The sequence below is a fragment of the Aeromonas sp. s4 genome, assembly GCF_040907855.1.
Taxonomy (GTDB): domain Bacteria; phylum Pseudomonadota; class Gammaproteobacteria; order Enterobacterales; family Aeromonadaceae; genus Aeromonas; species Aeromonas caviae.
Genome location: NZ_JBFOCP010000047.1, coordinates 56,439 through 168,425, shown reverse-complemented (window position 1 = coordinate 168,425; position 111,987 = coordinate 56,439). Strand labels below are relative to the sequence as shown.

The window sequence follows — 111,987 nt, the reverse complement described above, 5'->3', positions numbered from 1 at the left end:
ACGCCTTCAAAGGATTCTTCTTTGGCCAGGGCCTTGGTGGTCAGGGCATCCTTGGCACGCTTGCGCAGCTCTTCGACCATGTCTTCATCCAGACCGTCGATGGCCAGCAGCTCGTTGACCGGGACGAAGGCGATCTCTTCCAGGGTGGAGAAGCCCTCTTCCATCAGCAGGCCGGCGAAATCGTCGTCGATGTCGAGGGTGCTGGTGAACAGCGTCAGGATGCGGTCGTTCTCGGCCTGGTGCTTGGCACGCATGTCCTCGACGGTCATCACGTTCAGTTCCCAACCGGTCAGCTGGGAGGCCAGACGCACGTTCTGACCGTTGCGGCCGATGGCCTGGGCCAGGTTGGCGGCTTCCACGGCGATGTCCATGGTGTGGTTGTCTTCATCGACGATGATGGAGGCCACATCGGCTGGCGCCATGGCGTTGATCACGTATTGGGCCGGGTTGTCATCGTACAGCACGATGTCGGCACGCTCACCGCTCAGCTCGGCGGAGACGGCCTGAACGCGGGCACCACGCATGCCGATACAGGCACCGATCGGGTCGATACGACGATCGTTGGTCTTCACCGCGATCTTGGCGCGGGAACCCGGATCACGGGCGGCGCCCATGATTTCGATCATCTCTTCGCCGATTTCCGGCACTTCGATGCGGAACAGCTCTTTCAGAAAGTCCGGGCTGGAGCGGCTGACGAACAGCTGGGAACCACGGGCTTCCGGACGCACGGCGTAGAGCAGGCCACGGATACGGTCGCCGGGACGGAAGGTCTCACGGGGCAGCATGTCGTCACGGAAGATCACGGCTTCGGCATTGCTGCCCAGATCCAGGATCACGTTGTCGCGGTTGCTCTTCTTGACCACGCCGCTGATGATGGTGCCTTCCTTGTCCTTGAACTGGTCAACGACTTGGGAACGCTCGGCCTCGCGCACTTTCTGCACGATGACCTGTTTGGCGGTCTGGGTGGTGATACGGTCGAAGGTCACAGAGTCAATCTGGTCTTCAACATAGTCGCCGATCTGGATATCCGGCTGCTCGATCTGAGCGGCTTCGAGAGTGATTTCCCCGTACGGGTTCTCCATGGAAGCCTGATCGGCCACCACGACCCAACGGCGATAGGTGTCATAGTCACCGGTCTTGCGATCGATCTCGACACGCACTTCAATCTCGCCTTCGTATTTTTTCTTGGTCGCAGTCGCCAGCGCAGTCTCCAGAGCCTGGAAAATCTTCTCGCGGGGGACAGCCTTCTCGTTGGACACAGCGTCAACGACCAGCAAAATCTCTTTATTCATATCCGATAGCCTCGTTAACCAAAGTTCGGCACTATGTTCGCTTTTTGGATATTGGTGAAAGCCAACACCTCGTCCTTACCATCTACCGTCAGAGTGATCATGTCCCCCTGCACGGCTTTGATTACGCCTTTGAACTTGCGGCGGTTGTTTGTTGCCATCCGAAGCGTTACCGCCGCCTCCTGGCCAACGTATTTTTCGAACTGGGCGACCTTGAACAGTGGACGATCCAGACCCGGGGAAGACACCTCAAGGTAGTACTCCTCGGTGATGGGATCTTCGACATCCATGATGGCGCCGACCTGGCGGCTCACCTCGGCACAGTCTTCCACCGTCACGCCTTGCTCCGAGTCGATGAAAACGCGCAAGGTCGAGTGCTTACCCGCACGGATAAACTCGATACCCCACAGTTCAAAACCCAAGGCAACGACCGGAGCCTCGAGCAGATCGGTCAAACGTTGTTCCAACGTAGCCAAAGTCACCCTCCGAAAAACGAAAAAAGGGCATATAGCCCAGATAGAAATAGATTCAGAGTAAATTGCACATAACAAAAAGCCCCGATGTCAAATCGGGGCTTGGCGCTTTACCCTGATTGTCGCCTCGCAGCGACCGCCTTCCTGAGCGTAGGAAATGCGTGAAATTTGGTTGCGGGGGCCGGATTTGAACCGACGACCTTCGGGTTATGAGCCCGACGAGCTACCATGCTGCTCCACCCCGCGTCCGAAATCGTGCGAGATTATAGCCACTTCACTCTCGTGAGACAAGACTCTGCGGCTATAACATCCCGGTTACCCGGGTTCACTGCTTAATTGGTGCCGTGGGCGGGACTCGAACCCGCACACCCTAGAGCACTACCCCCTCAAGATAGCGTGTCTACCAATTCCACCACCACGGCAAAACTCTTATTCGGGAACGTCAGTATCTTTCTTCACTGGCGCTTTGCTCTGCTCAACTTGTTGAGTCTGTTGCAGATTTTCCCATTCACTACCCTGCTTGACCTTGTTGCTGGACATGGAACCCAGAACCAGACTAATCAAGAAAAACAAAGTAGCCAAAATCGCTGTTGTGCGGGTCAGGAAGCTGCCTGAACCACCGGAGCCGAACACTGTATTCGATGCCCCTGCGCCGAAGGAGGCGCCCATATCAGCCCCTTTACCTTGCTGAATCATCACCAGACCAATCAGAGCCAGCGATACCAGCAGATAAACGACCAAAAGAATCTCGTACATTTAACTTGCACCCTTTGCCGCTTCAACTATTCCTAAAAACGCCTCGCCATCAAGACTTGCCCTGCCTATCAGACCGCCATCAATATCGGGCTGCGCAAACAAATCTTGTGCATTGGCCGGTGTCACGCTCCCACCATAGATGATTCTGACTTTCTCACCTATTACCGGAGTATCCTCCGCCAAGCGACTGCGAATAAAGGAATGAACCTCTTGTGCCTGCTCGGGTGTGGCGCATTTACCTGTACCTACAGCCCAGATTGGCTCGTAGGCGATGATAGCATTATCGAAAGCCATCGCGCCATTTTTCTCTATGACGATGTCCAGTTCCTCGGCAATCACCTCAAAGGTTCTTCTTGCCTGCCTCGCCGCGCCTGACTCACCCAGACAAAGTATGGGTATCAGACCTGCTGCTCGGACTGCCGCAAACTTCTCTGCGACGATAAAACTGGTCTCACCAAAGAGACGCCTGCGCTCGGAGTGGCCAACAAGTACATATCGGCAACCTGCCTCGACCAGCATCTCACACGAGATTTCACCCGTATAAGCGCCCTGTCTGTGCTGGCTCACGTTCTGAGCCCCCAGCTTCACTCTTCCCTGCTCACCGAGCAGTTCGGCCGTGAAACCGAGATGCACATGGGATGGACACAAGACCACATCTACGTCTTCATCAATGCGCTCTGTGCACTGACTCGTAAACTGCTCTAACTGCGACCTACTACCGTGTAACTTCCAGTTGGCTGCTACAAACGGCTTGCGATGTCCCATCGGCAACTCCCTTGCGAAAGCGGGGCTGATAATATCCAGAGGATGCTCAGCTGACAAGTGCTATTTTCAAATTTTCGAATCGTTTGAACAAGATACAACCAAGGCGACTAAAAAGCCGCCTTGGTTGTTCATTAAAACGCCGACTCGACCTGTTTGGCGATGCGCTCTGCCATATCGCGCACCTGCTGTTCGTGTTCACCTTCGACCATGACCCGGATCAGGGGCTCGGTGCCAGATTTGCGCAGCAGCACCCGGCCACGGCCGGCCAGTTCCTGCTCCACTGCCGCCACTTCCTGCTGAACGACACTTGAGGTCAGCGGATCCTTGCCTTCGGCGAAGCGCACATTGACCAGCACTTGCGGGAACTTGCTCATGCCCGAACGCAATTTGGCCAGCGGCATCTCGGCACTGCGCATGGCCGTCAGCACCTGCAGGGCGGCGACGATACCATCCCCCGTGGTGGTCTGATCCAGGCAGATGATATGACCGGAGTTTTCGCCCCCGATGCGCCAGCCCTTCTCGTTCATCATCTCAAGCACGTAGCGGTCACCCACCTTGGCACGGGCAAAGGGGATGCCCAGGGTCTGAAGCGCCAGCTCCAGTCCCATGTTGGCCATCAGGGTGCCCACAACACCGCCCTTGAGGCGGCCATGGCGCAGGGCATCCCGGGCGATGATGTAGAGGATCTCATCCCCGTCGATGATGTAACCAGTGCTGTCCACCATCACCAGACGGTCGCCATCACCGTCGAAGGCGACGCCGAGATCTGCCTTGCATTCCTGGACCTTGGCGGCCAGCGCCTCCGGTGCGGTGGAACCGACACCGTCATTGATGTTGAGCCCATCCGGGCTGCAGCCGATGGCGATGACTTCGGCACCCAGCTCGCGGAAGACGGAAGGGGCGATGTGGTAGGTGGCACCATGACCGCAATCCACCACCATTTTCAGCCCTTCCAGGCTCAGATTGGAGGGGAAGGTGCTCTTGCAGAATTCGATGTAGCGACCAGCCGCATCATCGATGCGCTGCGCCTTGCCAAGCTCCGCGGACTCCACGCATTTGAGTTCGTTGTCGAGCTCGGCTTCGATGGCCAGCTCGACATCATCGGGCAGCTTGGTGCCGTCGGCGGAGAAGAACTTGATGCCGTTGTCGTAATAGGGGTTGTGGGATGCACTGATGACGATGCCGGCTTCGGCACGGAAGGTGCGAGTCAGGTAGGCAACCGCCGGGGTGGGCATGGGTCCCATCAGTATGGCTTTGAGACCGGCGGCGGAGAGCCCCGCCTCCAGTGCCGACTCCAGCATATAACCGGAGATACGGGTATCCTTGCCGATCAGCACCTTCTTGGTCCCTTTCTTGGAGAGCACCTTGCCGGCGGCCCAGCCCAGTTTCATGACGAAATCCGGGGTGATCGGGTATTCACCCACCTTGCCGCGCACGCCGTCGGTGCCGAAGTACTTTCTGGTCATTGTCTGTTTCTCGTTTTTCTATTTGGATATGAAATCTTGTCCCGTCATGGTCATCCAGCCTGTACGCAAGACATCCATGGTGGCCCGCACGTCGTGCACCCGGATGATCCTGGCGCCATGTTGCAACCCGATCAGGGCACAGGCCAGACTACCAGCCAACCGCTCGGCTACCGGGCGGTCAAGCAGGTTGCCTATCATAGACTTTCGTGACATGCCCACCAAGAGCGGAAGTTGGTAATCGAGCAGTGACGCCTGCTGTGCCAGCAGCTGATAGTTGTGCGCCAGCGTCTTGCCAAAGCCATAGCCTGGATCCAGTACCAGATGCTCACGCGGGATACCGGCCCCCAGACAAGCGGCAATCCGCTCGTCAAAGAAGGCTCTCACCTCCCCCAGCAAATCGTCATAGTGCGGCTCCACCTGCATGGTACGGGGCTGCCCCTGCATGTGCATGAGGCATACCGGTACGCCAGCCTCGGCCGCCGCGCCCAGCGCTCCCGGCTCTTGCAGGGCGCGGACATCATTGATGAGGTGACCACCTGCAGCACAACCCTCCCGCATGACAATCGCCTTGGAGGTATCGAGGGAGATCATCACATCCAGCTCGGCGACCATGCGCTCCACCACGGGGATGACCCTGTCCAGCTCCTCCTGCTCGCTCACGTCGGGGGCGCCCGGGCGGGTCGACTCGCCACCTATATCGATAAGGGTGGCCCCATCGGCCACCATGTCGCGGGCATGACCCAACGCCAGATCGATCTGCTTGAAGCGGCCACCATCTGAAAAGGAGTCCGGCGTCACATTGAGAATGCCCATGACATGGGGACGGTCGAGAGAAAGGGGACGTCCCTTGCTGATTAACTGCATTGCTTCAACTACCTCCAACAAGAGCTGCAAACTCTTCGTGCAAAGAAAAACCCCGGGCAAGCCCGGGGTTTGTATCATGGCAACTTATTTGGCCGGGACATCGTTCGCCTTGTCGATGTCACTCAGAGGTGCACTGCCCTCTTCAGCCGGCGCCGTGGCCTCCGGCCCGTTGTTCACGCTGGCACCACCTTGCGGGGTGTCACCGTGCTCATCATGCCAGTTGCTGGGAGCACGGACCTCGCGACGCGCCATCAGATCATCGATCTGCTTGGCATCGATGGTCTCGTACTTCATCAATGCATCTTTCATGGTGTGCAGCACATCCATGTTGTCCAGCAGGATCTGCTTGGCACGATCATAGTTGCGATCGATGACCTGCTTGACCTCTGCATCGATAATGCGGGCGGTATCGTCAGACATGTGCTTGGCCTTGGCCATGCTGCGGCCGAGGAAGACTTCACCATCCTCTTCTGCGTAGAGCATGGGGCCGAGACGCTCGGACATGCCCCACTGGGTGACCATCTTGCGGGCGATGTCGGTCGCACGTTCGATGTCGTTGGATGCACCGGTCGATACCTTCTCGGCACCGTAGATCAACTCTTCCGCCAGACGACCGCCATACAGGCTGGAGATCATGGACTCAAGATGCTGCTTGGAGTGGCTCCAGCGGTCCTGCTCCGGCAGGTACATGGTAACACCCAGCGCACGGCCGCGCGGAATGATGGAGACCTTGTAGACAGGGTCATGATCCGGCACCACGCGACCAATGATGGCGTGACCCGCTTCGTGATAGGCCGTCATCTCCTTCTCGGACTCTTTCATCACCATGGAGCGACGTTCCGCCCCCATCATGATCTTGTCCTTCGCCTTTTCGAACTCCAGCATGGAGACCACTCGGCGGCTCTCGCGAGCAGAGAAGAGGGCAGCCTCGTTCACCAGGTTGGCCAGATCAGCACCGGAGAAACCAGGGGTACCACGGGCAATCAGCGCCGGATTGACGTCATCCGCCAACGGTACCTTGCGCATATGCACTTTCAGGATCTGCTCACGACCGCGAACATCCGGCAAGCCGACCACGACCTGGCGGTCGAAACGACCCGGACGCAGCAGCGCAGGATCCAGTACGTCGGGACGGTTGGTGGCGGCGATGACGATGATGCCCTCATTGCCTTCAAAACCATCCATTTCAACCAGCATCTGGTTCAGGGTCTGCTCACGTTCATCGTGACCACCTCCCAGACCGGCGCCACGCTGGCGACCGACCGCATCGATCTCATCAATGAAGATGATGCAGGGGGAGGATTTCTTGGCCTGTTCGAACATGTCACGCACCCGGGAGGCACCGACACCCACGAACATTTCCACGAAGTCCGAACCTGAAATGGTGAAGAACGGCACCTTGGCCTCGCCTGCAATGGCTTTGGCCAGCAGGGTCTTACCAGTACCGGGAGGACCTACCAACAGGACGCCGGTCGGGATCTTGCCACCCAGCTTCTGGAATTTGGTCGGGTCACGCAGATAGTCGACCAGCTCCTTGACCTCTTCCTTTGCCTCGTCACAACCGGCTACGTCGGCGAAGGTAGTCTTGATCTGATCTTCGCTCATCAGGCGAGCCTTGCTCTTGCCGAACGACATGGCACCCTTGCCGCCGCCGCCCTGCATCTGACGCATGAAGAAGACCCAGACACCGATCAGCAACAGCATCGGGAACCAGGAGATGAAGATGGACGTGATCAGAGATGGTTCTTCCGGCTTCTCACCCATCACTTTGACGTTATGGTTGAGCATGTCGTTGAGCAGTTGGGGATCCGGCGCAGGAATGATGGTGGTGAAACGTTCACCGGTGCGCTTGACGCCATTGATGACCTTGCCATCCATCCGCACTTCACGGATCTGCTCCTGGGTCACTTCTTTCACGAAGCTGGAATAGTCCAGCTGGCGACTGGTGGTATCGCTGGGGCTGAAGCTATTGAACACCGACATCAGCACGACGGCGATGACCAGCCACAGGATTAGGTTTTTCGCCATGTCACTCAAATCAATGACCTCGCAGACTGACAGTTAACGATGAGGGTTAGGGTACTACAGTTTAAAACCGGTAGCCACAATGTAGACTTCTCGTGAACGGGCACGGGACGAGTCTGGTTTTCGAATCTTGACGACAGAGAAAAGTCTACGTATTTCATTGAGATAGGCATCAAACCCCTCCCCCTGGAACACCTTGACTACAAAACTGCCATTACTGCTCAGGACCTGATTGCACATGTCCAGCGCCAGTTCCACCAGGTACATGGCACGGGCTTGATCCACCTGCTGGGTACCGCTCATGTTGGGCGCCATGTCGGACATGACGACATCCACCTTGTCGGGGCCGACTCGCTCCAGCAAGGCGCCGAGTACAGTTTCCTCCCGAAAGTCCCCTTGCAGGAAATCGACACCGGCAATGGAATCCATCGGCAAAATATCACACGCAATGACGCGCCCCTTGTCACCGACCTGGTCGATGGCAAATTGGGACCAGCCACCGGGAGCAGCCCCCAGGTCCACTACCGTCATCCCCGGCTTGAGCAGCCGGTCTTTGCCCTGGATCTCGTCGATCTTGAAAACGGCGCGAGAGCGCAGTCCCAACTTCTGGGCTTTCTTGACGTATTGGTCGTCGAAATGTTCTTTTAACCAGCGGGTTGAACTGGGGGAACGTTTTTTCTGGGTCATGATTGTCGACTTTAAAAAACCACAAGGGTTATTAGTATTAAGGGCTAAGTGGGGGTAGAATACGCCCCTTTCAACCCTGACTTATGAAGAAATTGCCATGATTCTCAACAATAAACAGAAACAGTACCTCAAGGGCCTGGCCCACAGTCTGAAGCCGGTCGTCCTGCTGGGACAACACGGTCTGACCGAAGGGGTGCTGGCCGAGATCGATCTGGCCCTGAACCACCACGAGCTGATCAAGGTTAAGGTTGCGTCTGAAGATCGTGAGATGAAACAGCTGGTGATGGATGCCATCGTTCGCGAGACCGGCGCCATCAAGGTACAGAGCATGGGCCATGTACTGACCATCTACCGTCAGGCCAAAGAGCCCAAGATCCAGTTGCCGCGCAAGTAACAGGAAAGAGCATTCGCTCTTTCCTTCATTTCCCTTCTTCCCAAGTCGCTTGCCAAAATAGTTGCCAGGCCCTTAACCTGCGATGAATAGCCGTGGACACCCACTATGGACAAGCATCAGCTCCTCACCGATGAAGAACTGGCCATGCTGCGGGACCTGGGAAACGATGAAGACATTGCCACCAGCCAATACCTGCGCGGCACCCTGCCCCTTCCTCTCCAAAGCCTGTTGCAGCGAGCCAAGCCTCTGACACTCGAAGCCCGCATCGCCGGCTACCAATTGCGTTTCCCGCTCCACTGCACCCAGGTAGAGGAGGGCCACGCCGAGCTGCGCATCGCCGCGCCGACCATTACCGAGCTGGGTTCGCCCCATCTGCGCGCCTGGCGACTCGACGAAAAGGCCGTGCTTTGCACCGAAGACGCGGAGTACGAGGTATACAGCCTCTCCCTTGGCGGTCTCATCGTGGCCGGCTTGCCGGACGCCTTTGCCAAGGGAGATCCACTTGGCGGATACCTTCGCATCGAGGATCTCCCTCCCCTGGCCATGACAGGTACCCTCGTCAGGCATGTGGATGCCAATCAACATCACCATGACTGGGCCGTCCAGTTCCGACTGGGCAAGGAGGATCAGGAACAATTGCGGGACTGGCTCTTCCAGCGCCACCAGGACGCCTTCGTCCAGGCCTATCAGGGTGACTAAAGACCAGGGTGACTAAAGACAACAGGGGAGCCCGGCTCCCCTGTCTCTTTCCCCGACGTTCAATCAGAGATAGGCAACTTCCAGGATCTCGTACTCCACATCGCCACCCGGCGTCTTGACGATGGCAACGTCATCCACTTCCTTGCCGATCAGGGCGCGGGCAATGGGGGAGTTCACGGAGATCATGTTCTGCTTGATGTCCGCCTCGTCGTCTCCCACGATGCGGTAGACCACTTCCTCTTCCGTTTCACTTTTGAGCAGGGTCACGGTTGCGCCGAAGATGACGCGGCCATTGTTGGCAATCTTGGTGACATCGATAATCTGGGCATTGGAGAGCTTGCCTTCGATTTCCTGAATGCGGCCTTCACAGAAACCCTGCTGCTCGCGGGCGGCATGGTATTCGGCATTTTCTTTCAGATCGCCATGTTCACGGGCATCAGCAATCGCTTCGATAATCTGGGGACGCAGCTCGGTCTTGAGATAATCGAGCTCTTGACGCAGCTTTTCAGCGCCGCGAACAGTCATCGGAGTATGATTCATAGTCGAAACCTGGGTTGCTTTATAAAGAGAAGCTGCGGCAATCAAAAGAGAGCCGCAGCTGTCGGTTCGGATGGGGCATCTTAATATGAAGCCGCCACAAAATCCATGTCAGCCCCTGCGAGCGGGATCCCGCTTTGGGCCAGCGTTACTTGGATTCCGAGACGCCAAGCGGAGCCGACACCGTCGGTTTGCCCTGCATGATGGCGATCTCGACACGTCGGTTCATGCGCCGATTCTCCGGGCTATTGTTGGGCACCAGCGGCTGGGAATCCGCCATCCCTTGCACCACCAGACGATTGCCGTCAAAACCGGGCACCTTGATCATCTGGTGGGCAACCGCCACCGCCCGCTGGGATGAAAGCTCCCAGTTGGACTGGAACAACTCGTCCTCGGTGGCCACATTGTCGGTGTGGCCGGAGACGGTGATCTCCCCCGGCACATCCTTGAGCAGCGCAGCCACCTTGCGGATCACCGGCCAGAACTGGGGTTGCAGGAAGGCGGATCCCGCCGGGAACGCCGCTTTCTCACGAATGCGAATGATGATCTGCTGACCCAGCGCCTCTATCTCGATGGCCCCATCCTGGATCTGGGCCTGCATCTGCTCCGCCAGTGCCTTGGCCAGGGTGTTGGACTGTTCCTGCGCCTTCTGGGCCTCCTGGGCGGTATCGCCACCACTCTGCTGGCCTTCGGTCTTGTCATGTCCACCCGCCTTGTCCGCATCCCCAGGCTGGAAATCCAGCTCGGTCTGGGTCATGTCGATGGTCTGCTGCATGATGGTGTCAATAGGCGTCGGCTCGGGGCGACCAGGACGAAACTCCTGGGCGATGACGGAGGTTCCCTTGGGGATATCCTTGACCTCCAGGATGTTCTGCACCCCGAACGCCTTCTCCATGGAACCGGCGATCTGCTTGAACTTCTGCACATCCATCTCGGCAAAGGAGAGCAAGAGCACGAAGAAGCACATCAGCAGAGACATGAGATCCGCGAAGGTTCCCATGTAACCGGGCAATCCGGGAGGCGGGCACTTGCACTTTGCCATCTGTGCGCTCCTATTCGGTCCCGTTGTTGCGTTTGGACTGATTCAGGTAGTTCTGCAACATGGCCTGGATCACCCTCGGGTTCTGTCCATCCTGGATCCCCATGATGGCGTCGAGGATCAGGGTGCGGCTCAACTGTTCCTCGCCGCTGCGCAGTTCCAGCTTGTCAGCGATGGGGATGGCAATCATGTTGGCCTCGATGGCGCCATACAAGGTCGTCAGCAAGGCCACCGCCATGGCCGGACCGATGGATTTGGGGTCGCTCATGTTGGCCAGCATGGCCACCAACCCCACCAGGGTACCGATCATGCCCATGGCCGGACCGAGATCCCCCAGGGAGCGGAACACCTTGATGGCCGTGGCGTGACGCTCGGACGTCAGTTCGATGTCCTTCTCCATCACCGCACGCACCACGTCGGCATCATGACCGTCCACCAGCATGTCGATGCCCTTCTTCATGAAGGTATTGGGGATCTCCGCCGCCTCCAGGGCCAGAAAGCCCCCCTTGCGGGCCGCATCCGCCAGTTCCACCGCCTTGGTGATGAGATCGTCGAGCTTGTCCCCCTTGTACATGAAGGCCTTGCCCGCGACCTTGAAGGCCATCAGAAACTGGCCGAGGTTGAATTTCATCATGCAGATGAACACGGACCCCAGTATGGTGATGTAGACCGATGGCATGTCCACATACATGCTCATGGGGCCGCCCAGCAACATGCCGTACACCACGACCCCGAACCCCAGCACTAAGCCTATCAGACTCCCTAAATCCACATCCCTACTCCTGTCGCCGAACGTGCCGTCTCATTATATTGCGTTGAATTTTCTGCTATTGCGTCCCCGGCAGCAAGCCCGGTACACAGCAATCGCCGATCGGCAATGCGTGGTTGCATGCCCGTTCTTATCGGCCATGGTCAGGATAGTTTGAGGACGCCGCGTTTTTCTGCCTCCCCCCTGTGGCCGGTCGATGTTAAGATGAGCCGTTTTTTTTCAATCCCCGAGGATGGACATGGCCAGTAAAAAAATCGACCGTCTGAGTTTTGATGCCACCCTGGAAGAGCTGGAAACCATAGTGCATCAACTCGAACAGGGCTCGCTCCCCCTCGAGGAGGCACTCAAACAATTCGAACAGGGCATCCATCTGGTGCGCGCCGGCCAGCAGAAGCTGGAACAGGCCGAGCAGAAGATCCAGATCCTCCTGACCCAGGCCGATGGCAGCGAGCAAGCGGTCCCCTTTCGAGCAGAACAAGGAGAGGAGTGAGTGACCCTGGACGATTTCTCCCGCCTGCATCGGCGCCGCATCGACGACTGCCTCTCGGCACAGCTTGACGCCCTGCCCGCCATGGCGCCACGTCTGCGGGATGCGATGAAATACGGCCTGCTGCTCGGTGGGAAACGGGTGCGCCCCTTCCTGGTCTATGCCGTCGGCGAGATGCTGGGCGTCAAGAGCGAACTGCTGGATGGCCCCGCCGCCGCCGTGGAGTGCATTCACGCATACTCCCTCCTGCACGACGACCTGCCCGCCATGGATGACGACGACCTGCGTCGTGGTCAGCCCACCGTACACAAGGCCTTCGATGAAGGCACAGCCATCCTGGCGGGCGATGCCCTGCAGACCTTGGCGTTTTCCATTCTGGCCGACCACCCCATGCCCGATACATTGATGGCCAACCGGGTGCAGATGCTGAGTTCCCTGGCCCGCGCGTCCGGCTATCTCGGTATGTGCGGCGGTCAGGCACTGGATCTGGACGCCGAAGGGCGCCGGATCAGCCTCGCCGAGCTGGAGCAGGTGCACCGCCACAAGACCGGGGCCCTCATCGAGTGCGCCGTGACCCTCGGCGCCCTGTGCAAGGCTGACGTGGAACCCGCCACCCTCACTGCCCTGCAAACCTATGCCGCCGCCATCGGACTCGCCTTCCAGGTGCAGGACGACATCCTCGACATCACGGGCGATACCGCCACCCTAGGCAAGCCGCAAGGCTCGGATCTGGCGCTGGAAAAGAGTACCTATCCGGCCCTGCTCGGACTCGACAATGCCCGTGAGCTGGCTCGCGAACTGCATGACAAGGCCTTAACAGCCCTGCAATCCTTGCCCTACAATACCGACATTCTGGAAGCGTTTGCCGATTACATCATCGAGCGAACCCACTAAACGCTGGATAAAAGTAACAATATGAGCGTTGATATTAGCGATTTCCCCAACCTGGCCCTCGCGGACACGCCGGTCGATTTGCGATCCCTCCCCTTCGAGCGGCTGCCCGTGGTGTGCAACGAGCTGCGCGAGTATCTGCTGCGCTCGGTGAGCCGCTCCAGCGGCCACTTCGCCTCCGGCCTTGGCACCGTCGAGCTGACGGTCGCCCTGCACTATGTCTACAACACCCCCTTCGATCGGCTGGTGTGGGACGTGGGCCACCAGGCCTATCCCCACAAGATCCTGACCGGAAGACGGGAGCGCATTCACACCATTCGCCAGAAAGATGGCCTGCACCCCTTCCCCTGGCGGGAAGAGAGCGAGTACGACGTGCTCAGCGTGGGCCACTCCAGCACCTCCATCGGGGCGGCGCTCGGCATGGCGGTGGCGGCCGAGAGCGAAGGGCTTGGCCGCAAGGTGGTCGCGGTCATCGGTGATGGCGCCATCACCGCCGGCATGGCCTTCGAGGCCCTCAATCACGCCGGCGACGTCCACAAGGACATGCTGGTGGTGCTCAACGACAACGAGATGTCCATCTCCGAGAATGTGGGAGCCCTGAACAATCACCTCGCCAGGCTGATGTCCGGCAAGCTCTACACCACCATTCGCGAGGGGGGCAAGAAGGTGCTGGCGGGGCTGCCGCCGGTCAAGGAGCTCGCCAAGCGGGCCGAGGAGCACCTCAAGGGCATGGTGGTACCGGGTACCTTGTTCGAGGAGTTCGGCTTCAACTACATCGGCCCCATCGACGGTCACGACATCCATGCCCTGGTCGAAACCCTGCGCAACATGCGCAATCTCAAGGGTCCCCAGCTGCTGCACGTCAAAACCAAGAAGGGCAAGGGCTACGAGCCGGCGGAAAAAGATCCCATTGGCTATCACGCCGTCCCCAAATTCAACCCGGATGACTGTGCCCTGCCCAAGAGCGCCGGTGGCAAACCCACCTTCTCAGCCATCTTCGGTCAGTGGCTGTGCGATATCGCCGCCAAGGACGAGCGCGTGGTCGGCATCACCCCCGCCATGCGCGAAGGCTCCGGTCTGGTGAAATTCAGCCAGCAATATCCGGATCGCTACTTCGATGTGGCCATCGCCGAGCAACATGCGGTCACCTTCGCCGCCGGTCTCGCCATCGCCGAGCAGAAACCCGTGGTCGCCATCTATTCGAGCTTCCTGCAACGGGCCTATGACCAGCTGATCCACGATGTGGCGCTGCAGAACCTGCCGGTGCTGTTCGCCATCGACCGGGCCGGTCTGGTGGGGGCCGACGGCCCGACCCATCAGGGTGCGTTCGACATCAGCTTCCTGCGCACCGTGCCCAACATGGTGGTGATGACCCCGTCCGACGAGAACGAGTGCCGCCAGATGCTCTACACCGGCTATCTGTGCAACGGTCCAGCGGCGGTGCGCTACCCCCGTGGCAGCGGCACCGGTATCCAGGCCGAGAGCGAGATGCAGGCCCTGCCCCTCGGCAAGGGACGTGTGGTTCGCGAGGGCAAGGGGACCGCCATCCTGGCGTTCGGCACCCTGCTGCAACAGGCCAGAGCAGCCGCCGAGGCGCTGGATGCCACCCTGGTGGACATGCGCTTCGTCAAACCCATGGACGAGGCGCTGGTGCTCTCTCTGGCCGCCTCCCACGATCAGTTCGTCACCCTCGAGGACAACGCCATCATGGGCGGTGCAGGCTCTGCGGTGAACGAGCTGCTGATGGGCTGCAAGCAGTGCAAACCGGTGCTCAACCTCGGCCTGCCGGACCGCTTCATCGAGCAGGGCACCCAGGATGAGATCTACGCCCTGCTGGGGCTGGACAGCGTGGGCATTCAGACCCGCATCGAGAGCTGGCTGCAGGCCTGACAAGGGTTATTGCAAGCAATAAAAAGGGCGCCTGATGGCGCCCTTTTTTTGTTATTCACTGTGCCAAACCAAACCTGCTCACACACTGTCGCGAGAAGGCCGTCAACAAGGTTACAAGCCGCTCAAGAACCGAGACATACATGAGCACTCCTGATTCCACATAAGTGAGCAGCACATGAACCTTGATCACGGCCTCGCAGCCAGTTCGTGGATAGGTTTATCAGCCCTTGTAGATCTTCGGGTTGAACACATCCCGCAGCCAGTCACCCAGCAGGTTGATCACCAGCACCAGCACCACCAGGCAGAGGCCCGGGAAGGCGGTGATCCACCAGGAGCCGGAGAAGATGTAGTTGAAGCCCACGCTGATGAGCGACCCCAGGGACGGTTGATCAACCGGCATCCCCAGACCCAGGAAGGAGAGGGCCGCCTCGCTCATGATGGCGTTCGCCACCTGCACGGTGGAGATGACCAAGATGGGTGACAGGCAGTTCGGCAGAATGTGGCGGAACATGATGCGCGGGGCGCGGAACCCCATCACCTGAGCTGCTTCCACATACTCCTTCTTCTTCTCCGCCAGCACGGAGGCGCGTACCGTCCGGGCATACTGGGGCCACTCGGCGATACCGATGATCACCACCAGCATCAGGATGGCGAACTTCGAGTAGAACTCGGAGCCAAAGGTCGCCTGGAAGATGGCGGAGATGATGATCGCCACCATCATGGTGGAGAACGACAGCTGCACATCGGCAAAGCGCATCAGCAGGTTGTCGATGCGACCACCAAAGTAACCGGCCATCAGACCGATGACGATACCGAGCACCAGCTGCAGCCCCACCGCGAACAGACCAATGGTCAGCGAGATGCGGGCGCCATAGAGGATGGTGCTCCAGATGTCGCGTCCCTGGTTGTCGGTCCCGAGCCAGAAGCGGGCCTCGCCCCCTTCCAGCCAGGAGGGGGGCAGCTCCGCATCCATCAGATCGAAGCTGGTCTGGTCATAGACGTTGTGCGGTGCGATCCAGGGTGCCAGCAGGGCCGCCAGCACGAAGACCACAAACACCGCGAAGCTGAACATGGCTACCTTGTCCCGCAGGAAGTAGTAGACGATGTCGGAATTTTTGAAGCGTGCCCAACGGCTTGGGCTTGCAGTTACAGCATTAGTCATCTGTTACCCCTTGGCGGTCAGGTTGACGGTCGGGTTGATCAGCCCGTAGAGCAGGTCGACCAGGGTATTGGTCACCACGAAGATCAGGCCCACGAAGATGACGTAGGCGGTGATCAGCGGCGTATCGACCCGGTGGATCGCCTCAAGGAAGAGGAAGCCGGTCCCCGGCCACTGGAACACGCTCTCGGTCAAGATGGTGTAGGCCACCATGGTCCCGATCTGCACACCGCCCACCGTGATGACCGGCAGCATGGTGTTCTTCAGGGCGTGCTGGTAGTAGACCTTGTTGTTGTCCAGCCCCTTGGCACGGGCAAACTTGACGTACTCGGAGGAGAGCTGCTCCAGCATCTCCGAGCGCACCAGCCGGATGAACAGCGGCAGCATGATGGAGGAGAGGGAGACCGCAGGCAGCACCAGGTGCAGGATACCGTCCCAGGTAAAGAATCCCGACTCCCAGCCCAGCAGGTTGTAAGTCTCGCCACGGCCATAGGCCGGCAGCCAGCCCAGCTGGATGGAGAAGAGGTACATCAACATGATGGCGGTCAGGAAGACCGGGATCGAGATGCCGATGCTGCTCACCGCCATGATGAGCTTGGTCAGGAAACTGCGCGGTCTTATCGCCGAATAAACCCCCAGCGGAATGGAGACCACGACGATGATGAGCGCGGCGGCAAACACCAGCTCAAGGGTAGCCACCAGCTTGTCGAGGATAACCTCGAGGGCTGGTCGCTTGAAGAAATAGGAAGTGCCCAGATCCCCGTGTACCGCGTTCTTCAAGAAGCGGCTGTATTTCACGAGGAAGGGATCATTGAGTCCCATTTTGTCGCGCAGCTCCTGGCGCACGGACTCGGAGACGGATTGTCCCACCAGCTCGCGCAGCGGATCCCCCAGGTTGTCCTGGATGGAGAAGGCGACCAGGCTGATGACGAACATCACTATCACGGCCTGATAGAACCGTTTCAGCAGGAATGTAAACATGCTTGTCCTTCTACGTGGCCTGTGTCTTGGCACAGGCTTCTGTTAATGGCGGGGCAACCATGGGTGCCCCGCCGGGTCCTTCCTTAAACGCTTCGCTTACTTGTTGACCACCAGGTCACCCAGATAAGGGAAGTTCATCACGTTGACCACCGGCTTGATGTCGACGTTCTTCTTGGCACCGTAGGCCAGGTCTTCCCAGTGCAGCGGCACATAGGCAGCGTCGTCGATCAGCATGGCTTCCACCTTCTGCAGGATGGCGGCACGCTTGGCAGGATCGGTCTCGGTGTTGGCTTCCATCACCATCTTGTCAGCTTCCGCGTTGGCATAACCGCCGCAGTTGTACTGACCCATGCCGGTCTTGGCATCCTTGGTGAAGGTCAGGAACTCGAAGAAGTTCGCACTGTCTTCGGTGTCGGAGTGCCAGCCGATCAGCTGCATGTCAGCGGCGCACTTGTCAAACTCCGGCCAGTACTGGGCCACCGGCATGGTCTTCAGATCCACCTTGATGTTGATCTTGGACAGCATGGCGGAGACGGCCTGGGCAATCTTGACGTCGTTGACGTAGCGGGCAGCCGGGGAGATGAAGCTCATCTTGAAGCCCTTCTCGTAACCGGCTTCCTTCATCAGCTCCTTGGCCTTGGCCAGATCATACTGGGGCTTGAGCGCCTCGTTGTAGCCTGCGTAGCCTTTCGGGCTCAGCTGGCCGGCCGGGGTACCGAAGCCCTTGTTGATCTTGTCGACGATGCCCACCTGGTTGATGGCGTAGTTGATCGCCTGACGCACGCGCTTGTCTTTCAGCGCCGGGTTGGTGTTCTGGTTCAGCTCGATGATGATGGCACGGGTACCGGACAGGGTGACCAGCTGGGAATCCTTGCCGTTCTTCACGCGCTCCAGATCGTTCGGGGCAACCGGGTAGATCATGTCCACGTCGCCGCCCAGCAGGGCTGCAACACGGGTGGCGTCTTCCTTGATCGGTACCACGGTCAGGTTTTCGACGTTGCCCTTGGAGGCCTTGTCCCAGTAGTTGGCGTTGCGCACGTATTCCAGCTTCACGCCCTGCTCGCGGAACTTGACGCTGAACGGACCGGTACCGGAGACATTGGTGGAGGCGAAGGAGTCACCGTTCTTCACGATCTCAGCCTTGTCCTTGCCCGCCTCGGTCTTGCCGCTATAGAACTTGGAGTCCATCGGGAAGATGTAGGTGACGGTCTGCAGCACCAGCGGGAACGGCTTGGCGGTGACGAGATCCACGGTGAAATCATCCACCTTCTTGGCTTCGGCGATGGGGTCGAAGATCGCCTTGAAGTCCGGGGAGGCCTTCAGACGGTTGACGGTCCATACCACGTCATCGGCGGTGAAGTCGTTGCCGGAGTGGAACTTCACACCCTTGCGCAGGTGGAAACGGACGGTCTTGTCGTCGATGCGCTCATACTTCTCGGCCAGACGCGGCTCGAACTGCAGATCCTGGGTGTAACGCATCAGGGGGTCGAACACCAGGTGAGACATCTCCAGGGTCTGACCGGAGAGCTGCTCCTGCGGGTCCAGCGAGGTGGCGTCGGACGCGACGGCGACCTTGATGTCGGCAGCAGAAACGTTGAACGCGAGACCAGCGGCGAACAGCGCCATGGCGATCTTGGATAATCCTTTCTTCATGTCTTTCTCCATGCTTTTGGCTTTTTATTGACAGACAAACCGGCGAACCGGTGCTTTCCTAGCTTGCGATTTCCAGCCCCTCGCGGGACATTCCCTTGAATTCCGGCATGAGGGAGATCAGCTTGCGGCTGTACTCATGCTCGGCATTGGTGAACAGTTTCTCGGTCTCGGCCACTTCCACCAGATGACCGTGCTGCATCACACCGATGCGGTCGCACATCTGGCGGATGACCGGCAGATCGTGACTGATGAACAGCATGGTGAGCCCAAGCTCCTGTTGCAAGTCTTTGAGCAGGTTGAGGATCTGGGCCTGCACCGAGACATCCAGCGCCGAGGTGGGCTCGTCGCAGATGAGGAAGCGCGGGCGAGTCGCCAGGGCGCGGGCAATGGAGATGCGCTGGCGCTGACCACCGGAGAATTCGTGGGGATACTTGACCCCGGCGCCGCGGCCCAGGCCCACGTGATCCAGCAGGTCCCCGACGATCTGCTCTATCTGCCGCTCACTCTCGGCGAGGCGGTGGAAGCGGATCGGCTCGGCGATGATGTCACGCACCTTCATGCGCGGGTTCATCGAAGAGTAGGGATTCTGGAACACCATCTGCATCTGGCGGCGCAGGGGGCGACGCTCGTGCTCCCCTTTCAGGGCGGTGAGATCGATCCCCTCGAAGACAATCTTGCCGGTGTCGGGCGGATAGAGCCCGGTGATGGCACGGGCGATGGTGGACTTGCCGGAGCCCGACTCCCCCACCAGACCGAAAGTCTCACCCTCGAAGATCTCGAAGCTGATGTTGTTGCAGGCGCGCACGTACTGGCGGCGGCTCGGGAAGATGGAATCCTTGGTGACGAACTTCAGATCCACGTTCTCCACCCGCAACAGCGCGCCTTCATAGGTGCGCTCGTCCTGACTCTGGCCGAGCCAGTGGGTTTTGAGATCGATGCTGGTATCCGCCGCACCGGCATCCTCGATATAGGAGACCAGGGGGAAGCGCACCAGCTTCACATCCGAGCGGGGCACCGCCGAGATGAGGCTGCGGGTATAGGGGTGATTGGGGCGGCCCAGCACCTGTTCCGTGGTGCCGAACTCCACCAGATCGCCGCGGTACATCACCGCCACCTTGTCGGTGACGTTGGAGACCACCCCCATGTCATGGGTCACCAGCATGCAGCCTACCTGGCGCTCTTTGCACAGGTTGCGGATGAGCTGGAGGATCTGATCCTGGATGGAGACGTCCAGCGCCGTGGTCGGCTCATCGGCGATGATGAGCTCGGGATCCCCGGAGAGGGCGATGGCGATCACCACCCGCTGGCGCATGCCACCGGAGAACTGGTGAGGATACTGCTTGATGCGCACGTCCGGGTTCGGGATCCCCACCGCCCCCATCAGCTCGAGGGCCTTGGCAAAGGCCGCCTCGCGGGACAGGTCGGTGTTGGCGAGGATGGTCTCCACCAGCTGCTGCTCCACGGTGAACAGCGGATTGAGGGAGGTCATGGGATCCTGGAAGATGAAACCGATGCGCGAGCCGCGAATGGCCCGCATCTCGTTCTGGCTCTTGCCGGAGATGAGCTCGCCGTTCAGGTAGATATCGCCACGGGCGATGCGACCGGGCGGGCTCAACAGATCGATGACGGCGTTGCCGATGGTGGATTTGCCAGCGCCGGACTCACCGACGACGCCGACGATCTCGCCCTTTTCAACAGAAAAAGAGAGATCCTTGACCGCGGCAAGCACCCCGTAGCGGGAGGGGTACTCGATCCGCAAGTTTTTGACTTCAAGCAAGGACATGGTTACCTCTGCGGGGGACATCCGTCCCAAATAATTCGTCCGTAAATCAGCCGCAGATGCTGGTTGTGCCTTGGTACTGCTCGAGAGCCGTTGTTGTGTAATTAACGCTCAATCCATGAGGCAGCCAAACCAGCGATCCGGGCGGGTTTTTTGCATTTTTTTGGAATAACCCGCGAGTAAGTTAGTCGGTTTGCCCGCGGGTGTAAATGATCCAGTTATACAATTTCGCAATACTTTGCCCAGAGAATGCCGACACCCTGGGGTTAAAATGTCGATAAAAGTCACATTACCAGAGATTACGCTGGCAATGCGAGACCATCAACCAATTATGTTTCAACAAAATAGCAACAAACCATCTTATTCACTATCAGCATTATGCTGACCAGCCTCGAATGAGTAGTGAATATTTATGTGAAATGATTTTTTGACGGCAGCATATCTGGAGTAAGGAAAAATAGGCAGAGCTAAATAGGGACAATGCAGAAGGATCAACCTGGGCCACAGGCCCGCCGGCACGGCAAGCCGGGAGGGATTGCATACAAAAAAACGCAGGCCCCTCAGGGCCTGCGTGTGCGGTATATCCGACCTCTTTGCAAGAGGAGAGGAGTGAAAAAACAACGAGACGGGCGTTCGGGAGCCGCCTCCCCTCACCAGTGGGCAAGCAGTTGCATGCAGGCCAGGGCGAACAGGCCGGCAATGAGATCGTCCAGCATGATGCCAAGCCCGCCGTGAATGCGGCGATCGAACCAGGAGATGGGCCAGGGCTTGAGCACGTCGAACAGGCGAAACAGCACGAAACCCGCCAGCACCCACTCCCAGCCGGCCGGGGCCGCAATCATGGTGACCCCGAATCCGATGACCTCGTCCCAGACGATAGCCCCGTGATCCGGCATCCCGATGGCGTCGGTGGCGCTCTGGCAGATGCGGATGCCCGCCACGAAACCCACCACCAGCAGGGCGATGAACCAGGAGGTCGGCAGCCCGCTCACCAAGAGATAGAGCGGGATGGCTGCCAGGGTCCCCATGGTGCCCGGCGCCTTGGGGGAAAGGCCGGAGCCAAACCCAACCGCCAGGAAGTGGAGCGGGTTTTTAAGGCTCAGCCGCGTCAGTTCGGGCTTTATCTTGAAAGACATCATGCGAAGTGATCCCAGCCCTTGAGGTGCAGTTCGACGGGTTGTTCGTCCTGCAGGTAGTCGATACCAGGCTCCCCGGCCAGGATGCGACCGATGCGGGTGAACTTCACGCCACAATTGGCCAGCGCCGTGTCCAGGGCGCCGTGATGCTCCTGGGGCACGGTGAAGCAGAGCTCGTAGTCGTCGCCCCCGGCCAGGGCCAGCTGCCAGGCATCCATGGCCGGCACTGCATCCTGCAACACGGGGGAGAGGGGCAGCAGGTTGAGATCGATCTGGGCCCGCACGCCGGACGCCTTGAGGATATGGCCGAGATCAGACGCCAGGCCGTCGGAGAGATCCAGGGCGCTGCTGGCCAGCCCGCGCAGGGCCTGACCGGCCAGGATGCGGGGATGGGGATGGTCGAGGCGCGGCAGCACGGCCGCCAGCTGGTTCTCGTTGAGGGTGCGCTTGCCCAGCAGGTGGGAGAGCGCCAGGGCGGCATCTCCCAGGGTACCGGTCACGTAGACCCCGTCACCGGCCTTGGCGCCGCTGCGCAGCAGGGCGCGACCTGCCGGGACCGATCCTTTCACCGAGACGGTGATGGAGAGGGGCCCGCGGGTCATGTCCCCCCCCACCAGCGCCACGTTGTAGTACTCGGCGAGCTCGAGGAACCCTTCGGCGAAACCGGCGACCCAGCGCTCGTTGATGGCGGGCAGGGTCAGGGCCAGGGAGACCCAGCGCGGCTCGGCACCCATGGCGGCCAGATCGGAGAGATTGACCGCCAACGCCTTGTAGCCGAGATCCACCGGATCCATGTCGGGGAAGAAGTGCACGCCGCTCACCAGGGTGTCCGTGCTCACCGCCAACTGGGCGTCGGGGGGCAGGGTCAGCAGGGCACAGTCATCTCCAGGGCCCATCACCACGTCCTTGCGGGCGTGGGGGACCTTGAAGTACTTCTCAATCAGCTCAAATTCACCCATACAGTAAAAAGCCAGCAATAAGCTGGCTCCTCTCTTAATTGCTGACGGACAGCAGGATCAGCGCTTGGGCAGCGTCTTGATCACCTTGTCCAGGACGCCGTTGACAAACTTGTGGCTGTCATCGGCGGCGAAGGCTTTGGCCAGCTCGATCGCTTCGTTGATCACCACGCGCGGCGGCACATCTTCACGACGGGTCAGCTCGTAGGTCGCCAGACGCAGGATCGCCTTGTCCACCATGTCCACTTCTTCCAGCGGACGGGAGAGGAAAGGCGCGAACACCTTGTCCAGCTCGTTGCAGTGGACCGCTACCCCGAACAGCAGATCGCGGAAATAGTTCAGGTCCACACCCTTGGTGTCCTGATCGATCTTGAACTGCTCTTCGATGTCGCCCACGTTGGCCTGGGTCATCTGCCACTGGTAGATGGCCTGGGTGGCGCAATGGCGGGCCTTACGGCGCTCGGACGGTTTCAATGCATTTCTCCTCGTTACACGTCCAGTTGTTTCAGGACGTTGATCATTTCGAGCGCGCTCAGTGCAGCCTCTGCACCTTTGTTACCCGCCTTGGTACCGGCGCGTTCGATGGCTTGTTCAATGTTTTCGGTGGTCAGCACGCCGAAGGCAACGGGAATGTCGTATTCCATCATTACCTGGGCCAGACCCTTGCCGTTCTCGCTCGCTACCAGTTCAAAGTGGTAGGTACCGCCGCGGATGACGGTGCCGAGTGCGACGATGGCGTCGTATTGACCGCTCTTGGCCAGCTTCTTGGCCGCCAGGGGAATTTCGACGGCCCCCGGTACACGCACCAGGGTCAGATTGCTCTCCTGGACCTGACCTTGACGCTTCAGCACGTCCAGCGCGCCGTTCACCAGGCTGTCATTGATGAAGCTGTTGAAACGGGCAACGACAATAGCAACACGCGCCTCGGGAGCGGCGATATTTCCTTCGATAATCTTCATTGGAAATCCTGTCTCTGTGCAATCAATTAGGGGCCGGGCTCAAAAGTGCACGCATTCTAGCACAACAGAGCCGCGACAAAAAACCATGGCCGCAACGGGCGGCCATGGTGATGAATTCAACCGTACGCAGCGCTTACTCGCCGACGTACTCCACCACTTCCAGACCAAAGCCACCGAGGGCATGGTACTTCTTGGGAGAGCTCAACAGGCGCATCTTGCCGACCCCCAGCGCCTTGAGGATCTGGGAACCGACGCCGACCCGGCGCGAGGTGCCCTGCCACTTGGCCCCTTCCGGTGCCAGCCCCTTGTCGGCGGCTTCAAAACCCTTGACCCGGGCCAGCAGCTCGGCGCCATGGGCTTCCGCCCCCAGGATCACCAGCACCCCGCCCTCGTCGGCGATGCGGGCCATGGATTTGGGCAGCGGCCAGCTGCGGGCGCTGTGGCGGTCGGTGAGCAGCAGATCGCTCAGCACGTCGTGCAGGTGCACCCGTACCAGGGTCGGCTGGTCGGCCTTCACGTCCCCTTTCTTCAGGGCGAAGTGGACCTGGTTGTCGATGGTGTCGCGGAAGGTGACGAGGTCGAACTCGCCGTATTCGGTGGGCAACTTGCACTCGGCCACTTTCTCTACCGTGGTCTCGTGCTGGTTGCGGTATTCGATAAGGTCGGCAATGGTGCCGAGCTTGATGCCGTGCTGCTCGGCGAAGATCTCGAGATCCGGGCGCCGGGCCATGGTGCCGTCTTCGTTGAGGATCTCGACGATGACGGAGGCAGGCTCGAAGCCGGCCAGCCGGGCAAGATCGCAGCCCGCTTCGGTGTGGCCGGCGCGGGTCAGCACGCCGCCATCCTGCGCCATCAGCGGGAAGATGTGGCCGGGCTGCACCAGATCGGCGGCCTTGGCATGGGGCGCCACCGCAGCCTGCACGGTGACGGCGCGGTCGGCGGCGGAGATGCCGGTGGTCACCCCTTCCGCCGCCTCGATGGAGACGGTGAAGGCGGTGGAGAACTGGGCATTGTTGCGATCGACCATCAGCGGCAGCGCCAGCTGCTTGCAGCGATCCCGGGTCAGGGTCAGGCAGATGAGGCCACGACCGTAGCGCGCCATGAAGTTGATGTCTTCCGGGCGGACACAGGAGGCGGCCATGATCAGGTCCCCTTCGTTCTCCCTGTCTTCGTCATCCATCAGGATCACCATCTTGCCAGCCTTGATATCGGCAATGATTTCCTGGGTCGTGCTCAGCGCCATGGGCTACTCCATCAACATGCTTGGGGATTGAGCCAGTCGGCTCGACTTGATACTGCGTATTGTGCTCTAGATGGGGGCACGCGGCCCCGTTTCAATCCGCGCGGGATCACAGAACCGCGTTTTCCCGTCAAAACGGCTCACAAGAATCCGGACTGGGCCAGCTTCTCCAGGGTCAGGGTAGAGGCACTGCTCTCCTCGCGCTTGCCCGTCATCAGCCGCTCCAGATAGCGGGCTATCTGGTCCACCTCGAGGTTAACCCGGTAGCCGGGTTTCCAGCGGGCGATGGTTGTCTCCTGGGCGGTGTGGGGCACGATGGTCAGCCGGAACAGATCCCCCTGAACCGCATTGACGGTGAGGCTGATGCCATCCACCGCAATCGACCCCTTCTCGGCGATGTAGCGGGAGAGCTCCCCCGGCGCCTTGATCCAGTATTCGATGGCGCGGCCGCTGGACGATTTGCTCTTCACCTCGCCGATGCCGTCCACGTGGCCGGAGACCAGGTGGCCGCCGAGGCGGGAGGTGGGCATCAGCGCCTTCTCGAGGTTGACCGGATCCCCTACCTTGGCGGCAGAAAAACCGGTGCGGGAGAGGGTCTCCAGGGAGACGTCGGCGGTATAGCTGTGATCCCCGAGCGCCACCACGGTGAGGCAGACGCCGTTGGTGGCGATGGAGTCGCCCAGCTTGACGTCACTGAAGTCCAGGGTAGGCGCGTGCACGGTGAGGGCCATGTCCTCCCCCTGGCGACGCAGCTCGGCCAGGGTTCCCACCGCTTCGATAATTCCGGTAAACATGCAGATCACCTTGCTGATGACGGGGGCGATGGATGCCCCCGTGAACATTGAAAAATCAGGCTATTTTCGCAGTGATGCGAATATCCTGGCCAAGCATGCGCACATCCTTGAGGTTGAGTTTGGGGGCCTGGAACAGCCGGGTCAGCCCCGGCAGATGGAACAGGCCGCGCCCCTCATCCCCCATCAGTTTGGGCGCCTGATAGAGCACCAGCTCGTCCACCAGCCCCTTCTCCAGCAGGGCGCCGCACAGCCGCGGCCCCACCTCCACCAGTACCGAGTTGACGTTCTGTTTGGCCAGCAGCATGAAGAGGCTGACCAGATCCAGCTTGCCATCCAGCAGCGGCACCTCCAGCTGCTGCACCCAGGCGGGCCACTCACCGGATGCCTTGTGGCGGGCCAGCAGTACCGGGCTCTCGCTCTGGAACAGGGGCAGATCCGGGGTGAGCCGGTTTTGCGAATCCACGATGACCCGCAGTGGCTGGCGCAGGGTCTCTTTGGGATAGACCGCCTTGACCGAGGGGGGCAGCTCGTCCCAGCGCACGGTGAGGGAGGCGCCATCTGCCAGCACGGTCTCGGCGCTGGAGAGGACCGCATCGTGACGGGCCCGCAGCCGCTGCACGTCCCGGCGCGCCTCCGCAGAGGTGATCCACTGGCTCTCGCCACTCGCCATGGCGGTGCGACCATCCAGGCTCGCCCCCAGCTTGACCGTCACCAGCGGAAACGCGGTGCGCATCCGCTTGAAGAAACCGGGATTGAGGGCCTCGGCTTCCGCGGCCAGCAGGCCGAAATCGGTCTTGATCCCCGCCTCGGAGAGCATCCGCAGGCCGCGCCCGCCCACCTGGGGATTGGGATCCACCATGGCAGCCACCACCCGGGTCACCCCGGCCTTGATAAGCGCCTCGGCGCAGGGGGGTGTGCGACCGTGATGGGAGCAGGGCTCCAGGGTCACATAGGCGGTGGCACCGCGGGCCTCTTCCCCTGCCGCGTGCAGGGCATAGACCTCGGCATGGGGCTCACCGGCCCGCTTGTGCCAGCCCTCCCCCACCACCACGCCGGCCTTCACCAGCACGGCGCCGACGCAGGGGTTGGGGGCCGTGGTGTAACGGCCGCGCCGGGCCAGTTCGAGGGCCCGGCTCATCCATTGGTAATCGTCTTGACTAAACATCCGGGCTCCTGTGTCCAGCAACCTGTCCCCCGTGGCACGGCCATCCGATGGGACAAGAAAATAGGGTGTACGCGCTTGCCGCACGCCTTCTCGGGCAGATCGGCCATGGCACCTGACGCCATGGCGACGGGCACACACATCGCAGGATGCGGCCGCACGCCCTCATACTTTTTCACCAGTGCAACGATGCGCTATCTAGATGTCTCACTGGTGTGACAACTGGCGCTGCCGCAACGGCAGCCCCTCTCTTATTCACATAGGGAGCGACAGGCCGACGTTACTTCTCCAGCTTGGCGATCTCTTCTCCGAATTCGCGAATGTCTTCAAAGCTGCGGTAGACGGAGGCAAAGCGGATGTAGGCCACCTTGTCCAGGCTCTTGAGCTCATCCATCACCAGATTGCCCACCAGCTGGGAGGCCACCTCGCGCTCACCGGTGGCCCGCAGGCGGGACTTGATGTGGTTGACCGCCTTCTCGATGGCCTCCATGCTCACCGGCCGCTTCTCCAGCGCCCGCAGAATGCCGGCACGCAGCTTGTCTTCGTTGAAGGGCTCGCGGGAGCCGTTGGACTTGATGACGCGGGGCATGACCAGTTCGGCCATTTCGAAGGTGGTAAAACGCTCGTGACAGAGCAGGCATTCGCGACGGCGGCGCACCTGATGGCCCTCGGCCACCAGACGGGAATCGATCACCTTGGTATCAACGGCACTACAGAAAGGGCAATGCATCTGACCTCCGGTGTGGATGAAAATGGGCGCGGGCCCCGGGGGCTGGCGCTAGGCCGGCCAGTGTAACACGGCCATCCAGAGCCGGTAAAAGCCCATGAAAACAAGGGACAACCAGCCAGACCTTCGGGCAGGACTCAGTCGTCATAGGGCAACGCCTCGGGGTCGCAATCCTGGTAATCGGGGGCAGGATCCGCCGCGAACCGGCGAGCAGCCACATGGCTGTGGCCCAGCATCAGCGCCTTGCCCACCCGGTGCATGCCATCCATCACCCGACCGGCGCTGTCCAGCAGGATGGGATAGGCGAGATCCGCCGCCATCATGAGCTGGCAATGCGCCACCACGCTGCGCACCGTGGGCGTGGCGTCGCCATGGCCGTACCAGTGGTCGCGGTCAAGCTCGGCAATCTCGCCGAGTGCCACCGCCTGCACCGGCAGGTTGCGGCTCAGCCGGATCAAGCGGCGCACATCCCAGGCCAGCAGCCCCTGTTCGCTGGCGCGAAAGTGGTACTGGGTTCGAACCGTCTGCCGCAGTGACGCCTCCAGCACGTCCTCTTCCATGTCATCGCACATGATCACCTCTGTCTCATCTTGCCAGACGCTGCAAAAAACAATGCCACCCGAGGGTGGCATTGGTCTTCAACCTGAAGGTCAGGCTGATTATGCGTAGACCGGGAAGCGGCGGCAGATGTCCAGCACCTTCTCGCGCACGGTCGCCAGCACTTCTTCGTTGTCGTGGCTGTCCAGCACGTCGCAGATCCAGTTGGCCAACTGGATGGACTCGGCTTCCTTGAAGCCGCGGCGGGTGATGGCCGGGGTGCCGATACGCACGCCGGAGGTCACGAACGGGGAACGCGGGTCGTTCGGTACGGAGTTCTTGTTGACGGTGATGTTGGCCTTGCCGAGGGCTGCGTCGGCATCTTTGCCGGTCAGCTCGCGACCGATCAGGTCAACCAGCATCAGATGGTTGTCGGTACCGCCGGAGACGATCTTGTAGCCGCGCTCGATAAAGGTCGCCGCCATGGCCTTGGCGTTCTTCACGACCTGGGCCTGGTAGGTCTTGAACTCGGGCTCCAGCGCTTCCTTGAAGGCTACAGCCTTGCCGGCGATGACGTGCATCAGCGGGCCGCCCTGACCACCCGGGAAGACGGCGGAGTTCAGCTTCTTGTACAGATCTTCGTCGTCGGCGGCGGAGAGGATCAGACCACCGCGCGGACCGGCCAGGGTCTTGTGGGTGGTGGAGGTGACCACGTGAGCGTGGGGCACCGGGTTCGGGTAGACGCCAGCGGCAATCAGACCGGCTACGTGGGCCATGTCCACGAACAGGTAGGCACCGATCTTGTCGGCGATTTCGCGCATGCGGGCCCAGTCGACGATGCCGGAGTAGGCGGAGAAGCCACCGATCATCATCTTCGGCTTGTGCTCAACGGCCAGGCGCTCCATCTCGTCGTAGTCGATCTTGCCGGACTCGTCGATGCCGTAGGGGATGATGTTGTACAGCTTGCCGGAGAAGTTGACGGGGGAGCCGTGGGTCAGGTGACCGCCGTGGGCCAGGTTCATGCCGAGGACGGTGTCGCCCGGTTGCAGCAGGGCCATGTAGACGGCGCTGTTAGCCTGGGAGCCGGAGTGCGGCTGCACGTTGGCGTAGGTGGCACCGAACAGCTCTTTGGCGCGCTCGATGGCCAGGGTTTCAACCACATCCACATACTCGCAACCGCCGTAGTAACGCTTGGCCGGGTAGCCTTCGGCGTACTTGTTGGTCAACTGGGAGCCCTGGGCTTCCATGACGCGGGGGCTGGTGTAGTTCTCGGACGCAATCAGCTCGATGTGCTCTTCCTGACGACGGGTCTCGTCTGTGATGGCCTGCCACAGCTCTGGATCATAGCCGGCGATGGTCATGTCACGTTTCAACATCCGTTTATCTCCTGAAAATCGTTTGCGCGATAGGTGAAGTGGGCCCGCGCATTGTAACGTGAGCTGGATCAAAGAGACAGTCCAACCACCCAAAAAATTGTTTATAAAATGTAAAATACGTCGCAAATTTCGAATCCCGCCCCCTGGCTTCGCTCATCCCCCCGGCCTCCCCACACCCGCAATCCGGCTCCAGCCATCGCCCCCGCTTCCCGGGCAAAGCGATGAAAACCAGAGCCAGATCATGGATATAGCATTTACTAACAGATAACATCTTTAGGCCATGGGACATCTGCACGAGCGGGTGTCGCTCCCTGCGATCCCGGAACACAAGGGGAAACGCCATGATGGATCATCTGATGCTGTTCGTGATTGTCGCGGTCTTCGCTCTCTTCTACTGGGTCTACTACACCGGCAGCCGCAAGGGTGCCTGCACCGCCAACTGGGAGACACTTCCCACCCGGGAGCAATACCTGGCGGCCCACCCCGGCGCCGCCGACGGGGATCTCATTTTCTGCATCCATTGCGGTCATCATCAGCAGCGGGAAGTCGGCCTGGTGCACCAGATGGATTACCGCCGCCAGCACATCTGCCCCCGTTGCAAGCAGGTGCTCTATCGCGTCGAGGAGTAAGTCGGCCTCCTCGTCGCCCACGGCGATCCCGCGATAGCGCCCCCCTCTCCTGGCGCTATCCGGCCAAAAGGCCCCATGAGTTTCCTTTATTTTTAAAGTCGTTAGAATCGGGGGCCATCAAGGCTCCCGATTGTCATCCACGGAGGAAAAATGCAGGAATTCATGGCGACCAGCGAACGCCGGGCCGAGCTTTACTGGTGGTTTTCCACCCTGTTTGCTGCCGAACTCAGTGATGCACAGATCGCTGAATACGACACCTATGACGTGCGCAGCTTCTTGAAGAGCCTCTCCACCCTCGATCCCATGCGCGAAGCCGTGGCCGAGCTCAACGACGCCATCGCCCGCCTGCTGGTGCGCCCCGAGCGCCAGACGGCCCTGGCCGCCGACTTTGCAGGCCTGTTCCTGAGCGCTCCCGGGCAGGGTGCCCTGCCCTACGAATCCCTCTACCGGGGCGAAGGCCAGCAGCTGATGCAGGCCCCCATGACCGAGATGCAGGCACGCCTCGATCGCCTCGGCATCAACGTCAGCGACAAATACAATGAGCCTGCCGATCATCTGGCCATCGAGCTGGATCTGATGGGCAGCCTCATCATCCGCGCCGCCGAGTCGACCACCGCCGACCAGCGCGAGGCGTGGCTTGGCGAGCAGGAGTCCCTGCTGCACGGCCACCTGCTGGGCTGGTTCGAGCGCTTCGAGCAGGCCTGCCGGGCCGCCGACACGTTTGGCTTCTACGGTGCCAGTGCCCGCCTGCTGGGGGTGTTCCTCAAGATGGACGCCAACTACCTCTCCCTGGTCAAACCGGCACCGTCCGCCGACTGAGCCCGGCATGAAGACAGCCCTGCTTCTTATCGCATGCTGGCTGCTGGCCCTGATCCCGCTGGATCAGGGTCTCACTCCCCTCGTGACGCTGCTGTTCAACCCGGACCGCGCGCTCTACGGCACCGCCCAGCTCACCGGCTTTGCCGGCATCCTGCTGACCCTCTACCTCGCCAATCTCGGGGTGGAAGTGGTGCTGCGTCGCCGTTTCCAGATAGCGGGCATGTTGGCCCTGCTCGCCGCCTGGACAGATTTCATCAACAGCAGCGGCACCGAGAGCCACTGGCTGGTGCTCTACGCCATGGCGTTGCCGTTTCATCTGGTGGGCTGGCTGGTATTGGTTCGCGGGATCCAGGCGTTTGGCCGCCAGAAAGGCTGACATCTTGTTGATTTCACACCCTTCTCACACTTTCTTTCTCTCCTGACACTTCCTGCCATACTGACACAGTCGTCCAAATGACAAAGCAATCAATTCAGGAGCCTCCATGGAAAAAGTGCTGCCCGAATCGGTTCCGACACGGCATTTGTCAGGCCCGCTCTCTCCCCACGAGTTGCAACAGCTGTTCGCCCAGGCGCCCGTCGGGATTGGGGTCTTCGATCACGAATTCAGGTGTCGCGACGTCAACGGACGCTTTGCCGAACTGACCGGCCTCGCGCGGGCAGAGCACCCGGGCAAGACGCTGTTCGACATTGTCCCTGCCCAGACTCCCCAGCTGCTCCCGCTGTTTCAGCAACTGCGACGAGGGGCCCCCCGATGCGCATTTGAGGTGGAGACGGTCGGTCTCTCCCGCGCGGCCTCCCCCGCACGCTGGCAAGTGAGCGTCAGCTCCGTGCTGGATGAGGAGGGCACCTTCAATGGCATCGTCCTCGTGATGAGGGAGTCCGCACAGACAGGCCCCCACCTCGACGCACCCGCGTCACCCGACCTGCAGGAGATGACCCACCGCCATGCACTGCGTCTCTATCAGGCCGAAGCCCGCTTGCAGCACCTCTCCTATTACGATCCCCTCACCGATCTCGGCAATCGCCATCTGCTGCAAGAGCGCCTCACCCTGGAGATAGAGACGGCCAGGGTGAACCACCACGTCCTGGCGCTGCTGTTCATCGATCTCGACGGCTTCAAGCTCATCAACGACAACCTGGGGCACAGTGCCGGCGATCTGCTGCTCAAGCTGTCGGCAGACCGCATTCGCCACTGCCTGCGCCCCGGAGACATCGCCATCCGGCTGGGGGCAGACGAATTTCTGGTGTTGCTGCCCGCCATCAGAGAGACCCAGGATCTGCTGGGTATCATCAAGGGGTTACAACGCAGGCTGCACGATCCCGCCGACATCGGCCAGGAGCGGGTGAGGCTCTCCGCCAGCATCGGCATCTCCCTCTATCCGGAGCATGGCCAGACCCCGGACAGCCTCATCAGCGCGGCGGACAACGCCATGCATGAAGCCAAGCGCCGTGGCCGCAACGGCTATCTGTTCCACTCTCCCGACATGACGGCACAGACCAGGGAGCGGATGCTGCTGGAGCAGGGACTGCTCAAGGCCATTGAGCAGCAAGAGTTTCGCCTGCTCTACCAACCCATGACGGATCTGGCGGATGGTCATCTCAGCGGCCTGGAGGCCCTGATCCGCTGGCAGCATCCCAGCCTTGGCATGATATCCCCGGACCGTTTCATTCCGGTGGCAGAGGAGTGCGGTCTCATCGAACCACTGGGCGAATGGGTGATGCGCACCGCCTGCCAGCAAGGTCAGCAGTGGCTGGCAGAAGGGCGCGCCGTGCCCCGGCTCTCGGTCAATGTGTCGGTCAGGGAGATGCGCTCCCACGACTACGTGGAGCGGGTGACAGCCATTCTGGCCGAGACCGGTTTTCCTGCCGAGCGGCTGGAGATCGAGGTGACCGAGAGCATCATCCAGAGCGTGGATCACAGTCTGCGGCTCTTCACCCGTCTCAAGGCGCTGGGGGTGCAGATCGCCATCGACGACTTCGGCACCGGTTTCTCCTCCCTGAGCCTGCTCAGGAGCCTGCCCATCGATCGCATCAAGATAGACAGGGCCTTCGTCCAGGCGTTGCCCGACGACAAGCACAGCCGCGAGCTGTGCCGTACCATAGTCCAGCTGGCCAGCTCCCTCGGCATGGCCGTCACGGCGGAAGGCATAGAAACCCAGCCCCAGCGCCAGTTCCTGCAATCCCTGCGTTGCGAAGAGGGACAAGGCTACCTGTTCAGCCATCCCCTGCCAGAACCCAGCCTGCCTCCCCTGCTCCCCTTCCGCCATTGAGCCTTGGCCGCGCCACCACGCAAGCAAAGAAGGGAGCCCATGGCTCCCTTCTGCTTCATCATCATGGCTTCCCGCCCGCTATCTTCGTCGCTATCCAAAAGTCTAATTGCCCTCGGGAACCAAAGGTATAAGTTGTTACTCAATCATTAAGAAAATGTATTCACAGGAGTGAGAGATGAGCGAGAGCAAGGTCTACCCGGTCAAGGCCCACATCGGCAACGGCGCCCTGCTGGACAAGGAAGGTTATGAAGCCATGTATCAGGCATCGGTGCAGGATCCGGACGCCTTCTGGGGGGAGCAGGGCAAGATCCTCGACTGGATGACCCCCTACACCCGCGTCAAGAACACCTCCTACGATCCGGGCCACGTCTCCATCAAGTGGTATGAGGATGGCCTGCTCAACGTCTCGGTCAACTGCCTGGATCGCCATCTGAGCGAGCGCGGCGACAAGGTCGCCATCATCTGGGAAGGGGACAACCCGGCCGAAGATCGCAAGATCACCTATCGCGAACTGCACGCCGAAGTATGCAAGTTTGCCAACGTGCTCAAAGCCCAGGGGGTCAAGCGTGGCCACATGGTCTGCCTTTATATGCCCATGGTGCCGGAGGCGGCCATCGCCATGCTGGCCTGTACCCGCATCGGGGCCGTGCACAGCATCGTCTTCGGCGGCTTCTCGCCGGAGGCGCTCTCGGGCCGCATCATCGACTCCGGCGCCTCCGTCGTCATCACCGCCGATGAGGGGTTGCGAGGCGGTCGCCCCATCCCCCTCAAGAAGAACGTGGATGAGGCCCTTACCCACCCGGATACCAAGGTCAGCAAGGTGATCGTCCTCAAGCGCACCGGTGGCAACGTGGCCTGGCACGAGCACAGAGACATCTGGTGGCATGATGCGGTCAACGCCGCCAGCCCGGATTGTCCGCCCGAAGCCATGGGCTCCGAAGATCCCCTGTTCGTGCTCTACACCTCCGGCTCCACCGGCAAACCCAAGGGTGTGCTGCACACCACGGGCGGCTATCTGGTCTATGCCGCCCTCACCTTCAAATACGTGTTCGACTACCACGAAGAGGACATCTACTGGTGTACCGCCGACGTGGGTTGGGTCACCGGTCACTCCTATCTGGTCTACGGGCCGCTGGCCAACGGCGCCACCACCGTCATGTTCGAAGGGGTGCCCAACTACCCGGCTACCAACCGCATGAGCCAGGTGGTGGACAAGCATCAGGTCACTATCCTCTATACCGCCCCCACCGCCATTCGTGCACTGATGGCCAAGGGCAAGGAGGCTGTCGAAGGCACTTCCCGCACCAGCCTGCGCATCATGGGGTCGGTGGGTGAACCCATCAACCCGGAAGCCTGGGAGTGGTACTACCGCACCATCGGCGACGAGCGCTGCCCCATCGTCGACACCTGGTGGCAGACCGAAACCGGCGGCATCCTCATCACTCCGCTGCCCGGCGTCACCGCGCTCAAGCCCGGCTCGGCCACCCGTCCCTTCTTCGGAGTACAGCCTGCTCTGGTGGACAACCTGGGTGAGCCGCTGGAGGGCGCCACCGAGGGCAACCTGGTGATCACCGACTCCTGGCCCGGCCAGATGCGTACCGTGTTCGGCGATCACGAGCGCTTCGAGCAGACCTACTTCTCCACCTTCCCGGGTCGCTACTTCACCGGCGACGGTGCCCGTCGCGACGAGGACGGCTACTACTGGATCACCGGCCGGGTGGATGATGTACTCAACGTCTCCGGCCACCGCATGGGCACCGCCGAAATCGAGTCCGCTCTGGTGGCCCATCCGAAGATCGCCGAAGCGGCGGTGGTGGGTGTTCCCCACGAGATCAAGGGACAGGGCATCTACGCCTATGTCACCCTGATCGCCGGGGAAGAGCCGAGCCGCGAGCTGCACAAGGAAGTGAAGGAGTGGGTGCGCAAGGAGATTGGCGCCATCGCGACCCCGGACGTGATCCACTGGGCCGAAGGGCTGCCCAAGACCCGATCCGGCAAGATCATGCGGCGTATCTTGCGCAAGATCGCCACCGGCGAAACCGACAGCCTGGGGGATATCTCCACCCTGGCGGATCCGGGGGTCGTGGACAAGCTGATCCGCGAGAAGTCGGAAGCGGCGTGAGTCTCTTCCCCACGTCAACAGAGCCGGCCACGTGCCGGCTTTGTTGTCTTCGGGATCCGGACAGGGCAGAGTTCGGTGGCAGGCAGGGCTTGCGGGCAAACCAGGCCGATAAATAGCCAGATGTAGAGATTAGACCAGTAAAATGCTGCTAATTTTCACGAAATCAATATAATTGCGAAATCTGTGTGTCAGGGCACACCGATTTGTGCAAAAATTGGCTAGATTTTTGGTAGTCCAAAGATAGCTGATAGATAGCAGCATAATCATCGAGGATGTACTCAATATGTCGCAACATCACCGAATCCTCCTGCTCAACGGCCCCAATCTGAATCTGCTGGGCAAGCGGGAACCGGGAATCTACGGCAGCAAGACGCTCGATGAGATCGTCGCCGATCTGACGCGCAGCGCCAGCGAACTCGGTGTCACCCTGGAACATCTGCAATCCAATGCCGAGCACGAGCTGATCGGCCGCATCCATCAGGCCATGGGCCAGGTGGATTTCATCATCATCAATCCCGCCGCCTTCACCCATACCAGCGTTGCCCTGCGCGATGCCCTGCTGGGTGTGGCCATCCCCTTTATCGAGGTTCACCTGTCAAACGTTCATGCCAGGGAGCCCTTCCGTCATCACTCCTATCTGTCTGATGTCGCCAAGGGGGTGATCTGCGGGTTGGGTGCCGATGGTTACCAATTCGCTTTAACCGCGGCCGTGCATCAGTTGCGCGCGGCTTGATAATCACTGATCAGATAAAGAAGAAAGAGAATGCTAATGGATATCCGCAAAATCAAGAAGCTGATTGAACTGGTTGAAGAGTCCGGCATCGCCGAGCTGGAAATCTCCGAAGGGGAAGAGTCCGTTCGCATCAGCCGTAATTTCTCCGGCCAGGTTAGCGTTGCCCCGCAGATGATCATGCCCCAGGCCGCAGCTCAGGTTGCCGCACCGGTTGCCGCTGCTCCGGCCGCAGCCGCTGCACCTGCTGCCGATGCCGCCCCGAGCGGTCATCTGATGCGCTCCCCCATGGTGGGCTCCTTCTACCGCTCCTCCAGCCCGGAAGCCAAGCCGTTCGTGGAAGTCGGTCAGCACGTCAATGTCGGCGACACCCTGTGCATCGTCGAAGCCATGAAAATGATGAACCAAATCGAGTCTGACAAGGCCGGCGTGATCAAAGCGATCCTGGTTGAAAATGGTCAGGCCGTCGAGTTTGACGAGCCGCTGTTCATCATCGAATAAGGGAAAATGCCACCCATGTTGGACAAAGTAGTCATCGCCAACCGCGGTGAAATTGCCCTGCGGATCCTGCGCGCCTGCAAAGAGCTCGGGATCAAGACAGTGGCCGTTCACTCCACTGCCGATCGGGAGCTCAAGCATGTGCTCCTGGCGGACGAAACCATCTGCATCGGCAAGCCTGCCAGCGGTGAGTCCTACCTCAATGTGCCGGCCATCATCGCCGCCGCCGAGGTGACCGGTGCCGTCGCCATCCACCCGGGCTACGGCTTCCTCTCCGAGAATGCCGACTTCGCCGAAGTGGTCGAGAAATCCGGCTTCATCTTCATCGGCCCGCGCGCCGAGACCATTCGCCTGATGGGTGACAAGGTCTCCGCCATCGAGGCGATGAAGAAGGCGGGCGTGCCCTGCGTACCCGGCTCCGACGGCCCGGTGGACAACGATGCCAAGCGCAACGCCGCCATCGCCAAGCGGATCGGGTATCCGGTGATCATCAAGGCCGCCGGTGGCGGTGGTGGTCGCGGCATGCGCGTGGTGCGCAACGAGGCCGAACTGGCCTCCGCCATCGCGCTGACCAAATCCGAAGCGGGCCAGTTCTTCAAGAACGACATGGTCTACATGGAGAAGTACCTGGAGAACCCGCGCCACATCGAGATCCAGGTGCTGGCTGACGGTCAGGGTACCGCCCTCTATCTGGGTGAGCGGGACTGCTCCATGCAGCGCCGTCACCAGAAGGTCGTGGAAGAGGCTCCGGCCCCCGGCATCACCGACGAGATGCGCAAGTTCATCGGTGAGCGCTGTGTGCGCGCCTGTCTCGAGATCGGCTACCGCGGTGCGGGTACCTTCGAGTTCCTGTACGAGAACGGCGAGTTCTATTTCATCGAGATGAACACCCGTATCCAGGTGGAGCATCCGGTCACCGAGATGGTCACCGGCGTCGACCTCATCAAGGAGCAGCTGCGCATTGCCGCCGGTCAGCCCCTGTCGATCACCCAGCAGGACATCCGCATCCGTGGCCACGCCATCGAGTGCCGGATCAATGCCGAAGATCCGGCCACCTTCCTGCCCTCTCCCGGTCTCATCCAGCGCTTCCACGCGCCGGGCGGCCTGGGCGTGCGCTGGGAATCCCACATCTATGCGGGTTACAAGGTCCCCCCCTACTACGACTCCATGATCGGCAAGCTGATCTGCTACGGGGAGAACCGCGACGTGGCCATCGCCCGCATGCGTCACTCCCTCGACGAGCTGGTGGTGGAAGGGATCAAGACCAACATCGCCCTGCAAAAAGAGATCATGAAGGACGAAAACTTCCAGCACGGTGGCACCAACATCCACTACCTGCACAAGAAGTTGGGTCTGTAATGGCTTGAGGCCCGACCCATTGAGCACGGTGGCAGCACAGAACAGCCACCACCTGCACAAGAAGTCGGGTCTGCAAAGACCCCTTTCATCGGGATATTGCGCGATCCACCCGGATCGCCAACGTAAAAAAGGGCCATGGCGACATGGCCCTTTTTTGTTATTCTTGCGCCCCGCTCACTCGTCGGAGGCCACAGTGAACCGTTTCGCACTCGCCCGTCGGGAAGCAGCCTTCTGCCTGCTGCTGACCCTGCTCTACTTTGTCGCCTGGTATGGCTCGGCTTATTTCATCCCCGAGGATCTCGAGCTGTGGGACCTGCCCCTCTGGTTCCTGCTCAGTTGCATCCTGATGCCCCTGCTGTTCATCGGCCTCTGCGCCCTCATGGTGGATCGCCTGTTCGTCGATATTCCCCTGGATAGCGAGGTACCACCCCATGAATCTTGAGCTGATGCTGCCGCTCTGCATCTACCTGGTGCTGGTACTGGGGGTCGGTTTCTGGGCCAGTCGCCACCGGACCGGCGGCAACTTCATGCAGGAGTACTTCATCGGCAACCGCAGCATGGGGGGGCTGGTGCTCGCCATGACCCTGGTGGCCACTTATACCTCTGCATCGTCCTTCATCGGCGGGCCGGGTGCCGCCTACAAGGTCGGCCTCGGCTGGGTATTGCTGGCGATGATCCAGCTGCCCACCGTCTGGCTCACTCTGGGGGTGCTTGGCAAGAAGTTCGCCATCATCGCCCGCCGGGTCAACGCGGTGACCATCAACGACATGCTGTGGGCCCGCTACCAGAGCAGGGCGGTGGTCGTGCTGGGCTCGGTCACCATCATCCTCGCCTTCATCGCCACCATGGTGGTGCAGTTCATCGGCGGCGCCCGTCTGCTGGAAACGGCGACCGGCCTCAGCTATCAGCAGGGGCTCTTCCTGTTTGCCAGTTGCGTGCTGCTCTACACGGTGATCGGCGGCTTTCGCGCCGTGGTGATGACGGATGCCCTGCAGGGCATCGTCATGCTCATCGGCACTGGCGCCCTGCTGGCGGGCATCCTCATCGCCGGTGACGGGTTGCCGAATCTTGTCCACCAGCTCAAGGAGATAGATCCCAAGCTGGTGAGCCCCCAGGGGGCTGGCGACATGCTGACCCAGCCCTTCATGCTGAGCTTCTGGGTGCTGGTCTGCATCGGGGTGGTGGGCTTGCCCCACTCGGCGCTGCGCTGCTTTGGCTACCGGGACAGCAAGGCGCTGCACCGGGGCATCCTCATCGGCACCATCGTCTGCGCCCTGCTAATGTTCGGCATGCACCTGGCCGGGGCGCTGGGCCGCGCCATCCTGCCCGGCATGGACAGCCCGGACAAGATCATGCCCTCCCTGATGATGGAGGTGCTCCCCCCCTGGCTGGCCGGGGTCTTCCTGGCCGCCCCCATGGCGGCCATCATGTCCACCATCGACTCCCAGCTGATCCAGGCCTCCGCCACCCTGGTGAAAGATCTCTACCTCAATTACCTCAACCCCAGGCAGGAAAAGCTGGAGGTCCGGGTGCCGCGCCTCTCCCTGCTCTGCACCCTGATCCTGGGTACCCTGGTACTGCTGGCGGCGCTCCAGCCCCCCGAGATGATCATCTGGCTCAACCTGCTCGCCTTCGGCGGCCTGCAGGCGGTCTTCCTCTGGCCCCTGGTGCTCGGCCTCTACTGGTCCAGGGCCAACGGCCCGGGAGCCCTGGCCAGCATGGTCTGCGGCATCCTCTGTTACGGCACCTTGAGCCAGTGGGGGATCAAGCTGGCCGGTCTGCACGCCATCGTCCCGAGCCTGGCCCTTGGCCTGGCGGCCTTTGTCCTGGTCAGCCTGCTCACTCCTGCCCCGGATCAGCGTGTCCGTCGATTGTTTGATCAAAATTAAGAAAAGGATTAATAAAGGAAGGCTCGCCTATTCCCAAATGGGGGCTCACGGGTAAAATGTGCGCCACGTCACAAATACCGTGCCCCCATGCCAGTCCAGAACGCCAGAAAGATCCTGACCCAGTCCCTGCAGCGCCTCGGCTATGCCCTGTTGCTGCCCGTCTCCATCCTGCCCCTGGCCGCCCTGCTCCACCGGCTCGGCCAACCGGACGTGCTGGATCTCGCCGTGCTCTCCCTCGCCGGTCGCGCCCTCTTCAGCCAGATGCCGCTCATCTATGCGGTGGCCATTGCCTTCGGGTTGAGTCGCCAGGGGCAAGGAGCCCAGGCGCTCGCCGGAGCGGTCAACTTTCTGCTGCTGAGCTCGGCGCTGGGCACCCTGGTGCCCGGGCTGCATGCGGACATGATCTGCGGCCTGCTGGCCGGGCTCGTCACCGCCATCGTCTGCTCCCGGGCCCGCGCTCTGCGGCTGCCGGGCTGGTTGCGCCCGCTGCAGGAAGATCTGCCGGGCATGTTGCTCTCGGCGCTGGCCTGCCTGCTGCTGGTGCTTCCCCTCTCCATCCTCTGGCCGCTGCTGGAACAGGGGCTCACCCTGCTCGCCTCCGATCTGCTCACCACGCCATTTGGCGCCTTCTGCTACGGCGTGCTGAACCGGCTGCTGATCCCCCTCGGCCTGCACCAGGTGCTGGGCAGCCTCATCGGGCTGGGGGAGAGCAACCTGCAAGCCCTCTCGACCGCCCAGCCGCTGCATGAAGGCTATGTGGCCGGGCTCTATCCGGTCATCATGTTCGGCCTGCCCGGTGCCTGTTTTGCCATCTGGATCCATCGCCAGCGGATGCAGCAACTGCCCCAGGGAGGGCTGCTGCTCACCCTGGCGCTCACCTCGGCACTGGTGGGCATCACGGAGCCCATCGAGTTCCTGTTTGCCTTCACCGCTCCCTGGCTGTTTCTGGCCCATGCCCTGCTGACCGGGCTGTCGCTGGCCATCTGCAGCGGGCTCGACATCCAGGTGGGCAGCTACTTTTCTGCCGGATTGCTGGATCTGGTGCTGAGCTACCACGCCGGTCTGCACAGCTTCTGGCTCATCCCCCTGGGCATCCTCTTCTTCGTCGTCTATGCCCTGCTCTTCTCCCGGCTGCTGGAACACGCCCCCCTCAGTCTGCCGGGCAAACCCATCGCCGAGGATCTCTCCCGGCTCGCGACCGTGGCCCCCACCGATCCCCAGATGCTGGCTATCCAGTACCTCAAGATGCTGGGGGGCATGGACAACCTGCAAGCCATGAGCGTCTGCCTGACCCGCCTCAGCCTGCGGGTTCGCGACATGGCGCTGGTGGATCAATCCTGCCTGGCCAGACTGGGTTGCCTCTCCTGGATCGTGCTCAACGAACATCAGCTGGTGCTGGTGCTCGGCCCCCATGCAGGCCTCATCGAAGGGCAGATCCGCATGCTGGCAGAACGCCAGTCGGTCCCGCTCGGTCTCGAACCGGCTCAGGCTCCCCTTGGCCAGCACCAGTGATCAGGCGAAGGGAAGACGTTCGGCCACGAAGTCCATCAGGCTGCGAAGGGCGGGGGCCAGGTGTTCCCGGCTCGGGTAGATGAGATAGAAGGGGTTCACCGGAACCAGGAGATCCGGCAGCACCTTGAGCAGTCGCCCCGCCGCCAGATCGTCGCCGCAGACATGGGCCGGCAGCAGGGCAATCCCCCCGTCATGGAGTGCCAGCTCCCGCAGCGCCAGCAGGCTGTTGCTCTGGCAGGCCCCGCGAGGGCGCCAGCCCCCTTCCTGCAATGGCCACACCGGCAAGGAGCCATGTACCAAGCAGGCGTGTCCGGCCAGTTCCGAGAGCTGGAGCGGCGTCCCGTTGGCCGCCAGGTAACCGGGAGATGCCACCAGATGGCGCGCCACCTGGCCGATGCGCCGGCAGATGAGGCTGGAATCTTTCAGCGGCGCTGCCCGCAGCGCCAGATCGTAACCTTCCCCCACCAGATCCAGCTGTTCATCGCAAAGGGTCAGCTCCAGCACCACCTCGGGGTAGAGGGCGCGAAATTCGGCCAGTATCCGGCCAAGCAGCAAGGTTCCCGTGGCTTCGGGAGCAGTGATCCGCACCCGCCCTCCAGGAGCCGCGCGCAACCGCGCCATCGCCAGATTGGCGCTGCGCGCCAGTGCCAGCAGCTCCTGGCAATGGGCCACATAGACCTCCCCCTGGGGCGTCAGGCTGAGCCTGCGGGTGGTGCGTTGCAGCAACCTCACCCCGAGCCGGGATTCGAGGCGCGAGATCTTCTGGCTCACCGAGGACTTGGGCATGCCGAGCACCTCGGCCGCCCCGGTGAAGCTCCCCTGCTCCACCACGGTGGCGAACAACCCCATCAACTCCAGTTCGACATTGTTCATATATTCAAACAGTCTTTACCAATTACCCATCTTAATCTTGATAATCATCCAGACTAGAGTGAGTGGCAATCCCGAACACTGCTATTTGAAAGGAAAAGCCATGAAAGCCATCGCCCTGACTCACTATCTGCCAAGCAACCACCCCCACTGCTTCATCGAGAGCGATCTGCCCGATCCGACACCAGGCCCGCGGGATCTGCTGGTACGGGTCAACGCCACCTCCATCAATCCGGTCGACACCAAGGTACGCGCCCCCAAGGACAAGGTCGAAAGCAGCCCCCGCGTGCTGGGCTGGGACGCCGTGGGCGAGGTGATCGCCGTCGGTAGCGACGTCACCCTGTTCAAGGCCGGTGACAGGGTCTGGTATGCCGGCGACATCAGCCGCCCGGGCAGCAACAGCGCCCTGCAACTGGTGGACGAGCGCATTGCCGCCATCGCCCCAGTCACCCTGACCGATCTGGAAGCCGCCGCCCTGCCGCTCACCGCCATCACCGCCTGGGAAACCCTGTTCGAGCGCATGAGCCTCACCCGCGAAAGCACCGGGCGACTGCTGATCATCGGGGGCGCCGGCGGGGTCGGTTCCATCGCCATCCAGCTCGCCCGCCAGCTCACCGGCATGGAGGTGATCGCCACCGCATCGCGCCCCGAAACCCGGGAGTGGTGCCTGGACATGGGGGCCCACCAGGTGGTGAGCCATCACCATCTGCAGGCGGAGCTCAAGGCTCTCGGCATCAGCGAGGTGGATGCCATCTTCTGCACCAACGCCACCGAGCAGCACTGGAACACCATGGCCAGCCTCATCCGTCCGTTTGGTCATATCTGCACCATCGCCGAGTCCAGTGACCCCTGGGATCTGGGTCTGCTCAAACCCAAGAGCGTCACCTTCAGCCAGGAGTTCATGTTTACCCGCTCCCTGTTCCAGACCCCGGACATGATCGAGCAGCACAACCTGCTCGGCCGGGTCGCGGCCCTGATCGATGAAAGGGTGCTCAAGACCACCCTCAGCAAGGTGGTGCCCGAACTGACGCCCCTCACCCTGGCCCGGGCTCATGCCGAGCTGGAAGCGGGTCGCATGGTGGGCAAGCTGGTGATCGACATGAGCGGTTTCCATCGCTGAGGCGCAGCCCAAGCGGGCCTTACCGTCCAACCTATTCCCTTGTAGGTAAATAAATGCACCATCATGGGGTGAAATCACCAGTGACAAGCCCCAAGAGTGCACAGCCCCGCAGGTAACCTTTGTCCCTGACGGGGCATCTCCCCCGAAAAAACCATAAAAAAGAGGCCATCCCGTCGGGATGGCCCTAAAAACCTGAACGTTGGGGTAACAATCACACACATATCCTTATGCAGGACATCTGTAACTTTGCAGATAGCGTGCCAATCTCTGCTTTTCCCTCCCAATTAACCGCTTTTCAGCGCACCGGCATAAAAAAAGCCACCCGAAGGTGGCTGAAAAAAGATGACGGAACTTCATAGAGCAAAGCATTCAGCGGGAACAAGTTGCTTCCCGTCACCCATGAACGAATACATTAACCGTGCCAACTTGGCAGAGTTACCTCCCTTCCCCATGAGGCCATGGTCAAACCACGACAGCACGGGCCCATGATGATAGAATCCCGCGGTTTCACATTTATGAAGAGCCGACGCCATGCCCTGGATACAAATTCGAATCAACGCCACTGCCAAGACCGCAGACAAGGTGAGCAACATGCTGCTGGGGCGTGGGGCCCAGGCGGTGACCTTTATGGATGCCAAGGATGTGCCCGTCTATGAGCCCATGCCTGGTGAAACCCCGCTCTGGGGCGAGACCGAAGTAATGGGACTGTTCGATGCCGAAACCGATCCGGCTCCCACCATCACCTTCTTCCAGCAGATCTTCGGTGAAGACGTGGGCTACAAGGTCGAACAGCTGGAAGACAAGGACTGGGTGCGCGAGTGGATGGATCACTTCCACCCCATGCAGTTCGGCGAGCGGCTCTGGATCTGTCCGAGCTGGCGCGACGTGCCGAACCCCGATGCGGTCAACGTCATGCTGGACCCGGGCCTGGCCTTCGGTACCGGTACCCACCCCACCACGGCGCTCTGCCTGCAGTGGCTGGACGGACTGGATCTGGCCGGCAAAACCGTAGTCGACTTTGGTTGCGGCTCCGGCATCCTCGGCATCGCCGCCCTGAAACTGGGGGCCGCCCGTGTCATCGGTATCGACATCGATCCTCAGGCCATCCAGGCCAGCCGTGACAACGCCGAGCGAAATGGCGTAGCCGACCAGATCGAACTCTACCTGCCGGCGGATCAACCGCAAGACGTCGAAGCGGACGTGGTGGTCGCCAACATCCTGGCCGGCCCGCTGCGGGAGCTGGCGCCGCTTATCGCCGGCCACGGCAAGGCGGGCAGCCTGATGGCCCTCTCCGGCGTGCTGGAAAGCCAGGCGCCGGAGCTGGAGACCATCTACGGCCAGTGGTTCGAGATGGACCCGACTGCGGTGAAGGAAGAGTGGTGCCGCCTCTCCGGCCGCAAACTCGGCTGATAAGCAACAAGCTACTGTGGCAACCAACCCATCGGCCGCAAAACAAGCCACGGCAGTTGCCAACCCATCGGCCGCACACTCGGCTGACAAGCAACAGGCCACAGCGGCAACACTTAGGTCGCTGAACGACAAGGGCACCCCAGCAGGGTGCCCTTGTCGTTTCCGGACGCCGTTCTCCTTCTGCCCACTCTGGGGAGAGCCTCACGCTTCTCTGCCTCCCGATGGCTTATCCTCTCTTCCTCCACCCCATCGAGGCCCAGTCATGACCGAATACGAGAAGATGATCGCCAGCCAGCCTTACAACTGCATGGCGCCAGAGCTGGATCTGTTGCGCCGGGAGACGGCCCGCCTGTACCGCCGCTTCAATCGCAGCGACGAGGAGGATGAACAGCTGGCACTGCTGCTGCAGATCGTCGGCGAGCTGGCACAGGGTGCCTTCATCTGCCCGCCCTTCTACTGCACCTATGGCCGCCACATCCACCTTGGCAAGGGCAGCTACATCAACATGGGGGCCACCCTGCTGGACAATGCCTCCATTCGCATCGGCGCCGAGGTAATGATTGGGCCGAACGTGCAGATCTACACCGCCGCCCATGCGCTGGACGCCGATGAGCGTATTCAGGGGGTTGAGACGGCGCTGCCGGTCACCATCGAAGACAGGGTCTGGATTGGCGGCGGCGCCATCCTGCTGCCCGGCGTCACCATAGGGCGGGAAGCCGTCGTGGGTGCGGGCTCGGTCGTGACCAGAGATGTACCGGCCGGTGCCAGGGTGGCAGGCAACCCGGCACGGCTGCTACCAGTCAAAGGTTGAGCGGAAGGCCCGAGGCTCGCTCAGGCGCTTTCCAGCAAGCGGTCGATGCAGTGCACCACCTGCATGCTGGCGTTTTCCATGGTCTTGAGCTGCTCGACCATGCTTTTGATATCCCCCTGCTCGCGCGCGTGCAGGGCGGCCTTGCCGCTCTCGTGGACCCGCTTGTGGGGCCCATCCAGTTCACGAAAGCCCGGCTTGTGGGCGAAGAGCTCGGCACCCTGCCCCTCGAAATACCATTTGCCCAGCCTGCACTGAGCGTGGTCGCTCACCGGCTCGTGAAAATGCTGCTGATCGATGAGCCGATAGATGGTGTTCTTCCAGACGGCGTGATCCAGCTTGGTGGTATTGAGGAAGGAGGTGGAGGCCGCACTGTGGATCACCTGCTGCATCCGGCCTGATTGTGCCAGCACCTGGGTCACCACCACATCGATCTGGGAGGAGGAGGTCGCCACCTCGGCGGCACTGGCCTGGTTGTCATCGATGATGGACTTGATCTCCTGCGCCTGTGCCACTATCTGTCTGACCAGCACCTCGATCTGGCTGCTGGCTTCATGAGCCTTGCTCGCCAGCTGACGCACCTCATCGGCGACCACCGCGAATCCTCGGCCAGCTTCACCGGCCCTGGCCGCCTCGATGGCCGCATTGAGTGCCAGCAGGTTGGTCTGATCCGAGATGCCCTGGATGGCGGTCACGAACTGGTTGATGGCGGATGTACTGGCATCGAGCTGATGGACGGCTGCGAGGCTGCGAGCCGCCTCATCCGTGATGGCATGGGCGCGATCGGAGAGACGGGTGATGGCGCCCCGGGTCTGGGCAAAGAGCTGATCCAGCTCGCAGAGCGCTCCCTTTTCCGCCATCAGGTGCTCGGCACTGCCAGCCAGCGCTTCCCGCACGCTCTGCAGCATCTCACCTCCCTGGTTCTGGCAGGAGATCACCTGATTGAAGAGATCGCCACGTTCCCGGCTAGTGCGCTGCATGTGCTCGTATTCACCGATGGTGGCACGCAATTCGGCCAGCTCGCTCTGGTGCTGCTGCTCTTTGAGAAGCATCGCCTCCCTGAGCTGTTGATTCTCTTTTTCAAGCTTGCGGTTGAACCACATATGGCCTCCGGATGGCAAAGGTGCGGACAGTCGATGTCAAAGGGAAGCCTCTGACTCTCTTGTCTCTGCCGATGCTGGCGGATCCCGGGCCGGATTTCACCTACAAATGCAGGATATTTGACCCTGATCCTGATTCCAATCGAGGCCACATCAATGGCTGTGCAAAAGATCGCCGGAAAGAGGCCGGGTGAGGTAGAGAAGAGGCAGAGGAGAAAGAACGCTGACGTGCCAGCCCTACAAAAAATGAAGCCCAATGTCATCAAGACGTTGGGCTCTAAAAAGGTGCTACGGAATTGCGACTCTCATCGCAGAAAATTAGAAGGGGTCACCTTCTAAACTGGCAGTGGGATAATAACGTGGCGCAAACGTTTTACATAGCGTAATAAACCAGGAGTGAGAAGAATCTCTCACAATTCAAAAAATGTCCGGTCAACCCCCTTCTACCCTCTTGGCAAGTGCGCATTTATCAGTACAGCCTGACGGCTTTGTCAGAAAACAAAAAAGCCCTGAATAATCAGGGCTTTTGGCGTTATGCGCTTCAGAAGCTGCGCACGAAGTCCTGGATGGGCAGCTCGCGCAGCTTGCGGGCCTCCAGCATGGGGGTGCCAAGGTAGAGGAAGCCCACCAGTTGATCCTCCGGTGCCAGCCCCAGTGCACCATGGATCTGCTCGTCGAAGATGAACCAGCCGGAGCGCCAGATGCCGTTGAAGCCCTGGGCCTGGGCCGCCATCTGCATCGCCATCAGGGCGCAACCGGCAGAGAGCTCCTGCTCCAGTTTCGGTACCTTGGGGTGCGCCTGATAACGGGTCGCCACCGCGATCACCAGGGGAGCACGCAGTGGCGCGGCGCGGCACTTCTCGACACTGTCCGCATCCTCGCCACGGGCATGGGCGGCATCGGCCAGCAATGTCCCCAGACGCTCACGCCCCTCCCCTTCAAACAGGATGAACTGCCAGGGGGTCAGAGTGCCGTGATCCGGCGCCCGCAGCCCGGCCTTGAGGATATTGTCGAGCACTTCGCCACTCGGGGCAGGCTCGGCCAGACGACCACAGGAGTGGCGATTGAGTAACAGATGGAGGGCATCCATGGGGCAGTTCCTTGTCAAAGGCGATGATGGCGCTACCTTAGCACAGCACTGGATGAAGAAAACCCCTGGGGTTCAGGGGTTTGTCAGGATACGAAAGGGTCGGGAGGCTAGATGACGGCAGCCAGCTCCGCCCCTTGCCGGATGGCGCGTTTGGCATCCAGCTCGGCGGCCACGTCGGCACCGCCGATGATGTGCACCGGCTTGCCAGCAGCCTGCAGACCAGCCTGCAACTCCTTGAGGGGTTCCTGTCCGGCACAGATGATCACCTGATCCACCGGCAGGCACTGCTGTTGGTCGCCCACCTGGATGTGAAGCCCGGCATCGTCGATACGCAGGTACTGGACGCCGGAGAGCATCTGCACCTTGCGATTCTTGAGCACGGTGCGATGGATCCAGCCGGTGGTCTTGCCAAGGCCGTCGCCCACCTTGCTCTCCTTGCGCTGGAGCAACCAGATCTGGCGCTCGGGGGCATCGATTTCGGGGGTAGTCAGGCCGCCGCGCTCACCCAGTTGCTTGTCGATACCCCACTCCTTGAGCCAGTGATCGCGATGGCTTTCAGCATCCGGCGATCCTCTCTTCTCCACCAGGTATTCGGCCACGTCAAAGCCGATACCACCGGCGCCGATCACCGCCACCTTCTCGCCCACCGGCTTGTGATCACGCAAGACATCGAGGTAGCTCAACACCTTGGGGTGCTCGATACCCGGAATGTTGGGAGTGCGCGGGCGGATGCCGGTGGCGAGGATAACCTCGTCAAAACCGCCGCCCAGCAGGCTCTCGGCACTCTGGCGCTGGCCCAGATAGAGCTCGACGCCGCACTTCTCAAGCCGTTTGGCGAAGTAGCGCAGGGTTTCGTGAAACTCCTCCTTGCCCGGGATCTGCTTGGCAAAGTTGAACTGGCCGCCGATTTCGCTCGCCTGATCGAACAGGCTTACCTGATGGCCCCGCTCGGCGGCGTAGCAGGCAAACGCCAGCCCCGCAGGACCCGCCCCCACCACCGCCAGCTTCTTGGGCTGGGGCACCCGGCCAAACGTCAACTCGGTCTCGAAACAGGCGCGGGGGTTGACCAGGCAGGAGGCACGCTTTTGCTTGAACACGTGGTCGAGGCAGGCCTGGTTGCAGGCGATGCAGGTGTTGATCTCGTCCGCCCTGTCTTCAGCCGCCTTGATGACGAATTCGGGGTCCGCCAGGAAGGGGCGCGCCATGGAGACCATGTCCGCCTCGCCGCCTGCCAGGATGCGCTCCGCCACCTCGGGGGTGTTGATGCGGTTGGTGGTGATGAGGGGCACCTTGAGGTGCTTTTTCAGCTCGGCGGTCACCCAGCTGAAGGCACCGCGCGGCACGCTGGTGGCGATGGTGGGAATGCGCGCCTCGTGCCAGCCGATACCGGTGTTGATGAGGGTGACCCCCACCTGCTCCAGTGCCCGGCCAAGTGCGATCACTTCCTCAAGGGAGGAGCCCTGCTCCACCAGATCCAGCATGGAGAGGCGGAAGATGATGATGAAATCCGTGCCCACCCGCTCACGGATGGCGCGGACAATCTCCACCGGGAAGCGCATGCGGTTTTCGCTGCTGCCGCCCCAGCCATCGGTGCGCTTGTTGGTGCGTTCGCAGATGAACTGGTTGATGAGATAGCCTTCAGAGCCCATCACCTCGACCCCGTCATAACCGGCCGCCTTGGCCAACGCCGCAGTGGCGGCGAAGTCGCGAATGGTGCCGCGGATCTGCCGCTCGCTCATGGCCCGCGGCTTGAACGGGGAGATGGGAGCCTTGAGGGCGCTCGGCGCCAGGCTGAATGGATGGTAGGCGTAGCGGCCCGCATGAAGGATCTGCAGCGCTATCTTGCCCCCTTCCTGGTGCACTGCCTCGGTCACCTTGCGGTGTTTGGCTACCTGCCAGGGAAAGCTCAGCTGGGAGCCGTGGGGCACCAGCCGCCCCCGCAAATTGGGGGCGATACCGCCGGTCACGATGAGACCGACCCCGCCACGGGCCCGCTCACCATAGAAGGCGGCCAGCTTGTCAAAGCCCCCCTTTTCCTCCTCGAGGCCGGTGTGCATGGACCCCATCAGTACGCGGTTGCGCAACTGGGTAAAACCCAGATCGAGGGGGGTCAGCAGCGTGGGATAACGGCTCATGATGCACTCCTTGTCGAGGTCGATGTGCACGGGGTCATGCTCCAGCCTTCCTGGCTGCCTCGGGTGACGGGCAGTAAAAAGAAGGTGTGGGTGGAGGTGGGGCCGGCTCATCGGGCCTTTCAGTTAATTTTTTGTTATCAAACTGGAGCTAGAGTAAAGAATCGAAAACTCTTTTTCAAACAAATGTTTGGACATTTTTTCAGCGAACAGCCGTGTTCCGAAGTGGCGGGGAGGCAGTCGACTCAAGGGGAAATGGCAATTGGCTGCGCAACTGGTTAATAATGGCTGCTCTCAACCCATTAACAGGGCGACAACGCAGCTATGTCTATTTTCAAAGGTCTGGGATGGCTCTTTCGCAGCCTCTGGCGCCTGCTCAACTTTACCCGCTTGATGCTGGTCAACCTGCTGTTTCTTCTCGTCGTGCTGGTCATTGTCTTCAGCGTCAGCCAGAGCGAGACCCCAAGCACCCCCATCGAGGGGGCGCTCACCCTCAATCTCTCCGGTGTGCTGGTAGAACAGCGCACCCAGACCGATCCCACGGTGCAACTGCTCAGGCAGATGGACAAGGGGGAAGAGCAGCCAAGCGAAATCGTCCTCTCCGATCTGCTGTGGGCCATCAAGAGCGCGGGGAATGACGATCGCATCAAGGCGCTGGTGATCAAGCCCCAGGGTCTGCAAGGGGCCAGCCTCTCCAAACTGCAGGAGGTGACGGCCGCCATCGACGCCTTCAAGGAGAGCGGCAAGCCGGTCATCGCCATGGCGGACTACTACAGCCAGGGGGCCTATCTGCTCGCCGCCCACGCCGACCACGTGCTGCTCAACCAGAGTGGTGCCGTGCTGATCGAGGGGCTGGGTGTCTACCAGACCTACTTCAAGTCGGCACTGGAGAAGCTCAATATCACCCCGCACGTCTTCAAGGTCGGCACCTACAAGTCCTTCGTCGAGCCCTACACCCGGGACGAGATGTCCCCCGAGAGCAAGGAGGCGAACCAGCGCTGGCTGGATCAGCTATGGCAATCCTATGTGGCCGACGTGGCGGAGCAGCGGGAGATCGAACCGGATGCCGTGGCACCGAACAAGGATCACTTCCTCGATCTGCTGCGCAAGGCCGGTGGCAATGCGGCCAGCTACGCCCTCGACAACGGTCTGGTGGATCAGCTCGCCACCCGCGACGAAATGACCCAGGCGGTGATCAAGGAAGTGGGCGAGGCCGATGATCATGGCTGGAAAGGCGTGGGCCTGAAAGAGTATCTGGCCGCCATCCCGGAGCAGTACCCCCAGAGCGGCAAGGATGAGGTAGGCCTCATCACCGCCAGCGGCGCCATCATGGATGGCGTCCAGCCTGCCGGCACCATCGGTGGCGACAGCCTTGCCGATCTGCTGGCCGAAGCCCGCCGTGACGATCAGGTGAAAGCCGTGGTGCTGCGAGTGGACAGCCCCGGCGGCAGCGCCTTCGCCGCCGAGCAGATCCGCGCCGAATTGCTGGCCCTGAAACAGGCGGGCAAGCCGGTGGTCATCTCCATGGGCAGCTACGCCGCCTCCGGTGGCTACTGGATCTCCGCCGATGCGGACAAGATCTTCGCCTCCCCCACCACCCTCACCGGCTCCATCGGGGTGTTCGGCATGTTCGCCACCATCGACAAGGCTCTCTCCCAGTACGGGGTACACACCGACGGCGTCGGCACCACCGACTTCGTGGGGGTCGGGCTGACCCGTGCCCTGCCGGATCACGTGGGTGAAGCCATTCAACTGAGCGTGGAAGACACCTATCAGCGCTTTGTCGGCCTGGTGGGCAAGGGCCGGGGCCTTAGCCCGGAAGAGGCGGAAAAAGCCGCCGAAGGCCGGGTCTGGACCGGGCAGGATGCCAAGGCACTGGGGCTGGTGGACGAGTTCGGCAATCTGGATGACGCCCTCAAGGCGGCCGCCGATCTCGCCAACCTCAAGAGTTGGCAGGTCACCCCCATCGCACCGGAAGAGTCGGCCAGGGACAAGTTCCTGCGCGAGCTGTTTGACAGCAGCGCCCAGGCGCTGGCCCCGCACCTGCAAAGCTGGCTGCCCGCCGGGCTTGGCAAGGCGCTGCTGGAGATGAACCGCACTCTGGACCCGCTGACCCGCTTCAACGATCCCCAGGGCACCTACGCCTTCTGCCCGGTCTGTCTCACCTGACGCCGGGGACAGCCATAAAAAAACCGCCGACAGGCGGTTTTTTTATGGGGCAAGCGGCCTTGTCAGGTCAGCAAGCCGGACGCTTGCCAGCGGTGCAACTCTGCCAGCACCCGGGTCTCTCGCGCCGTCCACTGGGGACAGGGACCCGCCAGCTGGGTCTTGTTGGTCTGCAGGGCCTCGGCCAGGGGGAACCAGCCCGGCGTGAAGCCGAGGCGGATCTCGTAGGGCTGGGGGCGCGGCGCACTCCAGTCCTCCCCGACCCGGCAGAGGTAATAGGACGATCGGATGCAGTAGGCATCGTAATCCGGCTCGCGCGCGGCACGATACTCCCGGGTCTCTCCCAGCAGGGGGCCCACGGCCACCAGCTCGGCGCCACACTCTTCCCGCAGCTCCCGGGCCAGGGCCGCATCGTGCGCCTCCCCGTGCTCGATGCCGCCACCGGGGAACATGAGATCCCCGTTGACGCTGGAGTGCACCAGCAGCAGTCGATCACCACGCATCACCACGGCCCTCACCGTGGCCCGTTCAAGCACCCTGTCCTCGCCGCGGATCTGGCCGTGCACGAGACGGATATCGAAGGGATGGGCCCACTCCCGGACCTCTGTCAGGGTCGGATTCATGGTGTGCGGTAGCTCCCCTGCCTGAGTGCATCGACGATGGTGGCCGCCTGGTCGTCCAGCGTCTCCTGCTCCTCCTTGCCGATGGCATGGTAAATGCCGAGCCGGGTGGCGGAGACCTCGGGGCTCTCCTGGAATGACTCGCTCACCTTGCCCCACAGATAGGCCTGATCAAATCGCTTCTGCCCCATGTAGAGGGTGCTGAGGGCGGTGAGGATCCGGCTGTTGACCTTGTCCCCCTCCCGATAGAGAGAGAGCGCATGGTGCATCAGCCTGATGGCCTTCTCGGGCTCGCTCTTGGCATAAATGCCGCCGAGCGCCAGTTGCAGCTCGGGCTCCTCGAGGCTCGGCGTCCCCTCCTGCGCGAGGAAGCTGGCGCGGGCCTCGGGGCTGGTGTTGTTGGTCCAGTGCCAGAGCAGCAGGTAGGGATCCCGGGAGCCCCGGGTCTGTGCATCCAGTTGCTCCAGTTGACGGCCGGCGGCCAGCATCCCTTCCACTCTGGGGCTCTTCTGCTCCCTGGCCCGCTTGTACTCGATGTTGGTGGAGTGCTCGGCGCATTGCAGATAACGCTCCAGGCCGCGCATCAGATCGTACTTGCGCCTGTCCGTCCCCTCTTCCTGGAGATAGTAACGACCGCGAATGACGTCGCTGCGCTCATAGCGACACCAGCCGTCGTCCACCAGGTCCGCGCACAGGGCGGGATATTGGGAGCAGATGTTGTGGATCCTGTCGTCGTCGCAGGCCGTCAACGTCAGGCAACAAGCGAGGGAAAGCAGTAACGGACGCTGTGAGAATAGGGTCATGGTTCACATCTGGTTGATAACAATCGCAACCCGCACCGGCCACCGCCAACTAGCAAACAGGCTACATATCCATTACAATGCGCGCGCCGTATAAGGCCGCGATTGCAGAATAATATAACGAAACCATCAGCCCTACACTGATCTGCCTTCGACGAATTTCAATTTGCCCAGGCAACTTGCTTCAACAACGTGAAATAAAAGGATCTGGTTAATGACCCACGAGCACTACTTGCAGGCGTGGCAGGAGAGCCAGGAGCTCGCCGAAGCCATGCAACCCTTGATAGGTCGCCTCTACCGACAGCAAGGGATAGAGATCACCCTCTACGGACGCCCCCTGCAAAACGCCTCCACCATCGATATCCTCAAGGCCCACCGGGTCGTTCGCCGCCACCAGGGAGCCCCCCTCCCTATCCAACAGAGCTTTCCCCTGCTGCAAGCCATCCTGGCCCTGAACCCCACCGCCGCCGAAGTCGATCTCGGCAAACTGGCCGTGGGCTACTGGCAAGATCACCAGGATGAAGCCGGCATCGAGGACTATCTGCGCGCCAAGCTGGCACCGGCCCTGAACCGCAGTGCTGTGCCCGCCCCGACCGACGTGGTGCTCTACGGCTTCGGCCGCATCGGCCGCCTGCTGGCCCGTCTGCTCATCGAGCGCACCGGCGCCGCCAACTCCCTGCGCCTGCGCGCCATCGTGGTCCGCGGCGGTCGCGACGGGGATCTGGAGAAGCGTGCCAGCCTGCTGCGCCGCGACTCGGTGCACGGCCCCTTCAACGGCTCCATCGAGGTGGATGCAGAACGCAGCGCCATCATCGCCAACGGCACCTTCATCCAGGTGATCTACGCCAACAGCCCGGCCGACATCGACTACACCGCCTACGGCATCGACAATGCGCTGATCGTTGACAACACCGGCGTCTGGCGTGACGAGGCGGGCCTGTCCGAGCACCTCAAGGCCCGCGGCGCCGCCCGGGTACTGCTGACCGCCCCCGGCAAGGGGGAGATGAAGAACGTGGTGTTCGGGGTCAACCACGAGGTGATAGGTCCGGATGACAAGATAGTCTCCGCCGCCTCTTGCACCACCAACGCCATCACCCCGGTGCTCAAGGTGATGCAGGACAAGTACGGCATCCGCCACGGCCACGTGGAGACGGTCCACTCCTATACCAACGATCAGAACCTCATCGACAACTATCACAAAGGCGAGCGCCGCGGTCGCAGCGCAGCCCTCAACATGGTGATGACCAGCACCGGTGCCGCCAAGGCGGTGGCCAAGGCGCTGCCGGAGCTCAAGGGCAAGTTGACCGGCAACGCCATCCGGGTGCCCACCCCCAACGTGTCCCTGGCCATCATCAACCTGTCGCTGGAACAGACCACCGATCGGGAGAGCCTCAACGCCTATCTGCAACAGATGGCGCTGAGCTCGGCCCTGCATCGCCAGATCGACTTCAGCGCCAGCACCGAGCTGGTCTCCTCCGACATGGTGGGCTCCCGTTTTGCGGGCATCGTCGACTCCCAGGCCACCATCGCCGAGGGGGATCACTGCGTGCTCTACGTGTGGTATGACAACGAGTTCGGGTACAGTTGTCAGGTCGTGCGGGTGATGGAGCAGATGGCTGGCGTAGTCCGCCAGGATCTACCGGTATAGTCCGACAGGATCTGCCCGCCGGAACCCGTGTTCATGGCTCAATTTTCAAGGAGAGGCCGGATGTCGTCTCAGCAAGTGACGTTTCAACAAGCGATAGCGCAGATGCCCAAAGAGGTGTACGAGCGCCTCAAGACGGCGGTCGAGCTCGGCAAATGGCCGGATGGCAAGCCCCTCACCGAGGAGCAGAAGGCCACTTCCCTGCAGGCCGTGATGGCCTGGCAGGCGATGCACCTTGAGAACCCCGAGCACATGAACATCGGCCGTGACGGCGAGATCGTGATGAAGAGCAAGAGCGAGCTCAAGCGTCAGTATCGCGACGAGGAAGAGATAGTACGGGTCGACCTTAGCCACTGAGACTGACCCGCCCGCCACAACTAAAAAGGGGAGCCAATATGGCTCCCCTCTCTTTTCCCCTCTCCCCCATGGTAGGGAGGTCAGAAGCTGTTCACGACCTGTCGCGAGAAGACGTCAGCAAGGTGAAGAGCAGCGCAGGAACCGGCGCGTATAGATATACGTGAGGATTCCGAGCAGCACATGAGCCTTGACCACGGCTTCGCAGTAAGGTCGTGGACAGTTTCTCAGGGGGTCAGTTCACCCCGCAGAGACTGCTGCATCAGCTCGCGGATGCGCGGCGCCGGCAGATCCTGGCTCAGCAGGAAGTGCAGCTTGGTGAGCGCCGCCTCGGCGGTCATGTCAAAGCCCGAGATGACTCCCGCACGGGAGAGGGCGTTGCCGGTGGCATAGCCCCCCATGTTGACCTTGCCGTGCAGGCACTGGCTCAGGTTGACGATGATGACGCCCCGGGCAGATGCCTCGGAGAGCAGCGCCAGCATGGCCGGGTTCTGGGGCGCATTGCCCACCCCGAAGGAGAGCAGGATCAGCGCACGCACCGGCTGTTGCAGGATGTTCGCTATCACCTCCGCCGATATCCCCGGATAGAGGGTCACCACCCCGATGGGCTGGGGGGTGATGTCGTGCAGCACCAGGCGGCGATCGCACGGCACGCCCAGCTCACCTGCCTCCAGGGAGATGGCGATACCGGCATTGAGCAGGGGCGGGTAGTTGGGCGAGTCGAAGGCGTGGAAGCCGTCGGCATGCACCTTCTTGCTGCGGTTGCCGCGATAGAGCTGGTTGTTGAAGAAGAGCGTCACCTCGTGGATCGGGTAGTTGGCCGCGATATAGAGGGCGTTGAGCAGGTTCTGCTGACCGTCCGAGCGCAGTTCGGCCAGGGGGATCTGGGAGCCGGTGATGATGACCGGCTTGTGCAGATCTTCGAGCATGAAGGAGAGCGCAGACGCGGTGAACGACATGGTGTCGGTGCCGTGCAGAATGACGAAACCGTCGTACTTGTCGTAGTTGCCCTTGATATCCTCGGCGATGCGCTGCCAGTCTGCCGGCGTCATGTCGGAAGAGTCGATGAGGGGGGCATATTCGTGGATATGGTAATCGGGCATTTCCGGTCGATGGAACTCGGGCATCCGTGCCAGACAGTCCTCCATGAAGCCCGCCATCGGTACATAACCGTGGTCGGAACGCTGCATCCCTATGGTGCCGCCTGTGTAGGCAATGTAGATGGACTTCTTCACACCCTCTCCTCTCTCTGGACTGGAAACCGGCAAATCAAACAGGGCTCAACCGATACAGCCCCCGTCCTTCAGATGGTGCGGGCGGGCTCAATATCGGTCATCAGCAGACCTCTTGAGGGTCTGTGTCCTCCCGTGGGGGCGGAACCGGGCGAATTATAAAGAGTGCCGCTGCAAATGACAGCCGCAGCAGCATTGTTGCGATCCGGAGCACACTCGGCGAGGCAGTTTTAAATGCCATGTTAACACCATGTTTTAATCATTAATGTGACATATGTGGATGTACTTGGTGTTTTTTGCTAGTATCCGGCGGATTTTTCACAAATCTCATCTGGACGCCCGACGAACACGGGCTCGTGTCGACCCCCTCTTTTGCAGAGGGACGGGGCTGCGGCCCCTCTGTCACTGGCGCGTTCGCCACTCTGTTTCATCCCGGCTGGATCCGTGAGTCTTTCTCGCCAAAGACACAGCCGATCAACATGGGAGCACTGAATGCTACAACTTGATGCCTACGCCACCCTGGTCGCCGCGACCCTGGTGCTGCTGCTTGGCCGCCTGCTGGTCAACAAGATAGGACCCCTGCGCACTTTCAACATCCCCAAACCCGTGGCCGGTGGCCTGGTGGTTGCCCTGGTGCTGCTGGTGCTGCGCTCCACCCTGCAGATCGAACTGCAATTTGATACCAGCCTGCAGACGGCCCTGATGCTGACCTTCTTTGCCTCCATCGGCCTCTCCGCCGATCTGGGCAGCCTCAAGCGCGGCGGCAAGGCGGTGGCCACCTTCCTGCTGGTGGTCACCGGCCTGCTGCTGGTGCAGAACAGCCTGGGGGTGGGTCTGGCCACCCTGCTGGGGCTGGATCCCCACATGGGGCTGCTGGCCGGCTCCATCACCCTCTCCGGCGGCCACGGCACCGGGGCGGCCTGGGGCTCCATCTTCACCGAGAAGTACGGCGTACAATCCGCCGCCGAGCTGGCGATAGCCTGTGCCACCTTCGGTCTGGTGCTGGGGGGCCTCATCGGCGGCCCGGTGGCCCGTTATCTGGTGAAGAAGGTGCAGGTGCCCGGTGAGGAGCACAACCGTGACGGCGCCCCCCAGGGCTTCGAAATGCCGGACATGGAGCGCCCGCTCACCACCTTCAGCCTGATCGAGACCCTGGCACTCATCGCCATCAGCCTGAAAGGGGGCGAAATGCTGGCCCTTTATCTCAAGGGCGGCGTCTTCGAGTTGCCGATCTTCGTCTGCGTGCTCTTTGTCGGCGTGCTGCTGCGCAACCTGCTCACCCTGCTCAACTGGCACGAAGTGAGCGACCGCGAGGTCTCCCTGCTCGGCAACGTCAGTCTGTCGCTCTTCCTCGCCATGGCGCTGATGAGCCTCAGGTTGTGGGAGCTGGCAAGCCTGGCCCTGCCCATCTTCATCCTGCTGGCCGTTCAGACGGTGGCCATGGCGCTCTACGCCATCTTCGTCACCTTCCGGGTCATGGGGCGCAACTATGATGCAGCCGTGCTGGCGGCGGGTCACTGCGGCTTCGGCCTCGGCGCCACCCCCACGGCCATTGCCAACATGCAGGCCATTACCCAGCGCTTCGGCCCCTCCCACCTGGCTTTCCTGGTGGTGCCCATGGTCGGAGCCTTCTTCATCGACATCATCAACGCCGTGGTGATCAAGCTGTTCCTGGCCCTGCCCTTCCTGTGATCCCGGGCGCAGGCCCCGTATGACAGAGCCCACCTTGCGGTGGGCTCTTTGTTTGCTGGCCCCTGGACGCTGCCCCGACCCCCACCAAGGGGCCGACGGCAGGCAACAAAAAGCCCCGCACCAAGGTGCGGGGCTTTTTACTGACGCCACGGTAGGACTGCGGCCTGACCTTCCTTACAAAATAAAGGTCGACACCTGCTGGTTCAGGTTGGTGGCACGCCCCTTGAGGTTGTGCGCCTGATCCAGGTCGCGCATGGCGGAAGCGGTGATCTCGTCGCTCACATCCTTGATGGCGGTGGTGTTCTGGGTGATTTCACCGGTCACCTGGGTCTGCTCCTCGGCGGCGGTGGCGATCTGGCCCGCCATGTCGGAGATGAGGCTGACGGCCTGGGTGATCTCCTCCAGAGCCGCAGCGGCAGCGTCGGCATCCTTCACGCTGTTGTCCGCCAACCCCTGGCTGGTCTGCATCAGGCTCACCGCGCGGGCCGTGGTCTGTTGCAGGGTTTCGATGGTGGACTGGATCTCCTGGGTGGAATCCTGAGTACGGCGCGACAGCACCCGCACCTCGTCCGCCACCACGGCGAAACCGCGACCCTGTTCACCGGCACGGGCCGCTTCAATGGCCGCGTTCAGCGCCAGCAGGTTGGTCTGCTCGGCGATGCCCTGGATGGTGGAGAGGATGCCGGAGATGGCCTGGGCGTGACGGCTCAGCTCACCGATGACGCCGGTCGCCTGCCCCACTTCCTCGGCCAGATTGTTGATGGATTGGCGAGTCTGGTTCACCAGGATCTTGCCCTGTTCACTGCTCTGGGCGGATTGCTGGGCGGCGGCAGCGGTGTTCTCGGCGTTGCCCGCGATCTCCATGGTGGCACTCGCCATCTCGGTGACGGCGGTGGCGACCATGGTCACCTCCTGTTGCTGGCGTTGCAGCTCTTCCACCGCGGCCTGGTTGGTCACCAGACTGCGTTCGGCATCGGCGTTCAGCTCGTTGGCAAGCTGACGGATGTTGGCGATGAGCTGATGCTGGCTGCCCACGAAGCGATTGAAGCTGCCGGCGAGCTGGCCCACTTCGTCATTGGCGTCGATCTTGATGCGCTGGGTCAGATCGCCGTTACCGTCGGCGATGCGGGCCAGGGCCTGGGACACCTTGGTGAGGGGACCGAGCAGCAGGCTGACCAGCCAGGAGATGGCGAGGATGCTGCCCACCAGCACCAGCAGGGCCAGGCCGAGCTGGGTCATCAGCAGGGAGGAGAGCGGCGCCTCCAGGGTGCTCTTGTCCAGTACCAGCACCAGCTCCCAGTCGGTGTCCGGAATGTCCGTCGCCCACAGCAGCTTGTCACGCCCCTCGTTGTCGAAGAAAGCAGGCACCAGACTGTTGCTCGCCTTGCTCTGATCGATCAGGGCATTGGTCAGATCGTTGTCGATCTCGCTGGCCGGCTTCATCGCCTTGGCCGCATCCTTGTAGGCGATGACGGTGCCATCCTTGTGCATCAGGATGGCGAAGCCGTCCGCCGGCAGCTTCATCTTGGTGATGTCATCCACCAGGGAGGCGATGGAGAGATCCCCCCCCACCACGCCGCCTTGGGCAGGCTGGGCCAGGGTCACCACCAGAATGTTGTAGGCCACGTCGAGGTAGGGTTTGGTGACGATCATGCCGCCCTTGGCCATGGCTTCCTGATACCAGCCACGGGAGCGGGGATCGTAACCGTCGCGGTTGATGGAGGGGTCGGAGTCGTTCATCTTGCCGCTGCCCTCACCAAAATAGGTGAGCTGGAAACGGCCGGACACCTGGGCCTGTTGCAGGGCGTTGAGGGGCTCGGCACCGGCCTTGTTGCCAAGGGCCTGGATGACGTCACGACGGGCGGCAAGCCAGTCGCTGACGCTGGCGGCCTGCTGGCTGCCAAGGCGCTGCACCTGTTCCTGACTGCCTTGCAGCAGCATGGACTTCTGGCTGGTGTAGCTCTGCCAGGAGAGCAGCAGGATCACCAGTGACAAGGCGATGACCACAGACAACAGTATCTTCTGCTTGAGTGATAGGTTTTTCATCGTGTTTTCTTCTTGTGGGGGTCGGGAACAGGATCAATCGGGAGTGCGTGGCACTGTGTGTTGTTAGCGGCCAATCCGCGCAAAACTGAAGCGGAGAATGGCGTGAGTGACGATATTTTACGCGGAAATTTTAAAAATGCTGCGGAAAATTGGAGCAGGAAAAAGAGCGGGGCCAGCCAACCCTGTTTATTCCTTCTGCAATTGGCTAGAATATCCCGTTTTTAAATCACATCGACCCCGAGAGTTTTCACGATGTTTGAAGTCAATCCTGTATTAAACAAGCTTAAGGAGCTGTCTGAGAGGACCGAGCTGCTTAGGGGGTACCTTTGACTATGACGCCAAGAAAGAGCGTCTAGAAGAGGTCAATGCCGAGCTGGAACAGCCGGATGTCTGGAACGAACCCGAGCGCGCACAGGCGCTGGGCAAGGAGCGCGTCTCCCTGGAGAACGTCGTCAGCACCATCGATACCCTGACCCAGGGCGTCGATGACGTCGAGATGCTGGTCAGCCTGGCCGTCGAAGGTGAAGACGAAGAGACCTTCAACGAAGCCGTTGTCGAAGCGGACGAGCTGGAGGCCAAGCTGGTGGATCTCGAGTTCCGTCGCATGTTCTCCGGTCAGCACGACGGTTCCGACTGCTACATCGACATCCAGTCCGGTTCCGGCGGCACCGAGGCCCAGGACTGGGCCAACATGGTGCTGCGCATGTACCTGCGCTGGGGCGATGCCCACGGCTACAAGCCCGAGCTCATCGAATGCTCCGAGGGCGACGTGGCCGGCATCAAGTCCGCCACCATCAAGTTCACCGGCGAGTATGCCTTCGGCTGGCTGCGCACCGAGACCGGCGTGCACCGCCTGGTACGCAAGTCGCCGTTCGATTCCGGCGGCCGTCGCCACACCTCGTTCTGCTCCGTGTTCGTCTACCCCGAGATCGATGATGACATCGAGATCGAGATCAACCCGGCTGATCTTCGCATCGACGTCTACCGCGCCTCCGGTGCGGGTGGTCAGCACGTCAACCGGACCGAGTCCGCGGTGCGTATCACCCACGTGCCGACCGGCGTGGTGGTGCAGTGCCAGAACGACCGTTCCCAGCACAAGAACAAAGATCAGTGTATGAAGCAGTTGAAGGCCAAGCTCTACGAGCTGGAAATTCAAAAGCAGAACGCTGAGAAGCAAGCCCTCGAAGAGACCAAGTCCGACATCGGCTGGGGCAGCCAGATCCGCTCCTACGTACTGGATGATTCCCGTATCAAGGATCTGCGCACCGGCGTCGAAACCCGCAATACCCAATCGGTACTCGACGGCGACTTGGACAAGTTTATCGAAGCCAGCCTGAAATCAGGCCTGTAAACAGAGCAGCAGGAATCACCATGTCTGAACAAACCACCACCCCGGAAGTCGACCAGACTCTCGAACTGAACAACGAGATGCTTGAGCGTCGCTCCAAGCTGGCCGCCTTGCGCGCCCAGGGCAACCCCTTCCCCAACGACTTCCGTCGTGACAGCCTCTCCGGCGATCTGCACGCCGAATTCGGCGACAAGAGCAATGACGAGCTGGTCGCCCTGGGTAAACAGGTGAAGATTGCCGGTCGCATCATGACCCGCCGGATCATGGGCAAGGCATCTTTCGCGACCCTGCAGGACATGGCTGGCAAGATCCAGATCTACGTGACCCGTGACGATCTGCCGGAAGGCTTCTACAACGAGCAGTTCAAGAAGTGGGATCTGGGTGACATCGTCGGTGTCGAGGGTACCCTGTTCCGCACCAACGCCGGTGAGCTCTCCGTACACGTCTCCACCATCCGCCTGCTGACCAAGGCCCTGCGCCCGCTGCCCGAGAAGCACAAGGGTCTGACCGACCAGGAAGCCCGCTGCCGCCAGCGTTACCTGGACCTGATCGCCAACGAAGAGTCTCGCAAGACCTTCGTGACCCGCACCAAGGTGGTGGCCGGCATTCGCAAGTTCCTGAACGACAAGCGCTTCATGGAAGTGGAAACCCCCATGATGCAAGTCATCCCGGGTGGCGCCTCCGCACGTCCCTTCATCACCCACCACAATGCGCTGGACATCGACATGTACCTGCGTATCGCTCCGGAACTCTATCTGAAGCGTCTGGTGGTCGGTGGTTTCGAGCGTGTCTACGAGATCAACCGCAACTTCCGCAACGAAGGCATCTCCGTTCGCCATAACCCCGAGTTCACCATGCTCGAGTTCTATATGGCCTACGCCGATTACATCGATCTGATGGATCTCACCGAAGAGATGCTGCGCACCCTGGCACAGGACATCCTGGGCGACACCAGGATCCGTTACGCCAAAGAGGGCGAAGAGGGCCTGACCATCGATTTCGGTCAGCCGTTCCAGCGCCTCTCCATGGTCGACTCTATCCTGAAGTACAACCCGGGTGTGACCCGTGACGATCTGGCCACTCTTGAGAAGGCCACCGCCGTCGCCAAGGGCCTGAAGATCGAGCTGATGAAGAGCTGGGAGCTGGGCCACGTGATCACCGCGATCTTCGAAGAGACCGTGGAACACATGCTGCTGCAACCGACCTTCATCACCGAGTACCCGGCCGCCGTCTCCCCGCTGGCCCGTCGCAACGACCAGAACCCGGACGTCACCGACCGCTTCGAGTTCTTCATCGGCGGCCGCGAGCTGGCCAACGGCTTCTCCGAGCTGAACGATGCGGAAGATCAGGCCGAGCGCTTCCAGGCCCAGGTTGACCAGAAAGCCGCAGGGGACGACGAAGCCATGTTCTACGACGCCGACTTCGTCACCGCGCTGGAACACGGTCTGCCGCCGACCGCCGGTCAGGGTATCGGTATCGACCGTCTGGTGATGCTGTTCACCAACAGCCACACCATCCGCGACGTCATCCTGTTCCCGGCCTTGCGTCCACAAAAGTAAGCGCCGCAGAAACAGGGCCGCAGCAAAACGCTGCCGTCCATGGCAATCAAAACGCCCCGCAATTGCGGGGCGTTTTTTTATGCCGGACACAACCGGTGGCGAACCTTCAATACGCCACCAACTTGCCGCTTATCAGGCCGGTGGCAGCAGCCACTCCCCCTGCCACAGGGTCAGCGCGCGGCCCGCCATCAGCACCCGCTCCTCCTGCAATTCCAGCCTGAGATCCCCGCCTCGGGCCGAGATCTGGCGGGCCCGCAATTGCCGTTTGCCGAGCCGCTCGGCCCAGAAGGGCACCAGGGCGCAGTGGTTGGAGCCGGTCACCGGATCCTCGTCCACCCCGACCCAGGGGGCGAAATAGCGGGAGACGAAGTCGTCCTCTCCCCGGCTCGATGGCGCCGTCACCATGATCCCCCGGCCCGGCAGCGCCCGCAGGGCGTGAAAATCGGGGGTAAGCGCGCGGACCTCTTCCTCGCTACCGAGCTCAAGCAGGAACTTGGCCCCGGCCGCCAGGGTTTGCAGCGGCTGGCAACCGACCGCAGCCGCATAGGCCGGATCTAGAACGAGCGGCGCCAGGGCAATGCGCGGAAAATCGAGCCAGATCCACTCCCCTTCCCGCCGGGCCACCAACTCACCGCTGCGGGTCGCGAAGCGGATGGGGAGATCCCCCGACACCGCCCCCGTCTGCCACAGCACATGGGCCGCCGCCAGGGTACCATGGCCGCACAAATCCACCTCCACTTGCGGGGTGAACCAGCGCAACCCGTAATGCCCCTCTCCCAGTTGGGTCAGAAAGGCGCTCTCAGAGAGGTTGAACTCCGCTGCCATGGCCTGCAGCTCGGCGTCGGGCCGCGCTGCCCCCAGCACCACCACGGCGGGGTTGCCTCCGAAGGGGTGATGGCTGAAGGCGTTGACATGATAGAGACGGGACATGGTTGCTCCTTGGGGCATGAGAGATCCCCGGGACAGGGGGCTCGGCAAGGCCATTTTTATATCACGGGCCCCCCGGGGCTGAGATGGATTTTGGCTTTATAAATTCATAAATCGCATAAAGAAGATATTTTTATTCTTTGTTGTTATTCATTACACCCCTTACCCTGACCAAAAATCAGACCATGGAAGACATGTGTGATGCCATTGACAGCCCCCACCCTGAGCCCGCTCTCTGACGAACAGCAGCGCCAGCTCAACCAAGTTCTCACCACCCTCAATACCCAGCAACTGGCCTGGGTCAGCGGTTATCTCTACGGCCTCTCCCAGGCGGGCGTCCAGCCCGTGGCGAGCGCAGGCGTAGAAGTCGCTGCTCCCGGCGGCAGCCTGACCATTCTCTACGGCTCCCAGACCGGGAATGCCAAGGGCGTGGCCAGCGCCATCAAGGCCCAGGCCGAGGCCCGCGGCCTGCCGGTGACCCTCACCTCCATGGCGGACTACAAACCCAAGCAGCTCAAGAAAGAGAGCCACCTGCTGGTGGTAGTGAGCACTTACGGGGAGGGGGAGCCCCCCGAGAGCGCCGTCGATCTGTTCGAGCAGCTCAAGAAGGGCAAGGTCGGCAAGCTGGAAGGGCTCAAGTTTGCCGTGCTGGGGCTGGGTGACAGCTCCTATGAGTTCTTCTGTCAGACCGGCAAGGATTTCGATGGTTTCCTCGCCAAGGCAGGGGCAGAGCGCATCCATGAGCTAGCTAGCCTCGATGTGGATTATCAGGATGCCGCCAAGGCCTGGGGCGAGCAGGCCGTTGCGGCGGTCGCCGCCACCCTCTCTGCCGGCGCCGCGACCGCCAGCGTGGCGGGCTCGGTGCAGGCCGCCGTCGGCCACAGCCAGTACAACAAGGAGAACCCCTTCCCGGCCAGACTCTCGGTGAACCAGAAGATCACCGGCCGCGACTCCACCAAGGACATCCGTCACATCGAGATCAACCTGGAAGAGTCCGGCATCACCTATCAACCGGGGGATGCGCTCGGTATCTGGTTCGACAACGACGCCGATCTCGTGGGGGAAGTGCTGGCCCTGACCGGTCTGACCGGTGACGAGGCCACCCCCCATGGCAGCCTGCGTGAGGCGCTGACCCGTCACTACGAACTGACCCGGCTGCACGGGGGCCTGATCACTGGCCTCGCCGAGATCACGGACAACGCGGCGCTGAAGGATCTGGCCGGTGACAAGGCCCAGGTCAACGCCCTGGTCGCCTCTGCTCAAGTGGTGGACGTACTGAAACGCTTCCCGGCTTCCTTGAGTGCCGATCAACTGATCGCACTGCTGCGCCCCCTCACCCCCCGCCTCTACTCCATCGCCTCCGCCCAGAGCGAGGTGGAAGAAGAGGTGCACCTGACCGTCGGCGTGGTGCGCTACCGCCAAGAAGATGGCACAGTGCGAAGCGGCGGCGCCTCCTCCTATCTGGCGGACCGTCTGCCGGAAGATGCCGAGGTCCGGGTGTTCGTGGAGCACAACGACAACTTCCGCCTGCCCGCCAATCCCGACACCCCCGTCATCATGGTGGGCCCGGGCACCGGCATTGCCCCGTTCCGCGCCTTCCTGCAGGAGCGGGAAGCACAGGGGGCAGAGGGCAAGAACTGGCTCTTCTTCGGCAATCCCCACTTCACCCAGGACTTCCTCTATCAGGTGGAGTGGCAGCGTTATGTGAAATCGGGCCTGCTGTCCAAGATCTCCCTGGCCTTCAGCCGGGATCAGGCCAACAAGATTTATGTGCAGGACCGCCTGCGCGAGGCAGGGCTTGAGCTCTACCAGTGGCTGGAAGCAGGCGCTCACTTCTATGTGTGTGGCGACGCCAACCACATGGCGAAGGATGTGCAGGAAGCCCTGCTGGAAGTGATTGCGGAACACGGCCACAAGAGCCGTGAGGAAGCAGAAGAGTATCTGAGCGAATTGCGTCGTGCCAAACGTTATCAAAGGGATGTCTATTGATGAGCAAACAACTTATTCCGGGACCGGTCGAAGGGCCGCTGGCTGACAACGAACGCCTCAAGCGCGAGAGCAACTTCCTGCGCGGCACCATCGCCGAAGATCTGCAGGACCCGCTCACCGGCGGCTTCAACGGCGACAACTTCCAGCTGATCCGCTTCCACGGCATGTATCAGCAGGATGACCGCGACATCCGCCCGGAGCGCGCCGCCCAGAAGCTGGAGCCCCTGCACAACGTCATGCTGCGCGCCCGCCTGCCCGGCGGCATCATCACCCCGGCCCAGTGGCAGGTGATCGACAAGTTCGCCGAAGAACACAGCATGTACGGCAGCATCCGCCTGACCACTCGCCAGACCTTCCAGTTCCACGGGGTACTGAAGCGCGACATCAAGCTGATGCACCAGACCCTCAACAGCACCGGTATCGACTCCATCGCCACTGCGGGGGACGTAAACCGCAACGTGCTCTGCACCAGCAACCCGGTGGAGTCCGAGTTGCACCAGGAGGCCTACGAGTGGGCCAAGAAGATCTCCGAGCACCTGCTGCCCAAGACCCGCGCCTACGTGGAGATCTGGCTGGATGGCGAGAAGCTGGGGGGTGACGAGGAGCCGATCCTGGGCTCCAACTACCTGCCGCGCAAATTCAAGACGACCGTGGTCATCCCGCCCCACAACGATGTGGACATCCACGCCAACGATCTCAACTTCGTGGCCATTGCCGAACACGGCAAGCTGGTGGGCTTCAACGTGCTGGTGGGGGGCGGTCTGGCCATGACCCACGGCGACACCACCACCTACCCGCGCAAAGCGAGCGACTTTGGCTTCATTCCGCTCTCCCACGTGCTGGAGGTGGCGGCCGCCGTGGTCAGCACCCAGCGCGACTGGGGCAACCGGGTCAACCGCAAGAACGCCAAGACCAAGTACACCCTTGAACGGGTGGGGGTCGAGGCCTTCAAGGCCGAGGTGGAGAACCGCGCCGGCATCCAGTTCGGGCCGGTTCACCCCTATGAATTCACCAGCCGTGGCGATCGCTTTGGCTGGGTGGAGGGGATCGACGGCAAGCACCACCTGACCCTGTTTATCGAGAACGGCCGCCTGCTGGACTTCCCGGGCAAGCCCCTCAAGACCGGCATGCTGGAGATCGCCAAGGTGCATCAGGGGGACTTCCGCCTGACCGCCAACCAGAACCTCATCATCGCGGGCGTGCCTGCCGGCGAGAAGGCCCGCATCGAGGCGCTGGCGCGCCAGTACGGTCTGCTGGATGACGGCGTGAGCGAGCAGCGCAAGCAGTCCATGGCCTGTGTGGCCCTGCCCACCTGCCCCCTGGCAATGGCCGAGGCCGAGCGCATGCTGCCTGCCTTCGTCACCGACATCGAGGGGCTGCTGGCCAAGCACGGCCTGGCGGATGACGCCATCATCTTCCGGGTCACCGGCTGCCCCAACGGCTGCGGCCGCGCCATGCTGGCGGAAGTGGGTCTGGTGGGCAAGGCGCCGGGTCGCTACAACCTGCACCTGGGGGGCAACCTCGAGGGGACCCGCATCCCGCGCCTGCATCTGGAGAACATCACCGAGCCGCAGATCCTGGCCGAGCTGGACGCCCTGATCGGCCGCTGGGCGAGCGAACGCAACCCGGACGAGTGCTTCGGCGATTTTGTCATTCGCGCCGGGATCATCGCCCCGGTTATCGACTCCGCGAGGGACTTCTATGCAGCCTGAACAGACTGATACAGCCCGGCTTGCGCGCACCGCCGACGGCCGGCTCGACCTCGACGCCCTGCTGGCCCTGAGCCGGGAGGAGCAGGTCGAGGCGCTGGCCCCCCTCAACCGGGCGCTGGACGCCATGAGCGCCCCCGAGCGGGTGCGCTGGGCCCTGGTCAACCTGCCGGGGGAGCATGTGCTGTCGTCGAGTTTCGGTATCCAGGCGGCGCTCATGCTGCACCTGGTGAGCCGCGAGCGGGCCGACGTGCCCGTGGTGCTGACCGACACCGGTTATCTCTTCCCCGAGACCTACCGCTTCATCGACGAGCTGACCGAGCGTCTCGCGCTCAACCTCAAGATCTACCGGGCCGAACTCAGCCCGGCCTGGCAGGAGGCCCGCTTCGGCCTCCTGTGGGAGCAGGGGGTGGAGGGGATCACCCGCTACAACCAGCTCAACAAGGTGGAGCCCATGGACCGCGCCCTGAACGAGCTGGGTGCCCGCACCTGGTTCTCGGGCCTGCGCCGTGAGCAGTCCGGCAGCCGGGGCAAGCTGCCGGTGCTGGCCATCCAGCGCGGTCGCTTCAAGTTCCTGCCGGTGATCGACTGGAGCAACAAGGACGTCTTCTACTACTTCAAGGAGTTCGACCTCCCCTACCACCCCTTGTGGGAGCAGGGTTACCTCTCGGTCGGCGACGTGCACACCACCGCCAAGTGGGAGCCCGGCATGAGCGAGGAGCAGACCCGCTTCTTCGGCCTCAAGCGCGAGTGTGGCCTGCATGAGGAAGGTGGCGAGAGCGACGGCTCCGGCATCTGATCCCCCGGTCCGGCCATGTGCTGCGCTGCGCCCACAAAAAAACGCCCGGCAACTGCCGGGCGTTTTTCTTTGCGCAAAAGGGCGACGTTCCACCCCTCATTACATGGCGGCGGCGCGCGCCTGATTCAGCCAGTCGTTCACCAGCGCCTCGTGGCCCTTGAGCCAGGCATCGGCATGACGTTCCACGTCCGCCGGCTTGTTCTGCCCCTTGTTCATCAGGCCGTTCTGCACGTTGATGTCATTCAGCGGCAGCTTGACGATGGAGAAGAGCTTGGCGGCGGCCGGATTGGCCTCGGCAAACCGCTTGTTGGCAACGATGTGCATGGTGTTCACCGCAAAGCCGTAGTTCTTGCCGTTCGGCAAACGGGTCTTGGCCGCATCCGGGGCGTCGGCGGGGACTTCCAGCCACACCACATCCTTGCCCGGCACCAGTTCGCTGCTGAGCCAGTAGGGGGTCCAGGTGTAATAGAGCACCGGCTTGCCGGCCTGGTAGCGAGCCAGGGTATCGGCGATCAGCGCCGCGTAGTTGCCCTGCTTGTGGGCCACCGTGGGGGTCAGACCAAAGGCGTCGAGGTGATGGTTGATCGCCCCCTCGCAGCCCCAGCCGGGGTTGCAACCAATGAGGTCGGCCTTGCCGTCGCCATCCCCGTCAAACAGCGCCGCCACCTCGGGATCCTTGAGCTGGCCCAGGTTGGTGATGCCGTATTGGGTCGCGGTCTTCTTGTCGATGAGGTACCCCTGGGCGGCACCGTCCACATAGGTGCCCTCACGGAAGAACACCTTGTCGCCCCCCGCCTGCTCGTACTTGTTGTCCTGCAGCGGCACCCAGTTGAACGCGAGGAAGGTACCGTCTCCCTGGGCCACCGAGGCATAAGCCACGTTGTAGTCCACCTCCTGGGCGGGCTGGACATCGTAACCCAGACGCCCCATCAGCTTGCTCACCAGCAGGCTCTGGAAGGCCTCTTCCGGCAAGGAGCTCTGCAAGGGCTGAACGCGAACCCCCTCCCCCGGCAACTCGGCGCTGGCCATGGCGAGCGGGCTCAGCAGTTGGGCACTCAGCAGCAATGTGCCCAGGGTCAATCCTTTGGTGGTCTGTCTCATGCGTTTACTCCTTTGTAATCGATTTTCTTGTCACGACCGGTCAGACGCAGCAGCAGGGCGGCGGGGCCGTGCTGATACCAGCGGCCGGTACGGGTGCGATCCGGTTGCCCCATCGCCTGGGTGAGGCGGTCGAGCACGATGGCCAGCAGCACGATGCCGAGGCCGCCGATGGAGGCGAGCCCCATGTCGAGCCGGCCGATGCCGCGCAGCACCATCTGGCCGAGGCCCCCCACCGCGATCATGGAGGCGATCACCACCATGGAGAGCGCCAGCATCAGGGTCTGGTTGACCCCGGCCATAATGGTGGGCATGGCGAGCGGCAGCTGTACCTTGAACAGCAACTGGGAGGGGCTGGCACCGAATGAGTGGGCCGCCTCCACCAGATCCGCAGGCACCTGGCGAATGCCCAGCATGGTGAGCCGGATCATGGGCGGCAGGGCGAAGATGACGGTCACCACCACCCCGGGCACGTTGCCGATGCCAAACAGCATCACGATGGGGATGAGGTAGACGAACGCCGGGGTGGTCTGCATGGCATCCAGCAGCGGCCGGGTCCAGGTGGAGAGCCGCTCGCTGCGGGCCAGCAGGATGCCGGTGGGCAACCCCAGCAGCACACAGAAGAACAGCGAGGTCAGCACCAGGGACAGGGTCACCATGGCATCGGACCAGGCCCCGATGAGCCCGATCCCCACAAGAGATACGAGCGTGCCGAGCGCCATGCGGCCGTTCACCAGTTGCCAGGCAAGCAGGGCCAGGAGCCCCATCATCAGGGTGGAGGGCACCGTCTGCAGCAGATGGGTCATGGCGTTCAGGGTCAGCTCCACCGGTGCGCGGATCAGCTGGAACAGCGGCCGCAGGTTCTCCACCAGCCAGCCGATGCCCCCTTCCACCCAGGTATCCAGCGGCACCAGCGCCTGCTGGAAAGGATCCAGCCAGTCGATGGCGGTTGTGGTGTCGGCGGCTTCGATCTGGTTCTGCCAGTCGGTGGCCTGGGTGTCGGTACTGCCCCAGGGATCGGACACCTCGGTGGACGCAGGCGCGCTCCAGGGGTCTGCCGCCACCTCATCGGCCCGCAGGGAAGGGCTCGCCAGCAGCACCAGGGCCAGCAGCCCGCTCAGCAACAAATGGGGATTCATCAGCTTCATGCCGGAGTACTCCTGTCCAGGGTGTTGAGCAGATTGGCCTTGGAGATGAGGCCGAGGTAAGTGCCATCCTCCTCGACCACGGGCACCTGACAGGGGGCGGCCGCCACCTGGCTGATCAGTTCATTGAGGGCGGTGTCCGCCAGGATGGGCTGGATGTCCGCCAGCAACGCCTGCTCCAGGCTGCCTTTGGCCCTGACCGCCTGACCGAGCGACTCCACCGAGACGACCCCGAGGAAGCGGCGGCTGCGATCCACCACGTAGCCGAACTCCCGCTCAAGCTCCTTGAGCTGGCGCAGGGCGTTGCCCGGCCCGTCGGTGGTGTGTTTCTTGATGAGGGGCACCTGCTTGCGGCTGGCCACATCGCGGGCGCTGAACACATGGGCCAGATCCACCCCGCGAAAGAAGGCGCGCACATAGTCGTTGGCGGGCTGGTTGAGGATCTCGTCCGGGGTCCCCACCTGCACCAGCTGGCCATCCTGCATGATGGCGATGCGATCGCCGATGCGCATCGCCTCGTCCAGATCGTGGGAGATGAAGACGATGGTGCGCTGCTGACTGGCCTGCAGCTTGAGCAGCTCGTCCTGCATCTCGGTGCGGATCAGGGGATCCAGCGCGGAGAAAGCTTCGTCCATCAGCAGAATGTCGGGGTCATTGGCAAGGGCCCGGGCCAGCCCGACCCGCTGCTTCATGCCGCCGGAGAGGGCATCCGGATAAGCCTCTATCCACTGCCCCAGCCCCACCTGATGGAGCGCCTGACGGGCGCTCTGCTGGCGCTCCGCCAGCGGTACACCGGCCAGCTCCAGCCCGAAGGCGGTATTTTCCAGCACACTCAGGTGCGGCATCAGGGCGAAAGACTGGAATACCATGCTGATCTTCTTGCGGCGCACCCGGCGCAGCTCGCGCTCCGAGATGGCGGCGATGTCCTCGCCATCGATCAGCACCTGGCCGCGGGTCGGCTCGATCAGCCGGTTGAAGAGACGCACCAGGGTGGACTTGCCCGAACCGGAGAGGCCCATCACCACGAAGATCTCCCCTTCGTTGATGGACAGATTGACATCCTGGACCCCCAGGGTCTGTCCGGTCTTTTTCAGGATACTGGCGCGATCATGCCCTTTCGCCAGCAATTTGAACGCTTTATCCGGCTGATCGCCGAAGATTTTGTAGAGGGATTTGACCTCGAGTTTGACTGTCATATTGTCCTTTTTTCTTGGCCGACGCCTTGCCTGGCAAACCGTCGAACGTGAGCCAATTACTTTTAACACTAAGTAATTTCACACCCAAATAAAAGAACCAATTGAAGCCAGCCTAGAAAGGTTAAATTTAACTTATTGATTTTTATTGGTTATTTTCATTCATAAAAATCCATTAAATCACGATAAAAACGCCTATAACAGACAGGTCCGCCACAGTAGCGATGCACTTTCAGCACATTTCATTAATGATTAAAAGGCGTTAGCAGCAGGCGAAAAGAGAGGGTGGGGAGGATGGCGCCCATCGGGGCGATGAATGGCTTATTCATTACATAACTAATCATTTTAATGTCACGCATTCCGGATATTGCTTCAGGCACCTTCAGCCATGCCGGTTCAGCCCCCTTCTCTTTGCGGCAACAGGGCACAAAAAAGCCCCCGGCTTTCGCAAGGGGCTCTTCATGGCATCAGAGGGCTCAGCGCCGCTGCCAGGTCTCGAAACAGTAGGGATGGGGGTTCTTCTCGTCGGGGTGATGGGACTCGCGCTCGATGCAGGACCAGTCGCCCTCGTCGAAGGCCGGGAAGCGGGTATCCCCCTCCACCGCCAGATCGATACGGGTCAGATAGAGCCTGTCGGCCCGTGGCAGTAGCTGGCCATAGAGATGACCGCCCCCGATCACCATCAGCTCCGCGACGTCACTATTCGCCAGCAGTGCCAGTGCGGCCTCCACCGAGTCGATAACCTCCACGCCGTCGGCCCGGTAGTCGGGGTTGCGACTGATCACCAGATTGCGGCGCCCGGGCAGCGGTCGTCCGATGGATTCAAAGGTCTTGCGCCCCATCAACACCGGCTTGCCCAGGGTCACCCGCTTGAAGTGGGCCAGATCCGCCGGCAGGTGCCAGGGCATCTGGTTGTCCAGCCCTATCACCCGATCGTGGGCCATGGCGGCAATCATGGAAATCATCATGGGGTCAACCTCTCGCACCGTCGTCAGATAATGGGGCGGTTACGGTACACGACCAGAGAGGGGATCGCCAAACCGAAACTCAGGGCCCCCACGATAAACAGCGCCTTGAGGCCGTTCTCCACCGCGCTCTGAAGCAGCTCCATGGTCACCCCGGAGATATTGAGCTCGACGATGGCGATCATGGTCTTGAACGCATAGCTGCCCGGGATCATGGGGATGATGGAGGCGACGCTGAACACCGGGCGTGGTGCCAGCAGGCGGCGCGACCAGTAGACACAGACAAAGCCGACCGTGGTCGCCGCTGCCAGGGTGGCCCACTCGATGGGCATGCCGTAGTGGATGAGCAGGGTACGCAGGCTGTGGGCCAACGCGCCCCCCATGGCGCAGTATTTGAGCATCCGTGGCGGCACGTTGAACAGCATGGCAAAGCCCACCGCCGGAATGGCCGACCAGAAGGCATCCTTGGCCAGCAGCCAGAGCAGTTCCATCATACCTTCCACCCCCAGATACCGGTCACCGACATGGCGAGAATGATCCCTATGGCTGCACTGATGGTCAGCAGTGTCGCCGTGCCCCAGCGGGCCAGCCCCATGTTGAAGTAACCCTTCACCATGTCGGAGACCGCATTGATGAGCGGGAACCCCGGCACCAGCAGCAACACGCTGGCGGCCATGGCGAGATAGGGTTGTTCGCCCCAGCCGAAGAAGGTGGCGCTGGAGGCGAGCAGGGTGGCGATGAAACCGGTGGCGGCAAAGTTGATGAGGGGACTGTGGTGATGGCGGGCAATGAGCTGGCGCACCCGCATGGCGACCGAGGCCGAGCAGCAGGTCACCAGGAAGATGGGCCAGTCACCGCCAAACAGCAGGCTGAAGGCACCGCAGGAGAGCCCCACCATGGGCACCACCAGCCAGGGGTGATAGTGGAACGGCGTGATGGCCTCGAGGCGCTGACGTACCTCGCGCGCGCCGATAAGCGACTTTTCCGTCATGATGCAGATGCGCTGGATTTCGCACACCACCTGCATGTTGATGCCGTGCTCCCGCACCCGGCGGGTGGTGGTGACGCAACTGCCCTGGTAGAGGCTGGTGAGGACGATGGCGCTGGAAGAGATGGCCATCTCGACGCTCTCCAGCCCGAGCGCCATGCCGAGCCGGACCGTGGTCTGCTCGATGATGCGGCTCTCCGCCCCAAACTGGGCCAGCATCTGGCCCGCCTTGACGATGATCCGGGTGATCTCCGTCTGCTGCTCTCGCGACAGCACCCTTCCTGGTGTGATGCTTCTCATGATCCCTTTGAGTCATAGCAAGATGAAATGTGTCTGGATATTACCCCAAAATAAATACACCTTCATCCATCTCTATCGGACTGCGGGCACTGGTCACTATTATTCAGCCGCCCGGGGAATATTTGCAGCAAATAAAAAACAATTCACCCAACTTGCTTAACAACTTGTTTGAGAAGGGGTGAAACAAATTAATAAATACCCTGTTTTTTTATATCTTGAACAGGGCCGTGAATTATTTCCGTTTCAGATAACTGGAAAACGCTATCACATTATCCGGCAGCGGGGGCTCTGCCATTTCCTGACAAGATTCGTTCTGCAGATCCAGAATGTGCTGGCGCATGGCGTAGACGGAGTCATGCATCATGTTGGCTATCCGGATGCAGCTGTCGAGGTTGTTTCTTGCCAGGCGGCGCTGGCAGTCGATGCGAAATTGCAGACCTCGCAACCGACGTTGCCGCTCTGGCCCCACCTGGGCGATCAGGGTCTCTATCTGCTGGTGCAGCAGCGCGTCGAGTCGCTCCGGCTCGGCCAGCGCCCAGTACTTCAGGGTATCGAAATCAGGCAGCTCCATATACCCTCCTGGCCGGACCTCGCCCATGGAATGGAACGACGCCGGGCACATCACTATTTCACTGTCCCTAGGGAAGGTTATATAGGATGGTGGCGATTTTGGGCCATTCACCGCCGAGCCACAGGAGTCCGGTTTTTGGCACGAATTGCGCATCGTTGGCGGAAAAAATCATTTATTCCTTATGATTCATGAAATTAACCGAATCCGGCCTGCGTCAGTTTTTTTATAAAATTTCAGCGCCATTTTCCTCGGCCTTATGCCTTATTAAGGGACTTTCCTCAAAATTGTTTTTCATTCGACTCTCTCCCTGACTCGATGCCCTCCCCTTGCCTCATCCGGCGGTTTAACATATCTCACTGATTATGTTATTTTATTTACCACTTTATTGCGGCAACCAAGGGCAGACCATGAGCAAGGCAAGAATCGGTATCGTCACCGTCAGCGATCGCGCCAGTGCAGGCATCTACGAAGATCTCTCCGGCAAGGCCATCATCGACACCCTGAACGCCTACCTGACCTCGGAATGGGAGCCCGTCTATCAGGTGATCCCCGACGAGCAGGATCAGATTGAGGCGACCCTGGTTCGGCTGGTGGACGATGAGCAGTGCTGCCTTGTCGTTACCACGGGGGGCACAGGGCCGGCCAGGCGGGATGTGACCCCGGAGGCCACCGAGGCGGTGTGCGATCGCATGATGCCGGGCTTTGGCGAGCTGATGCGGGCCGAGTCCCTCAAGTTCGTGCCGACCGCCATCCTGTCGCGCCAGACCGCCGGCCTGCGCGGCAGCTCGCTCATCGTCAACCTGCCGGGCAAGCCCAAATCGATCCGCGAGTGCCTGGATGCGGTCTTCCCCGCCATTCCCTACTGCATCGACCTGATGGAAGGGCCCTATCTCGAGTGCGACGAGGCCATCATCAAGCCGTTCCGCCCGAAGAAATAAGCACTGGGCGGGGATTTCCCCCGCCCTTTGCTCATTTGCGCCCATACACCTTGACCCCTGCCCTGCTCCCTTCCGAATTGCCGTACACCTCGATGCGCTTGATGCAGAGCCGGCTGCCGAGTGATTGCCACCCCGACTCCTGATCCTCTTTCAACACCTTGTCGAAATAGAGGGTCTTGCTGCGATCGTTGCCGTAGAACACCTTGACCCGCTCTAGGGTCAACTCCCGCCCTGCCTTGACCATGATGGATTTGGTCGGCCGACAGGCGAGCATGGGAATGATGGCGGGATGATCGCCGACCCCGAGCAGAATGGTCTGCCCCAAGCGGATATCCTCGTCGGCCATGGCCGGGGGAACAGCAGCCCCCAGCAGCGCCATGGGTACGCAGATGCGCAACGCGCGGGCAAGAGTGGACGAGGAGTGAAGGGAAAACAGCGCTGACATGATGCCTCCTGAAAAAAGGAGTCATGATAAGGGCCCGATGCCAGACCCAAGCTGTACTGGCCCTGTACCAGGGGCCATGACAATGGCCGGAGGCCCGTGTGGGTAACGGGGGCCTGGGCCCCCGTTACCCCTGCCGGACGCGCTAACCGCCCCATATGGCCGACAGCCGCGACTCCATGGCCTCTTCCTCCTCGTCAGGCAACTCGGTGAAGAAGTCGAGCCCGGTCTGCTCCTCCACCTCATCCACCGTCACCACATAGTCCGCCAGCCGACTGGCCGAGACGTTCTCTTGCGGCAGGATGAAGGCGATGGCCCGCTTGCCCGCCAGATCCATCACCACCCGGTAGTAGGCGTGGGGCACGGTCACGCCGTTGCCGATGGCGCCATCGGAGTGGGTGAAGATGGGGCCGGTGATCACCTGCACGCTCTTGTAGGTAATGGCCCACTGCCGGGTCTTCTCCTCCAGGATGCGCCAGGCCCCCTGGTTGAGCGCCGGCAGTTGCGGGGTCATGTTGGTCAGCAGGAAGCTCTGCTTCATGGTGTTGGCGGTGGAGCGCATGTCCGCCGCCGGCGCCTGGTGGCCGCGGTCATAGCCCGAGCCCTTGTAGTCCGACAGGGTGGCGCGAAACTGCACCGGCACCTCCTTGTCCTCGGCGAAGGCATCCTTGCGCGGCACCTGGCCCTGGGCGCTGGCGGCCGTCATCCGGTAAGAGACCCAGTCAGAGACCTTGGTGTCGTAGTTGTACCCGGCGGCATAGCCCTCCCGGCACAACAGCTGACTGGATTGACCGGGTACCCCCAGGGTGACGTGCTCCCCGCACTGGAATCCCGCCGCCAGGCTCGGGAAGGTGGTGAGAGTGAATCCGATAGCCAGAACTAATTTATTGATATTATTCATTATTATGCCACTCCTTGTGTTAGGCGGAGTGATTTGACACCAGGTCGGATGAGTAAGGCAATCGCACAAATAGCGAGCAATCCGGAAATGTGAAGAGGACGGCAAAACAGCAAACAAGGCGCCGCCAACCGGGGGATTGTCATCCCGCCGTCACTGTGCTGAGGGGGGAATTTCTCCAGCACTATCAGAGAGATAAGGGGTCAACACCGAGGCACTCTGTCAGCGCAGCGCCCGGCTCCCGCCACGCACGCCCCTGGCCGGGCCAGGGAATATCGAAAAAATCCCAACGAAATAAGGGATCCTCAAGCCCGATAATTAGTCCGCGCTTGTTTGCTCGAGATCAAACGGAGCCATGAAAAGCCCTCTAGAATCAGCCCGTCATCTATTTGGGGCGCCATGAAAGGGGGCCGTTCATTGCGAAAATGCCCGCAGGATTTCTCCTCCATGAATAAGCGTGCCCCGTTGCCGGAATACATCATGACGCAGCCTCATGCCACGCTTCAAATAACGATGACGACAGACCTTTCATAACAATTAATCCGGTCTGGCACCGCGTACCCTGCGTTTCCAACGATGCCATTGATGAGGCCTTCCTGCCGGAAGGCCAGGAATGGCCGTGCTTTTCAATCAGGATAAGGATGCATGATGAAAAAGTCCCTGCTGGCTGGCGCCCTGCTGCTCTGCCCTGCCGCCTTTGCCGCCACCACACACTGGGAATACAGCGGCGAGGCCGGCCCGGCGAAATGGGCCAGCCTGACCCCGGAATATGGCCAGTGTGCCGGCAGCAACCAGTCGCCGGTCAACCTCTCGGGTCTGGTGAAGGCCGATCTGGCCCCCCTGCAGTTCCACTATCAGGCGGGTGGCAAGACGCTGGTCAACAACGGCCACACGGTGCAGGTCAACTATGCCCCCGGCAGCACCCTTGAGCTCGACGGCATGCACTTCGAGCTCAAGCAGTTCCACTTCCACGCCCCCAGCGAAAACCTCATCGAAGGCAGGTCCTACCCCCTGGAGGGTCACCTGGTCCATGCCAATGACAAGGGGGAGCTGGCGGTGGTCGCCGTGATGTTCGAGCCGGGCCAGGCCAATGGGGCACTGAGCCAGGCCTGGCAGGTGCTGCCAGCCAAGGCGGGGGAGCTCCATGCCTTCAAGGAACCCATCTCGGCAGAGCAACTGCTGCCCGCCCAGCACGACTACTACCGCTTCAGCGGGTCCCTGACCACCCCACCCTGCTCGGAAGGAGTGCGCTGGCTGGTGATGAAGGAGCCGGTCCAGGCCAGCCAGGCCCAGATCGATGCCTTCAAGGCGGTGATGCACCACCCCAACAACCGCCCCGTCCAACCTCTCAACGGGCGACTGGTGCTGGAATAAGGGGGTTATCTCACCGATTCGCGCAATAAAAAGAGGGCCTGTTGGCCCTCTTTTGCATCTTTCGCAAAGGTGTTTACAGGCTGGCGGCAATCTTTGCCCCCAGGGCAGTGCTGTTCAGCACCCGCTGGCTATTAACTGCCAGGGAGTTGCCACCGGTCAGCTCGCACACCCGGACAACCGATCACAGGCTGGCAGCGATGCGCGCCCCCAGCGCGGCGTTGTTCAGCACCAACTGGATATTGGCCGCCAGGGAGTTGCCACCGGTCAGCTCGCACACCCGGGCCAGCAGGAAGGGGGTGGACTCCTTGCCCTTGACCCCCTGCTCGTCCGCCTCACGCAGTGCCTGGGCAATGGCGGCGTCGATGTCGGCCTTGGGCATGGCAAACTGGGTCGGGATCGGGTTGGCCACCACGGCGCCCCCGGCCAGCCCCAGCTCCCACTTCAGACGCAGCGCCTCGGCGATGGCCGCCGGGCTCTCCAGGCGGTAATCCACCTTGAAGCCGCTCTCCCGGGTGTAGAAGGCGGGCAGCTCCTCGGTCTGGTAGCCGATCACCGGCACCCCCTGGGTCTCCAGGTACTCCAGGGTCAGACCGATGTCGAGGATCGACTTGGCTCCGGCGCAGACCACGGCCACCGGGGTCTGGGCAAATTCCTGCAGGTCGGCCGAAATGTCGAAGGTCTCCTGGGCACCGCGGTGCACGCCGCCGATGCCGCCGGTGGCGAACACCCGGATCCCGGCCATGGCGGCCACTATCATGGTGGAGGCTACCGTGGTCGCCCCCAACCCCTTGTTGGCCAGCACGAAGGGAATGTCGCGGCGGCTGCACTTGGTGGCGGCATGACCGGCCCGGCCCAGCGCCTCCAGCGCCCCCGCATCCAAACCCACCTTGAGGCGGCCATCGATGATGGCGATGGTGGCCGGCACGGCGCCGTTGTCGCGCACCACCTGCTCGACCTGGCGCGCCGTCTCCACGTTCTGCGGATAGGGCATGCCGTGGGAGATGATGGTGGACTCCAGGGCCACCACCGGCTTGCCGGCGGCCAGCGCGGCGGCAACTTCAGGTTGGATATCGAGGTAAGCGTTCAACATGGGTACTCCTCCAGCATGCGTTCAACGGCGGCCTTGGATAGGCCGGAAAAGACGGTATCGGAACAATTGACGGTGAGGGCGGCGCAACCGAGGGCGAACCGGGTTGTCTCCATGATGCCCTGCTCCTGCAACCAGGCGTGGGCCAGCCCTGCCATGAAGGCATCGCCGCCGCCGGTCACGTTGACGACCGGGCTGCCGAGCACGGGCAGATGGCCCTGGCAGGCCCCGTCGCTATAGAAGATCCCCTGATCGCCGAGGCTCAGGAAGAGCCGCTGCACCCCGGCGCGGTGGAACCAGGCCGCTGCCATGGGCCAGGTGTCGGGCCCGCCGATGGTGAAGCCGCACAGCTGCTCCGCCTCGGTGCGATTGGGTTTGAGGGTGTGGATGCGGTGCAGCCAGGGGCGGATCTTCTCCACCTTGGCCACCGACACGGTGTCCACGAAGATGATGTGCTCCCCCTGGCGCTCGAACAGCCAGTCCAGGGTGTGGGTGGCGAGGTTGGTGTCGAGCACCCAGAGCCGGGCCGCTCCGAGAAAACCGCTCAGGGGGGTGAGCCGGGCCGGGGTGAGCTGCTCGATGATCCCCATGTCGTTGACGGCGCAGCTCATCTCGCCGCTGCCATCGTGCAGGCTGAGATAGCAGGAGGTCGACTGACCCTCCAGTACCAGCACCTGGCGCACGTCGACCCCGGCGCGCTGGCTCACCTCCAGCAGGTGGTGGCCGTATTGATCGTTGCCCACCGCAGTCAGCAGCCGGGTGTCGGTGCCAAGGCGCGCCAGGTTCTCGGCGATGTTGCGCCCTACCCCGCCGGCGGAGGTGCGTACCCGGCCCGGGTTGGAGTCGCCGATGCGCAGGTTGTCGTGGCTGCAGCCACAGATATCCATGTTGGCGCCGCCGATCACTACGGCGTAGGGGCCTTCGCGCAGCACATAGCCGCGCCCCTGCACATAGCCCTGGCGCATCAGGCTGGAGATGTGGCTCGCCAGCGCGGAACGGCTGATGCCGAGCCTGTCCGCCAGCTCCTGCTGGGCAATCATGGGATCCTGGCGCAGCAGGGCGAGGATCTCTTGCTCACGTTCCGTCATAGACAAACATCCAGTTGCAAACGTTTGTCCATTATTTCCGAAAAACGTTTTCCCGCCATCCTCTCGTACAAGAAATGTCGGGTCGCGCACAAAAAATCACCGGGCAGTGCCCGGCGATCACAACATGGTTTTCAGATGGCCCACTCACCCCAGCTGTACCCAGACCTCGCTCCCCTCCAGCCGCACCGGCCAGCAGGCGACGCTCAGGGCAGGATCGTCCAGACAGCGACCGTCCATCAGGGCGTAGCGCTGCTTGTACAGCGGCGAGGCCACCACGGGCTCCCCACCGGCATCCCCCACCAGGCCACGCCCCAGCACGGCGACGCCGGCCAGGGGGTCCACCCCGTCCAGGGCATAGACATGCTCCCCGAGGCGAAACAGCGCCAGCACCCGCCCCTCCAGCCAGGCGCTGCGCCCGGCCTGCTCCGGCAGCGCCGCCAGCTCGCACACCCGGTGCCACTGCCCGCAGAGCTGTGCATCGTCCTTGTCATCCTTCATACCACCTCCTTGATACTGATGGCGGGCGTGCAACCCGTTGCCCCCGCTCATACCACTTCCTTGATAGCGATATCCGGCACCCATTGCCCCCGCTCCTCACGGCGCGGCGGCGTCTCGTCCTCGGGCCGGTTGACGAAGGCCTCGAACAGCTTGAGCTTGTCCGGATCCGCCAATGTGCTCTTCCACTCGCACTGCCAGGTGCCGACGATCCCCTCCATCATGGCCTCCAGCTCGGCACCGATGCCGAGCCTGTCCTCGATGATCACCGACCTGAGATAGTCGAGCCCCCCTTCCATGTTCTCCATCCAGACCGAGGTGCGTTGCAGCCTGTCCCCGGTGCGCACATAGAACATCAGCAGCCGGTCGATGTAGCGGATCAGGGTCTGCTCGTCGAGATCCGTGGCAAAGAGGTCCGCGTGGCGCGGCCGCATGCCGCCGTTGCCACACACATAGAGGTTCCAGCCCCGCTCGGTGGCGATGACGCCGATGTCCTTGCTCTGAGCCTCGGCGCACTCCCGGGTGCAGCCGGAGACCGCAAACTTCAGCTTGTGTGGCGCCCGCAGCCCCTTGTAGCGGTGCTCCAGGATCTGGGTCAGGGTCATGGAGTCCTGCACCCCGTAACGACACCAGGTGGAGCCCACGCAGGACTTCACGGTGCGCACCGACTTGCCGTAGGCCTGACCGGTCTCGAAGCCCGCCGCCACCAGCTCGCCCCAGATGGCAGGCAGCTGGTCGACCCGGGCGCCGAAGAGATCGATGCGCTGGCCGCCGGTGATCTTGGTGTAGAGGCCGTACTTGCGCGCCACTTCGCCGATGGTGATGAGCCCCTCCGGGGTGATCTCCCCCCCCGGGATGCGCGGCACCACCGAATAGGTGCCGTCCTTTTGCAGGTTCGCAAGGAAGGCGTCGTTGGTATCCTGCAACGCGCGGTGGGGCTTCTCCAGCACGTGCTCGTTCCAGAGGGACGCCAGGATGGAGGCCACCGTCGGCTTGCAGATGTCGCACCCCAGCCCTTGGCCATGCTTGTCCCGCAGCGCCTCGAAGCTCTTCAGCTCGCCGACCCGGGCCAGGTGATAGAGCTCCTGACGGCCGTAGGCGAAGTGCTCGCACAACCCCTTGTCCGCCTCGACGCCAAGGTCCGCCAGGGTCTGATCCACCACCTGCTTGAGCAGGTTGCTGCAACCGCCGCAGCCGGTGCCGGCCTTGGTGCAGCTCTTCACCGCCGAGAGCTCGTGATTGCCCGCCCGAACGGCGGCCACCACGTCCCCTTTGCTCACGTTGTGGCAGGAGCAGAGGATGGCGCTGTCCGGCAGCACCAGGGGTGCGGGGGCGGCGCCCGCCTCTCCCACCAGCAGGGAGAGCGGCGGCTGGGGCAGCGCCACCCCGTTCTGGTAGTACTGCAGCAGCCGCTCGTAATCGGCGCCGTCCCCCACCAGGATGGCGCCGAGCAGGCGATTGCCCTCGCCGTCGGTCACCAGCTTCTTGTAGATGCCGTTGACCCTGTCCAGCAGCAGCAGCTCCTGGGCGCCGGCGGTGCTGGCGTGGGCATCGCCGATGGAGCCCACGTCCACCCCCATCAGCTTGAGCTTGGTGGACATGTCGGCCCCGATAAAGCGGGTCTCGCCGCCACACAGGCTGGCCACGGCGGCCCGGGCCATCTGGTAGCCGGGGGCCACCAGGCCGAAGATGCGGCCCTGCCAGAGCGCGCACTCGCCGATGGCGAGGATGGCGGGATCCGAACTGTGGCAGCCGTCGTCGATGCAGATGCCGCCGCGCTCCCCGACCTCCAGCCCGGATTGGCGGGCCAGGGTATCGGCGGGGCGGATCCCCGCCGAGAACAGCAGGACATCGGTCTCGAGATGAGTGCCGTCCTTGAAACGCAGGCGATGACGGGCCTGCTCCCCCTGCTCGATGCACTCGGTGGCTTTCTCCACCAGCACCTCGACCCCGAGGGCCTGGATCTTGTCCCGCAGCACGGCGCCGCCGCTCTCGTCGAGCTGTACCGGCATCAGCCTGGGGGCGAACTCCACCACCTGGGTCTTGAGGCCGAGCAGGCGCAGGGCGTTGGCCGCCTCCAGCCCGAGCAGGCCGCCACCGATCACCACGCCGCTGCGGGCCTGGGCGCAGGCATCGCGGATGGCGGCGAGATCTCCCAGGGTACGGTAGACGAAGCAGCCCTCCCGCTGATGACCGGGGATGGGGGGCACGAAGGGGACAGAGCCGGTCGCCAGCACCAGACGGTCGTAAGGGAACTGCTCGCCGTTGGCCAGCGTCAGGGTGCGGGCCGCCCGGTCGAGCACCTCCACCTCGGCCCCCAGCCGCAGCGCAATGCCGCTCTCCTCATACCAGGCGGGATCCGCCATGCGCAGGGCCTGGGGCGCCTTGCCGCCGAATACCTCGGAGAGGTGCACCCTGTCGTAGGCGGCGTCAGGCTCGGCGCCAAACACCGTCACGTCGAACCGCTCGAGGCCGCCCGCTGCCACTAGCTGTTCGACAAAGTGATGGCCCACCATGCCGTTGCCCACCACCAGCAGCCGTTGCTTTTCGGCCGTGTCGGCGGAACCACTGTTCTGGCGACCGAGCAGGCCCATACCGCCCCCTGTCACCCACTGTTGCTCTTTGTCAGTCATGTCTCTCTTCCTTGAATCCGGCGGGCTCAGGCGCGCAGCTTGCTGCGCACCTGCCCGGCTGCCTTGAGGGGGGTCACCTTGCGTTGCTTCTCGTAGAGGAAGCGCAGCACCTGCTGACGCAGCTTGTGGTAGTGGGGATCGTCCGCCAGGGCGACCCTGTCTCTGGGCCTTGGCAGGTCCACGGTCAGGATCTCCCCGACGGTAGCGCTGGGGCCATTGGTCATCATGACGATGCGATCAGAGAGCAGCACCGCCTCGTCCACGTCGTGGGTGATCATGATGACGGTGTTGCCAAGCTCCGCCTGGATCGCCATCAGCGCGTCCTGCAAATGGGCCCGGGTCAGGGCATCGAGGGCGCCGAACGGCTCGTCCATCAGCAGCACCTTGGGGGAGAGCGAGAGGGCGCGGGCGATGCCGACCCGCTGCTTCATCCCCCCCGACAGCTCGTGGGGCATCTTCTGGCTGGCGTGATCCATCTGCACCAGGGAGAGGTAGTAGTCCACCCGCTCCGCCACCGCCCGCTTGTCAGACTCCACCTGGGCCACCGCCAGCGCCACGTTCTGCTGGACGCTGAGCCAGGGCAGCAGGGCGTGGTTCTGGAACACCATGGCCCGCTCGGGCCCCGGGCCCGCCACCTCGCGACCATCGAGAATGATGCCGCCCAGGGTCGGCTCCAGCAGCCCGGCCACCAGGTTGAGCACCGTGCTCTTGCCGCAGCCCGAGTGACCGATGAGGGAGACGAACTCCCCCTTCTCGATGCGCAGGTTGACCCGGCTCAAGGCCTCGAAGCTGCCCTGCTCCGTCTCGAACGAGATGCCGACGTCGCTTATCTCCAGATAACTCTTCATTGGCTCTTCTCCTGCCTGAATAGAAATGTGATTAACGCAGCACCTGGCGCTTGTCCCAGGACAACCACTGCTGCAGGGCCAGCATGCCCCTGTCCAGGGCGCAGCCGATGAGGCCTATGGTGATCACCGCCACCATGATGCGGGCCAGAGACGCAGAGCCGCCGCTCTGGAACTCGTCCCACACGAACTTGCCGAGCCCCGGGTTCTGGGCCAGCATCTCCGCCGCGATCAGCACCATCCAGGCCACCCCCAGGGAGAGCCGCAGCCCGGTGAAGATCATGGGCAGGGCCCCGGGCAGCACGATGCGCCGCACGTGGGTCACAAAGGAGAGGCGCAGCACCCGGCTGACGTTGTGCAGATCCCCATCCAGCCCCGCCACCCCCACCGCCGTGTTGATCAGGGTCGGCCAGAGGGAGCAGAGGGTCACCGTCAGGGCCGAGGTGAGGAAGGACTTGGCAAGCCAGGGGGTGGGGTTTGCATACAGAGCGCTCACCACTAGCGTGATGAGGGGCAGCCAGGCCAGCGGCGACACCGGCTTGAGCAGCTGGATCACCGGGTTGGCGGCGCGATAGAGCCCCTGGTTCATGCCGAGCAGCACCCCGCACGGAATGGCGATCAGAGTCGCCAGCGCGAAGCCGCACAGCACGGTGAGCAGGCTGGTGGCTATCTGATCGAAGAAGGTGGGACGTCCTGTGTAGGGACGCAGCTTCACCTCGGCCGCCGGATCCGCCGCCAGTCGCTCGGCGTTGCGCACCTGCTGGCGTTCGAGGAAGGCCGCCGCCTTCTCCCGCTCCTGCAGATGCTCCTGCCCGAGGGACCAGAGCTGGCTGGCGGTGGCGAGCGGCCCCGGCAGGGTGCCCAGACTGGTCTGCACCTGGCTCGCCCCCCACTGCCAGAGGCCGAGGAAGAGCAGCACGCCGAGCAGGGGCTGCACCATGATTTTCCAGTTGATGGCTTTTAAATGGATGAGGGGCCATGTGTGTCGTTTCATCGGGATCTCCTTGCTCATTGCACCCGCTCATCGCCCTTGAGGCCGATGGCGAACTGTTGCAGGTAGGCGTTGGGGTGGCGGCCGTCGTAGATGAGGCCGTCGATGAAGCCATCCTGGGGGCCGCGATAGCCCTGCTCGCTGGCAAAGTCGGGGAAGTCACTGGCCTTGAGCTTGCCCTCGGCGATCAGCGCCTCGGCGGCCTGGCGATAGACGTCCGGTTGATAGACGGCCTTGGCCACCTGCTCGAACCAGGCGTCCGGTCTGGCCTCGGGGATCTGGCCCCAGCGCCGCATCTGGGTCAGATACCAGATGGCGTCGGAGTAGTAGGGATAGGTGGCGTGGTGGCGGAAGAAGACGTTGAAATCCGGCACCTGGCGCTTGTCCCCCCTGGCGTACTCGAAAGTGCCCGTCATGGAGTTCGCGATCACCTGCTCGTCCGCCCCCACGTACTCGGGTTTAGCCAGCAGCTTGGCCGCCGCGCGCCGGTTGCCGTTGTCGTCTGCATCCAGCCACCAGGCCGCCCGCAGCAGCGCCTTCACCAGCCGCACATGGGTGTTGGGGTGACGCTCGGCCCACTGCCGGGTGACGCCGAACACCTTCTCCGGGTTGTTGCGCCAGATCTCGTTATCCGTGATGACGGGCACCCCTATGCCCCTGGCGACCGCCTGCTGGTTCCAGGGCTCCCCCACGCTGTAGCCGGCGATGGTCCCCGCCTCCAGGGTGGCGGGCATCTGGGGGGGCGGCGTCACCGACAGCAGCACGTCCGCCTGGCGCTGGCCCGAGTTGTCGCCGAGCCGGGGCGCATAGAAACCGGGGTGCAGGCCACCTGCCGCCAGCCAGTACCTCAGCTCGTAGTTGTGGGGGGAGACGGGGAAGACCATCCCCATGTTGAAGGGCTTGCCCCCCTTGCGATACTCCGCCACCACGGGTTTGAGGGCGGCGGCGCTCACCGGGGGCGGCACCTGGCCCGCCTGCGGCCTGGGCAACTGGGGCGCCATGGCGGCCCAGACGCTGTTGGCCACCGTGATGGCGTTGCCGTTGAGATCCATGGCAAACGCCGTCACCAGCTCGGCCTGGGTGCCGATGCCGATGTGGGCCGCCAGGGGCTGGCCCGCCAGCATCTGGGCACCGTCCAGCTCGCCGTCTATCACCCGATCCAGCAGGATCTTCCAGTTCGCCTGGGCTTCGAGGGTGACGTAGAGTCCCTCATCCTCGAAATAGCCCCGCTCGTAGGCCACCGCTAGCGGCGCCATGTCGGTCAGCTTGATGAAGCCGAGCCTGAGCTCCTCCTGCTCCGGGGCTCCCAGTGCCAGCACCGGCAGCGACAGCGCCGCCAGCAGCAGCCCCGCACATCCTTGTCGTCCGTTCATTGCATCTCCTCCCTCGGTTCCGGGTCAAGGCCATGGCGCCAGGCTGCCTGGAATCGCAGTGCCACCTCGTTGCAGCGCTGCGACCCAAGGTGCGTCGCGACCAAAAAAAAGCCCCGCCGATCCGGGATCGGCGGGGCTTCTTTGCCCTGTTGCGGGTGAGTGACCTGACCGGCCCCTCACTGCGCATCGTTACTTCATTGCTATCGTGTTTTTGTTATTCACTTTCCGTGCCAGCTCGTCCAGGGTGCATCAGGCGGCCCTTTGCGGCCTGTGGTGCCCTGATCCTCCCTCAAGTTTGCCTCAATTAGGCGCAGTTGCACCAAAACGGTTGGCCACTGGAGCGCTCAGGCGGGCAAAGCCTGCAGCAGTTGCCGCGCCAGCTCCCCCAGGCTCAGGTGACGGCTCATGGCGGTGCTGCGCATCAGGCGATAGGCCTCGTCCTCGTCCAACCCCTGATGGCGCATCAGGCGTCCCTTGGCCTGCTCGATGAGCCGCCTATCCTCCAGCTTCTGGCGTAGCTCGCTCTCGGTCTGCATCAGGGCCTGCACCATGGCGAGCTGACTGCGGGCCAGGCGCAGCCACTGCTCCACCGGCTCACGCTCGCCGCAAGGGTGGGGCACCAGCAACACCCCCTGCTGCAACAGGGCGAGCTGGGTATCGCCCCCCAGCCGCTCGCAGAACAAGAGCCGCGGCATGTCGGGCCAAAGGGAGAGGCCAAGGCGTACCTCGGCGCTGAACTGGCGGCAACTGACGAGCAGGGCATCCCCCCTCTGCGTCGGAGTCAGCAACTGGCGGGTATCGAGGATCCCGGGCTGATGGCCGTAGTGACTGACCAGCAGGGCCAGGCGGTTCGCCTGGCCCGGGTCATCGGCGTGGATCAACAGCCGGGAAGCGGGGCCGTCCTGGCCCCGGGTGGAAAAAGTGGTCATGGCGCTCCTTGCCGGCGACGATCGCGTTCTGTCTGGCGAAAATGCCGCAACATGAAGGCCAACTCTTTGAATCTACCTCCTTTTTATCTATCAGGAGGTAGTGGGGGTAGAGGGAAAATCGCCCCTCAGGCGACCCGTTCCAGGGCCTCCGTCAGCAGCCCCTGCAGCTCGGCGCGCAGCCGCACCACCTCCCCCATGATGATCAGCACCGGGCTCTGGCCCAGCAGGGCACGGGCGGCCTGCTCCAGGCCATCGAGCGTGGCCTCGTGCACCTGCTGGCGGGGGCTGCAGCCAGCCACCACCAGGGCCACCGGCAGCGCGCCCGGAGCCCCCGCCCTCAACATCCCTTCCCGAATGCGGGCCGCCCGCTCCAGCCCCATGTAGAACACCAGGGTGTGGCCCGCCCGGGTCAACCCCTGCCAGCCCTGATAGTCGCGCTCGTCCATCAGGTGCCCCGTCACCAGGGTCAGGGAGCGGGCCAGCCCCCTGTGGGTCAGGGGAATGAAGCTGCTGGCGGCGCACCCCAGGGCCGCCGTGATCCCCGGCACCAGCTCGGCCTCGATGCCGTGCCGGGCCAGGTGCAGCGCCTCCTCGCCACCGCGCCCGAACACCAGGGGATCCCCTCCCTTGAGGCGCACCACCCGCTTGCCCGTGCGGGCCAGGGCCAGCAGCAGGGCGTTGATCTCCTCCTGGGTCGGGCTCGGCTCACCACAGCGCTTGCCCACGTCGAAGCGGGCCGCCCCGTGGGGAATGCGGGCCAGGATCTCGCTCCCCACCAGGCGGTCATAGACCACGACCTCTGCCGCCTCCAGACGGTGCAGGGCGCGCAGGGTCAACAATTCGAGGGGCCCGGGGCCCGCTCCCACCAGACTGATTTGGCTCATCTCAGACTCCTTGTGTCCTGGCACCGCACTAAGCGGATGCCAGGAAAACATGTTTGATCAACAGCTTGTCGATTTCGGGCAGACAGGTGCCGCAGTTGCTGCCACAGCCGAGCAGGGCCTGCAGCCCCGCCAGCTCGCTCACCCCCTGCCGGGTGATGGCATCGACGATGCGCTGCTCCGAGACCCGCAGGCAGGAGCAGACCAGCCGGCTCTCCCCGGCCAGGGCCTGGCTCAAGGTCTGGCTCAGGGCCCCCGCCTGGAGCGGCGTGCCGAGCAGACTGGCCAGCAGGTCAACCTTGATGTCCGGGCGCCGCGCCCCCACCAACAGGATCCCCTCGATGCGATCTCCGGCCAGGGCCACGGCCAGCCACCCCTCCTTCATGGGCAGCCTGAGCCAGTGCCCCTCGGCCCCAAGCCGTTGCCACAGGCTCTCTGTGCTCTCTGACCAGGAGGCCAGCAGGGTGCAGTTCCCCTCGGGCAGGGGACGCCTGGCCCACCAGTCCACCGGCTCGCGCCACTCACCACGGCCACACCAGATCCCTTGCCAGCGGGTGAGCTGCGCCCTGGCCTGCACCCGCCCCTGTTTGAACATCGGCTGGCCGGAAAGGGGATCCACCACGGGGGCGATGAGGCGGTTGACCGCCCCCTGGCTGCACTGGCTGTCGGTCCAGTGCATGGGCAGGAAGGCATCCCCCTCCCTGAGCCCCTCATCCAGCCCCACCAGCAGCAGCGCCTCCCCGAGCCCGTTGCAAAGGCGCACCAGATCCCCCTCCTTCACGCCAAGCGCCAGCAGGCTGGCGGCCCCCATCCGCACCCTGGGCCAGGGCTCGGCCTCCTGCAACCGGGGCACGTGGCCGGTGCGGGTCATGGTGTGCCACTGATCCCGCAGGCGGCCACTGTTGAGGAGCAGGGAGACAGCCCCTGCAAGCAAGGGCGTTTCTGGCTGCTCGGGGAAGCGCTGGGCCAGGGGCAGCAGGCGGGCCCGGCCATCCGGGGTGGCAAAGCGCCCGTCCTCGAACAGGCGGGCCCTCCCCTGGGGCCAGTCGGCGTTGACGGGCCAGCTCAAGGGTTCCAACGCCTCGAATTCGGCACGGGTGAGACCCGCCAGCCCGGAGATGTCGAACTGGCGGGATCCGTCGTTCTCAAACCCGGAGAGGGCGGCATGCTCGCAGAAGATCTCGTGCTCGTGCTCATAGGCGAACCCCTCGCCAAAGCCGAGCCGACGGGCGAGCCGGGTCAGGGCCCACCAGTCGGGCCTGGCCTCCCCCGGCAGGGGCAAGAAGGCGCGCTGGCGGCTGATGGTGCGCTCGGAGTTGGTGACGGTGCCGCTCTTCTCCCCCCAGGTGGCGGCAGGCAACAGCAGGTGGGCGAGGCGCGCCGTGTCGGTGTTGGCCGTCACCTCGGAGACCACCAGCAGCTCGCAGCGGCTCAGGGCCTCGCGCACCCGGTTGCCGTCCGGCAGGGAGACCGCCGGGTTGGTGCCGAGCACCCAGAGCGCGCGGATCTCCCCCCGGTGCACCGCCTCGAACAGCTCGACCGCCTTGTGCCCCGGCCCGCGCACCATGGTCGGGCTTCCCCAGAAGCGCTGTACCCGATCGCACTCGGCCTCGCCAAAGCCCATGTGGGCGGCGAGCTGGGTCGCGAGCCCTCCCACCTCACGCCCTCCCATGGCGTTGGGTTGCCCCGTCATGGAGAAGGGAGCCGCCCCCGGCTTGCCGATGCGACCGCACATCAGGTGGGCGTTGATGATGGCGTTGGCCTTGTCCACCCCCTGGTTGGACTGGTTGATCCCCTGGCAGAACAGGGTGACGGTCTTGGGGGTACGGGCAAAGATCTGGTAGAAACCGAGCAGATCGCTGCGGGAGAGGCCGCAGCTGCGGGCCACCTCGTCCAACTGCCAGGCGGGGTCGTCCAGCGCGCCCGCAAGTTCCTCGAAACCGCTCACGTGCTGCGCCACATAGGCCTTGTCCCAGCCATCTACATCGAGCAGGTAGCGGCACAGGCCGTTCCAGAGCGTCACGTCGCTGCCGGGTTTGAGGGCGAGATGCAGATCCCCCTGCTCCGCCGTCATGGTGCGGCGAGGATCCAGCACCACCAGCTTGAGCTCGGGGCGCCGCGCCCTGGCCTGCTGCAGGCGGCGAAACAGCACGGGATGGGTCCAGGCGGTGTTGGCACCGGTGAGCACCACCAGATCGGCGAGCTCCAGATCCTCGTAACAGGCGGGCACCAGATCCTCCCCGAAGGCGCGCTGGTGGGCCACCACCGCCGACGACATGCAGAGCCGGGAGTTGGTGTCCACGTTGGCACTGCCCAGATACCCCTTCATCAGCTTGTTGGCGACGTAGTAATCCTCGGTGGTGAGCTGGCCCGACAGATAGATGCCGATGGCATCCGGCCCGGACTCGGCCAGGATGGCGGCAAAGCGCTCCGCCAGGGTGTCCAGGGCCTCCTCCCAGCCGATGCGCTGCCCCATCCAGCGCGGATAGAGCAGGCGATCGGGAAAGGCCAGGCTCTCCAGCAGGCTGGCCCCCTTGACGCACAGGGCGCCGCCGTTGGCCGGATGCTGCTCATCCCCCTGCAACTGCCAGTTGTCTCCCTCCCGGCTCAGCCGGATGCCGCACCCCACTCCGCAATAGGCACAGGTGGTCTTCATTCCCTTGCTCCTTGTCATGTGTCTGACGAGGGGCCCATAAAAAAAAGCGTCCGCCCCCCTGCGGGGACGGACGCCTTTGTCCGGATGCCTCATCGTCTTGTATAGGGAAGTGACTGCAAACCCCGCGCCAGGATGCAAGGGGCGCCGCCATTGCGCATCAGGGGGTCGGGCTGCGCCGCCACGGTGCAACCGCCCCCTTGTTGGGCCCGCCTTGCGGGAATCCGCCCCGCACACTGGGCAAGGGGCCCACCGGGGGTATAATGCGCCGCCACACAGGAGAGAGAGATGAAAGTGTCAGATGAAGGCGCTGCCGGGCAGCACCGGGCAGATGCCCGGGAGAGAGGGGACTATTGCGCCATCGGGCTGGTCAATCCCAAATCCCCGGAGAACGTGGGCGCCGTGATGCGGGCCGCCGGCTGCTACGGGGCGGACGAGGTCTACTACACGGGGCAGCGCTTCGAGCTGGCACGCCGTTTTGTCACCGACACCAAGCAGATGGTGGAGAAGATCCCCCTGCTCGGGGTCGAGGAGCTGCTGGACTTCGTGCCCGAGGGCTGCACCCCAGTGCTGGTGGATTTGATCGAGGGGGCCACGCCCCTGCCGGATTACGTGCACCCCGAGAGAGCCTTCTACATCTTCGGCCCGGAGGATGGCACCCTGGAACCCGCCCGCTTCGCGCCGGTGAAGGAGGTCATCTATGTGCCGACTCAGGGTTGCATGAACCTGGCCGCCTCGGTCAACGTCATCCTCTATGACCGGTTGGCCAAGACGCTCAGAGCCAAAGGCTGAGGCAGGACAAGACGTTATCTATGTGGCCAGACCGACAGGCTGCATGCACCTCACCGCCTCGGTCAACGTCATCCTCTATGACCGGTTGGGCTGAGGCAGGACAAGAGGGGCCCGATGACGGCATCAGGCCCGACAGCTAGGGCTGTGGCTTGTTCGCCCGCACCACCTGCTCCCTGAGAAAGTCCTGGTAGTAGTCGTACAGCTTGTTCTGCCGATAGATCTCCGCCAGCTTGCCCTGCCTTATCAGGGTGCGCATGCCGGGATCCCAGAGCCCGTGCAACTGCCTGCCCTTCGGGGTATCGGCGAAGATGGGGTAGGTCGGGATCCAGCGCAGGAATACCTGTACCAGCTCGGGGGGAAGGGAGCCTTCGGGGTAGAGGGCGCCGTCGGTCAGGTAGTAGCGGTAACGCCCCTTGATCAGCAATTGCAGCGCCATCTCGTGGCTGTCTATCTCGAACCAGCGCATCGGCTCCGGGATGAACTTGTCAAAGGCCCACCCCCTCAGCCAGAGCACCTCCTGCTCCTTGAGGCTGTGCTCCCCTGCCCAGTGCGGCAGCCAGCGCTTTTGCATCACCACGCTCACGTAGTCCGCCGAGTCGGGGTAGTCGGGCTGATGGACCCCAGGCACTTCTCCCCGATAGACCCCCATCGCCATGTCCCCCTCCTTTTGCGACACCACCGCCAGTGCCCGTTTGTAAGGCACCATGTGAAGCTTCACCTCGTGCCCCAGGGGTTCATAGATGGCTCGAACCACATCCAGATAGACCCCCTTGCCGTCCCGGTGACAAAAGCCGGGCCAGTCGTCGCAATAGACGTGTATGGTGTCTGCCCGCACGAACGAGGTGATCAGCAGGCAACAGAACAGAAAAAGACGAACCATGAATATCCTCAGTGATATGGCACTCGGCAGATGCTCACCGCCGGACGGCCCGTTCAGGCATACAGATAGCATAGAAAAACAGAGTCCCGGCCGACATTTTCCCCATTTTGCGAGCGGGTCGAGGGTTATTGTCGCCCCACAGCGTATCATGGCAAACAAGATTCATTAGTAGCCCAACTTGAGGGGAGATTCTCATGCCAACCATCAAATCCCTGCTCTGCCCCGTCGATTTCTCCGAGATGTCCAGAGCAGTACTCGACTACGCCGTCTTCATGGCCAACACCCACCAGGCCGAGCTCAAACTGGTCCACGTGGTGGATCAGCTGCACGGCTTCGACAGCTACAAGATCCTGCACATGACGGCCATCGAGATCACCCACGAGATGGAACGCCAGGCCAAGAGTCAGCTCAAGGAACTGGTCGCCTGCCTGCCCATTCCGGCCAAGTTCGAGGTCCGTTTTGGCCGCGCCGCCGATGAAATCGTCCTCCAGGCGAAGGAAGACAAGGTGGATCTCGTGGTCATGGGCAGCCATGGCCGCTCCGGCATCACCCACCTGCTGGTGGGCAGCGTGGCGGAATCCGTGGTGCGCCACGCACCCTGCCCTGTGCTGGTGGTCCGCAAATAATCCCCGCCTGATGCGCCAAGGCCAGCATATGCTGGCCTTTTTGCTGTTCATTGCCATGGGACACTCATCTCAGAACCGGTGCACGAGGGATAACGAGAGGTCGTCGGCAAGGTAGAGCGCCGCCCACCAGTCCTGGTGACGCCCTCGCAGCAGGCTCACGGGCAGGGTCTCAGCCATGGGCATAGATGACGCTCCCTCCCTTGATGGTGTCGATAATGGCCCTGGACTGCTCCCTTGGCAGGGCCGGGCATCCCCAGCTGCGCCCCAGCTTGTCAAACTTCTGCAGATGCCTGGGGCTGGCGTAGTCCGCCCCGTGCACCACGATGGCGCGCTTGCGGGCATTGCTGTTCTTGCCGGGACTGAGGCCGTCGAGACGCAGGGAGTAACCGTGCTTGCCCTGATAGGTCTCGGCGGTGCGGTAGACCCCCAGGGAACTTTGCCGGGAATTCATCTGATTGGAGAACTGGCGGGCGGCCAGCTCCCCCGAATTGCGGCCGTGGCTGACCCAGGTGTGGTAGAGCAGCTTGTGGCGCTTGACGTCGATGACAAACAGCCGGCGCATGGTCGAGGGCTTGCTGTAGTCGATGATGGTGAGAATGGGTTTTCGCTTGTGGCGCACGCTCTGGTAACCGTCCAGGGCCTTGCGAAACACGCGGCTGTCGAGCTTGCCCGCCAGCCCGAGCTGACGATAGAGATCCTGGTCCCAGCTGGCGTGGCTGGCGCCGCTGAAACAGAGCGCCCCCAGCAGCAGTGGCAGGCTCAGCCAGAGGCTGCCCCACCACGCACTCCTATCCTGTCCCTTCATCCTTGAAGTTGCTCCCCTTGCTGTCGCTGGCCTGATGCCCCGGGTGACACCGCATCCTGCTGGATAGTTATATGCAAGCCATTGATTGCAAGCAATAAAAAAGCACAAAAATGCCGACCTGAGTCGGCATTGTCCTGCTTGCTCAGCGTGCCTGGATCAGGCACGGCTGAGATAATCCGCCTGCCCCACCCACTTGTAGCTGGTGAGTTCGGTCAGCCCCATGGGGCCACGGGCGTGAAGCATCTGGGTCGAGACCGCCACCTCGGCCCCGAGGCCAAACTGGCCGCCGTCGGTGAAGCGGGTGGAGGCGTTGACATAGACCGCCGCCGAACCGGCCCCGTTGACGAAACGCTCGGCATTGGCGAGGGAGTTGGTCAGGATGGCATCGGAGTGGCCGGCGTTGTGCTCGCGCATATGGGCGAGCGCCTCGTTGACGTCCGCCACCACCTTGACCCCCAGGGTCAGCCCCAGCCACTCGGTGTCGAAATCTTCCGGCCCCGCGTCGCACAGGTTGTCGCTGCCAGCCAGCAGCGCCATGGCGTTGGGCGCCCCCACCAGGGTCACCTTGCGCTCGTTCATCAGAGCCACCAGTTGCGGCAGCAAGGTGGCCGCCACCTTCTCGTGTACCAGCAGGGTATCGAGGGCGTTGCAGGCGGAGGGGCGCTGCACCTTGGCGTTCTCGATGACCGCCAGGGAACGCGCCAGATCGGCGCTCTCGTCCACGAAGATATGGCTGATACCGAACCCGCCGATGATGACGGGGATGGAGCTGTTCTCCTTGCACATCTTGTGAAGACCCGCGCCACCGCGGGGGATGATCATGTCCACGTAGCGGTCGAGGCGCAGCAACTCGGCCACCAGCGCCCTGTCCGGGTTGTCGATGTACTGCACCGCCGCCTCGGGCAGGCCGGACGCCGCCAGGGCATGCTGGATCACCCGCACCAGCTCCAGGTTGGAGTGGAAGGTCTCGCGACCACCGCGCAGAATGCTGGCGTTGCCGGTCTTGAGGCAGAGGCTGGCGATGTCGATGGTGACATTGGGGCGCGCCTCGTAGATGACGCCGATGACCCCGATGGGCACCCGGCGACGGGAGAGGCGCAGGCCATTCTCCAGCACCCGGCTGTCGATTTCGGCCCCGACCGGATCGTCCAGGGTGATCACCTTGCGCACATCCGCCACTATGCCGGCAAGGCGCGCCGGGTTGAGCAGCAGGCGATCCAGCATGGCTTCCGTGAGCCCCGCCTCGCGCCCGGCGGCAATGTCTTTCTCGTTGGCCGCCAGGATCTGGGCACTGCGTGCTTCCAGTTCATCGGCGATGGCCGCCAGCGCCCGGTTCTTCTGTGCCGTGCTGACGGTGGCCAGTTGATAGGCGGCTTCACGGGCCGCCTGCCCCATTTTCTCCAGACTCATCACAGTTCCCTTTTGTTCATGCGGTGCCGCCCTGTTCAGAGCAGCACCATGTCATCACGGTGGATGGCCACGGCCCCATAGCCGTAACCCAATACCTGTTCAATCTGATCCGAGTGGACACCCCGCAGCCGATCCAGCTCCAGATGGTCGTAACGGCAAATGCCGCGAGCCAGCTCACTCCCCTTGGAATCCAGGATTCGCACCACGTCGCCACGCACGAAATCTCCCTTCACTGCGACGATGCCCTTGGGCAGCAGGCTGGAGCCCTTCTCCTGCATGGCGGCCACGGCCCCCTGATCCACCTGCACTTCGCCGTGAGGAGGGGGCCCTGCCAGGATCCAGCTCTTGCGCCCTTCCAGGGGGGATGCCAGGGCCGGGAACAGGGTCCCCACCCGCTCCCCGGCGGCGAGGCGGCCGATCACTTCCGGGATCTGGCCGGTGGCAATCACCACGTCCACCCCGGCGCGGCGTGCCACGTCGGCGGCCTGCAACTTGGTGGCCATGCCACCGGTGCCAAGGCCGCTCACGCTGTCACCGGCAAGGGAGCGCAGAGTGTCATCTATGGTCTGCACCTCTTCGATGAGCTGGGCATCCGGGTTGGTGCGCGGGTCGGCGGTGAAGAGCCCCTTCTGATCCGTGAGCAGGACCAGCAAGTCCGCATCCGCCAGGATGGCCGCACGGGCGGAGAGGTTGTCGTTGTCCCCCACCTTGATCTCGGCGGTGGCCACGGCGTCGTTCTCGTTGATGACGGGGATGATGCGGTGATCGAGCAGGGTGCGCAGGGTGTCGCGGGCATTGAGGTAGCGCTCCCTGTCTTCCAGGTCGGCGCGGGTCAGCAGCATCTGGCCGATGTGCAGCCCGTAGAGGTTGAACAGGTCCTGCCATACCCGGATGAGCTGGGTCTGACCCACCGCCGCCAGCATCTGTTTGTTCGGCAGGGTAGGCGCCAGCGGAGGGTGACCCAGATGCTCACGACCGGCGGCGATGGCCCCCGACGTGACCAGCACGACACGGTGCCCGTGTCGATGCAAGGCGGCACATTGTCTGACCAGCTCGACCATGTGGGCACGGTTGAGGCGGGCAGATCCCCCGGTGAGCACGCTGGTGCCCAGTTTGACGACTATGGTTCTGTTTTCCATGGGAACGAAGGGTTAGAAAAGTAAGGAATCCCTTTATACCCACGGCCCCCCTGCCCTGCAAGGCAATTAAGCCTCGCCGGGCAGTTGCAGGCTCGGTGACAAAGCATCGGGGTACCCCGCACCGGGAAGATGCGGGGCTTGGGGATCAGGCTGCCGTCACGCTCAGTTCGGCGGTCACCTGCTTCGCGGGGGAGAGGGTGCACTCCAGCTGGGTCAACTTGCCGCTGATGAGCTTGTAGAAATGTTGCAGGGTGCGTTCCACTTCCGCCTGATGCTTCTTGGGCAGCGCCTTGTCGATCCACTCCCCGTCCGCGTTGTAGAACCCCGTCTGATAGTGGTAGCTGAAGCTGTGATCCGCCTGCTCCAGCACCAGCCACCAGCCCCAGAACTCCCGCTTGTCCGGGGCAGGCTTGGCGCTGACGCAGACGGACAGGCAGTCAAAGCGGTAGCGGCCCTCCTCGCACAGGTCTTCACGCAAATAGGGGCCAATGGCCGCGAACTGCCGCAGCAATCGCTTGTAAGTCACTCTTTCTGACATGCTAACCTCCCTGTTGAACAAGCCATACCATCACATGGTGATGTTACATTTTTAGTTTTATATCATGTACATAAGTGCTTTTTGAGCCAATCTACCGTCTCTTTCAGTGCCTCGTCATAGACCTCGAGCAGTGGCTGCTTGTCAAACACCACCGCCTTGCCGTTGCGACTCGCAGCGGCCAATGCCCGGACATCCTGCTCGGGACAAATAAAATCTTTCTTGTGCCCGATACTCAATATCGGCACGGAAGTGCGACTCCCCAGCAATCCCTGGGTCTTGAGGGAGAAGACCTGGCACTTGGTGCGCAGCAGATCCCACTGGGCCGCGTCCGCCCCCAGCCGGTTCGCCAGCCCGTCGCGCATCATGCGCGGGCAGCGGGCGAACATCTCCTGATTGGTGAACACCTGGTTGATGCCGGCGCCGATGCAGACCACGGTCCTAAGCTTGAACGGCTCGACGAAGGCGAGACGGGCCGCCACATTGCCGGCGAGGCGGAACCCCACCATGGCGATGCGCTGGTGATCGACCCAGGCTACCTCCGAGAGGTAGTTGAGCACCGCCTGGTGCAGGCGGCTGGTGTCCTGCACCAGGGGCCAGTGCTCGGCATAGCCGGTGCCCGGCATGTCCAGGGAGAGCATCCCGATGCCATGGGGCTCGAGACACTTGAAATAGAAGTTGAGGAAGTCCACCTGAAGCGAATCGATGCCACCGCTGACGATGACCAGGGGCACAGGTTTCTCGGTGGTGGGCAGATGCAGGTAGCCCTGGATGGTCTTGCCCCGAAACGGGACCTGCAGCTCCTTGAGGGGCACCTTGAACAGGCGTCCGGCCTCGCGATAGGCCATATTGCCGAGCAACTGGGCCTGATCCGCCAGCTCGTCGTGCTTGAGGTGGGGGTAGCTTGCGATGGAGTAGTAGCGCACTGCCTTGAGCAGGCTCTTCAGCGCCGCGGCACGATCCCCTTCCCCCAGCAGCGTCCGCCCCGTATTGAAATAACGGCCGGCGAGCTGACTCCACTCATAGACCCAGTTGCCGGGCACATAGCCCTTGATGGTGTCCAGATAGCGTTCGTGACTGCGCTCCCCCTGCCCCATGGCGATGTGCGCCAGGGTCTGCTCCACCTCGACGGGATCGGCCCCCTGCCAGGCCCAGGTCGGTCTGCGCAGCAGGCGATACCAGCGGGGCGACAGGGCGCCATCGATGAAGCTGTCAGACAGTGCGCTGTCTTGCTCGTCGACGGGGCTCGAGTTGGAGACTTCGGAAGTTTCCAATACCTTTTTGACCCGGGTAAACAGCTTTTCCGTCAGATTGGTATCGTCGTTTGGTTCCAAAATGGTGGCTCTTCTGTCTCAAACAATGTCCCATCTTAACCACTTTTCACATCGAGCAGCCACACCAGAAACGCATTGAGCCCCAAAAGGGGCTCAATGTGGTCAACCTTGCATCACGACGGATCAGTCCGCTCCCGAATGCCGGGGAGTCACTGGTCGCGACCGGTGCGGCGATTACGCTTCGTCGCAGATCGGCTTGGCGAACTCCAGCGCCATGTCCCAGGGCTGTTCAATCCAGGTATCCTGCGGAATGGCGACTTCGAAGTCATCCACCAGGGGTTCGCCCATGGGCTTGGCGAAGATGGTGATGAACTTGGCTCTGGGGTAGAGCTCGCGGATCGCCTTGGCGGTGCCGCTGGTGTCCACCAGATCGTCCACCACCAGCCAGCCTTCACCGTCACCTGCGGTGGTGGCAGCCTTCACCACCACCAGCTCGCGCTGGTTGTCGTGGTCATAGCTGGAGATGCAGAGGGTTTCGACATTGCGAATACCAAGTTCGCGGGCCATCAGGGCCGCAGGCACCAGACCACCGCGACTGACGGCGATGATCCCTTTCCACTGGCTGACAGGCAGTTGACGACGGGCCAGACGGCGCGCTTCGCGTTGCAGGTTATCCCACGATACATAGAATTTCTTAGGCATAGTAATTGGCTCAACGACTTACAGTTAAAACAAAGGGTTAGCGCGCAACATCACGCGGTATCACGCATTCCATGCGGAGCTCTGCCGCCACTTTGCCGCCATTTTTCACCTATGAGTGAGGGCTGATCAGAGGGTTTAATCTGACCGCGTCATCCAAATGTTCGGGGGCAAAATGGGCGTACCTCATGGTCATGGTGATGGTGCTGTGACCGAGGATTCGCTGTAGGACAAGGATATTACCACCATTCATCATAAAATGGCTGGCAAACGTATGTCTGAGCACATGAGAAAGTTGTCCCTCCGGCAAGTTCACCCCGGATTTTTGCGCGGCATACTCAAATGCGTCATAGCAGGGAGGGAACAACCTGCCTTCATGAATGCCGCGTTTGGGGATCAGTTCATAGAGCTCCGGCGAGATGGGGACCGAGCGATTGCGCTTGCTCTTGGTCTGGGTGAACGTCAGCCGATACTTGCTCACCTGGGCACTGGTCAGCCCCTGCACCTCAGACCAACGGGCCCCGGTGGCCAGACAGAGTTTGACCACCGTGGTCAACGCCGGCACTCGGGAGGTCGCGCAACTGGCCAGCAGCATGTCGATCTGCGCTGCCGTGAGGTAGGTCATCTCCGATTCATGGGTTTTGACCTGCCGCAGGCCAGTCAATGGGTGGGGGTTCACCCACTCCCCCAATCGGATCAGCTCCCCAAACACCGCATTCAGCAAGCGCTGTTCGTCGTTCACCGTTTTGGGTCCAGCAGCCCGGTCACGGCAGCGACCAGGGAAGATGATGGCTCCAGTGAGCCGCCCTTCCCGGTACGTGGCGAAATGCCCCTTGTTGAGATCGACCGCGTAAGGGTTACCCATCGCCTCGGCCATCAAGTCGAGTTTGCGCTTGACCTGTTCGCCAGAAACCAGTGTCTGCCCATGCAAACGGAACCAGAGATCTATGACGTCGGACAAGCGCCGCTTGTCTTCGGTCACCTTGTTGGCGGTGAGCCAGGGGTTGCTGTTGCTCTCTTCCAGCAACCACTTTTCCCAGGCCAGCGCCTCGCCCTTGGTGGCGAAGCGCTTGCGCTTGCGGGGGCCCTCACGGCCTTGGGGGTAGACTTCGGCAAGCCAGAGGCGCGGCTTGCCGTCGTCGAGTTTTCGGACGGTCATTGGCCACTATTCACCAAACGCACATTGCTTGGGGTTGGCATTGGTTTCAGTAGGCCAGCCTGTCAACAGTGCTTTGATCTCGGTGCCATTGCAGCCATACAGAGCCTCTGCCTTTTGGCAAAGGTCCTTCTTTTCATCAGCAATCGCAGCATCAAAGGAGCTGGCACAATCATTGAATTCTGGTGCTTGGACCCCTTTCTGAGGTACATAGCCGATAGAACTGTAAAAAGCATCTTCTGTGTCCATCCGCATTTTTAATCCGTCGCAGAGTTGGCCAGCCTGCTTGGCATAGCAGAATGCTTTTACTTTTGATGCTATTTCAGCGGTGTAAGGTGTTTCCTGGGCGGGTTTACTTGCTGCTGGTACTTTTTCTGTAGAGGAAACTACCTGTGGTTCCTGCTTTGCAGCTTCTGCGTCATCACCACCACTAAACGCTAGAAATGCAAATACAATCGCGATAATCCCAACGCTACCAAGCACACAGTCCTTAGCTGTTAACGCAGGATTCTTTATCCCGCAGTGCGGGCACTCTAATGTGAAGTTACCTACCTCACCATTACACTTTTTACACTTAGCTGATGCCATGCTGTCACTTCCATCATGAAAATGTAGGTTTATCGCCAAAGCTCAAAACTTCTTCCCTGCCCATGCCACGCGGCCGACGATATGCACATCGGCCCGCTGGTCCTTGGTCACCACCTGGGTTTCATAGCCAGGATTGTCAGAGATGACCTTGATCCCGCCGAGCACGTCGAATTGCAGCCGCTTCACCAGCAGGCTGTCGCCAATGCGCAGCACATAGAGGCCATCGCGCAGGGCATCGCCGTTGCACAGGTTCACCAGGATGATGTCGTTATTGCTGATGGTGGGCTCCATGCTGTCGCCCTTGGCGCGGATAACCGCCAGCCGTTCCGGTGCCAACCCCTCTTTCTTGAGCCAGTCGGTGCGAAACGCCATGGGCTCGGTTTTCAGCTCGTCGGAGACGGTGGCGCCGAACCCGGCCGACGCAAACACCTGGTAGCAGTCGACCAGGGTGTAATCCTGCATCTGGTGGTAAGCAGCGCTGGATTCTGCGAGCCCAGTCACGTCGTCACCCTGAGCTGCACGTGCATAGATGGGGACTTCGGGGTGCTCTGTTGCCTGTTCAGGTTTTTCACCAATCCCGAGACAGAGCCACAGAAACAGTCGCGGATCATGCCCGCAGATCTGAGAGACCTGGCCTACAGAAGGCATCGTCTCGCCAGTGAGATATTTGCGAATGACTGCATCACTTACGCCCACTCTCCGACCGAACGAGCTGTAACTCTCTCTGCCGACTAGCGCTAGGAGCCTCTTCGCAAAGGCTTTCGTATCAAAGGTCGTGCCGTTCAAGATTTCCATGCCATTTGTAACCCTAGATCGAAATTTGTAATTTCAGGTTGCGCGACATCGCGTTGGCGTATACTCTCGAACTCAAGATCGAACATTCGAACCAAAGCTGTGAGAGGCGATTCGAAGTTCTAGTTCTGATGAGATAACACGCATAGGGGCGCAGTATGACGCAACGTGACACCGAAAGACAGCCTTTAGGGGCGCATGCCGCACCGATAGGTGACGCTGTTCAACCTCCAGTTGACGCACTGGCAGAAGTGCTGCGCCAGTTGGAAACCATCAAACAGAGCCTTGCGCTCACCATGCTGCCGGCCATTCCGCTGGACGCCTTCCTCACCATGCTGCGGGACGAACTCAAGTTCGACCTGCCACTGCGCACCGCCCAGGACATGATCAGCGACGGGCGCCTGCCCATTGTTCCCAAACTGCGTGCTGGCGATAAGCCGTGGGTCAATCTGCACCGCTGGCGCGAGATGACCAAGGAGCCGGAACACTACTTCAAGTTCGTTCATGAGAACTCCCGTCGTCGTGTGGCCAAGGATTCGACCAGCAAGTCGCGCCAGCGCGCTGCTGCTTGACCTAACGGTAGCGATTGAGCACAGGGGGATAAAGTGTCAAACCAGCGCACTCGTTCACACAGCCACTTTGCAGGGGCCTGCGACCTGTTCAAGCAGGCGCACAACATCAGCCAATTGGCTGAAACCATCGGCATGTCACACCACGTGCTGCACAACAAATTCAACCCGGCGTGTGAGCGGCACAACCTGACTGCGCACGATCTCATCGCCCTCTACCACGCCACCGGCGACGACACCCTGTTTGATGGCATGCTGTTTGACTGCCAACTGACCGCCGTTCGTCTGCCGGATGCCGCCCAGGTTGCCCCAGAGGCCCGCGCCCAGCAGGCGCTCAATGCAGGGGCCCAGATCCTGGGCGTCACGGCCCAGGCCACCACTCTCCTCGCCGGTGACCGCGTCACCAAGTCACACCGAAACACCGTCGTCACCGGCATCTGGGCAGGCATCGAGCACCTTGTGTTGCTGGCTACCGAGGTCGAGGACCGCTTTCACGCCATCCCCAGCCTTGCGTGCGCTGCTGATATGGCCCGCGCCGCCATCGGCGCATAGGAGACCAGACCATGAGATTGATTTGCCCCCACTGCGGTTACCACGCGAATACCCGCAACTCCACCAAAATGAGCCCGCTGACAGGCCATGCCTATTACGCCTGCAGCAATGTCGACTGCGGCCACACCTTCAAGGCGGCGTTTGAAATCGTCGGCACCATCAGCCCATCCGCCATGCCCAATCCGGCCATCGTGCTGCCGTTCTGCAAGGGCGTGGGCAAAAACCACAAAACCATGTCGAAGAGCGTCCCGCTCAAGGAGTCAGCATGAAACTGCGCGCCGAGCAGCCGGGGCTGATCCCGCTGCCGTTTTTGCTGTTCAACCGCGCCACCGTCGTCACCAGCGGTGACGAGCCGGTGATGCGCAACACCACCCGTTTCGACGGCAGTTATCTGGAAGACAGCCAGGGCCGCCGTGGCGCGCTGCGCTTCCAGCCGTGCCATCAACCTCGCCCGCACTGGCTGACCAAGCTGCTGCAGGCATAACCGGAGGGCCGCCCCATGAACACCGCACAGATTTTCGAGCTCGTTCAACAGCCAAGCGCCGCAGAGGTGGCGCTGGCAGAGATGCGCGCCCAGTTCGGCCGCAATGGGGCGGCCAGCCGCTGGTCACGCCTGCCGACCCGGGCCCGCGCCGTCATCTGCTACGCCGCCGGGTTATCAACCACCTATGGCACCCGCGAGCTGGACCAGTTCGAGTTTGACCAACAAGAGGCGATCCGCCTCGCCCTGGGTGCGCTGATGGCAACCCTGCATGAGTTTGATGGCGGCGTGCTGCACCGCCGCGAGTGGCACCGCACCACCCGTCGTATTGAGGGGCCGACCCGCAGCGAGCGGGAACAGGCAGAGCTTGAGAACAAGCGCCGGGCCGAGCTTAACGAGCAGGCCAGCGTATTGGAAAACCGCAGAGCGGTTTTGCAGAAGGTGGCCGGAAGCGGCCAATAAAAAACCCCGCTATCGGTGTTGGCGCACCAGCGGGGCTTTCAATCAATCAGCGAGGAAAACCTCATGAACAATCTTACAGCAGAACAGGCGATCCGCAAAGTCGCGAACAGCCTCATTAATACCCATCGCCCCCAGCTCGGGGCATGTCACAGCCTCGCTATCGAGGCGAGCCTTGAGGCGCTGGCCGAGCTGGCCGATGAGCTGGCCCTGCTCGACATCTACGCCGAGCTGACCAAGCGCCTCGAGATCCTGCGTGGTGGCCAGCGGCCCAACATCATCGGCGTGGACATGGCCAGCGGCCCAGACAGCACCGTGGTATTCCAGCCGCCTTTTGCTCATGAGATGCAAGGGGGTGCCCAATGATCGCCATCACCGCCAAGCACATCGCCCCCTCTCCCGCCGATGCCGTCGCCTACCTGGTGCGCCATGGCTACATCAAAGTGCGCGGTCACTGGCTCAGAGGCCAGCGTCACGCCGCCCGTATCGAAACCCTGGCCTCCGGCCGCGCTTGTGTACTGGAAGGAGTAGCCGCATGAGCAACATGAGATGTGAACAGTGCGGGCGCTACCGCCTGCCGGATCCGGCCGCCTTTCGCTGCGGAGACAAGGTGACCTTCAAGCGGGTGATCCAGCGCGCCAGAACCACCCAGCTCAAAGCTGTCGATGGCGTCATCGTCGAGGAAGGTGTCGCCACTGTGACAATCCGGGTTCGGGGTGGTGACAGGGTCCAAGTCGCACGCACCGGCATCACCATGCAGGGCGCGCCGGGTCCGCTGACCTATGAACTGTTTGGCGTCTGCCACTGTGAAGGAGGCCAATCATGAGCAGCACCACCGGCAATGTCATCGAGCGCGAGCTCTACCCTACGCCCGCCAGCGCAGTGGCTGCCCTGATGCGCTGCATCAGCTTCCGTCCAGGTGATCACTTCATGGAACCATGCCGCGCAGAAGGGAACATCTTCGATCCAGTTCCGCTGCCGGCCGAGCAAAAGGAGTGGGCCGAGATCCGCCATGGTCGCGACTACCTGACATGGGACTTTGGCCGCCAGTTCGACGTCATCATCACCAACCCGCCGTTCTCGCTGACGGAGGAGTTTCTGAGAAAGAGCCTGTACGAGCTCGAACCAGATGGCACCCTGATTTACCTGCAGCGGGTGAACTTCTTGGGCAGCAAAAAGCGCGTGCCGTTCTGGGCAGAGGTCGGCTTTCCGAACAAGACCCCGATCCTGGTTCCACGCCCACGCTTTGTGAATGGCGGGTCTGACTCCTGCGAATACAGCTGGTTTATCTGGGACAACGGCAATCGCGTGAACCTGCCGAACGGCCTGAGTCATCTGATTGCGGAGGATGCAGCATGATCCACGACTTCTGGCTCGATGCCATGTTGAGCGACGCCGCGCGCCGCCGGGAATACCAACTCGAGTTACTGGATGCCAGTCGCCGCCCCTGCCGCCCCCACCGATATATCAAAACCCTGCTGGTCATGGTGCGCGCGGCCCGCCGCTGCGAGCACCAATCTGCCGCCCGTCTGCGCCAGTCATACAACGGAGGCGCCATCTAATGACTCACCATAAACCAGCCGGGCTTGCCCCGGCTTTGGGCGTCGTGCGCCCTGCAAACAGCCATATCGTGACGCTGGAGCCCTGCACCAAGTGCCGCCAGATGGCGGTTTGCCTGCCGGTTGCGGGCCGACACGGTCGCCGCTCTTACCCCTACTGCGTCGAAACCTGCTGGCCGCTGGCCCGCGCCGCCAGTGAAACCGTGGTGAAGACCGTCCCGGCCAACGCCCGCCCCTCAATGCGCTGCAGTTGCTGCGGCGAGTTCGGCCATGTGCGCCCGGTCATCCTGGTCGGCAACCGGCTCACCAGCCTGTTTTTCTGCGAGGCCACCTGCTGGTCTGATCGGCTCGCCACCCTGGACATGGTGCCGACCTGCTCCACCTGCGGCCGGCACCTGCAACCCAACGAGTATGTGAACGAAAAGTGCGGGGTGTGCCAATGATGGACTCCATCACCAACCTGCACGGCATCCAACTCCCCCAGCACTACCTGGTCGGGCACCACGCCATCAACATGGCCGGGGCGGCCGAACAACTCGCCCGCATTGAGTGGCACGTTGCCAAGCCGCTGGCCGCAACCTTCCTGCGCCGCTACCCGGCCAATCCCAAGACCGCCAACATCTGGCTGCGCCGTATGGTGGATGCCTGCGCCGCCGCTCAAAGCCGGTTCCCGATCCCAGTGATCCACTTGCGCAACGACGTGCGCCGCGAGCTGGTCGCCGCCGAGTGGGCCCGTCGCTGCCAGACCTTGCTGAACAATGGAACCGAACATGAATGGGATGCCGCCAAGCTGCTTAGAGATCTGGGCTCGCAAGCACAGGCCTGGCACTTCTGCCCACCCCTGCCGACCGACCCCCGCCACTCAGCCATAAAACTGCTTGGCCGCCAGCTGACTGACGAAGAGCGGGCGGATATGGATCCAGCCATTGAGAAGTTCGAAGGGGCAGCCGCCAGCCTGCTGGTGCGCCTGCTCGATGAGTCATGGTGGCAGCGCAAAATCAACCGCGCCTGGGCTATCTACTGCGAGCTGATTGCCATCCTCACCGGCCAGGTGCGCAAGGGGGTCAGCCCCTACGCCAGTGCGCACGCCGTGCGCGAGTTCACCCAGCGCAAGGCGGCACAGCAGGCATGGATGGCGAGCATGAGCGCCGTCAACGAAGATCTGGGGCAAGAGATTGACCTGGTCGATGCGGTGATGGGCTCGGTCGCCAACCCCGAGATCCGCCGTCATGAGCTGATGGTGCGCATGCGGGGCTTTGAAGACATGGCACAGGAGCAGGGCAAACTGGGCCTGTTCCTGACGCTGACCGCCCCCTCCAGCTATCACGCCTGGCGCCAGGGCAGCAAAGACAAGGCGAAGACCTACCAGAATGAGAAGTTCAACGGCGCCTGCCCGACCGAGACCAACCGCCTGCTGTGCAAACAGTGGGCCCGCTTTCGTGCCGCACTGGCCCGCGAGGGGATCATGGCCTTCGGTTTTCGGGTTGTGGAACCGCACCACGATGGCACCCCGCACTGGCATTGCCTGCTGTTTATCAACCCCGAGCACCAACGCGACTTTCTGACCCTGCTTGCCTACCACTTCACCGCCGCCGAACGGGCCGAGCTCAAAATGCCCAACGGCGACCAGCTCGATGCGCTGTCCGAGATGAAAATCCGCAACAAGATGCCGCGCATCAAGTGGCTGCTCGATGTGAGCAGCCCGGCGGTGGTCAAGGCCATCAACCCACGGGTGAATTGGAAGGAGATCGACCCAACCCAAGGCAGCGCCACCGGCTACATCGCCAAGTACATCGCCAAGAACATCGACGGCCACAAGGTCGGGATGGATTACGAGGCCGAGGCCCCGGTCGACCACACCACCATCGCGGTCGCGGCCTGGGCGAGCTGCTGGCGTATACGCCAGTTTCAGCAGATAGGCGGCCCTGCTGTGAGCGTATGGCGTGAGCTGCGCCGCCTGGGTGACGAGGTGATCGAGTGGGATTGCATCCTGGAAGCCGCTCGCACCGCAGCCGACAACAACCGCTGGGGAGACTTTATCGACGCCATGGGCGGCATTGACCTTCCCCGCAAAGAACACCTGATCCGCCTCTCCAAGCGCCTCGATGAAGCCGCCAACAAGTATGGCGAGGATGTGCTGCGCCTGATGGGGGTGATCACTGACATCGGCATGACCACCGCCATCACCCGCACCGAGGGTTGGCAGATAGTGCGCAAGGGGGTCAACGGGTCGGGTTTGGGCGAGCAGCGCGAGCCTGCTGTGAGCGAGCGCAGCGAGTTGCCCTCAGGCGGCGGCAGCCGCCCCCCTCGGAGTTCTGTCAATAACTGTACGAAAGGATCCAAATTGGGGGTGAAAGGATCCGCTCTGGCTAAAGAGCTGGGCCGAATGGGTCTTGATGAAAGCAACGCCGCCCTGCTGCTGCACGGCAGCATCATCCACGCCGACGGCCAATATGTGCGACTGGTCGGTGATCGGCTGATTGTGACCCGCAACTGGCCGGGTGCCGGAGATGCCGTGGCCGACCAGCTGACCGCCGAGGCCGAGGCCGAGCAGGCCAGCAAGCGGGCAGCCAGCAGCGATACGCTGAAACAGCAGGCCCACGAGCTGATGCACTCAGGCGGCAGCGTCACCGAATGGCTGGCCGCCCTGCCGCTGGCGCAGGCCGAAGAGGCGATCGCCATCTTCACCCGCCTGTTGGATGACGAAGAGGACCGGGCCAGTTACCAGCCCACCGAACAGGAGCAGGCCCGCGTCGACTGGCTGAAAGCAGACAACAAGCGCCATGAAGCAGAAATCGCAGCGGCCCGTCAACGCAGGGGCCTTTAACTAAGGAGGTGTGTATGAAGAAGAAACCAGCCTACATGCTCTGGACAGGCACTATTGTGTGCAAAACCACAGGAAAAAAGCTGTGGATTGCCGAAGGCTGCCACTACGACAAGGCCAACCCTGGGGCCCGCGAATGGCTTAACCCCACCTTCAATCCAGACGAATACGAATTTCCAAAGCCAGAGGAACCAAGAGAAACATGGTCGCCTTATGCAGAGGGGGAATAACGTGCAGGACATCATCCCCCGCGCCAACGTGGAGCGCCTGCTGCCGCTCTGCCAGCGGCTCTGGCCCATCATCCAGCAATACCCGCCGGGATCGGCGGGTCGTTCCACCATCTCCAGCATGCTCGACAGCATGCCAGCCGCTGACCGTCATATCTGCGATCTGCTGCTCGACCGGATGGAGCGGGTTATACGGTTCGAGGATGCCTGGTTCCCGTTCTACCAGGGCGAGCTGGACACCATCACCCCACCCAAAAAGGCAAAGCGGATGCTGCCTCTCGGCCCAACACCCAAGCAGGTCTGGAAGGCCACCCGGGCGCGGCAGGGCGCGTTTGCCAGAAGGAGGGCTGTATGAGCAAACCAAAGGAGGCGAGGGAGCGAAAGCAGGCCCAGCGTGCGAGACAGTCAGCCCTAGGCATCACTCGCGTTGAGGTTAGGATGTCAGAACGGGAGCGCCAACAACTCAACCACCTACGCATTGTTCGGGCTGGCAGCAGTCAGCCTTATTCTGCCGACGAGTACATCAGTACCCTGATCCGGCGGGACTGGGAAAGGTGGGTGTCGCAGGCGGACTATCTGAAAATGCAGGTATGTAAGCATTGCAACCACCCTTTACCTGTCGGGTGCAATGGGGCGTTTAAAGGGGAAAGCGCATGCTGGAAGACTGCGGGAGATAAAACCCTTGCACTGTAGCCAACGGGTTTTAAGAAAGGCACCAATGTGACCGGTCTTAAAATCCTTGGTGGGCACCCCTTAAAACCAAAATCGTGACCGGACACGTTTCAACGATTACCATAACTGTCCAACGAAAAGAGGTGCCAAGTGAGTTTTAACCTATGTGACCTCCCCCGGGAGGAAAAGGCCCTGATCGAGGTCGACAAAGCGGCTGCCTATGCGGTGTGGAAGGAACGCAACGGCAAGCTGGCCACGGCAGAGCTGGACAGTTCAGCCTTCACCGGCCATCAGCTTGAGGTCTTCACCAAGGCCTTGGCAAAGTACCGGACCAGACCATAACACCATCTGCCAATCAGTTTAAAAGCCCCCTCATGCAGGGGGCTTTTTAATATATTCGATGTTGTGTACCTATTATGTACACAGGAGGTACACAATAGGTACATAACCGGTAAAAACATATGCAATGTATATATGATGTATATACAAGAGATATATTTTTAATATAAAAGCATGTCCTTTAAAAATTAAAACAACACCATTTAGGTGATGGTGAATTGCTTACATACCCCCATTTAAGCATTGCCCACCACGCCATTGGATGGGTTGTTAAAATCCAAGCCACCACCCCCACCTCTCATCTGGGACTGACGTACACGAGAAGCGCGGTTTCACTGACTTGTTAGGATGTTGTCCAGCAAGGATATTGTCCAGCTAGGACACTGAGACGTGACTGTGGTTTGCCTATGGCGACGATGTTTAGATGACCCAAGGGATTATTTAATATTTTATTTCACTGAGACCATTGACCAATAATATTTCTGGCGCATAAGATTCGGCCCAAGCAAACAAGAAACCGCGCTCCCTTCGCTGAGGGTGGCATCGTTTTATCTGCGTGAAAATTCTTTCGATGGTCACTATCCAGTGGTCAGCGATTATTAACACACCTCTGTTGGGAGTACATGCATGCAAGAGCCATCCATCGAAGCTATTTTGGAAGACCTGTATTTTATCGCCGGTAAAATCACTGACGATCATCGCCCTATGCCGCTTGGACGAGTCGAGTCAAGCATACGCCACCTGGTGGTGCTGGCCATGAAGGCTCTGGACACCCAGCGCAAGTCCTACACCATCCACTGAGTGATGCTGGCTATGCCTTCACCACCGGCAGCTCGCCGAGCGCGGTGGTATAGCGGGGGCTTAACTGCTCCCGCTTCATCATCCACTCCCGAGTGTCGCGGCCGCGGGCTGCGAAGTAGACCTTCCCCAACCGCCCCTGATTGATCTTGTCGATGACCTGCATCAGCGCCTCGCTGCGCGGGGATTGCTGCTGTGCGGCGAACAGGTCGCCCTGCTGCATGCTGGCGGGGGTGAAGTCGGCCAGCATGACGCCCCCTTTCTGGTATCGCTGCTCGTCGCGCCAGATGCGCGGGAGCAATTCCGGGATCAGGGCCAACAGCGCCCGGGTGTCATGGGTGGGCATCGCCAGCTTGGTGCTCACCTGGTTGCCATAATAGGGCTCCCGGTCGCTGAACGGGCTGGTGCGAATAAACAGGGTCACGTGCCGACAGCACATCCCCTCCCCCCGCAGCTTCTCGGCGGCCCGCTCCATGTAACCCGCCAGCGCCTGGTGCATGGGGCCGATCTGGGTGATGCGCTCCCCAAACGAGCGCGAGCAGATGATCTGCTGCTTGGCCTGGACCTCTTGCTCCAGCTCGGTGCAGGGGATCCCCCGCAGCTCCTGCACTGTGCGCTCGACCACCACGCCATAGCGGCGCCGCAGCGCCTTGGGGTCAGCAGCGACCAGGTCGGCCACGGTCTTGATGCCCTGGGCCTCCAGCTTGGCCGACAGCCGCCGACCGATGCCCCATATCTCGTCCACCGGGGTGATCGCCATCAGCCGGGCGCGCCGCGCTTCATCCCGCAGATCCACCACACCACCGGTGGCGGGCCACTTCTTGGCGGCGTAGTTGGCGAGCTTGGCGAGGGTCTTGGTGGGGCCGATGCCGACCCCCACGGTCAGCCCGGTCCACTGCTGCACCCGCTCGCGAACTTGGCGGCCATAGGCCACCAGGTCGCCCGCCCAGGACTCGCTCAGTTCGATAAAGGCCTCGTCGATGCTGTAGACCTCCACCGCTGGGGCCATCCCCTCCAGAATGGTCATCACCCGGTTCGACATGTCGCCATAGAGGGCGTAGTTGCTGGAGAACCAGACCCCGCCCATGGCCTCGAAGAACTGGCGGATCTGGAAGTACGGCACCCCCATCTTGATGCCGAGCGCCTTCGCCTCCGCCGAACGGGCCACCACGCAGCCATCGTTGTTGGA

Annotated in this window: 112 protein-coding genes and 2 tRNA genes (2 of these 114 running past the window's edge); 48 read left to right on the top strand and 66 right to left on the bottom strand. The window is 62.1% G+C overall.

The window, feature by feature from the left end:
- From nusA to rlmE, 10 genes are all read right to left on the bottom strand, one after another.
- Positions 1–1,292: the 5' portion of a transcription termination factor NusA gene (gene nusA / locus AB5Y89_RS16415; protein WP_039040286.1), read on the bottom strand. The gene continues 211 nt to the left of window position 1, outside the view; the window shows 1,292 of its 1,503 coding nt (coding positions 1–1,292); its start codon is at positions 1,290–1,292; the stop codon falls past the left edge of the window.
- A 14-nt stretch (positions 1,293–1,306) separates the two neighbouring features.
- Positions 1,307–1,765, bottom strand: a complete 459-nt coding sequence (gene rimP / locus AB5Y89_RS16410) for a ribosome maturation factor RimP (RefSeq protein ID WP_010675370.1) — start codon at positions 1,763–1,765, stop codon at positions 1,307–1,309.
- 166 nt (positions 1,766–1,931) lie between these two features.
- Positions 1,932–2,008 (bottom strand) — tRNA-Met (locus tag AB5Y89_RS16405).
- A 91-nt stretch (positions 2,009–2,099) separates the two neighbouring features.
- Positions 2,100–2,184, bottom strand: a tRNA-Leu gene (locus AB5Y89_RS16400).
- Between the two features lie 7 nt (positions 2,185–2,191).
- Positions 2,192–2,518 carry a preprotein translocase subunit SecG gene (secG, locus tag AB5Y89_RS16395; RefSeq protein WP_010633113.1) on the bottom strand — a complete coding sequence of 109 codons (327 nt, stop codon included), beginning with the start codon at positions 2,516–2,518 and terminating at the stop codon, positions 2,192–2,194.
- On the bottom strand, positions 2,519–3,283 hold the full coding sequence (gene tpiA, locus AB5Y89_RS16390; protein WP_104452435.1) for a triose-phosphate isomerase: 765 nt from the start codon (positions 3,281–3,283) through the stop codon (positions 2,519–2,521).
- 131 nt (positions 3,284–3,414) lie between these two features.
- Positions 3,415–4,749, bottom strand: coding sequence for a phosphoglucosamine mutase (gene glmM, locus AB5Y89_RS16385; RefSeq protein ID WP_010675372.1), 1,335 nt, complete (start codon positions 4,747–4,749; stop codon positions 3,415–3,417).
- Between the two features lie 18 nt (positions 4,750–4,767).
- Positions 4,768–5,613: a dihydropteroate synthase gene (gene folP, locus AB5Y89_RS16380; protein WP_029314768.1), complete on the bottom strand. Its 846-nt coding sequence runs from the start codon at positions 5,611–5,613 to the stop codon at positions 4,768–4,770.
- An 84-nt stretch (positions 5,614–5,697) separates the two neighbouring features.
- On the bottom strand, positions 5,698–7,650 hold the full coding sequence (gene ftsH, locus AB5Y89_RS16375; RefSeq protein ID WP_010675374.1) for an ATP-dependent zinc metalloprotease FtsH: 1,953 nt from the start codon (positions 7,648–7,650) through the stop codon (positions 5,698–5,700).
- Positions 7,651–7,695: 45 nt separating this feature from the next.
- Positions 7,696–8,325: a 23S rRNA (uridine(2552)-2'-O)-methyltransferase RlmE gene (rlmE, locus tag AB5Y89_RS16370; RefSeq protein ID WP_010675375.1), complete on the bottom strand. Its 630-nt coding sequence runs from the start codon at positions 8,323–8,325 to the stop codon at positions 7,696–7,698.
- Between the two features lie 97 nt (positions 8,326–8,422).
- Between rlmE and yhbY the strand changes: the two genes are divergently transcribed.
- Both yhbY and AB5Y89_RS16360 read left to right on the top strand, forming a co-directional pair.
- Positions 8,423–8,719 (top strand): ribosome assembly RNA-binding protein YhbY, encoded by a 297-nt coding sequence (yhbY, locus tag AB5Y89_RS16365; RefSeq protein WP_010675376.1) that lies wholly within the window; start codon positions 8,423–8,425, stop codon positions 8,717–8,719.
- 105 nt (positions 8,720–8,824) lie between these two features.
- Complete coding sequence (locus AB5Y89_RS16360; RefSeq protein ID WP_368224177.1) at positions 8,825–9,418, top strand: PilZ domain-containing protein; 594 nt, start codon at positions 8,825–8,827, stop codon at positions 9,416–9,418.
- 63 nt (positions 9,419–9,481) lie between these two features.
- Here the strand turns inward: AB5Y89_RS16360 and greA are convergent, their stop codons facing one another.
- The 3 genes from greA to pomA all read right to left on the bottom strand — a co-directional run bounded on the left by greA (position 9,482) and on the right by pomA (position 11,766).
- Positions 9,482–9,958, bottom strand: coding sequence for a transcription elongation factor GreA (gene greA / locus AB5Y89_RS16355; protein WP_010675378.1), 477 nt, complete (start codon positions 9,956–9,958; stop codon positions 9,482–9,484).
- Positions 9,959–10,103: 145 nt separating this feature from the next.
- A complete protein-coding gene (locus AB5Y89_RS16350) occupies positions 10,104–10,997 on the bottom strand; it encodes a flagellar motor protein MotB (protein WP_042878323.1) in 894 nt (297 codons plus the stop codon).
- Between the two features lie 10 nt (positions 10,998–11,007).
- Positions 11,008–11,766: a flagellar motor protein PomA gene (pomA, locus tag AB5Y89_RS16345; protein WP_029314770.1), complete on the bottom strand. Its 759-nt coding sequence runs from the start codon at positions 11,764–11,766 to the stop codon at positions 11,008–11,010.
- A 235-nt stretch (positions 11,767–12,001) separates the two neighbouring features.
- Here pomA and xseB point away from each other — a divergent pair, with 235 nt between their 5' ends.
- From xseB to dxs, 3 genes are read left to right on the top strand one after another with little or no spacing between them, the layout of a single operon-like run.
- Positions 12,002–12,253: an exodeoxyribonuclease VII small subunit gene (gene xseB, locus AB5Y89_RS16340; protein ID WP_010675381.1), complete on the top strand. Its 252-nt coding sequence runs from the start codon at positions 12,002–12,004 to the stop codon at positions 12,251–12,253.
- Positions 12,254–13,144 carry a (2E,6E)-farnesyl diphosphate synthase gene (ispA, locus tag AB5Y89_RS16335; protein WP_368224176.1) on the top strand — a complete coding sequence of 297 codons (891 nt, stop codon included), beginning with the start codon at positions 12,254–12,256 and terminating at the stop codon, positions 13,142–13,144.
- 21 nt (positions 13,145–13,165) lie between these two features.
- Complete coding sequence (dxs, locus tag AB5Y89_RS16330; protein WP_203762849.1) at positions 13,166–15,031, top strand: 1-deoxy-D-xylulose-5-phosphate synthase; 1,866 nt, start codon at positions 13,166–13,168, stop codon at positions 15,029–15,031.
- A 220-nt stretch (positions 15,032–15,251) separates the two neighbouring features.
- Here the strand turns inward: dxs and AB5Y89_RS16325 are convergent, their stop codons facing one another.
- The 14 genes from AB5Y89_RS16325 to glyA all read right to left on the bottom strand — a co-directional run bounded on the left by AB5Y89_RS16325 (position 15,252) and on the right by glyA (position 29,491).
- Positions 15,252–16,193: an ABC transporter permease gene (locus AB5Y89_RS16325; protein WP_029314771.1), complete on the bottom strand. Its 942-nt coding sequence runs from the start codon at positions 16,191–16,193 to the stop codon at positions 15,252–15,254.
- Between the two features lie 3 nt (positions 16,194–16,196).
- A complete protein-coding gene (locus tag AB5Y89_RS16320) occupies positions 16,197–17,171 on the bottom strand; it encodes an ABC transporter permease (protein ID WP_010675385.1) in 975 nt (324 codons plus the stop codon).
- 96 nt (positions 17,172–17,267) lie between these two features.
- A complete protein-coding gene (locus AB5Y89_RS16315) occupies positions 17,268–18,824 on the bottom strand; it encodes an ABC transporter substrate-binding protein (protein WP_010675386.1) in 1,557 nt (518 codons plus the stop codon).
- Between the two features lie 58 nt (positions 18,825–18,882).
- Complete coding sequence (locus tag AB5Y89_RS16310; protein WP_010675387.1) at positions 18,883–20,607, bottom strand: ABC transporter ATP-binding protein; 1,725 nt, start codon at positions 20,605–20,607, stop codon at positions 18,883–18,885.
- 647 nt (positions 20,608–21,254) lie between these two features.
- The gene (locus tag AB5Y89_RS16305) at positions 21,255–21,743 is read right to left on the bottom strand and encodes a phosphatidylglycerophosphatase A (RefSeq protein WP_128313240.1); all 489 of its coding nucleotides are present in this window, start codon (positions 21,741–21,743) and stop codon (positions 21,255–21,257) included.
- Positions 21,740–22,699: a thiamine-phosphate kinase gene (gene thiL / locus AB5Y89_RS16300; RefSeq protein ID WP_043153245.1), complete on the bottom strand. Its 960-nt coding sequence runs from the start codon at positions 22,697–22,699 to the stop codon at positions 21,740–21,742. Before thiL ends, AB5Y89_RS16305 begins: the two co-directional genes overlap by 4 nt.
- Positions 22,700–22,756: 57 nt before the next feature.
- Positions 22,757–23,170, bottom strand: a complete 414-nt coding sequence (nusB, locus tag AB5Y89_RS16295; protein ID WP_010675390.1) for a transcription antitermination factor NusB — start codon at positions 23,168–23,170, stop codon at positions 22,757–22,759.
- Positions 23,171–23,184: 14 nt separating this feature from the next.
- A complete protein-coding gene (ribE, locus tag AB5Y89_RS16290; protein ID WP_010675391.1) occupies positions 23,185–23,655 on the bottom strand; it encodes a 6,7-dimethyl-8-ribityllumazine synthase in 471 nt (156 codons plus the stop codon).
- Positions 23,656–23,788: 133 nt separating this feature from the next.
- On the bottom strand, positions 23,789–24,898 hold the full coding sequence (gene ribBA, locus AB5Y89_RS16285; RefSeq protein WP_039040299.1) for a bifunctional 3,4-dihydroxy-2-butanone-4-phosphate synthase/GTP cyclohydrolase II: 1,110 nt from the start codon (positions 24,896–24,898) through the stop codon (positions 23,789–23,791).
- 137 nt (positions 24,899–25,035) lie between these two features.
- Entirely contained in the window at positions 25,036–25,689 is a 654-nt protein-coding gene (locus tag AB5Y89_RS16280) for a riboflavin synthase (protein ID WP_039040359.1), read from the bottom strand.
- Positions 25,690–25,744: 55 nt separating this feature from the next.
- Complete coding sequence (gene ribD, locus AB5Y89_RS16275) at positions 25,745–26,854, bottom strand: bifunctional diaminohydroxyphosphoribosylaminopyrimidine deaminase/5-amino-6-(5-phosphoribosylamino)uracil reductase RibD (protein ID WP_368224175.1); 1,110 nt, start codon at positions 26,852–26,854, stop codon at positions 25,745–25,747.
- A 277-nt stretch (positions 26,855–27,131) separates the two neighbouring features.
- Positions 27,132–27,581 (bottom strand): transcriptional regulator NrdR, encoded by a 450-nt coding sequence (nrdR, locus tag AB5Y89_RS16270; protein ID WP_010675395.1) that lies wholly within the window; start codon positions 27,579–27,581, stop codon positions 27,132–27,134.
- 134 nt (positions 27,582–27,715) lie between these two features.
- Positions 27,716–28,150: a hypothetical protein gene (locus AB5Y89_RS16265; protein WP_069652190.1), complete on the bottom strand. Its 435-nt coding sequence runs from the start codon at positions 28,148–28,150 to the stop codon at positions 27,716–27,718.
- Positions 28,151–28,237: 87 nt separating this feature from the next.
- Complete coding sequence (glyA, locus tag AB5Y89_RS16260; protein WP_010675397.1) at positions 28,238–29,491, bottom strand: serine hydroxymethyltransferase; 1,254 nt, start codon at positions 29,489–29,491, stop codon at positions 28,238–28,240.
- Positions 29,492–29,832: 341 nt separating this feature from the next.
- Between glyA and AB5Y89_RS16255 the strand changes: the two genes are divergently transcribed.
- The 11 genes from AB5Y89_RS16255 (at position 29,833) to AB5Y89_RS16205 (ending at position 41,319) form a co-directional block, all read left to right on the top strand.
- Positions 29,833–30,120 carry a hypothetical protein gene (locus tag AB5Y89_RS16255; RefSeq protein WP_069652090.1) on the top strand — a complete coding sequence of 96 codons (288 nt, stop codon included), beginning with the start codon at positions 29,833–29,835 and terminating at the stop codon, positions 30,118–30,120.
- Between the two features lie 150 nt (positions 30,121–30,270).
- The gene (gene torD, locus AB5Y89_RS16250) at positions 30,271–30,939 is read left to right on the top strand and encodes a molecular chaperone TorD (protein WP_368224174.1); all 669 of its coding nucleotides are present in this window, start codon (positions 30,271–30,273) and stop codon (positions 30,937–30,939) included.
- 7 nt (positions 30,940–30,946) lie between these two features.
- On the top strand, positions 30,947–31,315 hold the full coding sequence (locus AB5Y89_RS16245; RefSeq protein ID WP_368224173.1) for a hypothetical protein: 369 nt from the start codon (positions 30,947–30,949) through the stop codon (positions 31,313–31,315).
- A gap of 106 nt (positions 31,316–31,421) precedes the next feature.
- The gene (locus AB5Y89_RS16240; RefSeq protein WP_368224172.1) at positions 31,422–33,209 is read left to right on the top strand and encodes an EAL domain-containing protein; all 1,788 of its coding nucleotides are present in this window, start codon (positions 31,422–31,424) and stop codon (positions 33,207–33,209) included.
- A gap of 175 nt (positions 33,210–33,384) precedes the next feature.
- Positions 33,385–35,331 carry an acetate--CoA ligase gene (gene acs, locus AB5Y89_RS16235; RefSeq protein WP_368224171.1) on the top strand — a complete coding sequence of 649 codons (1,947 nt, stop codon included), beginning with the start codon at positions 33,385–33,387 and terminating at the stop codon, positions 35,329–35,331.
- A 283-nt stretch (positions 35,332–35,614) separates the two neighbouring features.
- Positions 35,615–36,064, top strand: a complete 450-nt coding sequence (gene aroQ / locus AB5Y89_RS16230; protein ID WP_039040307.1) for a type II 3-dehydroquinate dehydratase — start codon at positions 35,615–35,617, stop codon at positions 36,062–36,064.
- A 36-nt stretch (positions 36,065–36,100) separates the two neighbouring features.
- Positions 36,101–36,562 carry an acetyl-CoA carboxylase biotin carboxyl carrier protein gene (gene accB, locus AB5Y89_RS16225; RefSeq protein WP_010675405.1) on the top strand — a complete coding sequence of 154 codons (462 nt, stop codon included), beginning with the start codon at positions 36,101–36,103 and terminating at the stop codon, positions 36,560–36,562.
- A gap of 15 nt (positions 36,563–36,577) precedes the next feature.
- Entirely contained in the window at positions 36,578–37,918 is a 1,341-nt protein-coding gene (gene accC / locus AB5Y89_RS16220; protein WP_010675406.1) for an acetyl-CoA carboxylase biotin carboxylase subunit, read from the top strand.
- A gap of 193 nt (positions 37,919–38,111) precedes the next feature.
- Positions 38,112–38,360 (top strand): YhdT family protein, encoded by a 249-nt coding sequence (locus tag AB5Y89_RS16215; RefSeq protein ID WP_039040309.1) that lies wholly within the window; start codon positions 38,112–38,114, stop codon positions 38,358–38,360.
- A complete protein-coding gene (gene panF, locus AB5Y89_RS16210; protein ID WP_043153258.1) occupies positions 38,350–39,807 on the top strand; it encodes a sodium/pantothenate symporter in 1,458 nt (485 codons plus the stop codon). The genes AB5Y89_RS16215 and panF overlap by 11 nt, the downstream gene beginning before the upstream one ends.
- Positions 39,808–39,894: 87 nt before the next feature.
- Entirely contained in the window at positions 39,895–41,319 is a 1,425-nt protein-coding gene (locus tag AB5Y89_RS16205; protein WP_223920456.1) for a PTS transporter subunit EIIC, read from the top strand.
- Here AB5Y89_RS16205 and AB5Y89_RS16200 read toward each other — a convergent pair whose 3' ends face one another.
- Complete coding sequence (locus tag AB5Y89_RS16200; protein WP_042014452.1) at positions 41,320–42,192, bottom strand: LysR family transcriptional regulator; 873 nt, start codon at positions 42,190–42,192, stop codon at positions 41,320–41,322.
- Positions 42,193–42,292: 100 nt separating this feature from the next.
- On the opposite strand from AB5Y89_RS16200, the gene AB5Y89_RS16195 reads away from it, so the two are divergent.
- The 3 genes from AB5Y89_RS16195 to AB5Y89_RS16185 all read left to right on the top strand — a co-directional run bounded on the left by AB5Y89_RS16195 (position 42,293) and on the right by AB5Y89_RS16185 (position 45,530).
- On the top strand, positions 42,293–43,309 hold the full coding sequence (locus tag AB5Y89_RS16195) for a zinc-binding alcohol dehydrogenase family protein (protein ID WP_201887880.1): 1,017 nt from the start codon (positions 42,293–42,295) through the stop codon (positions 43,307–43,309).
- Positions 43,310–43,840: 531 nt separating this feature from the next.
- A complete protein-coding gene (prmA, locus tag AB5Y89_RS16190) occupies positions 43,841–44,719 on the top strand; it encodes a 50S ribosomal protein L11 methyltransferase (protein ID WP_111896452.1) in 879 nt (292 codons plus the stop codon).
- A gap of 262 nt (positions 44,720–44,981) precedes the next feature.
- Positions 44,982–45,530 carry a sugar O-acetyltransferase gene (locus tag AB5Y89_RS16185; protein WP_210556595.1) on the top strand — a complete coding sequence of 183 codons (549 nt, stop codon included), beginning with the start codon at positions 44,982–44,984 and terminating at the stop codon, positions 45,528–45,530.
- Between the two features lie 20 nt (positions 45,531–45,550).
- On the opposite strand, the gene AB5Y89_RS16180 is transcribed toward AB5Y89_RS16185, so the two are convergent.
- The 3 genes from AB5Y89_RS16180 to AB5Y89_RS16170 form a co-directional block, all read right to left on the bottom strand.
- Positions 45,551–46,630: a methyl-accepting chemotaxis protein gene (locus AB5Y89_RS16180; RefSeq protein ID WP_010675414.1), complete on the bottom strand. Its 1,080-nt coding sequence runs from the start codon at positions 46,628–46,630 to the stop codon at positions 45,551–45,553.
- Between the two features lie 538 nt (positions 46,631–47,168).
- Positions 47,169–47,717, bottom strand: a complete 549-nt coding sequence (locus tag AB5Y89_RS16175; protein ID WP_010675416.1) for an NAD(P)H nitroreductase — start codon at positions 47,715–47,717, stop codon at positions 47,169–47,171.
- A gap of 107 nt (positions 47,718–47,824) precedes the next feature.
- Positions 47,825–49,852: an NADPH-dependent 2,4-dienoyl-CoA reductase gene (locus AB5Y89_RS16170; RefSeq protein ID WP_045525811.1), complete on the bottom strand. Its 2,028-nt coding sequence runs from the start codon at positions 49,850–49,852 to the stop codon at positions 47,825–47,827.
- Positions 49,853–50,173: 321 nt separating this feature from the next.
- Between AB5Y89_RS16170 and sppA the strand changes: the two genes are divergently transcribed.
- On the top strand, positions 50,174–52,018 hold the full coding sequence (sppA, locus tag AB5Y89_RS16165; protein WP_368224170.1) for a signal peptide peptidase SppA: 1,845 nt from the start codon (positions 50,174–50,176) through the stop codon (positions 52,016–52,018).
- Positions 52,019–52,080: 62 nt separating this feature from the next.
- Here the strand turns inward: sppA and AB5Y89_RS16160 are convergent, their stop codons facing one another.
- A complete protein-coding gene (locus AB5Y89_RS16160) occupies positions 52,081–52,638 on the bottom strand; it encodes an NUDIX domain-containing protein (RefSeq protein WP_041212486.1) in 558 nt (185 codons plus the stop codon).
- Positions 52,635–53,438 carry a DUF2989 domain-containing protein gene (locus AB5Y89_RS16155; RefSeq protein ID WP_042865069.1) on the bottom strand — a complete coding sequence of 268 codons (804 nt, stop codon included), beginning with the start codon at positions 53,436–53,438 and terminating at the stop codon, positions 52,635–52,637. Before AB5Y89_RS16155 ends, AB5Y89_RS16160 begins: the two co-directional genes overlap by 4 nt.
- Before the next feature lie 211 nt (positions 53,439–53,649).
- Here AB5Y89_RS16155 and AB5Y89_RS16150 point away from each other — a divergent pair, with 211 nt between their 5' ends.
- Together AB5Y89_RS16150 and AB5Y89_RS16145 are read left to right on the top strand one after the other, a co-directional pair.
- Positions 53,650–55,083, top strand: coding sequence for a glyceraldehyde-3-phosphate dehydrogenase (locus AB5Y89_RS16150; RefSeq protein ID WP_201968614.1), 1,434 nt, complete (start codon positions 53,650–53,652; stop codon positions 55,081–55,083).
- A gap of 60 nt (positions 55,084–55,143) precedes the next feature.
- Positions 55,144–55,437, top strand: coding sequence for a YeaC family protein (locus AB5Y89_RS16145; RefSeq protein WP_010675423.1), 294 nt, complete (start codon positions 55,144–55,146; stop codon positions 55,435–55,437).
- Positions 55,438–55,661: 224 nt separating this feature from the next.
- On the opposite strand, the gene ansA is transcribed toward AB5Y89_RS16145, so the two are convergent.
- Positions 55,662–56,669 (bottom strand): asparaginase, encoded by a 1,008-nt coding sequence (gene ansA, locus AB5Y89_RS16140; RefSeq protein WP_368224169.1) that lies wholly within the window; start codon positions 56,667–56,669, stop codon positions 55,662–55,664.
- A 489-nt stretch (positions 56,670–57,158) separates the two neighbouring features.
- On the opposite strand from ansA, the gene gltS reads away from it, so the two are divergent.
- Positions 57,159–58,358 (top strand): sodium/glutamate symporter, encoded by a 1,200-nt coding sequence (gene gltS / locus AB5Y89_RS16135; protein ID WP_041212483.1) that lies wholly within the window; start codon positions 57,159–57,161, stop codon positions 58,356–58,358.
- A gap of 174 nt (positions 58,359–58,532) precedes the next feature.
- On the opposite strand, the gene AB5Y89_RS16130 is transcribed toward gltS, so the two are convergent.
- Complete coding sequence (locus tag AB5Y89_RS16130) at positions 58,533–60,404, bottom strand: methyl-accepting chemotaxis protein (RefSeq protein ID WP_039040322.1); 1,872 nt, start codon at positions 60,402–60,404, stop codon at positions 58,533–58,535.
- Positions 60,405–60,656: 252 nt separating this feature from the next.
- On the opposite strand from AB5Y89_RS16130, the gene prfB reads away from it, so the two are divergent.
- Both prfB and lysS read left to right on the top strand, forming a co-directional pair.
- Positions 60,657–61,755 (top strand): peptide chain release factor 2 gene (gene prfB / locus AB5Y89_RS16125; protein ID WP_102948437.1). Its coding sequence is split into 2 segments (ribosomal slippage): positions 60,657–60,731 and positions 60,733–61,755, totalling 1,098 coding nucleotides; the frame shifts between segments, so codons are not numbered across the junction.
- Positions 61,756–61,832: 77 nt separating this feature from the next.
- Positions 61,833–63,311 carry a lysine--tRNA ligase gene (gene lysS / locus AB5Y89_RS16120; protein WP_223302609.1) on the top strand — a complete coding sequence of 493 codons (1,479 nt, stop codon included), beginning with the start codon at positions 61,833–61,835 and terminating at the stop codon, positions 63,309–63,311.
- 132 nt (positions 63,312–63,443) lie between these two features.
- Here lysS and AB5Y89_RS16115 read toward each other — a convergent pair whose 3' ends face one another.
- A complete protein-coding gene (locus tag AB5Y89_RS16115) occupies positions 63,444–64,241 on the bottom strand; it encodes a PhzF family phenazine biosynthesis protein (protein WP_368224168.1) in 798 nt (265 codons plus the stop codon).
- A gap of 198 nt (positions 64,242–64,439) precedes the next feature.
- On the opposite strand from AB5Y89_RS16115, the gene AB5Y89_RS16110 reads away from it, so the two are divergent.
- The 3 genes from AB5Y89_RS16110 to AB5Y89_RS16100 are packed head-to-tail and all read left to right on the top strand — an operon-like array spanning position 64,440 to position 68,735.
- Positions 64,440–66,227, top strand: a complete 1,788-nt coding sequence (locus AB5Y89_RS16110) for an assimilatory sulfite reductase (NADPH) flavoprotein subunit (RefSeq protein ID WP_160838094.1) — start codon at positions 64,440–64,442, stop codon at positions 66,225–66,227.
- The gene (gene cysI / locus AB5Y89_RS16105; protein WP_069652077.1) at positions 66,227–67,939 is read left to right on the top strand and encodes an assimilatory sulfite reductase (NADPH) hemoprotein subunit; all 1,713 of its coding nucleotides are present in this window, start codon (positions 66,227–66,229) and stop codon (positions 67,937–67,939) included. The genes AB5Y89_RS16110 and cysI overlap by 1 nt, the downstream gene beginning before the upstream one ends.
- Positions 67,929–68,735: a phosphoadenylyl-sulfate reductase gene (locus AB5Y89_RS16100; RefSeq protein ID WP_368224167.1), complete on the top strand. Its 807-nt coding sequence runs from the start codon at positions 67,929–67,931 to the stop codon at positions 68,733–68,735. Before cysI ends, AB5Y89_RS16100 begins: the two co-directional genes overlap by 11 nt.
- Positions 68,736–68,834: 99 nt before the next feature.
- On the opposite strand, the gene proX is transcribed toward AB5Y89_RS16100, so the two are convergent.
- The 7 genes from proX to AB5Y89_RS16065 all read right to left on the bottom strand — a co-directional run bounded on the left by proX (position 68,835) and on the right by AB5Y89_RS16065 (position 74,995).
- The gene (proX, locus tag AB5Y89_RS16095) at positions 68,835–69,836 is read right to left on the bottom strand and encodes a glycine betaine/L-proline ABC transporter substrate-binding protein ProX (RefSeq protein WP_368224166.1); all 1,002 of its coding nucleotides are present in this window, start codon (positions 69,834–69,836) and stop codon (positions 68,835–68,837) included.
- Entirely contained in the window at positions 69,833–70,981 is a 1,149-nt protein-coding gene (gene proW, locus AB5Y89_RS16090) for a glycine betaine/L-proline ABC transporter permease ProW (protein WP_368224165.1), read from the bottom strand. Before proW ends, proX begins: the two co-directional genes overlap by 4 nt.
- On the bottom strand, positions 70,978–72,174 hold the full coding sequence (gene proV / locus AB5Y89_RS16085) for a glycine betaine/L-proline ABC transporter ATP-binding protein ProV (RefSeq protein ID WP_043154281.1): 1,197 nt from the start codon (positions 72,172–72,174) through the stop codon (positions 70,978–70,980). The genes proW and proV overlap by 4 nt, the downstream gene beginning before the upstream one ends.
- A 473-nt stretch (positions 72,175–72,647) precedes the next feature.
- Complete coding sequence (gene folA, locus AB5Y89_RS16080; protein WP_368224164.1) at positions 72,648–73,139, bottom strand: type 3 dihydrofolate reductase; 492 nt, start codon at positions 73,137–73,139, stop codon at positions 72,648–72,650.
- Between the two features lie 23 nt (positions 73,140–73,162).
- Positions 73,163–73,630: a threonine/serine exporter family protein gene (locus AB5Y89_RS16075; RefSeq protein WP_010675437.1), complete on the bottom strand. Its 468-nt coding sequence runs from the start codon at positions 73,628–73,630 to the stop codon at positions 73,163–73,165.
- Positions 73,627–74,424 (bottom strand): threonine/serine exporter ThrE family protein, encoded by a 798-nt coding sequence (locus AB5Y89_RS16070; RefSeq protein WP_042014428.1) that lies wholly within the window; start codon positions 74,422–74,424, stop codon positions 73,627–73,629. Before AB5Y89_RS16070 ends, AB5Y89_RS16075 begins: the two co-directional genes overlap by 4 nt.
- A 232-nt stretch (positions 74,425–74,656) precedes the next feature.
- A complete protein-coding gene (locus AB5Y89_RS16065) occupies positions 74,657–74,995 on the bottom strand; it encodes a DUF3135 domain-containing protein (protein WP_010675440.1) in 339 nt (112 codons plus the stop codon).
- A gap of 407 nt (positions 74,996–75,402) precedes the next feature.
- Here AB5Y89_RS16065 and mog point away from each other — a divergent pair, with 407 nt between their 5' ends.
- Positions 75,403–75,933 carry a molybdopterin adenylyltransferase gene (mog, locus tag AB5Y89_RS16060; protein WP_041212474.1) on the top strand — a complete coding sequence of 177 codons (531 nt, stop codon included), beginning with the start codon at positions 75,403–75,405 and terminating at the stop codon, positions 75,931–75,933.
- 31 nt (positions 75,934–75,964) lie between these two features.
- Here mog and AB5Y89_RS16055 read toward each other — a convergent pair whose 3' ends face one another.
- Together AB5Y89_RS16055 and AB5Y89_RS16050 are read right to left on the bottom strand one after the other, a co-directional pair.
- On the bottom strand, positions 75,965–76,312 hold the full coding sequence (locus AB5Y89_RS16055; protein ID WP_103255340.1) for a DUF2541 family protein: 348 nt from the start codon (positions 76,310–76,312) through the stop codon (positions 75,965–75,967).
- Between the two features lie 208 nt (positions 76,313–76,520).
- Positions 76,521–77,276: a DNA/RNA non-specific endonuclease gene (locus AB5Y89_RS16050; RefSeq protein WP_368224163.1), complete on the bottom strand. Its 756-nt coding sequence runs from the start codon at positions 77,274–77,276 to the stop codon at positions 76,521–76,523.
- Positions 77,277–77,921: 645 nt separating this feature from the next.
- Here AB5Y89_RS16050 and AB5Y89_RS16045 point away from each other — a divergent pair.
- Positions 77,922–78,647 carry a carbonic anhydrase gene (locus AB5Y89_RS16045; RefSeq protein ID WP_261999763.1) on the top strand — a complete coding sequence of 242 codons (726 nt, stop codon included), beginning with the start codon at positions 77,922–77,924 and terminating at the stop codon, positions 78,645–78,647.
- 181 nt (positions 78,648–78,828) lie between these two features.
- Here AB5Y89_RS16045 and AB5Y89_RS16040 read toward each other — a convergent pair whose 3' ends face one another.
- The 10 genes from AB5Y89_RS16040 to AB5Y89_RS15995 all read right to left on the bottom strand — a co-directional run bounded on the left by AB5Y89_RS16040 (position 78,829) and on the right by AB5Y89_RS15995 (position 91,625).
- On the bottom strand, positions 78,829–79,737 hold the full coding sequence (locus AB5Y89_RS16040) for a pseudouridine-5'-phosphate glycosidase (protein ID WP_043154288.1): 909 nt from the start codon (positions 79,735–79,737) through the stop codon (positions 78,829–78,831).
- Entirely contained in the window at positions 79,731–80,822 is a 1,092-nt protein-coding gene (locus tag AB5Y89_RS16035; RefSeq protein WP_042014421.1) for a PfkB family carbohydrate kinase, read from the bottom strand. The genes AB5Y89_RS16040 and AB5Y89_RS16035 overlap by 7 nt, the downstream gene beginning before the upstream one ends.
- 144 nt (positions 80,823–80,966) lie before the next feature.
- Positions 80,967–81,320 (bottom strand): nitrite reductase small subunit NirD, encoded by a 354-nt coding sequence (gene nirD / locus AB5Y89_RS16030; RefSeq protein ID WP_048208634.1) that lies wholly within the window; start codon positions 81,318–81,320, stop codon positions 80,967–80,969.
- Positions 81,321–81,367: 47 nt separating this feature from the next.
- Positions 81,368–83,950, bottom strand: coding sequence for a nitrite reductase large subunit NirB (gene nirB / locus AB5Y89_RS16025; RefSeq protein WP_368224162.1), 2,583 nt, complete (start codon positions 83,948–83,950; stop codon positions 81,368–81,370).
- 26 nt (positions 83,951–83,976) lie between these two features.
- Positions 83,977–84,798, bottom strand: a complete 822-nt coding sequence (locus tag AB5Y89_RS16020; RefSeq protein WP_010675449.1) for an ABC transporter ATP-binding protein — start codon at positions 84,796–84,798, stop codon at positions 83,977–83,979.
- Between the two features lie 31 nt (positions 84,799–84,829).
- Positions 84,830–85,789, bottom strand: coding sequence for an ABC transporter permease (locus tag AB5Y89_RS16015; RefSeq protein ID WP_045525809.1), 960 nt, complete (start codon positions 85,787–85,789; stop codon positions 84,830–84,832).
- A gap of 14 nt (positions 85,790–85,803) precedes the next feature.
- Positions 85,804–87,159: a CmpA/NrtA family ABC transporter substrate-binding protein gene (locus tag AB5Y89_RS16010; RefSeq protein WP_368224161.1), complete on the bottom strand. Its 1,356-nt coding sequence runs from the start codon at positions 87,157–87,159 to the stop codon at positions 85,804–85,806.
- Between the two features lie 344 nt (positions 87,160–87,503).
- Entirely contained in the window at positions 87,504–88,088 is a 585-nt protein-coding gene (locus tag AB5Y89_RS16005) for an ANTAR domain-containing response regulator (RefSeq protein WP_010675452.1), read from the bottom strand.
- Between the two features lie 125 nt (positions 88,089–88,213).
- Complete coding sequence (cobA, locus tag AB5Y89_RS16000; protein ID WP_010675453.1) at positions 88,214–88,972, bottom strand: uroporphyrinogen-III C-methyltransferase; 759 nt, start codon at positions 88,970–88,972, stop codon at positions 88,214–88,216.
- Between the two features lie 28 nt (positions 88,973–89,000).
- Complete coding sequence (locus tag AB5Y89_RS15995) at positions 89,001–91,625, bottom strand: molybdopterin-dependent oxidoreductase (protein ID WP_368224160.1); 2,625 nt, start codon at positions 91,623–91,625, stop codon at positions 89,001–89,003.
- A gap of 285 nt (positions 91,626–91,910) precedes the next feature.
- On the opposite strand from AB5Y89_RS15995, the gene AB5Y89_RS15990 reads away from it, so the two are divergent.
- Positions 91,911–92,414 (top strand): RNA methyltransferase, encoded by a 504-nt coding sequence (locus tag AB5Y89_RS15990; RefSeq protein ID WP_368224159.1) that lies wholly within the window; start codon positions 91,911–91,913, stop codon positions 92,412–92,414.
- A gap of 136 nt (positions 92,415–92,550) precedes the next feature.
- Here AB5Y89_RS15990 and AB5Y89_RS15985 read toward each other — a convergent pair whose 3' ends face one another.
- Positions 92,551–93,294, bottom strand: a complete 744-nt coding sequence (locus AB5Y89_RS15985; RefSeq protein ID WP_042865053.1) for a hypothetical protein — start codon at positions 93,292–93,294, stop codon at positions 92,551–92,553.
- Positions 93,295–93,488: 194 nt separating this feature from the next.
- Between AB5Y89_RS15985 and AB5Y89_RS15980 the strand changes: the two genes are divergently transcribed.
- Positions 93,489–93,920 (top strand): universal stress protein, encoded by a 432-nt coding sequence (locus AB5Y89_RS15980; protein ID WP_041212463.1) that lies wholly within the window; start codon positions 93,489–93,491, stop codon positions 93,918–93,920.
- Positions 93,921–94,089: 169 nt separating this feature from the next.
- Here the strand turns inward: AB5Y89_RS15980 and AB5Y89_RS15975 are convergent, their stop codons facing one another.
- From AB5Y89_RS15975 to AB5Y89_RS15935, 9 genes are all read right to left on the bottom strand, one after another.
- Positions 94,090–94,725, bottom strand: coding sequence for a murein L,D-transpeptidase catalytic domain family protein (locus AB5Y89_RS15975; protein ID WP_042016892.1), 636 nt, complete (start codon positions 94,723–94,725; stop codon positions 94,090–94,092).
- 156 nt (positions 94,726–94,881) lie between these two features.
- On the bottom strand, positions 94,882–96,138 hold the full coding sequence (locus AB5Y89_RS15970; protein WP_262512438.1) for a glutamate-5-semialdehyde dehydrogenase: 1,257 nt from the start codon (positions 96,136–96,138) through the stop codon (positions 94,882–94,884).
- A gap of 32 nt (positions 96,139–96,170) precedes the next feature.
- The gene (gene proB / locus AB5Y89_RS15965) at positions 96,171–97,274 is read right to left on the bottom strand and encodes a glutamate 5-kinase (RefSeq protein WP_368224158.1); all 1,104 of its coding nucleotides are present in this window, start codon (positions 97,272–97,274) and stop codon (positions 96,171–96,173) included.
- A gap of 145 nt (positions 97,275–97,419) precedes the next feature.
- Positions 97,420–97,812 (bottom strand): sigma factor-binding protein Crl, encoded by a 393-nt coding sequence (crl, locus tag AB5Y89_RS15960; RefSeq protein WP_039040346.1) that lies wholly within the window; start codon positions 97,810–97,812, stop codon positions 97,420–97,422.
- A 62-nt stretch (positions 97,813–97,874) separates the two neighbouring features.
- Positions 97,875–99,143, bottom strand: a complete 1,269-nt coding sequence (frsA, locus tag AB5Y89_RS15955) for an esterase FrsA (RefSeq protein WP_010675462.1) — start codon at positions 99,141–99,143, stop codon at positions 97,875–97,877.
- Positions 99,144–99,317: 174 nt separating this feature from the next.
- Positions 99,318–99,785 carry a xanthine phosphoribosyltransferase gene (gpt, locus tag AB5Y89_RS15950; RefSeq protein WP_368224157.1) on the bottom strand — a complete coding sequence of 156 codons (468 nt, stop codon included), beginning with the start codon at positions 99,783–99,785 and terminating at the stop codon, positions 99,318–99,320.
- Positions 99,786–99,894: 109 nt separating this feature from the next.
- Positions 99,895–100,941 (bottom strand): tyrosine-type recombinase/integrase, encoded by a 1,047-nt coding sequence (locus tag AB5Y89_RS15945; protein WP_104452397.1) that lies wholly within the window; start codon positions 100,939–100,941, stop codon positions 99,895–99,897.
- Between the two features lie 6 nt (positions 100,942–100,947).
- Positions 100,948–101,526 (bottom strand): hypothetical protein, encoded by a 579-nt coding sequence (locus AB5Y89_RS15940; RefSeq protein WP_368224156.1) that lies wholly within the window; start codon positions 101,524–101,526, stop codon positions 100,948–100,950.
- Positions 101,527–101,568: 42 nt separating this feature from the next.
- Positions 101,569–102,027, bottom strand: a complete 459-nt coding sequence (locus tag AB5Y89_RS15935; protein ID WP_233759661.1) for a S24 family peptidase — start codon at positions 102,025–102,027, stop codon at positions 101,569–101,571.
- Positions 102,028–102,581: 554 nt separating this feature from the next.
- Here AB5Y89_RS15935 and AB5Y89_RS15930 point away from each other — a divergent pair.
- The 16 genes from AB5Y89_RS15930 (at position 102,582) to AB5Y89_RS15855 (ending at position 110,801) form a co-directional block, all read left to right on the top strand.
- Entirely contained in the window at positions 102,582–102,890 is a 309-nt protein-coding gene (locus AB5Y89_RS15930) for a hypothetical protein (RefSeq protein WP_158656249.1), read from the top strand.
- Between the two features lie 33 nt (positions 102,891–102,923).
- The gene (locus AB5Y89_RS15925; RefSeq protein ID WP_104455399.1) at positions 102,924–103,439 is read left to right on the top strand and encodes a phage regulatory CII family protein; all 516 of its coding nucleotides are present in this window, start codon (positions 102,924–102,926) and stop codon (positions 103,437–103,439) included.
- Between the two features lie 11 nt (positions 103,440–103,450).
- Positions 103,451–103,708, top strand: coding sequence for an ogr/Delta-like zinc finger family protein (locus AB5Y89_RS15920; protein ID WP_167824660.1), 258 nt, complete (start codon positions 103,451–103,453; stop codon positions 103,706–103,708).
- Positions 103,705–103,923, top strand: coding sequence for a hypothetical protein (locus tag AB5Y89_RS15915; RefSeq protein ID WP_104455397.1), 219 nt, complete (start codon positions 103,705–103,707; stop codon positions 103,921–103,923). The genes AB5Y89_RS15920 and AB5Y89_RS15915 overlap by 4 nt, the downstream gene beginning before the upstream one ends.
- Before the next feature lie 15 nt (positions 103,924–103,938).
- Entirely contained in the window at positions 103,939–104,382 is a 444-nt protein-coding gene (locus AB5Y89_RS15910; protein WP_368224155.1) for a hypothetical protein, read from the top strand.
- A 63-nt stretch (positions 104,383–104,445) separates the two neighbouring features.
- Positions 104,446–104,745, top strand: a complete 300-nt coding sequence (locus tag AB5Y89_RS15905) for a hypothetical protein (protein WP_368224154.1) — start codon at positions 104,446–104,448, stop codon at positions 104,743–104,745.
- Positions 104,742–104,918, top strand: coding sequence for a hypothetical protein (locus AB5Y89_RS15900; protein WP_202605904.1), 177 nt, complete (start codon positions 104,742–104,744; stop codon positions 104,916–104,918). Before AB5Y89_RS15905 ends, AB5Y89_RS15900 begins: the two co-directional genes overlap by 4 nt.
- On the top strand, positions 104,915–105,205 hold the full coding sequence (locus AB5Y89_RS15895) for a hypothetical protein (RefSeq protein ID WP_279982817.1): 291 nt from the start codon (positions 104,915–104,917) through the stop codon (positions 105,203–105,205). Before AB5Y89_RS15900 ends, AB5Y89_RS15895 begins: the two co-directional genes overlap by 4 nt.
- Positions 105,202–105,738, top strand: a complete 537-nt coding sequence (locus tag AB5Y89_RS15890; protein WP_279981120.1) for a DNA methyltransferase — start codon at positions 105,202–105,204, stop codon at positions 105,736–105,738. The genes AB5Y89_RS15895 and AB5Y89_RS15890 overlap by 4 nt, the downstream gene beginning before the upstream one ends.
- The gene (locus AB5Y89_RS15885; RefSeq protein WP_368224153.1) at positions 105,735–105,941 is read left to right on the top strand and encodes a hypothetical protein; all 207 of its coding nucleotides are present in this window, start codon (positions 105,735–105,737) and stop codon (positions 105,939–105,941) included. The genes AB5Y89_RS15890 and AB5Y89_RS15885 overlap by 4 nt, the downstream gene beginning before the upstream one ends.
- Complete coding sequence (locus tag AB5Y89_RS15880; RefSeq protein ID WP_368224152.1) at positions 105,941–106,381, top strand: hypothetical protein; 441 nt, start codon at positions 105,941–105,943, stop codon at positions 106,379–106,381. Before AB5Y89_RS15885 ends, AB5Y89_RS15880 begins: the two co-directional genes overlap by 1 nt.
- Positions 106,378–108,765 carry a replication endonuclease gene (locus AB5Y89_RS15875; RefSeq protein WP_368224151.1) on the top strand — a complete coding sequence of 796 codons (2,388 nt, stop codon included), beginning with the start codon at positions 106,378–106,380 and terminating at the stop codon, positions 108,763–108,765. The genes AB5Y89_RS15880 and AB5Y89_RS15875 overlap by 4 nt, the downstream gene beginning before the upstream one ends.
- A gap of 14 nt (positions 108,766–108,779) precedes the next feature.
- Positions 108,780–108,992, top strand: a complete 213-nt coding sequence (locus AB5Y89_RS15870; RefSeq protein ID WP_005308768.1) for a hypothetical protein — start codon at positions 108,780–108,782, stop codon at positions 108,990–108,992.
- A 1-nt stretch (position 108,993) separates the two neighbouring features.
- Entirely contained in the window at positions 108,994–109,344 is a 351-nt protein-coding gene (locus AB5Y89_RS15865; RefSeq protein ID WP_368224150.1) for a hypothetical protein, read from the top strand.
- 467 nt (positions 109,345–109,811) lie between these two features.
- A complete protein-coding gene (locus AB5Y89_RS15860) occupies positions 109,812–110,003 on the top strand; it encodes a DUF3283 family protein (protein WP_048209119.1) in 192 nt (63 codons plus the stop codon).
- 624 nt (positions 110,004–110,627) lie between these two features.
- A complete protein-coding gene (locus AB5Y89_RS15855; protein WP_167824652.1) occupies positions 110,628–110,801 on the top strand; it encodes a hypothetical protein in 174 nt (57 codons plus the stop codon).
- A gap of 10 nt (positions 110,802–110,811) precedes the next feature.
- Here AB5Y89_RS15855 and umuC read toward each other — a convergent pair whose 3' ends face one another.
- A protein-coding gene (gene umuC / locus AB5Y89_RS15850) for a translesion error-prone DNA polymerase V subunit UmuC (RefSeq protein ID WP_368224149.1) crosses the window boundary here: on the bottom strand, positions 110,812–111,987 show its 3' portion. 105 nt of this gene lie beyond the right edge of the window; only the last 1,176 of its 1,281 coding nucleotides appear in the window; its start codon lies off the right edge, out of view; it ends in the stop codon at positions 110,812–110,814.

What these genes read in the sequence shown, in the direction of transcription:
- secG (WP_010633113.1), bottom strand. Translation starts at nt 2,518, where the DNA reads ATGTACGAGATTCTTTTGGTCGTTTATCTGCTGGTATCGCTGGCTCTG.
- tpiA (WP_104452435.1), bottom strand. Translation starts at nt 3,283, where the DNA reads ATGGGACATCGCAAGCCGTTTGTAGCAGCCAACTGGAAGTTACACGGT.
- glmM (WP_010675372.1), bottom strand. Translation starts at nt 4,749, where the DNA reads ATGACCAGAAAGTACTTCGGCACCGACGGCGTGCGCGGCAAGGTGGGT.
- folP (WP_029314768.1), bottom strand. Translation starts at nt 5,613, where the DNA reads ATGCAGTTAATCAGCAAGGGACGTCCCCTTTCTCTCGACCGTCCCCAT.
- rlmE (WP_010675375.1), bottom strand. Translation starts at nt 8,325, where the DNA reads ATGACCCAGAAAAAACGTTCCCCCAGTTCAACCCGCTGGTTAAAAGAA.
- yhbY (WP_010675376.1), top strand. Translation starts at nt 8,423, where the DNA reads ATGATTCTCAACAATAAACAGAAACAGTACCTCAAGGGCCTGGCCCAC.
- AB5Y89_RS16360 (WP_368224177.1), top strand. Translation starts at nt 8,825, where the DNA reads ATGGACAAGCATCAGCTCCTCACCGATGAAGAACTGGCCATGCTGCGG.
- greA (WP_010675378.1), bottom strand. Translation starts at nt 9,958, where the DNA reads ATGAATCATACTCCGATGACTGTTCGCGGCGCTGAAAAGCTGCGTCAA.
- AB5Y89_RS16350 (WP_042878323.1), bottom strand. Translation starts at nt 10,997, where the DNA reads ATGGCAAAGTGCAAGTGCCCGCCTCCCGGATTGCCCGGTTACATGGGA.
- xseB (WP_010675381.1), top strand. Translation starts at nt 12,002, where the DNA reads ATGGCCAGTAAAAAAATCGACCGTCTGAGTTTTGATGCCACCCTGGAA.
- dxs (WP_203762849.1), top strand. Translation starts at nt 13,166, where the DNA reads ATGAGCGTTGATATTAGCGATTTCCCCAACCTGGCCCTCGCGGACACG.
- AB5Y89_RS16325 (WP_029314771.1), bottom strand. Translation starts at nt 16,193, where the DNA reads ATGACTAATGCTGTAACTGCAAGCCCAAGCCGTTGGGCACGCTTCAAA.
- AB5Y89_RS16320 (WP_010675385.1), bottom strand. Translation starts at nt 17,171, where the DNA reads ATGTTTACATTCCTGCTGAAACGGTTCTATCAGGCCGTGATAGTGATG.
- AB5Y89_RS16315 (WP_010675386.1), bottom strand. Translation starts at nt 18,824, where the DNA reads ATGAAGAAAGGATTATCCAAGATCGCCATGGCGCTGTTCGCCGCTGGT.
- AB5Y89_RS16310 (WP_010675387.1), bottom strand. Translation starts at nt 20,607, where the DNA reads ATGTCCTTGCTTGAAGTCAAAAACTTGCGGATCGAGTACCCCTCCCGC.
- AB5Y89_RS16305 (WP_128313240.1), bottom strand. Translation starts at nt 21,743, where the DNA reads ATGATGTCTTTCAAGATAAAGCCCGAACTGACGCGGCTGAGCCTTAAA.
- thiL (WP_043153245.1), bottom strand. Translation starts at nt 22,699, where the DNA reads ATGGGTGAATTTGAGCTGATTGAGAAGTACTTCAAGGTCCCCCACGCC.
- ribE (WP_010675391.1), bottom strand. Translation starts at nt 23,655, where the DNA reads ATGAAGATTATCGAAGGAAATATCGCCGCTCCCGAGGCGCGTGTTGCT.
- ribBA (WP_039040299.1), bottom strand. Translation starts at nt 24,898, where the DNA reads ATGGCGCTGAGCACGACCCAGGAAATCATTGCCGATATCAAGGCTGGC.
- AB5Y89_RS16280 (WP_039040359.1), bottom strand. Translation starts at nt 25,689, where the DNA reads ATGTTTACCGGAATTATCGAAGCGGTGGGAACCCTGGCCGAGCTGCGT.
- ribD (WP_368224175.1), bottom strand. Translation starts at nt 26,854, where the DNA reads ATGTTTAGTCAAGACGATTACCAATGGATGAGCCGGGCCCTCGAACTG.
- nrdR (WP_010675395.1), bottom strand. Translation starts at nt 27,581, where the DNA reads ATGCATTGCCCTTTCTGTAGTGCCGTTGATACCAAGGTGATCGATTCC.
- AB5Y89_RS16265 (WP_069652190.1), bottom strand. Translation starts at nt 28,150, where the DNA reads ATGTGCGATGACATGGAAGAGGACGTGCTGGAGGCGTCACTGCGGCAG.
- glyA (WP_010675397.1), bottom strand. Translation starts at nt 29,491, where the DNA reads ATGTTGAAACGTGACATGACCATCGCCGGCTATGATCCAGAGCTGTGG.
- AB5Y89_RS16255 (WP_069652090.1), top strand. Translation starts at nt 29,833, where the DNA reads ATGATGGATCATCTGATGCTGTTCGTGATTGTCGCGGTCTTCGCTCTC.
- torD (WP_368224174.1), top strand. Translation starts at nt 30,271, where the DNA reads ATGCAGGAATTCATGGCGACCAGCGAACGCCGGGCCGAGCTTTACTGG.
- AB5Y89_RS16245 (WP_368224173.1), top strand. Translation starts at nt 30,947, where the DNA reads ATGAAGACAGCCCTGCTTCTTATCGCATGCTGGCTGCTGGCCCTGATC.
- AB5Y89_RS16240 (WP_368224172.1), top strand. Translation starts at nt 31,422, where the DNA reads ATGGAAAAAGTGCTGCCCGAATCGGTTCCGACACGGCATTTGTCAGGC.
- acs (WP_368224171.1), top strand. Translation starts at nt 33,385, where the DNA reads ATGAGCGAGAGCAAGGTCTACCCGGTCAAGGCCCACATCGGCAACGGC.
- aroQ (WP_039040307.1), top strand. Translation starts at nt 35,615, where the DNA reads ATGTCGCAACATCACCGAATCCTCCTGCTCAACGGCCCCAATCTGAAT.
- accB (WP_010675405.1), top strand. Translation starts at nt 36,101, where the DNA reads ATGGATATCCGCAAAATCAAGAAGCTGATTGAACTGGTTGAAGAGTCC.
- accC (WP_010675406.1), top strand. Translation starts at nt 36,578, where the DNA reads ATGTTGGACAAAGTAGTCATCGCCAACCGCGGTGAAATTGCCCTGCGG.
- panF (WP_043153258.1), top strand. Translation starts at nt 38,350, where the DNA reads ATGAATCTTGAGCTGATGCTGCCGCTCTGCATCTACCTGGTGCTGGTA.
- AB5Y89_RS16205 (WP_223920456.1), top strand. Translation starts at nt 39,895, where the DNA reads ATGCCAGTCCAGAACGCCAGAAAGATCCTGACCCAGTCCCTGCAGCGC.
- AB5Y89_RS16200 (WP_042014452.1), bottom strand. Translation starts at nt 42,192, where the DNA reads ATGAACAATGTCGAACTGGAGTTGATGGGGTTGTTCGCCACCGTGGTG.
- AB5Y89_RS16195 (WP_201887880.1), top strand. Translation starts at nt 42,293, where the DNA reads ATGAAAGCCATCGCCCTGACTCACTATCTGCCAAGCAACCACCCCCAC.
- prmA (WP_111896452.1), top strand. Translation starts at nt 43,841, where the DNA reads ATGCCCTGGATACAAATTCGAATCAACGCCACTGCCAAGACCGCAGAC.
- AB5Y89_RS16185 (WP_210556595.1), top strand. Translation starts at nt 44,982, where the DNA reads ATGACCGAATACGAGAAGATGATCGCCAGCCAGCCTTACAACTGCATG.
- AB5Y89_RS16180 (WP_010675414.1), bottom strand. Translation starts at nt 46,630, where the DNA reads ATGTGGTTCAACCGCAAGCTTGAAAAAGAGAATCAACAGCTCAGGGAG.
- AB5Y89_RS16175 (WP_010675416.1), bottom strand. Translation starts at nt 47,717, where the DNA reads ATGGATGCCCTCCATCTGTTACTCAATCGCCACTCCTGTGGTCGTCTG.
- AB5Y89_RS16170 (WP_045525811.1), bottom strand. Translation starts at nt 49,852, where the DNA reads ATGAGCCGTTATCCCACGCTGCTGACCCCCCTCGATCTGGGTTTTACC.
- sppA (WP_368224170.1), top strand. Translation starts at nt 50,174, where the DNA reads ATGTCTATTTTCAAAGGTCTGGGATGGCTCTTTCGCAGCCTCTGGCGC.
- AB5Y89_RS16160 (WP_041212486.1), bottom strand. Translation starts at nt 52,638, where the DNA reads ATGAATCCGACCCTGACAGAGGTCCGGGAGTGGGCCCATCCCTTCGAT.
- AB5Y89_RS16155 (WP_042865069.1), bottom strand. Translation starts at nt 53,438, where the DNA reads ATGACCCTATTCTCACAGCGTCCGTTACTGCTTTCCCTCGCTTGTTGC.
- AB5Y89_RS16150 (WP_201968614.1), top strand. Translation starts at nt 53,650, where the DNA reads ATGACCCACGAGCACTACTTGCAGGCGTGGCAGGAGAGCCAGGAGCTC.
- AB5Y89_RS16145 (WP_010675423.1), top strand. Translation starts at nt 55,144, where the DNA reads ATGTCGTCTCAGCAAGTGACGTTTCAACAAGCGATAGCGCAGATGCCC.
- gltS (WP_041212483.1), top strand. Translation starts at nt 57,159, where the DNA reads ATGCTACAACTTGATGCCTACGCCACCCTGGTCGCCGCGACCCTGGTG.
- AB5Y89_RS16130 (WP_039040322.1), bottom strand. Translation starts at nt 60,404, where the DNA reads ATGAAAAACCTATCACTCAAGCAGAAGATACTGTTGTCTGTGGTCATC.
- lysS (WP_223302609.1), top strand. Translation starts at nt 61,833, where the DNA reads ATGCTTGAGCGTCGCTCCAAGCTGGCCGCCTTGCGCGCCCAGGGCAAC.
- AB5Y89_RS16115 (WP_368224168.1), bottom strand. Translation starts at nt 64,241, where the DNA reads ATGTCCCGTCTCTATCATGTCAACGCCTTCAGCCATCACCCCTTCGGA.
- AB5Y89_RS16110 (WP_160838094.1), top strand. Translation starts at nt 64,440, where the DNA reads ATGCCATTGACAGCCCCCACCCTGAGCCCGCTCTCTGACGAACAGCAG.
- cysI (WP_069652077.1), top strand. Translation starts at nt 66,227, where the DNA reads ATGAGCAAACAACTTATTCCGGGACCGGTCGAAGGGCCGCTGGCTGAC.
- AB5Y89_RS16100 (WP_368224167.1), top strand. Translation starts at nt 67,929, where the DNA reads ATGCAGCCTGAACAGACTGATACAGCCCGGCTTGCGCGCACCGCCGAC.
- proX (WP_368224166.1), bottom strand. Translation starts at nt 69,836, where the DNA reads ATGAGACAGACCACCAAAGGATTGACCCTGGGCACATTGCTGCTGAGT.
- proW (WP_368224165.1), bottom strand. Translation starts at nt 70,981, where the DNA reads ATGAAGCTGATGAATCCCCATTTGTTGCTGAGCGGGCTGCTGGCCCTG.
- proV (WP_043154281.1), bottom strand. Translation starts at nt 72,174, where the DNA reads ATGACAGTCAAACTCGAGGTCAAATCCCTCTACAAAATCTTCGGCGAT.
- folA (WP_368224164.1), bottom strand. Translation starts at nt 73,139, where the DNA reads ATGATGATTTCCATGATTGCCGCCATGGCCCACGATCGGGTGATAGGG.
- AB5Y89_RS16075 (WP_010675437.1), bottom strand. Translation starts at nt 73,630, where the DNA reads ATGATGGAACTGCTCTGGCTGCTGGCCAAGGATGCCTTCTGGTCGGCC.
- AB5Y89_RS16070 (WP_042014428.1), bottom strand. Translation starts at nt 74,424, where the DNA reads ATGAGAAGCATCACACCAGGAAGGGTGCTGTCGCGAGAGCAGCAGACG.
- AB5Y89_RS16065 (WP_010675440.1), bottom strand. Translation starts at nt 74,995, where the DNA reads ATGGAGCTGCCTGATTTCGATACCCTGAAGTACTGGGCGCTGGCCGAG.
- mog (WP_041212474.1), top strand. Translation starts at nt 75,403, where the DNA reads ATGAGCAAGGCAAGAATCGGTATCGTCACCGTCAGCGATCGCGCCAGT.
- AB5Y89_RS16055 (WP_103255340.1), bottom strand. Translation starts at nt 76,312, where the DNA reads ATGGCGCTGCTGGGGGCTGCTGTTCCCCCGGCCATGGCCGACGAGGAT.
- AB5Y89_RS16050 (WP_368224163.1), bottom strand. Translation starts at nt 77,276, where the DNA reads ATGAATAATATCAATAAATTAGTTCTGGCTATCGGATTCACTCTCACC.
- AB5Y89_RS16045 (WP_261999763.1), top strand. Translation starts at nt 77,922, where the DNA reads ATGAAAAAGTCCCTGCTGGCTGGCGCCCTGCTGCTCTGCCCTGCCGCC.
- AB5Y89_RS16040 (WP_043154288.1), bottom strand. Translation starts at nt 79,737, where the DNA reads ATGTTGAACGCTTACCTCGATATCCAACCTGAAGTTGCCGCCGCGCTG.
- AB5Y89_RS16035 (WP_042014421.1), bottom strand. Translation starts at nt 80,822, where the DNA reads ATGACGGAACGTGAGCAAGAGATCCTCGCCCTGCTGCGCCAGGATCCC.
- nirD (WP_048208634.1), bottom strand. Translation starts at nt 81,320, where the DNA reads ATGAAGGATGACAAGGACGATGCACAGCTCTGCGGGCAGTGGCACCGG.
- nirB (WP_368224162.1), bottom strand. Translation starts at nt 83,950, where the DNA reads ATGACTGACAAAGAGCAACAGTGGGTGACAGGGGGCGGTATGGGCCTG.
- AB5Y89_RS16020 (WP_010675449.1), bottom strand. Translation starts at nt 84,798, where the DNA reads ATGAAGAGTTATCTGGAGATAAGCGACGTCGGCATCTCGTTCGAGACG.
- AB5Y89_RS16015 (WP_045525809.1), bottom strand. Translation starts at nt 85,789, where the DNA reads ATGAAACGACACACATGGCCCCTCATCCATTTAAAAGCCATCAACTGG.
- AB5Y89_RS16010 (WP_368224161.1), bottom strand. Translation starts at nt 87,159, where the DNA reads ATGAACGGACGACAAGGATGTGCGGGGCTGCTGCTGGCGGCGCTGTCG.
- AB5Y89_RS16005 (WP_010675452.1), bottom strand. Translation starts at nt 88,088, where the DNA reads ATGACCACTTTTTCCACCCGGGGCCAGGACGGCCCCGCTTCCCGGCTG.
- cobA (WP_010675453.1), bottom strand. Translation starts at nt 88,972, where the DNA reads ATGAGCCAAATCAGTCTGGTGGGAGCGGGCCCCGGGCCCCTCGAATTG.
- AB5Y89_RS15995 (WP_368224160.1), bottom strand. Translation starts at nt 91,625, where the DNA reads ATGAAGACCACCTGTGCCTATTGCGGAGTGGGGTGCGGCATCCGGCTG.
- AB5Y89_RS15990 (WP_368224159.1), top strand. Translation starts at nt 91,911, where the DNA reads ATGAAAGTGTCAGATGAAGGCGCTGCCGGGCAGCACCGGGCAGATGCC.
- AB5Y89_RS15985 (WP_042865053.1), bottom strand. Translation starts at nt 93,294, where the DNA reads ATGGTTCGTCTTTTTCTGTTCTGTTGCCTGCTGATCACCTCGTTCGTG.
- AB5Y89_RS15980 (WP_041212463.1), top strand. Translation starts at nt 93,489, where the DNA reads ATGCCAACCATCAAATCCCTGCTCTGCCCCGTCGATTTCTCCGAGATG.
- AB5Y89_RS15975 (WP_042016892.1), bottom strand. Translation starts at nt 94,725, where the DNA reads ATGAAGGGACAGGATAGGAGTGCGTGGTGGGGCAGCCTCTGGCTGAGC.
- proB (WP_368224158.1), bottom strand. Translation starts at nt 97,274, where the DNA reads ATGGAAAACAGAACCATAGTCGTCAAACTGGGCACCAGCGTGCTCACC.
- crl (WP_039040346.1), bottom strand. Translation starts at nt 97,812, where the DNA reads ATGTCAGAAAGAGTGACTTACAAGCGATTGCTGCGGCAGTTCGCGGCC.
- gpt (WP_368224157.1), bottom strand. Translation starts at nt 99,785, where the DNA reads ATGCCTAAGAAATTCTATGTATCGTGGGATAACCTGCAACGCGAAGCG.
- AB5Y89_RS15945 (WP_104452397.1), bottom strand. Translation starts at nt 100,941, where the DNA reads ATGACCGTCCGAAAACTCGACGACGGCAAGCCGCGCCTCTGGCTTGCC.
- AB5Y89_RS15940 (WP_368224156.1), bottom strand. Translation starts at nt 101,526, where the DNA reads ATGGCATCAGCTAAGTGTAAAAAGTGTAATGGTGAGGTAGGTAACTTC.
- AB5Y89_RS15920 (WP_167824660.1), top strand. Translation starts at nt 103,451, where the DNA reads ATGAGATTGATTTGCCCCCACTGCGGTTACCACGCGAATACCCGCAAC.
- AB5Y89_RS15915 (WP_104455397.1), top strand. Translation starts at nt 103,705, where the DNA reads ATGAAACTGCGCGCCGAGCAGCCGGGGCTGATCCCGCTGCCGTTTTTG.
- AB5Y89_RS15910 (WP_368224155.1), top strand. Translation starts at nt 103,939, where the DNA reads ATGAACACCGCACAGATTTTCGAGCTCGTTCAACAGCCAAGCGCCGCA.
- AB5Y89_RS15905 (WP_368224154.1), top strand. Translation starts at nt 104,446, where the DNA reads ATGAACAATCTTACAGCAGAACAGGCGATCCGCAAAGTCGCGAACAGC.
- AB5Y89_RS15900 (WP_202605904.1), top strand. Translation starts at nt 104,742, where the DNA reads ATGATCGCCATCACCGCCAAGCACATCGCCCCCTCTCCCGCCGATGCC.
- AB5Y89_RS15895 (WP_279982817.1), top strand. Translation starts at nt 104,915, where the DNA reads ATGAGCAACATGAGATGTGAACAGTGCGGGCGCTACCGCCTGCCGGAT.
- AB5Y89_RS15890 (WP_279981120.1), top strand. Translation starts at nt 105,202, where the DNA reads ATGAGCAGCACCACCGGCAATGTCATCGAGCGCGAGCTCTACCCTACG.
- AB5Y89_RS15885 (WP_368224153.1), top strand. Translation starts at nt 105,735, where the DNA reads ATGATCCACGACTTCTGGCTCGATGCCATGTTGAGCGACGCCGCGCGC.
- AB5Y89_RS15880 (WP_368224152.1), top strand. Translation starts at nt 105,941, where the DNA reads ATGACTCACCATAAACCAGCCGGGCTTGCCCCGGCTTTGGGCGTCGTG.
- AB5Y89_RS15875 (WP_368224151.1), top strand. Translation starts at nt 106,378, where the DNA reads ATGATGGACTCCATCACCAACCTGCACGGCATCCAACTCCCCCAGCAC.
- AB5Y89_RS15870 (WP_005308768.1), top strand. Translation starts at nt 108,780, where the DNA reads ATGAAGAAGAAACCAGCCTACATGCTCTGGACAGGCACTATTGTGTGC.
- AB5Y89_RS15855 (WP_167824652.1), top strand. Translation starts at nt 110,628, where the DNA reads ATGCAAGAGCCATCCATCGAAGCTATTTTGGAAGACCTGTATTTTATC.